Below are 101,197 nucleotides of genomic sequence, written 5' to 3' on the forward strand. Positions count from 1 at the left end.
GCGCCCGAACGCGAGTCGAGGTTACCGGTCGGCTCGTCGGCGAAGATGACGTCCGGACGCGACACGAGGGCGCGGGCGCAGGCCACCCGCTGCTGCTGACCACCCGACAACTCCGTCGGCTTGTGCTTGAGCCGGTCCTCCAGGCCCACCGTCTTGATCACCGTGTCGTACCAGGCCTGATCGGGCTTGCGCCCCGCGATCGACAGCGGCAACAGGATGTTCTCCTGCGCCGTGAGCGTGGGCAGCAGGTTGAACTGCTGGAAAATGAACCCGATCTTGTCCCGACGAAGCCTCGTCAGACCGCTGTCGGACAGCTTGTTGACCTGGGTGTCACCCACGAACAGATCACCGCGCGTGACCGTGTCCAGACCCGCAAGGCAGTGCATCAACGTCGACTTACCCGAACCCGACGGGCCCATGATCGCCGTGAACTGACCCTGGGCCAACTCCACGTTGATGCCCCGCAACGCGATCACCTGCGCCTCGCCCTGCCCGTACACCTTCCACACATCAGACGCGCGCGCCGCGACCGACTGAACCGCTGTGGTCATCGCTGTCTCCCCTGTCTCCGAGAGCACGGGCCGTGCCGGCCGGTGCGAGAGCTGCGAACGGTCCTGCGACCCCGGTGTCAGTGGGACCGACCTGGCCTCGGCGGCTCGCCTCTCCTCGTGTCCGCGGCCGCCCGGCCCCGCCGATGGCCTGCCGCGTCGGAGGACCCACGCTTTCTGCGATCAGCGTTCGCAGTAGAAAGACTACGTCAGGCGCGTACCGTCCGCAAAGGAGTTGTCGCTCGCCGTCGTCGGCTTCGTTCCACGTCGGGATGCGCGCACGTTGTCGGGCCGCTGCTTCAGGACGCCTTCATCCGGTACCGACCGGTCGGGCGGCCGTCAGCGGGCTGGGGTTCGGGGCCGCCCCACCACGGTCGGCGGAGCCGCCGACCGGTGCGCCACCGCCCTAGCCCTCCGCGCGGAGCAGCCCCGTCAACATCCGGGTGATCACCCGGTCGAAGAGCGGCTCCGTCGGCGCGGCCGGTCCGGACGCCGCGGCGACGACCACGGCCGCGAGGTGCGGATGCCGCCCCTCCGCGGCGACCGCGCCCACATAGGCCGCCCGGGCCTGCTGGACCTCCGGCGACTGCTGGTCTCCCAACTCCGCGCGGGTCAACATGACCACCATCCCGCCGAGCAGCCCGACGGTCTCCAGCTTGGTGACGGCGGCCACGTCGAGGGTCGACATCGCGGCCAGGGCGTGCTCCAGGAAGTCCATGGCGCGCGGGCCCACCGCCACCCGGGTACTGGCCAGCTCGATCATCCACGGGTGCCGCAGGTACCCGGCGCGACTCTCGTGCGCGAGGACCAGCAGGTCGGCGAGCCAGTCGCCGGAGCCGAGCCGGGCGTAGTCCAGCTCGCCGTGCACCTCGTTGACCATGAGTTCGAGCAGCTCGTCGCGGGACGCCACGTACCGGTACAGCGAAGCCGGACCCGAGCCGAGCGCGCCGGCGACGGCCCGCATGGTGACGGCGGGCAGGCCCTGCGCGTCGGCGATGCCGATGGCGGTGCCGGCGATCTCCTCACGGCTGTGCTCCGGCGCCGGCCCCCGTGCCGCACGCTCGGGCCGTAGCCAGATGCTGTCGGGCACGTCGCCGTCCTCCTTCGCGAACACTGTATGCGGAATCGTAGGCCCTGGTGAGCTGCCAACACCGACGGCAGCGTGGGGCGTCGCCGCACGCGAGGGAACGCCTGGTTACCAGTCCCGGTTCTCGTCGGCCGCCAGCGCGGCGAGCACCGCTTCCACACCGAACTGGAACTCCGGCACGCCGTTGTGCGCGACGGCCCGGCTCGCCGTCAGAGAGAACGCCCGTTCGGTGCCGAACTCGGCCCGGATGGCGTGGAAGCGCGCCGCCCAGTGCTGCCGCTCGACCGGGTCCTGGAGCCGTTCATGCAGGCCAGGGAAGGTCAGGTCCTCGTCGAAGTCCATCTTCTGCGCTCCACGCGTCGGGGCTACCGAGTCTCATCACTCGATCCGTACGCGCCAAGGGGCCGGCGGAGGTTGTCACGAAGCCGTTACCACCCGGTGAACCACTGGGCGGTATGTCCACCTTCACGGGGGTCGGGGTCGGCGCGAGCAGGACCGCGGGCCTGGTCAGCGGGCCTGCGGCGCATCCGACGCCCCAGCGCCGTCAGGATCCGCCCAGTTCCCCCGCAGGGCGTTGTTCACGGCCGCTCGGTGCCGGAGCCACATCGGGTCGGAGTCCTCGGCCGCGGTCAGTTCGTCCCGGTCCGACGGTCCCCAGTTCCGCTCGCCGTCGGTGAGAACCACATGCTCGTGCAGGTCGCCGTCGTCGGGCGCGTCGGACGAACCCGCGAGGAACTCCACGACCGGCCCGGTCGAGGCCCGCGGCGGCGGCCCGGCCGGCGCGGACACCAGCACCAGCCCGGCCCCCGCGGTGGCGACGAGCAGGTCGCCGGTCGCGGTGGTGGCCAGGGAGGTCACGGGCGAGCCTGGCCCGGCGTGCTCGGTCGTCTCCCGGGTCGCCAGGTCGACCTCCAGCAGGGTCCCGTCCGGTGTGCCGATCCACAGCACGCCCCGGGCGTCGAAGGCGATGTCGTGCCGCGACCAGGCCGGGTCCGGGTCGTCGAGTTCGGCCTTCGCCACGGATTCCAGCTCGGGGAAGGAGAACACCTCCAGGCTCTGCACGTAGGCGTTGCCCCGGACCGCGAGGAAACGTCCGTCCGGGCTGAACACCGGGATCGCGTAGGCGTCCGCGTCCATGACCAGCGCCCGGTCCGACATCCGCATCGAAGCCGGCCGGCCCGGCTCCACCCTCGCGAAGATCCCGAGGGTCCCACCCTGGTCACTGCACAGCGTGACCACCAGACCGCCGGCCGGGTGCACGGCCACCCCGGTGTCCCACCAGCGACCGGTCCGGACCTCCCCGGTTTCCAGGTCCACCGCGTCCGAGCACTCCCGCCCGTCGGCGGCGGGCGTCGCCCACAGGGTGTCGCCGTCCGGGCTGAACGCCACCGTCCGGTAGGCCGCCCCGGGCGGCAGGCCCGTCAGCTCCGACACGCCGTCGGGTGTCCAGCGGCTCACCCGGCCGGCGGCGGCCACCAGCAGCACCGGCAGCCGTGGATGCCAGGCCACCGAAGGCGTCAGGGCGAACCGCCCCCACCCGTCCCCGGGGTAGTCGGGCGCCTCGGCTCCGAGGCTGTCCAGCTCGAGCAGCCGCCCCGGGCCAGCCTCCCAGACCCGCACGGCGGGGCGGGCCGCGTCCAGGCTGGCGAACAGCCCGAGCGTCGGATGGCACACCACCCGCTCGACGCGCGCTCCGACGGCGGCCCGCGCCACGATCTCGATCTCCGTCACCCCGCCACCGTAGTGCCGGATGACGGGGGTGCCCAGGCCCGGGCGGGCGCCACCGGCCCGCTGCCCGCCGACGGGTCGCCGCACGTGCGGGGCGCCGTCGTCCACCGGGTGCGCCCCGGCGCCTGGGACGCGGGCGACTCCCGGCGCGGGTCCCCGGGGCGCGGGCACGATCGTCGCCGTCCGGAGATCCGGCCGCGATGTCGGAACGGCAGGATGACGCGCATGTCCCGCGCCCTCGCCTGGCTCGCGCACCCGGTCACCCTGGTGGCAGGGCTCCTGCTGGTACTCAACGACCATCTCTTGAAGTCGTCGTTCCCGGGGCCCGCCACGGGGAAGCTGTCCGACGTCGCGGGGCTGGTCCTGGCTCCGGCCCTCGTCGCGCTGGTCCTGCCGGCCCGGTGGGCGGTGCCGGTCACGGGAGTCGGGTTCACGCTGGTGAAGGGGAGCGGTACCGGGGCTGCGGTGGCCACGGAGCTGTGGGGGGCGTTGGGCGGGCCGTCGCGGGTACTGGCCGACCCGACGGACCTGTGGGCGCTGCCGGCGTTGGGACTGTCCTGGTGGGTGTGGACGCGGGTACGGGACCGGCCGGAGCCCGAGCGGGCCACCCGGCTCCTGCGGGTACTCGTCGTGCTGCCCTTCTGCCTGCTGTCCGTGGCGGCCACCTCGGCGTACCGTCCGCCGACCTACGACGTGTCCGTGGTCAACGGCCAGCTGCGGTTCGGCTACCTGGGCAGTTCGGACGGCACCCGCTGGCACCGGCTGGCCAGGGTCGCCCCCACGCCGGGGTGCTCCGGGCCGGCGTGTCCGTCCTCGTCCCACCCCGGGGAGCCGGAGCCGGATCCGCCCCACACGGCCTGTGCCCCCACCGGCCACTGCTACCGGGTCGACGGCGAGCACCTGCGGGTCGAGGCCTCCACCGACGGCGCGACCTGGACCCTCGCCTGGGAGGTACCGGCCGGCAGGCTCGAACATCTGCGCCGGGCCTACCCGCCCGCGTACCGGGAATCGAGCCCCAGGCTGGCCTCCACGTCCGTGGCCGTCCTCCCGCTGCCGGGCGGCGAGCACGTCGTCGCGGTCGGCAACCAGCGCGACGGGCTCCTCCTGCGCGACCGGCACGGCACCTGGACACGGGTCGGCTTCCCCGCGTACACCGACAGTGAGGGGGTTCGGGTGTCGGGGAATCGCGCACCGTCGCTGACCGGCGGTCCGGCGATCCGGGCGGAGACCGGCCTCGCCGTCGGCCTGGCGCTGCTCGCCTGGGCGGCGGCGCTGCTGACCGGACGGCGGCGCGGCGACCGGTGGGGGGCCGGCTCGGTGTCGCCCGTACCCGTCGTCGCCGTGGGCTCTCTGATCTTGTTCCTGGGGTGGAACGCGGACTTCCCCATGAACGTCGCGTCCCTGCTGACCGGGGCCGTCGCCCTGCTCGTGGGGTCGGCCCTGGCCACCGGGTTCAGCGTCTCCTCCCGTGGGCTGCGTCCCGTCGGATTCGCGGTGGCCGCGGTCACGGCGGTCGCGACCGGGGTCGGCGTCTACCTGCCGTTCCACGCGTGGAACGTCGGGACGATCGACGGCTACCCGCGCGCGGCGTGGACGGCGCTGGGCGCGGCGGCGGTGGGCACGGGGCTGTCCGTGGTCGCCGGGCGGCTCTTCGGGAACCGGGCTGCCCGGCGACCACGTCCCGCTCACCCGGGGTATGTCGGGGCACCGGTCGCCCCGACGGCACAGGTCCACCTGGGTGTCGGACCGGCACCCGAACCCGCCCCGCCCACCGCGTTCTACCGGGGCTTCGGGCCGATGCCGACCCCACCGGAGCCCCGCCTGCGGCCCCCGTCGCCGGAGCACCCGGAAAGCGCCGACCGCCCGCCCGAAGGGCAGCTCGACGACCCGCCTCGCCACCCGGGCGGCCAGCCGCCGCCTTGACACCGTCGCCGTGGCCCACGGATCCCGACCACGGCCGCTTTCGCCGATCGGACCCTGGGGGGTGGCTGTCCCATGGTAGGAATGGCGTAATTCGGACCTGGTGCTCCGGTGCCCGTACGGGGGTGCGTCGCGATGAGTCGGACACGTCGGCTGTGGTGCTCCGCTGTGGTCGCGGTCGCGGTGGCGGCCACGCTCCCCGGCTGCACCGGGGACAGGAACCCTCCGACCGGCCCGGCCCGCGGCCCCCAGGGTGACGCCATCGTCGCCCTAGCCCGGGACCACATGGCGAAGAGCAACCTCCGGGCAGTCCTCCTCCGGGTGACCGTCGACGGGAAGGAGGTGGCCACCGAGGCGCTCGGCGAGTCGCTCACCGGCGTACCGGCCACCACGGCCATGCGGTTCCGCAACGGCGCGGTCGCGTTCGCGTACATCAGTACCCTGCTGCTGAAGTTCGTCGACGAGAAGAAGGTCGGCCTCGACGATCCGGTCGGGCGCTGGCTGCCGACGTTGCCGGAGGCCGACAAGGTCACGCTGCGGATGCTGGCGAACCACACGTCGGGGTACCCGGACTACGAGACCGACCCCGTGTTCCAGCGGGCCTTCTACGCCGACCCGTTCCAGTCCTGGGACTTCGACCGGCGGGTACGGATCGCGTTCAGCCGGCCGCAGGTGTCGGCACCCGGCACCAACTGGAGCTACGCGCACACCAACTTCATGGTCCTCGGCGAGGTCCTCGCGAAGGTCGGCGGCGAGCCGCTGGACGTGCTCCTCCGCGAGAAGGTGCTCCGGCCGATGGGGCTGACCCACACCACCGCCGCCGACACCGCGGCGATCCCCGAACCGGTGCTGCACGCGTTCAGTTCGGAACGCCGCCAGGTACTGGGCATCGCGTCCGGGACGCCGTTCTACGAGGAGACCACCTCCTGGAACGCCGACTGGGGCACCCCGACCGGGGCCAGCCAGACCTCCACCATCGAGGACCTGGACCGCACGGCCATCGCGGTCGGCACCGGAAGGATCCTGTCGCAGTCGAGCTACCACGCGATGACGGACGAGCGCCTGATCGGCTTCGGCCAGCGGCTGGACAGCTGTGTGCCCTCGTGCTTCACCCAGGAGGCCCGGTACAACTACGGCCTGGGTGTGGTGCGCTCCGGCAACTGGCTGCTCCAGAACCCCCTCCTGGGCGGGTACGCGGCGACCATGGCCTACCTGCCCGCCGGCAAGGTCGCGATCTCGGTGGCCGTCACGTTCCTGCCCGGCGCGTTCGACTGCGAGGGCCACTACGCGAACGCCAGCGACCGGCTGTTCCGGGAGATCGGGGCCGTGATGGCACCGAACGACAGCCCGCCACCGGCACCGGCGGCCGCCGCGCGGTGCTGACAGTCCGCCGGCGGCCGGCTCGGGGTGGTCTGACCCGGTGTTGTCGGACCCGGCGTGGTCGGGACTTCGGCGTCGTCGGACTTCGGCGTGGTCGGACTTCGGCGTGGTCGGACCCGGCGTGGCGCGCGGCTGGCGCCTACGGCCTCGGCCGGGGGGACGGGTCGAGCCTGCCGCCCACCCGGGCCGTCAACCGGGCCATCTCGAACGCCACCTGGCCCACGTCGCAGCCGTGCGCGGCGAGCACCCCCAGGGTCGAACCGTCCCCGATGGCCATCAGGAACAGGAAACCCTTGTCCATCTCGACCACGCTCTGCACGACGTCGCCCCACTCGATCACCCGGGTCGCCCCGTAGGTGAGGCTGACCAGGCCGGCGATGATCGCGGACAGCTGACCCGCCCGGCCGTCCGGCAACTGTTCGGACGCGGCGATCAGCAGGCCGTCGGCGGACACGGCCGTGGCGTGCGCGACGCCGGGGACGCGGTCGGCGAGGTCGGCGAGGAGCCAACCGAGGTTCGTGGTGTCGCTGGCGGCTGTCATGGTCGGTGCTCCTCGGCGGGTGGTGCTGGGACTTCGGTGGACACGCGCCCGCGGATGGCGCCGAGCTGGAAGGCTGCCAGTGACGCCCGCATGGCGTCGGCGGTCCGGGTGATCGGTACGTCGGGTGCCTCGGCGTCGGCCCGGCCGGGGACCAGGTGGGCCATGGGTTCGCGCCGGGGCAGGCCGGCCGTCGTGTCCTCGACCCGTCGGGGTTCGGCCGCCGCCCGCGCCGCCGCCCAGCCGGGATCGGCCGCGGCCCAGGCGGTGTCGCGCTGGGTCGGGACGGTCGATGTGGCCCCGCGCGAGAACCAGGCGGTTTCCACCTGGCGGAAGATCGGGAGCTCCCTGGTCGCGTCGGCGTCGAATCCGGCAGGGGACGAACCGGAAGGGGGTAGGGGCACCGGGTCCGCCGGGTGGGCGGGGTCGGCTCCGGCGGGCGGCTCCGGCCGGTGGGCGGGGCGGGACTCCGGGGCCAGCTCCACCGGGTGGGCCTGGTGGGCCGCCTGAACCGGCTCCTTCCGGTGGGCCGGGTTGGCCTCCGGGACCGGGCGGGTTTCCGGGAGCAGCCCCGCCTCGTGGCCCGGGTGGGCCGCCGGCAGCACCTCATGGCCCGGGCGGGCCACCGGCAGCACCTCATGGCCCGGGCGGGCCACCGGCAGCACCTCGTGGCCGGGGCGGGCCACCGGCAGCACCTCGTGGCCCGGGCGGGCCGCCGGCATCACCTCATGGCCCGGATGGGCCGCCGGGTCCGGGCCGCCCAGGAGCGCGGCCGGTTCGCCCCCGGCCCCGGCCGGCGCCACACCCACGGCGTCCGGGACCGGCCGACCCGCCGCCCGCAGGCTGGCGACGCCCCTGCTGAACACGTCCCACTGCGGCACGACCGGCACCCGCGCCGGCCGTGGCCGCGCCGCCTGGTCGGGAACGGTCCGGGAGTGTCGGGCGCCCGTGGCGAACAGGTCCCGCGGCAGCCGGACCTCGGCGATCGTGCCGCCACCGGGCCGGGCCCGGAGGCGGACCGTGATGCCGAGGCGGGTGGAGATCCGGCCGACGGCGATGATGCCCAGCAGCCGGACCGACGTGTCGATCGCCGGCGGGTGCGCCAGTTGGGTGTTCAGCTCGGCGAGCTGCTCCGGTTCCAGGCCCAGCCCCTGGTCCTCGATGGTGACGACGACCTCGTCGGACACCCGCCGGCCCTCGACGAGGACCGTGGTGTCCGGTGGGGAGAAGCTGGTGGCGTTGTCCAGGAGCTCCGCCAGCAGGTGCACGACGTTGTTGACGGCGTGCGGCAGGAGGTCCACCCCCGCGTCGGTGACGCCGACCTCGACCCGGGTGTAGCGCTCGATCTCCGACTGCGCGGCACGGACCACGTCGGACAGCGGGGTGTGCCGGGCTCCGGTCCGGCCGCCCTCGGTGCCCGCGAGGACCAGCAGGTTCTCGTTGTTCCGGCGCATCCGGGTGGCCAGGTGGTCGAGGCCGAACAGGGCCTCGAGCTGGTCGGGGTCCTTCTCGTTCTGTTCGAGCCGGTCGAGCTGCCCGATCAGCCGGTCGACCAGGAGCTGGCTGCGGCGGGCGAGGTTGACGAACAGCCGGGAGATCCCGGCGCGCAGCGCGGCCTGCTCGGCGGCGATCCGCACGGCCTCCTGGTGCACGACGTTGAACGCCTCGCCGACCTGGGCGATCTCGTCGCGGCCGGTGATGTCGATCGGGGACTCGACCACGGCGGTCCGGCGCTGGGAGGTCGCGTCGTGCGCGTCGAGTTCGCGGAGCCGGGCCACGGCGGCCGGCAGCGACGTGTACGCCACGGTCAGCGCGCCCTCGCGCAGTTGCCGGAGCGGCACGAGCATCGACCGGGCGATCCCGAGCGCGACGAGCACGGCCAGCACCAGGACCACGAGCACGATCGAGCCGGACGTGACAGCCTGGCGGGTCTGGTCGGCGCGGTAGGCCGACAGCGATCCGATGACGTCGGCGTCGACCCGGTCCTCGACGGTGCGCAGCAGTTCCGCGCGGGCGGACATCACCCGCCGCCAGTCGGTGGCGGTGCCGGTGAGCTTCAACGGCGTGTTCGGCAGGGTCCGGGTCACCGCGCCCTCGAAGCGCTGGGCCTGCAGGACGTCCGCGCCCTGCACGGTCTGGTCGAGCAGGGCGCGCTGCCCGGGGCTGGACGCGGAGCTGAAGGCCAGCAGGCTCTCGGAGTAGCCGGTGGTGGTGGCCACGAAGTCGCGTTGCTGGGCGGGGGCGAGGCGGCCGAACGCGAGCGCGCGCAGGACCACGACCTGCTCCTGTTGGACGGCCTCCTTGGCCGTGGACAGGGCGACGGCCGCCCGGATCTGGTCGGCGATGTCGGGGCGCACCCCGGCCTGGGCGAGCGACGCCCGGTAGGAGATGAGGTCGGCGATCAGCGTCCGGTACCGGAACGCGGCCGTCGACAGCGCCACGGTGCGGGCGGGGGCGACCTGTTGGCGCAGCAGCCCGAGGCCCTGCACCTGGTCGTCGACGCGCCGCAGCAGGGCCGCCGCCCCCTCGGTGAGCCCGGGGAGCCGCCGCGGGCCGAGCGCGGTGTACTTCGCGATCTCCGCGTCCGTCCGCCGGGTCTGCTCCAGGTAGGACGTGTCGTCGGCGGCCCCGGTGAGCGAGGCGGCGGCCGCCGACCGTTCCAGCTGCAGTTGCTGGATCACGCCGGCCACCTGGCGGTTGACCGTGGCGAGGGTGCTCAGCTGGCCGGCGTGGCCCGCCTGGTTGCCGAGGGCGAGGAGCTGGCCCGCCGCGAGCGCGACGATGAGCAGGAACGGCACGGTGAGGATGAGTGCCAGCTTGGAACGGATGCGGACATCGCGGAGCAGGGCGAGGGCGCCACGTCGACGTGACAGGTGTGCGGTGGGTGCCGGGGTCACCGGTGTGGTCCTTGCGTCAGTGGCGAATGGAGATCCCGAGAGTCCTACCATGATGACCGACTGCGGGGGAAGTCTGCGAATACGGGAATATTCCACTGACATTCCGGATCTTGACGCGTTCACCTTCCACGGGTTACAACTCTCGCGGCAACTCCCTGAGTCCGAAAGAGACGGTCGCATGCGCACCTCGCTCCGCAGTACGGCGGCCCGGCCGCTCGTGGCCCTGCTCGCGCTCGTCGTCTCCGCCGGTTGTAGCGGCTCCAGCCTGGGCGGGGGCGCCGCCGAGCGGTCGTCGACCGTCAAGATCGGGCTGCTGGTCTCGCAGTCGGGAGTGTACAAATCCGTCGGCGACGACATGCGCAACGGCTTCCAGTTGTACCTGGCCCTCAACGGCGGCAAGCTGGGCGGCCACCCGGTGGAGGTCGTCACGGCGGACGAGGGCGACGGCGCGGACACCGCCCGCCCGGCGGCCGAGCGGCTGATCAAGCAGGACAAGGTGCTCGCCCTCGCGGGCGTGGTCGGCGCGGGTTCGGTGGCGGCGGTCAAGCCCCTGCTGGACGCGAACAAGGTCCCCCTCGTCGGCGCGAACGGCCGGCCCACCAAGCTCGCCGACCCCGCCTGGGTCTGGCACACGTCCTACATCAGCACCGAGCCGGGGCTCGTGATGGGCGAGTACGTGCACAAGGCCGTCGACGGCCCGGTGTACGTGATCGGCCCCGACTACCAGGGCGGCTGGGACGAGATCGGCGGCTTCGTGGAGGCGTACACGAAGGCGGGCGGGAAGCTGGCGAACCCGGACGGCAAGCCCGTGTACACGCCGTTCCCGGGGACGAAGAACTTCCAGCCCTACCTCGCGGCGATCGCCGAGTCGGGGGCCAAGGCGGTGTACACGTTCTACGCGGGCGGCGCGGCGGTGGACTTCGTCAAGCAGTACCAGCAGTTCGGGCTGGCCGGGAAGGTGCCGCTGTACGCGGCCGGTTTCCTCACCGAGGGCGGGGTACTCACCGCGCAGGGCGACGCGGCCGCCAACATCTACAACTCCCTGAACTACTCCCCCGACCTGGACAACCCGGCGAACCGCACCTTCACGTCGGAGTACCAGAAGAAGTACGGCGGCCAGCCCACCACCTTCGCGATGGCGACCTACGACGCGGCGGCCGTGCTGGACAAGGCGATCGCCGCGGCCGGCAAGGACCTGACCTCGCAGACCCTCAACGCGGCCATCGGCAAGGTCGGCCAGATCAACAGCCCGCGCGGCCCGTGGCAGTTCGACGCCGCCGGGCACACCCCGGTGCAGAAGTGGTACCTGCGACAGGTCCGCAAGGACGGGGCGACCCTGTCGAACGTCCTGGTACAGGAACTGGCGACCGTCGGCGGATGAGCGGCTACCTGGTGACCGCCGTGGACGGCGTGGCCTTCGGGCTGCTGCTGTACACGGTGGCCGCCGGCCTGTCCCTGGTCTTCGGCGTCCTGGACGTGCTCAACCTGGCGCACGGCGTCCTCTACCTCGCCGGGGCCTACGTGTCCTACCTGCTCGCCGACGGCGGCTGGCGGGGACTGGCCCTGGCCGTGTGCGGCGGGATCGCGGCCGGCGTGCTCGGCGGGCTCGCCCTGTCCGCGCTGACCAGGACCCTGGCGCACCGGGGCCACCTCGACCAGGCGTTGGCCACCCTCGGCCTCGCCTACGTCGCCGCGGACCTGTTCGCCACGGCGTTCGGCGGCGACGCGAAGCCGGCCTCCCCGCCGGCGGCCCTGGCCGGGTCGGTGCCCGTGTTCGGGCACGCCTATCCGGTGTACCGCCTGGTGTTCATCGCCGTCGCCCTCGCCCTCGCGCTCGCCGGGCACCTCGCCTTCACCCGTACCTCCCTCGGCGCCCTGGTCCGGGCCACGGTCGCCGACCGGGACATGGTCCGCGCGCTGGGCGTCGACACCCGCCTGGTCGTCGGCGGGGTCTTCGCGGCCGGCGCGGCCCTCGCCGTCCTCGGTGGCGTGCTGGGCGCGCCGATCCTCGGGGCCGGGCCGGGCGTGGACCGGTCGGTGCTGGTGCTGTCCCTGGTCGTGGTCGTCGTGGGGGGCGTGGGCTCCCTGCCCGGCGCGTTCTGCGGGGCGCTGCTGGTCGGCGAGGTGCAGACCCTCGGGGTGCGGCTCGCGCCGTCCTACGCGCCGTTTCTGCTGTTCGGGGTGATGCTCGCCGTCCTGGCGTCGCGGCCCGGCGGCCTGGTCCCCGCGGTCCGGGCCCCGTGAGAAGCCGTCCCGCGCGCCCGGCCGGGCCCGGCGCGGGCACCGACGGCGGGGCCCCGTCCGACGGGGCCACGGGTGGCGAGGCGCGGCCTGACGCGGCCAAGGACATTGAGGCGCGACCTGGCGCGGCCACTGGTGGTGAGGCGGAGCGCGACACAACCACCGACGGCGAGGTGCGGGGCCACGCGGTCAGGGGCGTCGAGGCTCCGGGCCGCGTGCCCCGGAGCCTCGGGCTGCGTCGGGTCGCCGCTGTCCTCGGGGTCGTCGGGGCGCTGGCCGTGCCCTGGGTCCTGGGACCCTATCCGGTCCTGATGCTCTCGCACGCGCTGATCCTCGGCCTGCTCGCGATGAGCGCGAACCTCCTGACGGGCGTCACCGGCCTGCCCACCCTCGGCCAGGCCGCCTATCTCGGGGTGGGCGGCTACGCGGCGGCGACCGTGGCCCGGGTCGTCACGCCTGTCGGAGTGGTCCAGCTCCTCGCGGCGGTGGTGGCGGCCACGGCCGCGGCCCTTCTGACGGGTACTGTCGTGGCCCGCTCGCACGGGATCGTCGCCATCATGGTCACGCTCGCCGTGGGGGAACTGCTGCACGAGGCCGCCGTGCGGTGGACGCCCGTGACCGGCGGTACCGACGGCCTGGCCGGCATCGGCGACGTGGTCCCGTTCTGGGGCCTGCCCCCGCTCCCCCTCGACGGCCAGGTCTACTACTACGTCCTCGCCGTGTTCGCGGTACTGGCCGCCGCCGTCGCCGCGCTCGTCCGGTCGCCGGTCGGCCTCGTCCTGCGAGGTGTCCGGGACCACGCGTCCCGGATGCGGGCGCACGGCTACCCCGTGTTCCGGTACCGGCTCCTGGCGCAGGGCCTCGCCGGTGGTCTGGCGGGCGCGGCCGGCGCGCTCACGGTCTCCGCGCAACGCTACTTCTCGCCCGCCGACCTGGGTTTCGACGTGTCCGCCCTCGCCCTCCTCGCCGTCGTCATCGGCGGGGCCGGCTCGATGTGGGGGGCGTGCGCGGGGGCCGCGCTGCTGGTGGTGCTCCGCGACCAGGGCCTGCTCGGCGCGCACAACGGACTCCTGCTCGGCGTGACCTGCCTCGTCGCGGTGTACGCCCTGCCCGGCGGCCTCGCGGGCCTGCCCCGTCGCCTCGCGGCCCTCCGCCGGGCCCGCACATGACTCCGACCCGCCCGCCACATGCCACCTGGGTCCGGATGTCCCCGGCCCCCGTAGGCCCCACCCCGCCCCGCACGACGCCGGACCTCGACGGCCCAGCGCGGATCCGCCCGACCCCGGGCCCGGGCCGCCCCGCCATGACCCGCGCAAGCCCCGACCTCGCCGATCCAGCGCGGATCCGCCCGACCCCGGGCCCAGAGCGCCCCGGTCTGCTCCGCGCGAGCCTCGACATCGATGGCCCATCGGGCATCCACCTGGCCCGAGACCTCCTCGGCCGCGCCCCGGACCGCCCGGCCCCGGAGGTCGAGGGCCGCCGGCGACCGGGGGCACAGTACCCGGAAAGGGGGTCCCGGTGTTGATCCTCAGTGGTGTCACCGTCGCCTTCGGGCCGGTCATCGCCGTGGACGACGTGTCCCTGCGGATCACGGCCGGCAGCCGGCACGGGCTGATCGGGCCGAACGGGGCCGGCAAGTCCACCCTGCTCGGCGCCATCGCCGGCACCTCACCCGCGCGGGGCGGTTGCCGGTTGGCGGGCCGGGAACTCGCCGGGCTGGCCCCGCACCGCCGGGCCCGGCTCGGCGTCGGCCGCACCCACCAGCAGGCGGCCACCTGCGCCACCCTCACGGCCCTGGACAACGTGCTCCTCGGCCTCTACCAGCAGGCGGGGCCGGTCCGCGCGGCACTCCGACCGGCGCTGCGCCGCGCTCTGCGGGTCCGCGCGGCCGACGCCCTCGCGGCGGTGGGCCTGGCCGACCGGGCGGCGGTGACCGCCGGGGCGTTGTCCTACGCCGAACGCCGGTGCGTCGAACTCGCCGCCGCGCTCGCCACCGACCCGCGCCTGCTCCTGCTCGACGAACCGGCGGCGGGGCTCGCGCCCGCGGAGGTCGAACGTCTCGCCCGCCTCCTCGCCGACCTGCCGGCCTCGACCACCGTGCTGATCGTCGAACACGACCTGGACCTGGTCTACGGGCTCGCGGACACCGTCACCGTCCTGGACAACGGCCGGCACCTGGTCACCGCCACCCCGGCGGAGATCCGGACGTCGGCGGCCGTGCGGGACGCGTTCGCCGGGGTGCGACCGTGACCACGACGCGGGGCCCGGATGCGGGGGGTGCGGCCGTGACGGCGGCGCTGCGGGTCCGGGGGCTGACCGCCGGGTACGCCGGGTCCACCGTCCTGAACGGGCTGGATCTCGACCTGCCGGCCGGGACGGTCCTGGCGCTGCTCGGGCGCAACGGCGCGGGGAAGACCACCCTGCTGCACGCGCTGTTCGGCCTGGTGCGCCCGACCGCCGGCACGGTGCACGCGCACGGGGCGGACGTCACCGGCCGCGCCACCCACCAGCTGGCCCGGTCCGGGATGGCGCTGGTGCCGCAGGGCCGGCGGGTCTTCGCGTCCCTCACCGTGGCGGAACACCTGGCGCTCGCCGCACGCAGGGGTGCGCCGCCCCGCCGGTGGTGGTCGGGCCGCGCGTGGCCGGGCACGGATTCAGCCGGGCCGGACCGGGCCGACGTCCTCGCCCTCCTCCCCCGCCTCGGCGACCGCCTCACCCAGCGCGCCGACCGGCTCTCCGGCGGCGAGCAGCAGATGCTCGCCCTGGCCCGCGCCCTCCTGCTCCAGCCCACGCTGCTGCTCCTCGACGAGCCGTTCGAGGGCCTCGCCACCGCCGTGACGGACCGGGTGGCGGCGCTGCTGCCGGAACTGGCCCGCGCCGGCACCGCCGTCCTGCTGGTGGAGCAGCACGTCGAGCTCGCCACCGCCGTCGCCGACCGGGTCACCGTCCTGGTCGACGGCAGACTCACCCCAGCCACCGGAGAGGCCCCACCATGACCACGTACGCGTTCGACAACGCCGAGGACCTGGCCGTCGACCAGCTCGCCAGCCTGCAGACCTGCCTGGACCCGATCACGGTCGCCAACCTCGACCGGCTCGGTGTCGGCCCGGGCTGGCGGTGCCTGGAGGTCGGCGCCGGGGCCGGCTCCATCGCCCGCACCCTGGCCGAGCGGGTCGGGCCCACCGGGTCGGTCGTCGCCACCGACATCAAGCCGCACCTCCTCGACGGCCCGTTCGAGGTCCTGGCGCACGACATCACGACCGACCCGCTGCCGGCGGAGTCGTTCGACCTGATCCACTCCCGACTGGTACTGCTGCACCTGCCGGCCCGCGAGCAGGTACTCGCCAAGCTCGTCCGGGCGTTGCGGCCCGGCGGCTGGCTGCTGTTCGAGGAGTTCGACTGCACGTGGCTGCCCGTGCTGTCCGCACCCGACGAGGAGGCGGCGGCCCTGTTCACCCGCGTCAACGGGGCGATGCTGGCACTCCTGGCCTCGGCGGGCGCCGACCTGGCCTGGGGCAGCAAGCTCTTCGGCGCGCTCGGCCGGCACGGTCTCGTGGACGTCGACGCGGCGGCGCACGCCGAACCGTGGCGGTCGGGCTCCCCGGGGGCCCGGCTGCACGAGATCAACTCGTGGCAGCTGGAGGCGCGGCTGGTCGGGGCGGGGCGGGTGACGGCCGAGGACCTGGCCGCGTTCCGACGGGTACTCGCGGATCCGCGCTTCGCCGTGTCCTCGTACCTGACGGTGTCGGCGTGGGGCCGCAAACCCGCCGCCTGAGCCCACGCGAGGAGCCGTACCGCTGCCCGGGCTCGGGTGGCTCCGAGCGCGGCCCAGCGTGGCCACACCGCGACCGCGGGCGTGGGAGCCGCTGGACGGCGGCCACGTCGCCGACCTGGTGCCGGCCGCGTGACGGGCCGCGGTACCTCCTGACGCGTTTGTTCCATCCGGCCACGGTGGCCGGGCCACGGTCGCGGCATGGGACACCGGATCACGGGTCGGGCCGCCGGGCCGACCCTCGCCGTCGTCCGATGGCGATCGGAGCAGACCTCGGGGCGGCGTCGCCGAACTGGTTTGATCCTGCAGGCGATGGCTGGAAGGCTCGCCGACATGCCGACCAGTTCCCGGGATCTCGTGTTGGACCGTTTTCGGTGGATCGACGGACACGCCGACGTGTGGGCGGCGTTCCGGGACTCCGTGACGCTGGCCGCCGTCGTCTCGGATCTCGTGTCCCCGTTCAGGGAGTCGGGGATCACCGCGGTCTGTGGCGTCGAATCGCGGGGATTCCTGCTGGGCGGAGCCGCCGCCGTGGCGTTGGGCGTCGGATTCGTCCCGGTGCGCAAAGCCGGGGGGCTCTTTCCCGGGGACAAGGTGACGCGGAAGGCGTCTCCCGACTATCGGGGCCTGCGGCACACGCTCCTGCTCCAGCGCGCCTCGGTCACCTCGACCGATCGCGTGCTGCTCGTGGACGACTGGATCGAGACGGGTAGCCAGGCCGCGGCGGTGCGGGAGATGGTGCTCGAGTGCGGCGGCCAGTGGGGAGGGTGCGCGGTCATCGTCGACCAGGCCGATGAGGCCCGGAGGGCGGTGGTCGGCCCGGTCCGGGGGCTGTTGTCGGCGAGCGAGCTGCCCGTGGACCGGAGTTCCCCGCCGGGCAGGCCCGCGTAGACCTGTCGTGGCCACGCGTCCACCGTCGGCCTGGGCCTTGAACGCACCTCTGAGTACTGGTACTCAGGTGGTGGTCGCGCGTCGGATCTAGTGTTCGACGCATGTATGAACGTGAACGCGCGGCGCCCTGGTCCGCCGCCGCCATCGCTGTGCTGACCCTGCTGTGGATCGGCGGCCTGGTGGTGCTCGCCGGGTTGGCGTTCAGTGCCGGCATGGAACAGTGGGCCAACTTCCACAGCGGGTCCACCGAGGCGGAGGCCGACCGCCTCCAGGATCGCGTCAGTCAGATCATCCTGTCGGGCGGGATCCTCCTGGTCGCCGGACCCACGGTCATCGCCGCGACGGCGGCTCTGGGGCGGCGATACCTGGCCGCCAGGATCTACGCCCTCCTCGCCGTGCTGACCCTGATTGTCGGGGTGACCGTTGTCGGTCCGGCGTACCGGAACATGAACCCGCCCGCGCCGGAGCCTCCCGCGCCCTACGTGTGCCAGGAGACCAGCGGCGAGGGTGGCCCCAGCTGTCCGGGCGGCTGACGGCTCCCCGTCCGTGAGCCGCACCGGGTTCAACCCCGGTGGGTCCGCCGCACGGTGACGGCGGCGAGGCCGAGCAGCCAGATCGCGACCGCGGTGACGCCGAGCGAGGTGAGCGGCCCGGCGTCGACGCCGCCGAGTTCGACCAGGGGCAGGCTGGCCAGCAGGGTGGCGCCCGCGCCGATCCAGGTCAGCCAGGTGGGCACGGTCGCCCGGAGGGCCGCCGTCGCGCAGCCCACCGCGGCGGCCCCGAACGCGGCGACGCCCAGCAGCTCGCCGATGCCGCCGCCGAAGTCGTTGAGTACCTGGTACTGCAGGGCGATCGTGGGTCGCAGCGCCGGGTCGGCCCAGCTGTCGGCGAGGGTGGGCATGGCGGTCAGCCAGCGGAGGATGCCGACCCCACGGGCGAGGCTCGACAGCCCGGCGAGCAGCACGGCCAGTCGGGCGACGGGCTCGTTGGCGCGGCCCCCGACGGTCACGGCGACCGCGATGACGGGCAGGAACAGCAGCGAGTACCCCAGGTAGAAGAGATAGCCGATCCGCAGGCCCGGCTCGTTCGCCGCGACCAGCGGCAGGATCACCGAGGCGGGGTCTCCGAGGCCCTGCGGCCAGTTGACCGCCCGGCCGAGCACGACGAGCGGGACGGCGATGAGCAGGGCCTCGAGGGTGAACAGGGTGGCGACTGAGCGTCGGATGGTGATCATGTGGCGGCCTTCCCGGGAGCAGTTTCGAGCAATGTTAGATTTACCTGACAGTGTCAGTCAACCCGGGATGCGTTAGATTGAGCCGTGACCTCGACCCAGCCCTCGCTGCGCGACCGCAAACGCGCCGCGACCATCGACGAGATCAAGGCGGTCGCCGTCCGCCACCTGGCCGCCGACCCCAGCGCGATGACCCTGCGGGGCGTCGCCCGCGAGGTCGGCCTGACCGTGCAGTCGCTCTACCACTACTTCCCCAGCCGCGAGGACCTGATCACCGCCCTCGTCACCGACGCGCACACCGAACTCGCCGCCGCCGTGGAAGCCGCCCGGCCGGCCGACCTGGTCACCGCCGCCACGGCGTACCGGGAATGGGCCCTCGACCACCGGTCCCGGTTCCTCCTGATCTTCGGCACGCCGGTCCCCGGGTACGCCGCACCCGCCCAGGGCCCGACCAGCGCGGCGGCCCGCCGACTCGGCGCGGCGTTCAGCACCGCGATCTTCGGCGGCTGGACACCCGGCGACCTCGAACGCGTCACCCCGCGGGAGGCGGACCCCGACCTCGACGCGGCCCTGGCCCGGGCGGGCGACCTGTCCGGCACCGGCCTGCCCGCGGGCGCCCTCGGCTGGGGCCTGGCCCTGTGGGCGCAGCTGCACGGGCTGGTCATGCTGGAGATCCTCGGACACCTGCCGATGCTCGGCGACCGGGCCGGAGCCTTCTACGACCGGACCGCCCGCCGGGTGGCCACCGACCTGAGCACACTGCGGCACTGACCCGGGCGGCTCGTGGACTGCCGGAAGGCACAGCCGCCCGCACCGGTGGAGCACGCCGGACCGGCCCCGGGACACAGGTCCCGGGGCCGGACTCGACAGGCTCAGCGCAGGCCGGCGAAGAAGGCCCGCACGTCCTCGGTGACGGTCTCCGGATGGGTGTGCGCCGCGTAGTGGCCGGTGATCTCCTTGTGCACGTTCCAGGACACGATCGCCGCGTGGTCGCGCTCGGCGAACCGGCGGATCGACGCGAAGTCCCCGGAGCCCGCCGCGCACAGCCCGGTCGGCACAGTGGTCGGACCGGTCGGGCCGTGACCGGCGCGGGCGTTCTCGGCGTAGAACCGGATGGCGGAGCCCGCGGTCCGGGTCAGCCAGTACATCGCGGCGTTGGCCAGCACGAACTCGTCGTCGAGGTCCTCGTCGAGCAGCTGCAGGTGCCAGCCGAGCAGCCCGGCGGGTGAGTCGGCGAGGGCGTGGGCCAGGGTCTGCGGCTGCTGGGACTGCAGGACGTTGAACGCGCCCTTGTGCTCCCAGAACCAGCCGAGCACCCCCAGGGCGGCCTGCTCCTCCTCGGTGAGGTCGGCCATCTCCGCCGGGTCGCCCGACGGGAAGGAGAAGAGCTGCGTGACGTGTACGCCGACCACGCGCTCCGGGAAGTGCCGGCCGATCTCCGGGGAGACCATCGAGCCCGCGTCGTTGCCGACCGCGCCGTAGCGGTCGTAGCCGAGCCGGGCCATCAGCTCCGCCCAGGCGCGGGCGGTGCGGTCCGTACCCCAGCCGGGCTCGGTCGTCGGGCCGGAGGGTCCGAACCCGGGCAGGGACGGGATGACCAGGTGGAACGCCTGCGCGGGGTCCGCGCCGTGCGCGCGGGGGTCGGTGAGCGGGCCGATGAGCCGCTCGAACTCCAGGACGGAGCCGGGCCAGCCGTGCGTGAGGACCAGCGGCAGCGCGTCGGGTTCGGCGGAGCGGACGTGCAGGAAGTGCACGTTCTGCCCGTCGATCTCCGTCACGTACTGCGGGTACGCGTTGAGCCGGGCCTCCACGGCCCGCCAGTCGAAGCCGTCCCGCCACCGGCCGACGAGGCGGCGGAGCCGGGCGAGCCCCACCCCGTAGTCGGCGTCGGGGATCTCGTCGGTGAAGCGGACCCGCTCCAACCGGTCGGCCAGGTCGTCGAGGTCGGCCTGGGGGATGTTCAGGGTGTACTCGGTGATCTTCTCGGTCATGCCCTGAGCCTGGTCGTAAAGAGGCCGGTCCGGCCATTGCGAGTTCTCATTACCCTGGGCGCCATGATCGAGGGCTTCGTGGGGCGGGCGGCCGAGTTGGCCGCGCTGGAGGCGGCATGGGTGCGGGCGTCGACCGGGGGCGGGGTGGTGCTGGTCGGCGGTGAGGCGGGCATCGGCAAGACCCGGCTGGTCGCCGAGTTCACCGCCCGGTTGGGCGCCGACGCGCGGGTGCTGACCGGGCTGTGCCCGGAGGCGGCGGGGCTGCCGCACGCGCCGTTCGTCACCGTCGCCCGGGACCTGGTCCGCGCGTTCGGGGCGGAGCGGGTGACCGGCGCGCTGCCCGGCGGGGCGCGGCGGCTGGCCCGGTGGCTGCCGGTGCTGGGTCCGGCCGACGAGGATCCGGGGCCCGCGGGCCGTGCCCTGCTCTACGAGGAGGTGCTGGCCCTGCTGGAGTACGCCGCCGGGTCCGCGCCGACCGTGCTGGTCCTGGAGGATCTGCACTGGGCGGACGTGTCCACCCTGGAACTCGCCTCGTTCCTCGGCCGGAACCTGCGCCGCCCCGGGCTGCTGCTCGTGGCGACGTACCGCACGGAGGAGACCGACGGGATCTCGGCCCTGCTCGGCGGGCTGTCCCGGGCGGGCGCGACCCGGCTGGAACTGGCCCGGCTCGACCAGGACGAGGTGGCGCTGCTGCTGCGCGCGCTGAGCGGCCGGGAGCCCGATCCGGCGACGGTGGCCAGGGTGCACCGGCGCAGCGAGGGCATCCCGCTGTTCGTGGAGGCCCTGGAGACCGGCGGCACGACGACCACGCCGGAATCGGCCCGCGACCTGCTCCTGGCCGGCCTGACCCGGATGGACGACCGGAGTCGGACGGTCCTGCGGGGCGCCTCCGCGCTCGGCCGGGAGGTGTCGCATCCGGTACTGGCCAGTGTGGTCGGCCTGCCCGGGCCGGACCTGGACGCGGCGTTGCGCCCCCTCGTGGACCGGCGGCTGCTGGTCGTCTCCGGGCACGGCTACGCCTTCCGGCACGCCCTGATCCGCGCCGCCGCCTACGAGACCCTGCTGCCCGGCGAGCGGGTCCGCCTGCACGCCCGGTGCGCGGAGGCCCTGGCCGTCCAGGGTGCGCCGGCGGCCGAGGTGGCCGCGCACTGGCACGCCGCCGGCGACCGGGCGCGCGCCGCCGGGGCCGCCCGCCGCGCCGCCGAGGAGGCCCGGGTGTCCCACGCCCCGGCCGAGCGGCTGCGCGCCCTGGAGCTGGTGCTCGCCGACGCGGACCCCGCCGAGCGCCTGGAGCTGCTGGAACAGGCTGTCGACGCGTGCCAGCACGCCGGGGAGTACCCGCGCGGGGTGGAGCTGGCCACGGCCGCGCTGGAGCTGCTGGACCCGGCGGAGCCGGAGCGGGTCGCCTCGATGCTGGAGATCCGGGGCCGGCTGCGGTTCCGCTCCAACGCCGACGGCGGCCCCGACCTGGCCGCCGCCGCGGAACTGCTGCCGGCCGAGGGCATGAGCGTGGTACGGGGCCGGGTGCTGTCCACCCTGGCCAGTGCCCGGTTCTTCCAGGGCGGCCCGGACGGCGAGCTGCGGATGGCCGAGGAGACGATCGCGATCGGCGAGGCGACCGGCGACCTGGTGCTGCGGGCGCGCGGGCAGCTGCTGCTGGCCACGTACCGGGCCCGGATCGTCGGCACGGACGACTGGCGGGGGCCCCTGACCGAGGCGGGCCGGCTGGCGGAGGCGTCCGGCGACCACGACCTCCTGTTGACGGTCTGCACGTACGAATCCGACTTGTCCGCCCGGGTCGGTGACCTGGCGGCGGCGGAGGCGGCGGCGAGCCGGGGGCTGACCGTGGCCCGCCGGTTCGGTCAGGACAAGGGGCGGGGCGCGGTGGTCGCGTCCTATCTGGTGGACATCCTCGTCGACCGGGGGCGGTGGATCCGGGCCCGGGCCCTGATCGCCGAGACGTTGGCGGCCGAGCCGGCGCTGCTGGTGCGGTGTGTGCTGGTCGCGGCGCGCGCACAGCTCGACGCCGCCCAGGGACTGTGGCCGCAGGCGCTGGCGGCGTTGGCGGAGGTGGAGGAGATCCAGGCGGCGTCCGGCCGGCCCGAACTGCTGGAGGAGGACTGGCTGTACCCGGCGCTGCGGCTGGCCGCCGAGCCGGACAGCGGGTTCGACCCCCGGCGGGTACTCGACGCGCTGTTCGCCGCCACCAGCCTGGATCCGTTCCGCACCTGCCTCGCGGACGCCGCCCGCGCCGTCGGCGGCACCGAACGCGCGGCGCTGCGGGCGCTCCTCGACCGGCAGGAGGTGAGCGGCCCGGTGCCGCGCGCGCAGCTCGCCGAGGCGCGCGCCGTCCTCGACGACGCCGGGCCGGGCGAGTGGCTGGCGGTGGCCGACGCCTGGCGGGCACTGGGGCAGCCGTACCCCACCGCGCGTGCCCTGGCGGACGCGGGGCGCGCGGCGGGTCGGTCCGGTGACCGGGAGGCGGCCCGCGCCGCGCTCACCGAGGCCGCCGCGATCGCCGCCGACCTGGGTGCCGCGCCCCTGGCCGGCCGGATCGCGGACCTACTCGATCCGCCGCCGGCCCCGCACGGCCTCACCGACCGCGAGCGGCAGGTCCTGGTCCTGGTCGCGCGGGGGCTCAGCAACCGGCAGGTCGGCCGTGAGCTGGGGATCTCTCAGAACACGGCCGGGGTGCACGTGTCGAGGATCCTGGCGAAGCTGGGCGCGGCGAGCCGGACCGAGGCGGCGGCGGTCGCGCACCGCGCGGGGTGGACGGTGCACGACGCCTGACCCGCGCGTTCGCCTCCGTGTCCCGTGCGGGGGCCCCGCGGGGTCGCCGGGCCGGACCGGTCGATCAGTACCGTAGTTCCGTCCAGGTACGCCCGTCGGCGGAGAGCAGGACGGTGTCGGAACCGGAGGCGCCGCCGTCGCCGCGCGCCATGCCCTGTCCGGTCATCAGGGTGCCCGCCGCACCGACCGTGAGCATCGGCGACCTCCCGTCCAGGATCTTCTTCACGCCCGCTCCGCTGACCTCGTAGACGGCGGCCGTGGCGGAGTCCGCGACGATCAGGCCGTCGACTCCGTCCTGGCGGGCCGTGGAGATCGGCGGGATGGACGAGCCCGTGCTCTTCGCGGGCAGGTCGAACGACGTCCACCCGGTGCCGTCGTGGCGCCACACCCTGCGGTTGCTGTCGTCGGGCAGGTAGATCACGCCGGCGGCCGGGTGGACCTTGCCGCGGGCCAGGCCGTCCATCGCCACCTCCCGCGGGACGGGAACGGTCTGCCAGGTGCGGCCACGGTCACGGCTGACCAGCAGCACGTGGCCGCTGGCGTCCTGGGCGCTCACGCACAGCACACCGCCCTGGTTCGCCACAGTCGCGGCGAATCCACGCACCCGGGCCTCCGGTGGATGTGCCAGCAGCACGGCGGCTCCGTCCGGACGGGTCGCCGTCAGCCTGATCTCCCCGGGGCCCGAGCCGACCGAGGCCGTCACACCCGCTCCCGGGGGAAGCTCCTCGACGGTGCCCTGCGGCGCGGTGGACTGCGGAGTCCATGTCACTCCGTCGTCGGTGGTCACCAGCCGGTCTGTGTCGCTGAGGTCGACGACCACCCCGGAAGCGGACACGACCTGGAACCGCGGCTCGCCGCTGCTGGTGGTCTCGCCCTGCGGCGAGGCACTGCGCACGACCGTCTCGGGTAGCCGGTGCCACGACCAGTGCCGGCCGCCGTCGTCGGTGCGCCCGAGGTGCGTCCCGCAGACTCCGTCGGCCCCGCATCTGGCCGCGAGGCTGTATCCCCGCTGGGGGTCGAGGAAGACCAGCCCCAGCTCCCGCGGTGTCGAGGCGCCGTGCGGCGGTCCCGGGGAACGATGCGCGGCCGGTGCCCCGCCCCGCTCCGGCCGGAGTGCCAGGGCGAGTCCGCCGGCCACGACCAGGACACCCGTCACCAGCGCGCCGGTCCAGATCAGGCGGCGGCGCCGCGCTCCGGGCACCGGCCCGCCCGGGTCCCCGTCGGTCGGAGATTCGTTCACCATGGCCGGCACCCTACTCGATCATGTCGAGCGTCCAGGTCCGTCGCCGGGCTGCTGGCCGACTCCCCGGCAGGCGCGAGACAGGTCCGGTGAACTGGCCGGCGGCCGGGACCGTGCGATCAGGTCGGTGGCCGGCGGCCGGGTGTGCGATCAGGTCCGTGGCCGGCGGCCGGACAGGGACCAGGTCCGTGGCCGCAGGCCGCCCGCCCGCTGTCCGCCCCGTGGCCACGGTCCTGATCGCGGCGGTCGACGCCCGGCCACCCGGACGTCGACCACCCCACGGAGCCGGAGCCCCTAGTAGCAGCTGTAGGACCTGAACTCGTGCGACCGCAGGTTCAGTCCGACCTGGTCCCACATCGTGTTGGCCGGGATGCAGCCGGCCAGGTTCTGGTAGTTCGCGTCGAAGTAGAACCAGGCGAAGTAGCCCGTGGTGTTGTAGATCGAACCGACGTTGTTGTTGGTGGACCACGAGCAGCGCACGCTGCCGTTGCGCCAGTCGTTGTCGGCGCTGTTCCAGGTACACCGCCGGCCGGCTCCGTCCTCCTGGTCCCAGACGCACAACGTGGCGCCGGGGCAGGACCACACCGCGGCCGGGCTGGCGGGTGTCCGCGCCTCGGCGGTGGCGGCGCTGGCCGTGCCGCTGAGCCCGCCGAGCAGCATCGCGAACATGCTGAGCGCGACGAGGATCCTCTGTGTGGTTCTCACGTGTCCCCCAATGATGGAAGGGTCGTTGACCCGTTCAATACACAGCACTGGACTTACTAACGCCTTTCAATGTCTGATGTGGAGGTAAGGTTCCGTCTTCGCAAGTCACGGGGTGTACGGATGACGGTGCTCGTGCTCGGTGACGTCTGCCTGGACATCGGTGGCCGCCGGTTGGCCGCGCCGCCGGGGGTGTCCGGGGCGGTCCTGGCGGCGCTCGCCGTGGCCGACCACCCGCTGTCCGTCGACCGGTTGTACGCCCTGGCGTGGGGCACCCGCCCGACCAGTTCCCCCGAGACGGTCGTCCAGGTCGGGGTGCACCGGTTGCGGCGCTGGCTCGCCGAGCACGCCGGGGACTCGGTGCGGGTGGTGACGGCGGCCGGCCGGTACACCCTGGAGGCTGATCTTCCGACCGACCTGGAGCGGTTCCGGACGCTGCGGGCCGCGGCCGACGGTGCCCGCCCGCTGCTGGAGGACGCCCTGGAACTGTGGCGCGGGCCGGCGCTCGGGTCGCTGGCCAGGGCCGGCCTGGCCGAGTTGGCGGCGGAACTGGACCGGGAACGCGTCGCCGCGGTCACCGGGTGCGCGGTCGCCGCGCTCGCCGACGGGGACCCGGAACGGACGTTGACCCTCGCCGTGCCGCTCGCCGCCGCGCAGCCGCTCGACGAGGGGGTCCACGCGCTGGTCATCGACGCGCTGACGGCCAGCGGCCAGCAGAGCGCGGCGCTGCTCGCCTTCGAACGGATCCGGCGGAGCCTGGCGGAGGAGCTGGGCGTCGGTCCGGGGGCGGCACTGAACGCCGCGCACCTGCGCGCGCTGCGCCCGACCGGGCCGGATCCCGCCGCCCGCCCGGCGCCCGTGGTGCAACTGCCGGCCGACACCGCGGACTTCACGGGCCGCGCGCACCAGGTCACCGCACTCCGCGCGGCCCTGACCGGGGCCCGCGACGCGCTGCCCGTCGTGGTCCTCGTCGGGCACGCGGGCGTCGGCAAGTCCACCCTGGCCGTGCACGTGGCGCAGAACCTGGGCGGTGCGTTCCCCGACGGCCGGCTGTACCTGAACCTGCGCGGCCTGTCCGCCGCCGACGCCCTGGCCCGGCTGCTCCGCGCCCTCGACGTGCACGGCTCCGCGCTCCCGGTCGAGATGGCCGACCGGGCGGCGATGTTCCGGGAGCGGTGCGCCGGCCGCCGGCTGCTGGTGGTGCTCGACGACGCGACGGAGGACAGCCAGCTGGTGCCGTTGCTGCCGGGCAGCCCGACCTGCGCGGTACTCGTCACCAGCCGGATCCGGCTGAGCGGCCTGCCCGGCGCCCGGATCGTCGGCCTGGACGTGCTCGAACCGGACGAGTCGGTCCAGCTGCTCCGCCGGATCGTCGGCCAGCACCGGGCGGACCGGCCGGCCGACGCCCGGGTGCTGGCCCAGCTGTGCGGGCATCTGCCGTTGGCCCTGCGGGTCGCGGGTGCCAAACTGGCCGGCCGGCCCGGGCGCACGCTGGGCTGGCTGACCTCCCGGCTCACCGACGAACGCCGACGCCTCGACGAACTGACGCACGGCGACCTCGCGGTCCGGGCCAGCCTGGAGCTGAGCTACCGGACCCTGGGCGGCCCCGAGCGCCGGACGTTCCGGCTGCTCGGCGCCCTGGAGGCCCGGACCGTCACCAGCTGGGTGGTGCGCGCGATGCTCGGCGTCGGCTCGCGCGAGGCCGAGGACCTGCTCGACGTGCTCGCCGGCTGCCACCTGCTCGAGAGCTGCGGCCCGGACCGGTTCCGGTTCCACGACCTGGTCCGGTTGTACGCGAAGGAACGCGCCGCCGAGGAGGAGCCCCCGGACGCGCTCGCCGCGGCGGTGACCCGGGCCGTCACGGGCTGGCTGGCCCTCGCGAGGCGGGCGGAGGCCCAGCTCAAGGCGGGACCGTGGCAGGTCCCGGACCGGCACCCGGCCGAGCTGGCGGGCGAGGTGGTCACCGATCCGCTGGCCTGGTTCGAGGCGGAGCGCGACGGGATCGTGGCGGCGGTCCAGCAGGCCGCGAGGGTGGGCGCGGCCGGGCTGGCCTGGTCGTTGGCCGCGACCGCCGCGGGCTACTTCGACCTGCACGGCGACCTCGACGAGTGGCGCCGGACCCATCTGCTCGCCCTGGAGGCGGCGGAGCTGGCGGGCGACCGGACCGGGGTGGCGTACCTGCGGCTCGGGCTGGCCCGGCTGGCGTCGCGCGATGACGACCTGGACCTGTTCGAACGGCTGTTGCGCCGGACCCGGGCCGAGTTCGCCGCCCTGGACGACCCGCACGGCCTGGCGCTGACCGACTGCGCCCTCGCCGAGCTGGCCCGGTTCACCGACGACCACGACGAGGCGTGCCGGCTGGTCGCCGGGGTGCTCGAACACCTCAGGGAGCACACCGACCCGCTGGCCCTGCTGCGGGCGCTGCTCCTCGACGGGATGCTGCACCTCGACGCCGCGGCGTACGGGGCGGCGGAGGCCCGGTTCACCGAGGGGCTGGCGATGGCCCGGTCCATCGGGTGTCTCCGGTTCACGGCACAGCACCAGCAGTTCCTGGGCGAGGTGTACGTCGCCACCGGTCGCGCCCCGGCCGGCGTCGCGGCGTGCCGGGAGGCCGAAGCGCTGTTCCGGTCCGCGGGCGACGAGCTGCGCGCCACGTACGTGCGGACCACGATCGCCGAGGCGCTGATCCGGGGCGGGGACCCCGATCAGGCGTGCGCGATGCTGGCGGAGTGCGTCGCTACCCACGGCCGGCTGGGCGACGCGTTCGGCCTGGCGCAGGCGTTGACGGTGCTCGGTGAGGCGCATCTGGCCGCCGGTCGGCAGGAGGAGGCGGTGGTCGCGCTGACCAGGGCGGGCGCGCACTGGCGGAACCTCGATCCGGCGCACACCTCGGAGGAGGCGGGGTGCGCGGAGCTGCTGGGCAGGGCCGGTGCGCGGGTCGCCGGCCGGGTGCTGGACTGAATCGTGTTTGCGCGCGTCTCCCCGCCGTGCCAGGATCCGCCGATGACTGAGCTGAAGCTGATCGAGACCGACTCCGGCAGGTACTCGCTGCTGTTGAACGCGGGCACCACCGACGTCGACCGCCTCGTCGAGGAGCTGGGCCACGAGCCGAACGGCTACTTCTGGGAAGGCGTCGCCCGGCTCCTGGTCGACGCGGAGGCACCGGGCCTCAAGGGTCGGTTCGACTACGACCCGGAGGGCGGCATGTTCTGCGCCTACGGCCCCGACCGGGAGGCCCTGGCGGAACTGTCCGCGCTGGTGGGCGCGGCGGCGAGCGACGCCGAGAAGATCCGGCAGGTGATCGCGACGGCGGCGGCCAACGGAATCGAGCTCGACGACTAGGTGAATACACTGCCGAATACCGGGGCGGCCGTTTGCGGCCGCCCCGGTATCGCTATTCAGTACCGTTTAGAAACGGGAGTAGATCTGCCATTCCTTGCCGCAGTCCTCGCCCCAGACGTTGAACGTGCATTCCGTGATCCAGACCTTCTGGGCGTTGCGGAAACCGAACTCGAAGGACTTCGGAGTCGAGTTGTGGCCGCCGCTGTTGGTCGCCCGGTGGTAGCTGATCTGGCCACCCGAGTTACGGACCTTGACCCGGATGCGGGCGCTCTTGCTGTCCCCCGCCGTGTCCCAGACCTTGCCCCGGACGTGGACGTCCCAGTTGCTGCCGCTGGTGGTCTTCCACAGGTCACCCTCGCCGCTCGCGCCGGCCACGCCCTCGGGGTTGGTGTTCCAGTAGCTGTTGATCACGTCGGCGTGCGCGATGCCGGAGGCGCCGAGGGCGAGCCCGACACCCGCCAGCGTCGCGACGAACAAGGAGACTTTCCGTCTCTTCAGGATTGCCATTGCGTTTGTCCCCCTGGTTTTCGGGCGGTCGGCCCACCTGCCGGCCGCGTGCCTCAAATCTTGTTTATCGCGGAGCGGAAGGCAATACCGCACAAGTTGGAGACACGCACTACCACCAGGGCTGTAGTGACTATTCCGATGTACCTCCCCTGTGGTGCCCGACCTTAAATACCGCGGAATGCGCGGGGGCTAGGGAAAGACGAACCAGGTGAACGTCACCTGGGCGGTGCGTCCGCTCGTGTCAGTGACGGTGACGGTGACGTTCCGGTTCTGGAAGGCCGTCGGGGTGCCACTGACGACGCCCGTGGTCTGGTTGACGCTGAGACCGGTGGGCAGGTTGGTGGCGGCGAAGCGGTAGGGGGCGCTGCCGCCGGAGGCCCGCAGGGCCAGGGTGACGGGTTTGCCCACGTTGGAGATCTGCAGGCCGGGGTTGGCCAGAGTCAGGTTGGTGGGGGTGGTCGACCCCACGGTCAGGGTGAACGTGGTCTGCGCGGTGGCCTGCCCCTTGGTCCCGGTGACGGTGATCGGGTAGGTGCCGGCCGGGGTGTTCGCGCTGGTGGCGACCGTCAGGTTGGCGCTGCCGCCCACGGAGACGGTCGTCGGGTCGAAGGTGGCCGTGGCCCCGCTCGGCAGGCCGCTCGCGGACAGGGTGATGTCACCCGTCGGCGGGGTGGTGCCGCCGATCTGCTCGTTGGCCCAGTCGCCCATCACGCCGTGCAGCCGGCCGTGGGCGTTGTAGGACGCGCAGTCGGTACGCAGCCAGGAGAAGACGCCGTAGATCTTGCCGTTGGACAGGTACGGGCCGCCGCTGTCGCCCTGGCACAGGCCCGTGCTGTTGTCGCCGTACCCGTCGCAGAACATGTACCGGGCGTCGAACTGGTTGTTGATGGTCCTGCAGTTCTGGTCGTCCGCGACGGGCAGCACGGTCTCGTTCAGTTTCGTGTTGCGGTTGGTGTCGTTCGCGTCGGTCTTGCCGTAGCCGACGGCCGTGCCCCGGGTGCCGACCGGCAGGGTGTCGCCGGATCTGGCCACCGCCGGGTAGGCCATGCCTGCGGGGGTGGGGATGTCCGACTGGGCGATGATGACCGCGACGTCCCAGCCGGTCCGCCAGCCGTCGCTCGCGTTGTAGTTGGGGTGCGTGCGGTACTCGGCGATCTCGATCCGGGTGCCCGTGTTCGTGTCGGCGAGGTCGTCGCGACCGTAGACGAGGTACTTGTCGCCCTGCGCGAACTTGCAGTGCGCGGCGATCAGGACGATCCGCTTCGCCACGACGCTGCCGGTGCAGGACTGCTCGGTCGGGCGCGCGCCGCCCGCGCGGTGCTGGGAGATGATGAACGGGTACTTGGCGACGGTGGTCGGCGTGCCGTTGATGACCCCCTGGGGCGGCCCGGCGGTGGTGGCGGTGGCGGTGATCCTCGTGGTGGCCGAGCCGCCGGCCTGGACGGTGGCCGAGGTGGGGCTGGCCGACAGCGTGTAGTCACCGGTCGGCGGCTCGGTGCCGCCCGTCGGCACGTACAGCAGCTTGTTCGGGGTGCCGGCCGGCAGGTTGTTCAGCTTGCCGGTGGACGCGTTGTCCATCACCCAGGAGTGCACCTGGGCGGGGGTGGCCGACGGGTGCCCGGTCAGGTAGGTGGCGACGGCGCCCGCGACGTGCGGGGCGGCCATGGACGTGCCGGACATGGTCGTCGTCGCGGTGTCGGAACCGTGGTGCGCCGAGAGGATGTTGCTGCCGGGCGCGTGCAGGTCCATGCAGGTGCCGTAGTTGGAGTCGCCGGCCTTGCCGTCGCTGGAGGTGGAGTTGCCGACCTGGAGCGCCTCGGTGACCTGGCCGCCGGGGCCGTGGTTGCAGGCGTTGGCGCCGTTGTTGCCGGTGATCAGGGACCACTGCACGCCCGACTGGACCGAGGACCGGATGGCGCCGGCGGCGATGTCCTTGTCGTCGGTGTACACCGACAGGTTCACCACGGCGGGCTTGACCGCGTTGGCGGTGACCCACTCGGCGGCCTTGGACACGTCGATGTCCTTGCCCATGCCGTCGCAGCCGAGGACGCGCACGGAGACCAGCTTGGCCTTCTTGGCCACGCCGTACGTCTTGCCGGCGGCGATGCCGGACACGTGGGTGCCGTGGCCGTGGCAGTCCGAGCCGTTGGTCGAGGGGACCACCAGGTCGGTACCCGCCGATGCCCTGCCTTCGAACTCGGTGTGGCTGAACCGGATCCCGGTGTCCACGACGTAGACCGTGACGCCCTGCCCGGCCGCCGCGTCGTCGTAGGTGTAGGACTTCGACAGCGGGAGGCTGGCCTGGTCGATGCGGTCCAGGCCCCAGTTGGGCGGGTTGGGCTGGGTGACCGCCCCGCCGACGCCGGCGGTGCCGGACTGCGCGACGGAGGCGACCTCGGGCCGGGCCGCGATCCGCCGGGCGGCCCGCTCCGACAGGCCCTCGACCGCGTAGCCGGTCATCGTGCGGGTGTACACCGAGTGCAGGCGGCCACCGTAGCGGGCGACGGCCGCCTCGGCGGTGGACTGGGCGGCCGCCGCGGTCAGCGCGTTCTGCTTCAGCGTGATCAGGTAGGCGCCCGGAACGGGGTTGCGGGCGGCGTGCCGCACGTCGGCCTCGGCCTCGTCGGCGTGCGCCAGGCCGGGTGACAGGGCCAGGAGCAGCGTCGCCGCTCCGGCTGCCAGGAATGCTCGGGTGGTTGACATGGGTGGTCCCATCGTGAGGGGTGGGCGGAACACCCAGACCCTACGAACGAGGATCATCAATGCGAATGGCTTGTAGAACGTAACTTGACATGGGTACGGGGCGGGAAGAGCCACAGCTCACAGGGGGGTACGAACTGTTACGCACCCCGGCGGTAACAGTCGGCGGTCACGCCTGCCAGCCGACGCCGAGGAGGCCGGGCCGGACGTCCTCGGCCACGACCAGCGCGGTGCGGTCCGGCCCCAGCCACACGTCGTGGAGATCGCGGTAGGAATCGCCCTGGTGGCGCTGGCGGAACCGGTACACCCGCGACGGCAGGTCCCCGACGAAGCCCACCTGGCACGTCCACAGCCGGCACGGTCGGGTGAAGCTGCGGTGGTAGCAGTCGGAGACGTCGGTGTCCGCCGCGAAGACCAGTTCGTAGTCGAGCACGGCGCACTCCCCGGCGGCGAGCGGCCGGTCGAAGAGCAGTTCGGCGACCGTGACCTGGCCCTCGGTGCGGACCCGACCGGGACGGCAGTGCGCGAGCCCGCCCCACCGCGGGGGTTCGCCGTGCCGGTCGGCCTGGTAGAACACGACCGTGCGGCCCACCCCGTCCACGAGTGCCCGCACCACCAGCCGGACCCGCAGCAACCGTACCCCGGAGACGCCCTCCACGACGAAGAGGTCGTTCACCGCCAGGAACTCCAGCTGGCCGTCCGGCGGCGCGTTGACCTCCGCCAACGCGGCGGGCCGGGCCGGCCACAGCCGGCGGCGCGGCACCGACCCGGCCGGCCAGTGCACGGACCGGGCCGGCGCCCCCCTCGGGCGCAGCAACGCGTGCAGGGAGCCGGCGGGCACCTCCAGGATCTCCTCCACGGCGGACAGCGCCTCCAGCGAGCCGGCGCGCTCGGGCTGGGAACGCCCCGAACGCCAGTAGGACAGCGTCGCGCGGGACAGCGTCAGGCCACGTTCGGCCAACCGGGCGGCCAGGGTCTCCAGGGACAGTCCCCGGGCGTCGAGCGCCACCGCCAGCGCCACGGGGAAGGGTCCGATCCGCAACGCCTGCGCCACATCAGGCTCCACCATCCCCTGAGCCTGGCCCTCTCCGACCAGGCTGTAAAGCCCTGCTCCCCCACTTCGGGTGGCCGCCGCCACGTACGGCGTCGCGTCCTCCTCAGGTAGCGGCCAGCACGCTCGACACCAGGGTCGACCCGCGCCGTCCCAGCACGAACGCCCGGATGGCCGCGCGGAACTCGCCCTCGGCGATCAGTCCGTTCCCGTCGGCGTCCAGCTCCCCCAGGGTCGCCAGGACCCGGTCGCGGTCGGCCCGGCCGCCGAACAGGGTCACGTACTCCTCCGCCGACAGCCGGCCGTCCTTGTCGATGTCCGCGGCGCGGAACATCGCCCGGATCACCCGGTCGAGCTCGTCTCCGTCCGCGGGCGTCGCGGCGAGCGCGCCGACCACGGTCAGCCACTCGGCGAGTTCGATCCGGCCGTCGCCGGTCACGTCGGCCGTCGCGGCCAGCTGGCGCCACCACCCCTCGAAAGCGGCGTAGAGCTCGGCTTCGGTGTCCGGGTCGACGTCGAACTGGGCGGAGATCTGGCGGGCCATCGCCGCGAGGTCCGGCCAGGTGACGAAGCCGTTGCCGGTCTGGTCGAGGACCTCGGTGAAGAAGGCGGACGCCCGGGCGGCGGCTGAGGGCCCCGTGAGCCGGGCCGCGGCGTAGGACTGGTAGGTCCAGCGGACCGGCAGGGCCTTCGTGGCCAGGGCCGTCGCCCGGAACAGCAGGCCCGTGACGAGTTCGGCGTACCAGGCCACGTCCAGGCCGAAGCGGCTGCGGAACTCCGCGGGGAGCAGCGCCCTGAGGATCATGTTGGCCGGACCGGTCGCGACGGAACGGACGGTGTTCCAGACCGGCTGCCAGGCCGCGAGCGGCTCGGGCCGGGGCATGTTCGCGATGAACTCCTCGACCAGCGTCCGCGCGGCGGTGGTGTACTCGAGGTGCTCGGAGACCATCTCGGCGAAGTACGCCCGGAAGTCGGCGACCGTGGGCGGCAGGTGCTCGTCGCCGACGCCGAACATCCGGGCCAGCTCCAGCATCTCCGCGTAGAGCTGCTCCTGCTCCGGGTCGGGCATCGGCTCGCCGGACAGGTCGCACATCGTCACGACGGCGTCGAACATCGTCAGGATGACCCAGGCCTGGGACCCCTGGTCGAGTGCGGAGTACGGCCGGCCCCGGTCGTCGACGCCGGAGATCCGGGCGTGCATCCGTTCCAGCCGGGTCACCTCGCGCTCCTGGTCCGCCGCGTCGCCGTACACCAGGCGGAGCAGGCTGGACGTGGTGTTGTTGAACCGGCGCCACAGGTGCGGCCGGAACGTCGAGTAGTCGGTGACCCCCGCGCCGATCTGCGGGTGGGCGCTCTGGAGCAGGGTCGTCCGGATCAACACGGGGAGGAACCGCCACTGGCCGAAATACCGCCGCGCCACCGCACACTCCCACGCCTGCTCACCAGTCACCGCGCGACTTCCTTCCCTGGAGGATGATCCGGATTGCCGGAATGACCGGCGGCAGTACCTTGCGCCGGAGGATCCGCAGCCCCGCCCGCTCCAGGCCGGCCAGGCGGGCCTCGTGCCCACCGACGAGCACCTGGACGAGCGGGCGCAGCTCGGCCGGCGCGAGCGGGATGAGCCGGCGGGCCGCGCGGAGCCCCTGGCGGGCCCGGTCGGCCCAGTCCGCGAGCAACGGGCGCAGACTCCGGGGGGTACGACCGGCGAAGAGGTCCTCGGGGCGTACGCCCACGCCGCGCAGCTCGTCGGCCGGCAGGAACAGGCGTCGGGCGCGCAGGTCGTCGGCCAGGTCGTCGAGGATGTCGATCCGCTGGCAGGACTCGGCGAGGTGCCGCAGCGCCGCGGTGAACTCCGGGCCGCGAGCCAGTGGATGCACGGCCATGATCAGGCGGAGGGCGGGCATCGTGACCCGGTCCACGTAGGACTGGTAGTCGCGCTCGGAGGCGATACTGGCGAAGGTGAGATCGGCCCGCAGGCCGTCGAGGCACGCGAGGATCAGGGGGCCGGGCAGGTCGCGGACCCGGGCGGTGTTGAGGAACGCGGCCAGCGCGCGGGGCCGGGCGGGACTGGCGCCGGCCAGCGCCGCACGGATCCGCCGGTCCCAGTCGGCGAACCGCGCGGCACGTCCGCCGACCGGTCCGGTGTCCACGATGTCATCGGTCGCGCAGACGAACCACGCGATGGCCAGGGCGTGGTCCTGGATCGGGCGAGGGAGCAGCAGGCGGACCGCCAGATATCCCGCGGGTTCGCGGACCGCCATCCTTCGAACGACGGCGGAGTACGCGCACGATAAGGACACTAAGGAAGTGTAAGGCATAAAACGGTCACACGGTGCCTGGTGCCCGGTGGGATTCCGGTTCCCGGGTCCCGCGCAACGGCCGGCACCCGCCCCGCCGGCCTCGGGACAGGTCCGGCGGGGCGGGTCACGCACGCGAACCGGCGTGGTGGTCCGCGGTGGTCAGGACGTGGCGCCCGCCGCGTCCACGAACCTGGCCGCCGTGCGGAACCTCAGCGACTGGATCTCACCGTTGGGGATCAGCGTCTTCTGTCCCGCCACGTCCCGGGTGTGGTCGGCGACCGCGACGTCGCGGAACCCGAGCACGGCGTGCGTCTGCGGATCGAGCAGGACGTCCTGCCGCAGCCAGCCCTCCGTGACGGCGCCCACCGACAGCATCGGCCGGCCGTCGATCGTCTCCGGGGCGGGCGCCTGGACCAGCCCCGGGATCATGCCCATGGCCTGCAACAGGGCGGCCGTGACGTCCGGGGGCAGCAGGGTGTTGCTGAGAATTCCCGCGATCGCGTGGAACGTCGCGGCGTTCAGCTCCGCCTCGGGGAGCTTGTCCAGCGGCGACGGCGTCGTGACGCTGGGGTGCAGGCCCGGCTTCTCGATCAGCTCGTGCAGCCGGGCGATCAGCGCGGCCGGGTCGGTGGGCAGCGCGGCCAGTGTAGGGTAGTCGACCGGGATCTGTGGCGTGCTGCCGGTCGTCGGGCTGATCCGGAGCTGGCCGTTCTGGTCGGGCCAGGCCTCCTGGGTGCCGTCGGCCTTCCGCCAGAACCGGATGGTCGAGGACGTCTGCTGCCCCTTGGAGCGGGCCATGCCGCCCGGGTTCTGCGACGTCAGCTCGACGTACATCCACTGGTCGGGCCGGGGCGCGGTGAAGGGTTGGCCGGAGGCGTACGCGGCGGCCAGTTCGAGTGCCGGCCTCGTCGGGGCGCCGGTGGCCGCCGGCCGGTCCCGCGCGCCCGGGGCGGGTGCGGGCCGCTCGGCGTCGGTGCCGCCGACCAGGAACAGCGCGCCGAGCACGGCGGCGGTCGCGGCGGTGGCGATCCCGGTCCGCCAGGCCCACGCGGTCCGCTTCCGGGGCCGGGCGGACACGAGCGGGGCCTCCGCCGGCCGGGCGATCCGGGTCAGCAGGGCGGCCCGGGCGCGGTCGCGGGCCTCGGCCGACGGGGGCGTGGTGTCCCAGTTCTCCCGCAGGGTGGTGATCTCGTCCATTCAGAAGTCCTCTTCCATCGCGGTGGGGTCGGCGCCACCGAGGGCGTCGCGGAGTCGGGTACGGGCCCGGTGCAGCCGGGAGCGGACGGTGCCGGCGGGGATGCCCAGCGCGCGGGCGGTCTCCTCGCCGCTCAGTTCCGCCCAGGCGACCAGCAGCAGCACCTCGAGGTCCGAGGGGGCGAGGCCGGCCAGCGCCTCGGCGAGCCGGGCCCGGACGGCCTGGGCGTCGAGCCGGCCGTCCAGGTCGGCGGGCGTCTCCGCCTCGGCGCCGGCGGACCGGGCCAGCGCCCGGTAGCGGCGGGCCTCCGCCCGCTGGTGGCCGGAGATCAGGTTCGACGCGATCCCGAACAGCCAGGGCCGGGCGCTGCGCTGGCTGACGTCGTAGCGTTCCCACTGGTCGAAGGCGCGCAGGAACGTCTCGGCGGCCACGTCGTCGGCCAGGTCCGGGCCGAGCCGGCGGCTCGCGTACCCGTGGATGGCGGGGTAGTGCCGGTCGAAGACGACCGCGAAACCTTCGGGGTCCTCGCGCATGCGGCGGATGACGTCGGCGTCGGTCACGTCGACGGCGACCGGGGTGCTCACCACATCCATGGACTCTCCTTCCGTGATCGGGGGTTCGCCTTACTTCGCCGCTCGACCGGAGAGTGTTCGCGACACCCCATGATCATCCTTCGGACTGACCGAGCCTGTGGGCCCGCCCGGTGGACGCCGGGCGCGCGGTCGGGCCCTCCACCGGCGGGTCCACCCCGGTCGGAGCACGGGCCCCGCGGACCGTCCGGTCGTGCGCACGAATTCCGCCACCGGTGCGTGAACGGCACCCTGACCGCTCAGCAAACGCGCATGTTCGAAGCAAATTACGGACAGTTTCAAGCATGTATTTACAGCGACGGATAGTCGTGGCAGCCTCATGGGCAACCTCATCTATTCACATACTTGGACAGAGTCTGGAGACTCGACATGCGTCTGAGATCCTGTGTGGCCTCCGTGGCCCTGGCAACGATGGTGGCGCTCCTGCCCCCGACCCTCGCGCGGGCCGCCGAGTCCGTCACCTTTCTCAGCCCCACCGGCTCCACTCTGGCCGGCACGGTGGACGTCGCTGTGACCGCCCCGGCCGCCACCACGGCGGTGCGGTTCTCCCTGGACGGGATCGCGTTCGCCGAGGTCACCCGGCAGTACGCCACCGCGACCGGTGCCGCGCCCCGGTGGAGCACCGCGACCGACGCGTCCTGGTTCCCGCCCGGCGCGCACACCCTGAAGGCAGAGGCCGTGACACCCGCCGGCGTCGTCAAAGGCACGACGTCGGTGACCACGACCCGGCCCGCCGACCCGGCCGGGGTCACCACCCTCAACGGGGCCTGGCCGTTCGCCACCGACGACGAGCTGCCCGCGGGCGCCCTGGACGGCACCGCCCCGCCCGGGGCGCAGCCCGGCTTCTCCGAGGCGGCCATGACCACGGTGCTGGTGCCCGACTCCTTCGGCGCGGTCCGTGACCGGTGGAACCGCGACACCGGCCACCGGGTGCTGTACCGCAAGGGGATCGACCTGGGCACCCTCGGTACCCCCCGTGTGCATCTGGTCTTCGAGTCCTGCTTCTTCTCCTGCCGCTACTTCCTCAACGGCACCGAGGTCGGCACCTCCACCGGCGGCTACCTTCCGCAGCGCTTCGACGTGACGGCGGCGGCACGGTCGGGGGCCAACACCGTGGCCGTGATCGTGGACAACCGCAAGGCGACGATCAACCCGTACACCACCTCGCACCTGTACTGGCAGTGGGGCGGCCTCGTGCAGGGCGTGCGCCTGGAGCGGATGAACGCCGTCGCGGTCACCAACATCACCGCCGAGGGCGACGCCGCCGGCACACTCACCCTGCGCGCGCAGGGCACGAACACGACCACCCAGGTCCTGGGGATCCCGGCCACGCTCCGGGTCGTCGCGCCCGGAGGCGGTGCCCCGCTCGTCGACAGGACGATCTGGTTCAACATCCCCGTCGGGGGCGGACAGGCGGCGCCCGTGACCGTGACCGTCACGGCCCCGGCCCTGTGGAGTCCCGCGAACCCGGCCCGGTACACCGTCTCCGTGACGCCCGGCCAGGGCTACGGCCAGGCCGTCACGCTGCGGCCCGGCTTCCGCGACGTCGCCGTCTCCGGCGGCGATGTCACCCTCAACGGCCAGGTGGTATCGAACCTGCCCGGGTTCAACCGGCACGCCGACTTCCCCGGCCTGGGCCGCACCCTGCCCGACGGCCTGGCCGTGCGCGAACTCGACCAGCTGCACGCCAGGGGCTACCGGATCTTCCGCCCCGGGCACTACCCGACCACCCCGGCGATGCTGGACGAGGCCGACCGGCTCGGCATGCTCGTCATCGGGGAGGTGTCGATCCAGCAGATGAGCGGCACCGCCCTGGCCGGCGCCGCCCTGCAGACCTTCGCCAAGGACCAGCTCCGCCGGATGATCGACCGCGACCGCGGACACCCGGGCGTCATCATCTGGTCCGTCGGCAACGAGAACGCCACCAACACCACCGACGGCGCCAACTACGTCAGCACCCTCATCGGCTACGGCAGGGGCCTGGACCCCACCCGGCTGTACACCGAGGTCAGTGCCTGGCACACCGCGGACAGGTCCTACGCCCACCAGGACGTGGTGCTCGCCAACATCTACTACGGCTGGTACTCCAACACGTTCGCCGACCTGCCCGGCCTCCTCGACGCGATCCAGTCCACGGCCGGCGGCAAACCCGTCATGGTCAGCGAGTTCGGAGCCGAGGCCGTCGCCGGCCGACCCGGGTTCGGCAAGGGCACCGAGTACTACCAGGGCCTGATGGTCGACGAGTACAACCGGCTCCTCGGCCGGCGGCCGCACACCCTGGGACTGATGTACTGGACCTCCACCGAGTTCCTGTGCTCTCCCACCTGGAACGGCGGCAACCCCGACCCCGTACCGCCGTTCCACACCAAGGCGCTGAAGACGTGGTTCGGGGACCCGAAACTGGGCTGGAAGGTCATGTTCTCCCCGGTCCGGATCCGCGACCTGGCCGCGTTCCCCGCACCACTGACCGGTTCCGCGACGGTCACCGTACCCGTCACGGTCGACGACGTGAGCGGGCGCGGGGCCAGCGGCACCGTGGTCGTCACCCCGCCGGCCGGGTTCACCGCCGGACCGGACACGCCGTTCACCGTCACCCCCGGCGGCTCCACCACCGTGAACATGACCGTCACCGGCCGGTTCGGCGGCGACGTCGCACCCGGCCTCGTCCGAGCCGTGATCAACGCCGACACCGAGGCACAGCCCCGCCAACTCGTCCCCGCTCCGAGTGGTGGGACCGTCGCCCTCGACGCCGGCACCGACACCAGCCCGGTCAGCACCGGATACACACGGCTCGGCCCGGCCACGGCCTACACCGGCACCCTCGGGTACGGCTGGACCGGCGCGGCCCCGCAGTCCCGCGACCGGGGCACCCCCGACGACCTGCGGCGCGACTTCGCCACCGACACCGCCGCCCGGACACTGCGGGTGACCCTGCCCGCAGGCAGCCACACCGTGTACCTCCTGGTCGGCGACAACCAGTACGCCGCCGACCGGATGACCGTCACCTCCGGCGGCGTCACGCTGGTGGACACCGGGACCGCACTGCCGACCGGCACATTCCGGTGGTACACGGCGACCCTGGCCGGCGGCACCCACGACCTCACGCTGACCGCCACCACGCCCGGCACCTACTGGAAGCTCGGCGCCCTCGTCGCCTCGTAGCCGCCCCGGGCAGCACCCCGCGCGCCGGGGTGCTGCCCGGGGCGGCCCCTGGGACGCGTCAGACCGGTCGCGGGGCGCAGCGGTCCGCGAGGACGAACCGGCGGTTGAGCGGGTACGGGTCGCGGGCCTCGTCGGCGGCACCGAGGATGAACCGCCTGAGCTGGGGGTCCGTCACGGCCACCGGGTCGCGCATGACGATCCAGCTGACCCGCTCGCCGTAGTCCGGGGTGGTGAGCGAGCCCTCGTACCGGTAGAACGCGCGGTCCGGCGGCAGCAGGGCGCCCAGGTCGAACGACGTCGGCGGGGTCGGCTCCGCGTGGTCGTGGTCGCCCCCGGCCAGGTTCAGCAGAACGCTGACGGCGCACCGCCGCACGCCGTCCTCCGCGCGGACGTGCACCGCGTGCAGTTCCGCGTCGAAACTTGCGCCGTCGACCCAGTGTTCGCTCGGCCGGTGGAAATGCACCTCGGCGAGTTGGTACTCCGCCGCGTCGAGGAGCACCGTCTGTCCGCCCTCGTGGGGCTTGAACCGGTAGCCGCTCGACTTCTTCTTGACCGTGAACTCCTGGTCTCCGGATCTCCAGTCGACGGTCACCCTTTCGCCCGCCGGGGAGACTCCGATCGCGTCCCGCGGAACGAGAATGACCGGCGACTGCTGCTGTCCTGTCAAGGCGACTCCCTCCGGTGTCCGCCGCCATGCGAAAACCTTCATCACATGGGTACCCGTGCGGACAGGTTCTTCGATCTCGACCGTCGATCGCGTTCCCTGTCGGCGGCCGGCCCCGTGGACAGTGGACCGCGCACCTGGACGATTCCAGCACATTGCGGACACGCGCGTCCGGCGGTTGCCGGTGAAAGCCCGACCACTCCCCTGACGCCTGGCCTCCGAGCCTCAGGTCACGGGGCGGGCGCCGCCGGGACCCGGGGCGCCCCGGACCGTGGGCGCCCCGGGTTCCCTGGGCGCCCACCATGGCCACTAGCTCGGGAGCCACCACTGCTGGTTGGACGCCCCGTTGCAGTCCCACAGGCCCACCGGGGAACCGTTACCGGTGCCGTAGCCGATGTTGTCCATGCACCTGCCGGAGTTCGCGTTGTACAGCACCCCGCCGGGCCGGGTCTGCCACACCTGGTTCACCCCGGCGTGGCAGTCCCAGATCTGGAAGGGCGCGCTGTTGCCGGTGCCGTAGTCGACGATGTCCAGGCACTTGCCGCCGTACACCCGCAGCGTGCCGTCGGAGGCCACGGTCCAGCGCTGCGCGGCGGTGCCGTTGCAGGTGTAGAGCTGGACCCGGGTGCCGTTGGCGTCGATGCCGCCGGACACGTCGAGGCACAGGCTGGAGTACACGCTGGAGATCTCCCCGCTGCTCTGGGGCGGGGTGCCGCCGCCGACGGTGACGGTCCGGCAGCCCAGGGCGGTCGCCGGCTGCTCGTTGGGGGCGCCGTTCGGCCGGTGGTTGTGGGCCCAGGCGCAGACGGTGTGCGGGCCGTTGGCCAGCGAGTAGAAGGTGGAGAAGCCGTGGTTGGGGCCGTAGCTGGAGCCGAGGAGCACGCCGATGTCCGGCCGGTTCTGGTTCGCGAGCAACCGGGGCCGGGCGGCGCCGTCCACGGAGAGGTCGATGTGGGTCGGGGTGGTGCGCGGGGCGAGGTCCTCGTCGGCGGCCCAGCCCTCGACCCGCAGCCCGCCGTTCTGCGCGGTGACGGCATCGAGGTTGCCGATCGGGGCGTGGTCGGTGCCGACCGGGGGGACGTAGTTGTCGACGGTGAGGGTGAGCCCGTACGCGGCGAGGATCTCGTTCACCGGCTGGTAGAAGCTGTAGCCGCCGCCCTGGCCGCAGTCCCCGTTGCCGCCGGAGTTGACGCCCTGCGCCTGGAAGCCGGAGATCAGGGCGCCGCCGGAGTCGCCCTTCGCCGAGCACACGTTCGCGCTGATCATGCCGTAGACCGTCTCACCGGTGGAGTACGTGACCGTCGTGTTCCAGGCCGTGATCGTGCCGCAGCGCAGCCCGGACGTCGCGCCCGACCGGCACACCGCGGCGCCGACCGGGGCCTCCGTCGAGCCGCGCACGATCATGTTCCCGCCCGCGTGGTTGCTGACCAACGGCCGGGGGGTGTGGCCCGGCGTGGCCACCCACGCGTAGTCGTCGCCCGGGAACCGCGAGCCCTGGAAGGTGCCGGACGGCGAGCTGGTGGGCGTCCCGGGGGATCCGCAGTGCCCGGCGGTGACGAACCCGCCGTTGTCGACGGCGAACCCGGAGGAGCAGAACTCGCGCGGCAGGTCGTACCGGCTGCCCCCGATGATGTCGGACGTCGGGGTCGGGGAGTCGGTGGTGCCGACCACGGACACGGCGGCGGCGGGGATCCCGCTGGCCAGTGCCACGGCCTGGATGTCCGCGACGAGCTTGGGCCGGGCGCGCACCGCGACCCGGTTGGCGGCGACGTCCACGAAGGTGACGACGACGGGCAGCCCGGCGGAGCCCAGCTCCTTGTCCAGGGTCTCCTGGATGCCGCGCAGGTCGGCGGCGCTGTAGGGCACGACAGTGGGCTCGGCGCCCGCGTCGCGGACCAGCTCGGCGGCCTCCTTGGTGGTGACCGCGACGTGCGTGACGGTGGCGTCCGCCGACAGCCAGGTGCCGGCGTAGGCCCCGCCGAGGCTGGCGCGGAGCCGCTTGTCGGTCTGGCCGGCGTTCTCCTCGTTGACGATCCGGGCCTCGGCCTGGGCGGCGGTGAGCCCGAGGTCGCGCTGCATCGCGGAGATCACGACCGACGGGGCCGCGCCGGGCGTCGCGGAGGCGGGCGCTCCGGGGCCCGCGACGGCGACCGGGGACGCGGTGAGGAGTCCCACCGCCGCCCAGGCCACCCGGGTGAATGACTTTCGCACTATGTACCTGCCTTTGCGTCTGTGATTCGACGTTCGCGCAGCAGCCGGCTTACGCTGTAAGCCGGCTGGCTTACAGCGTAAGCTAGTGAGGGTCTGGGATGATGTCAAGCTCCGCAGTCGAAGATCGAGAGGACCGAGCCGAGGTGAGTTCGCAGACCCCCACGGACGCGGCCGCACGCGAGCCGTTGAGCGTCGAACGGGTGCTCCGCGCCGCCCTGGCCCTCGCCGACGCCGGAGGCACCCACGGGCTGACGATGCGCAGACTCGGCCAGGAACTCGGCGTCGAGGCGATGTCGCTGTACAAACACGTCGCGAACAAGGACGCGATCCTCGACGGGATCGTCGACATGGTCGTCGCCGAGATCGCCCTCCCGGCCCCGGACGAGGACTGGCGGGCGGCCATGCGCCGACGCGGGATCTCCGCGCACCAGGTGCTGCTCCGGCACCCGTGGGCCTGCGGGCTGCTCATGTCCCGCCCCACCGTCGGGCCCGCCATGCTGAACTACGTGGACTCCACCCTCGCCAGCCTGCGCCGGGCGGGCTTCACCGTCGCGCAGGCCGACCACGCCGCCAACGCCATGGACAGCCACATCTACGGATTCACCCTCCAGAAACTCAACTCCCCCTTCCAGCCGGACCAGTACGCGGAAGCCGCAGCGGCCTACCTGCCCCAACTCCCGCCCGGCGCCTATCCCCACATCGTCGAGATGGCCACCCAGGTCCTGGCCGGGGAGTACGACGGGATCGTGGACTTCACCTTCGGCCTCGACCTGACCCTCAACGGCCTCGAACGGCTCCTGCACACCCCCTAGCGGATACACCTCAAACACGTGATGTCCCCCGCTCGGAACCCGGCGAGACTCCTTGCAACATCCACGTTGGACGAGGAGTTACCGTGACCGCGAGCCTTGACGTACGAACGAGCCAGGTCGATCCCCTCCGGGAGCTGTTCTACGCCCACTACCGTTTCCAGTACCTGAGCGCGGCCTGCGAGTTCGGTCTGTTCGCACTGCTGGGCAAGGAGCCGGGCCTGACCCGGGCCGAGATCGCCGCCCGGCTGGGCATCGAGGACCAGCCGGCCCGGATCCTGCTGCTGGGCTGCGCCTCCGCCGGCCTGGTCCGCAAGGACGGGGAGCGTTTCCACAACACCGAGGTCGCCGCGCCGCTGGCCGGCAGCCTGGAGGACGTGCCCGCGGCGTTCGTACCCTGGGAGCAGCACGTCAACTACCGGCCGATGGCCTGGTTCTACGAGTCGCTGAAGGAGAACACCAACGTCGGTCTCCGCGAGGCCATCCCCGGCGACTCGCCGACCCTGTACGGCCGGCTGGCGCTGGACAGCAAGCTGGAGAAGACCTTCCACAACATGATGGGCTCGGTCAGCCGCCTGGTGGCCGAGGAGCTCCAGCAGCACCTCGACCTGTCCGGCTACACCCACCTGCTCGACATCGGCGGCGGCACGGCGATCAACGCCAGCCACCTGGCCCAGCGCTGGCCGCACCTGCGGATCACCATCGTGGACCTGCCGACCGTCGCCGAGCGGGCCAACGCGACGCTCGCCGAGCTCGGCCTGTCCGACCGGGTCCGCGCGATCGGCCTGGACGCGTTCAACGACGAGTTCCCGACCGGCTGCGACGCCGTGCTCTTCGGTCACTTCCTGGAGATCTGGTCGATCGAGCGGAACAAGGAACTCATCGCCAAGGCCGCCCGCGCGGTGGCTCCCGGCGCCGGGATCTTCGTGGTCACGCCGGGCGCGGACGACGACCTGACCGGCCCGGACCTGGCGGCCGCCCTGTCGGCGTACTTCCTGACCGTGGCCTCCGGCGAGGGCATGGTCTACACCTGTGCCGAGTACGAGGACTGGTTCAGCGAGGCCGGCTTCGAGCCGACCGGTCGCCTGGTCGTCGGCGGGCTCGGGGATGTGGTGATCACCGGCACGCGGCGCTAGCCAGGGCGGCCGCCGGGGCCGCCGGATCCCCGATCGCCGGACGGGTCGCGAGACTCGTCCGGCGCCCCCTCGGACGCGACGATCGGGTGCGGCCGTTCAGCCCTCCCCGGACCCCATTTCGGAGAGCAGTACCTCGATGTCGGTGGCGGACTCGTCGTCGCCGGTCTCCTCGAACGCCCTCACGGCCTCGGCCCAGCACCGCCGGGCGTCGTCGAACCGCCGGACCTCCCGCAACGCGATCCCGAGGTTGTCCAGCGCCGCCCCTTCGCCGTGGCGGTCACCGACCTCCCGGTAGATGCCGGCGGCCCGCTCGTGCGCGGAGACCGCCTCCTCGGGACGGCCCGCTTCCCCCAGCGCGAGCCCGAGGTTCGTCAAGGCCCCGCCCTCGCCGTGGCGGTCACCGTCCTCCCGGCAGATCGCCAGGTCACCGCGGTGTGCGGCGATCGATTCCTCGAACCGTCGCATCCGGCGCAGCGCGAGACCGAGATTGTTCAGCGCCCCGCCCTCACCGTGCCGGTCGCCGACCTCCCGGAGGATGCCGGCGGCCTGCTCGTGTACGGAGACCGCCTCCTCGAAACGCCCGGTCTCCCGCAACGCGAGCCCGAGGTTGTTCAGCGCCGTGCCCTCGCCGTGCCGGTCGGCGAGCTCCCGGAAGATGTCGGCCGCCCGCTCGTGCGCGGAGAACGCCTCGGCGAACCGCCGGGTGTACCGCAACGCGATCCCGAGGTTGTTCAGCGCCGTGCCCTCGGCGTGGCGGTCGCCGACCTCCCGGAGGATGCCGGCCGCCTGCTCCTGCGCGGAGACCGCGTCGGCGAACCGCCGGGTCTCCCGTAGAACGAGCCCGAGGTTGACCAGCGCCGCCCCCTCACCGTGCCGGTCGCCGACCTCCCGGTAGATGTCGGCCGCCCGTTCGTGCGCGGAGGTCGCCTCGGCGAACCGGCGCGTCTCCCGCAGCGCGAGCCCGACGTCGTTCAGGGCGTTGCCTTCGCCGTGCCGGTCCCCGACCTCCCGGTAGATGTCGGCCGCCCGCTCGTGGGCGGAAATCGCCTCCGGGAACCGACGTAGGAGCTGTAGGGCACTCCCCCGGTTGTTGAGTGCCATGCCCTCGCCGTGGCGGTCGCCGACCTCCCGGAGGATGCCGGCGGCCCGCTCGTGTGCGGTGACGGCCTCGGCGAACCGGCGCACCTCCCGCAGCGCGAGCCCGAGGGTGTTCAGTGCCCTGCCTTCGCGGTGGCGGTCACCCAGGGCCCGGGTGGCGGTGAGGGCCAGGTGGGCGAGGGTGACCCAGTCGGTGAGGTGGCGTCTCCAGGCCAGGTAGCCGGCGAGGGTGGCGGCGATCCGGGCGGTGGAGTCGTGGTCGCCGGTGGCCGCGGTACGGGTGGTGGTGGCGACGAGGTTGAGTCGTTCGGCGTCGAGCCAGTCCAGGGCCTGGAGGCGGTCGGCGAAGGTGTCGGGGGTGGGTTGCGGGGGCACCTGGAGGTGGGCCGCGGCGTCGCGGGTGGTGGTCAGGTAGTGGCTGAGGAGCCGTCGCCAGGCGGTCTCGGCCTCGTCGGGGGTGGCGGAGGTCTGCGTCGTGGCGTGCAGGCGTAGGAGGTCGTGTTGGCGCCACCGATCGGGGGCGGGTTCCTCGATCAGATGGGCGCGGTGCAGGTCCTGCAGCACTGTCTCGGTGTCGTCGTCGGTCAGGTCCGCGAGCCGGGCCGCGGCGGAGGTGGCGATGGTGGGTCCGGGATTGACGGGCAGGAGGCGGAAGAGCCGGGCCTGAGCCGGGGTGAGGTGCTGATAGGACAGGTCGAAGGCGGCGCGGACGGCGACCTCGCCGGTGGTCTCGACCCGCCGCATCCGGTCGAGGCGGTGGTGTTCGTCGCGCAGGGAGGCGGCGAGCGCGGCGGGGGTGCGGTGTGGGCGGTCGGCCAGGAGCGCGGCTGTGATCCGTAGTGCCAGGGGCAGCCACTCGCACAGCCTGGCGAGCTCGGCGAGCCCCGACCGATGGGCGGGGTCGCGGACCCTCGGGTCGTCCGGGCCGCGTCGTAGCCGGATCACGTCGGCGATCAGGGCGGCGGCGGGGGCGGGGGCGAGCACGGGGAGCTGGTGCAGGCGGGCGTCGAGGTCGAGGGTGTTGCGGGACGTGACGAGTACCGGCACGGCGGGGTCGGCGGGCAGGAGCGGTGCGACCTGGGTGGTGTCGGCCGCGTTGTCGATGATCAGCAGCAGCCGTCGGCCGGCGGAGGTGTAGGCGTCGATCGCGGTGCGCCACAGCCGGGCCCGGTCCTGCTCGGCTCCGGGGATGTGCTCGCCGGGCACTCCGAGGGCTTCCAGCCAGCTGCCGAGCGCGTCCGTGGCGGTGAGCCGCCGCTTCGGGTCGTAGCCGAACAGGTCGATGAACAGCACTCCGGCGGGAAACCAGCCCGCCGCGCAGGCCCGGCGGGCGACCTGCAGTACCAGTTCGGTCTTGCCGACCCCGGCCATTCCGGCCACCGCCGACACCGGCACCGTTCCGCCGGCCCCCTGCGGGTCGAGTCCGGCCAGCAGTGCGTCGAGGTGGGCGTCGCGGCCCGTGAACACCCCTGCGGCACGCGGCAGGCCGCCGGTCGCGGGAGTGATCCGCGCGGGCAGCGTGACGTGGACGGTCCCGCCCTGGATCACGGTGCCGATCACCACGCTGTCGGCGACCGTGTTGACCACCCGCCAGGCACCGCCGCGGCCGGCGGTCACGGTTGCCGTCCGTCCGGCTGGTCCGCGCCGGCCACCGGCGGTAGGGGTCCGCGGAGGTCACGGCCCTGGATCACCGTGCCGTGCACCTCGGCGCCGTCGATCCGGTTGGACACCCCGCCCGGCGCGACCCGCTCCGGCCCCGTGGGAGCCGTCCCGGACAGGTCCACGTCCCGCCCTTGCAGCACGGCACCGGTGATCCGGCCTTTCCTGATCGCGTTGACCACGTCGGCCTCCGCCTCCGCCGCCGCCGGTGTCCGCAGCGCCCGGCGGGCCCACACCGCGCTACAGGCGGCGATCACGACGCCTGCCAGGTTCAGGAAGACGCCGAGCACGCTGGCCCACCGGTCGGCGTCCTCCAGCCCCGCCCGGACGAACCCCACGCCGGCCCCGACCGCTGCCACCCCGATCGCGAAGCCGCCGGCCACCAGCCACCATCGCCACGCACCCTGTGCCGCCACGGTCCCATTGTGGCCCCGTGGACGCGGCAGGCGGCGCCGGCGACAGCGCAGAAACCCGACATGCGGGCCGCGAAGGGTGCCGTCGTGTGCGCCCGTGGTGGGCTCACCTGTCGGGTAAACACCGGACATGCCCGGGCCGGACCGTACTGCCACTGTGGACAGACGTCGGCTTCGTCGGGGGTCGATGCCGACCGGCGCGGGTTGACGCCCCCGCCGTCCGCGAAGGAGCCCATGTGCCGCCCATTCTCTCCCGAGCCTGGCGCGCCGCCGCCGGGGTCGCCGCCGGCCTGGCGTTCGCGCTGACGGTCGGCGTGGCCCCCGCCGCGGCGACCGCGAACCCCGAGCTGTTCCTCCCCGCCGTCGTCGACGGACCCGCCGTGACTGTCGCCTCCACGGGGGCGGGCCAGCGGGTGGGGGTCACGTTCACCGCCACCGCCGGGCAGTGGATCAGCGTGGTCGCCACGAACTCGGTCGAGCCCACGTGGAAGACGATGTTCATCGAGGACTCCGCTGGCGCCGCGTTGGCCCCGTCGAAGTCCTGCTCGGTGACCGCGTGCCTGGTCGGCACGTTCCAGGTGCGCACGGACGGCGTGTACCGGACGGGCACGTACACCTACCAGCTGCCCGCCGGGATCACGTTACGGGTGCTCAGCTCGCCGACCGCGACGGCCACCGCCGAGATCGCCGGGCCGGCCGTGCCGGTCACCACGACCGTGCCGGGGCAGGCGGTGGAGGTGGCCTTCGCCGGCGGCGCCGGGAAGCGGCTCGCCGTGCGGATCGACGACGCGGCGGTCGGCGGCAGCGTGTCCGAGGTCCGGCTTCCTGGCGGGTCCGTCTGGGCGTGCCGCGAGGAGTACCAGTTGCCGTCGTTCTGCCCGGCCCAGGTGGTGGGCGACGGCACCCACGTGGTGCGGATCCAGCCGAAGGGGGTGAACCCCGGCACCGTGACCGTGCGGGTGTACGAGGTGCCGGAGGACCTGGCCACGCCGCTGACCTACGGGCCGGCGGTGACCGTCGCGACGTCCGGCTTCGGGCAGAACTTCGCGCTGCCGTTCGAGGGGCGCACCGCGCAGTCGTTCGCGGCCCTGATCACCGGCCACACCGCGAGGAACTACTTCCTTTTCACGGTCCTCGACCCGACGGGCCAGTCGGTGGGCGGGTGGTGGGACTGCTTCGTCGGGGCCGCCACCTGCGAGGTCGAGCCGGTGGTCCTGCCGCGGACCGGCACCTACACGCTGGTCGTGGACTTCCGGGGCGGCGACGGCGCGGCCATGGACATCCAGCTCTTCGACATCCTGGCCCAGCCGGCGACGCCGCTCCCGCTCGACGGCACCCCCACCACCGCGACGATCCTCGCGCCGGAGACCGCGGCGACGTTCAGCGTCACCGTTCCCGCCGGGCGGCGGGTGTCCCTCTGGGTCGAGCGGACCGGGTCCGGCCCGATCCAGAGCCTCGTCCTGGCCGGCCCCGGCGGTGTCGCGGCCTCCTGCTCCACGCCGAGGTACGACATCGAACCGGACTGCCTGGCCGTCACCGGCACCCTCCTCTACGACGGCGGGTACACCCTCGCGGTCATTCCCCTCAAGGGTCGGCTCGGGCCGGTGACCGTGCGGGGCTACGACATCACCACCACCCCCGTGCCGTTGACGGTCGGCACGCCGACCACGTTCACCGTCGACCGGCCGGGCCACAACCCGGAGGGCACCTTCACGGGTACCGCCGGCCAGCGGATCTCCGTCGCCGGTACCGCCGGAACGTTCGCCGGCTACTCCTACCTGCGGGTCAGGCAGCCCGGTGGCGCCCTCGCCGCCTCGGCCCTCTGCTACCAGCAGTGCCTGATCGACTCGTTCGCGCTGCCGGCCACCGGGCAGTACACGGTCGAGGTCGACCCGCAGGAGACCGACCGCGGCACCCAGAACGTGCTGGTGTCGGACACGGCCGACCTGACCGCCCCGGTCACGCCCGGCGGCCCGGCGGTACCCGTCGTGCTGGACCGGCCGGGCCGCAACGCGGTGCTGTCGTTCCCCGCCACCGCCGGCCAGCGGGTCGCGGTGCAGTTCTCCGGCGGCACGTTCGGCGCGGCCGACGCGACCGTGACGCTGCGCCGCCCCGACGGCGGGAAGGTCAGCTCGAACGTGAGCTGCGGTGCGACGTGCTTCCTGGACACCGTCGCGCTGCCGACCACGGGCACGTACACGGTGCTCGTCGACCCGGAGTACATCGCGACCGGCGCGATCGACGTCCGGGTGCACGACGTCGGCGCGGACGTCGCGGCGGCCACCACCCCGGGCGGGGCCGCGGTCACGGTGAGCACCACCGTGCCGGGGCGCAACGCGGCGGTGACGTTCCCCGGCACGGCCGGGCAGCGGGTGTCCGTCCGGCTGTCGGGCGGCACGTACGGCAGCCACGACGCGACCGTCGTGGTCCGCCGCCCCGACGGCACCAGCCAGGCGCAGAACATCTCCTGCGGCGCGACCTGCTTCTTCGACACGTTCGCGTTGCCGGCGACCGGCACGTACACCGTCCTGGTCGACCCGGAGGTGGCCGTGACCGGCGCCATCACCGCCCAGGTGTACGACGTCACCGACCAGAAGGTCACCGTCGCGCCGAACGGCACCGCCGCGAACCTGACCCTGGCGGTACCCGGCGGCAACGGTTCCGTCGAGTTCGCCGCCTCCGCCGGTGACCGGGTCTCGGTGAAGCTCACCGCGGCCGGCTTCGGCACCTCGAAGGCCACCACGGCGACCCTGCGCGGGCCGGCCAACGAGATCGTCGGCGCGACCGTCAACTGCGGGACGTCGTGCTTCTTCGAACCGGTGCTCCTGACCGCCACCGGCACGTACACCGTGGTCGTGGACCCGGCGGCGGACTACACCGGGACGATGGCCGTCCAGGCGTACGTCCTGCCCGCCGACACCGTCACCGCAGCGACGGTCGGCGGGCCGGGCGTGGTCGCGACGGTCGACGCACCCGGCCAGCGGGGCACCGTGACGTTCACGGCCACCGCCGGGCAGGTCGTGACGGTCGGCTCCGCCGCCGCGAACTTCGGCGCGAGCACGGTCTACACCCTCCGCGCGCCGGACGGCTCGGTCCTGGCGACGAAGACGGCCAGCGGCGCGACGGCGAACCTCGGCGCCGTCACGGTGCCGGTGGCCGGCGTGTACACCCTGGTGATCGACCCGTCCGGGGCGGCCACGGGGCGGGCCACGGTGACGGTCCGGTAGGCGAACACGGCCGCCGGGTGGAGACAGCGCCACCCGGCGGCCGTGGCCTCCAGCCCGGCCATCGCCCCCAGCCCAGCCGTCGTGACCAGCCCGGCCGTCGTGGCCGGCCCAGCCGTCGTGACCAGCCAGGCCGTCGCCACCGGTCCAGCCGTCGCACCAGCCCAGCCGTCCCGAGCAGGGTGGGCGAGGAACCGGTTTGCGTCCGCGGACCATGATGGGCGGTAGGTTCGTGTCGCCGACGAGCGAGGAGTGCGGATGCAGCCGGATCCACCGCGACCAGGGTTCTCCCAGTACGGTCCGCCGCCGGGGGCGGGCGGGCCCCGGGGCGTTCCCTCGGCGGCGCGCCCCAGGCCGAGGGCCAATGCCGCGGCGGCGGTCGTCGCCGGCGTCCTGGCGCTGCTCACCGCCGGCCTCTTCGTCTGCTTCGCGCTCTACAACGTCGTCTACGCGATCGGGCCGACCGGGGCCTGGACCAGCGTGGTGGTGGTGAACGTGGTCGGCGGGGTCATCGGCGCCGCGATGCTGGCGGTCCCGGCGGGGTTCACCTTCGCCCGCAGGATCGCCGGCGCGTGGACCCTGTTCGCCCTGTGCTCGGTGTACGTCGTGGCGGTGTTCGTGACGGCGCCGCTCCTGTGGGGCACGCCGATCAGTACCCAGATCAGGTTCGTCTTCGGTTTCGAGAAGATCAACGGCGTCGCCGTCGGGCTGGCGGTCATCTGCGGCGCGCTGACGGCGATCAGTGCGGCGATCGCCGGCAGCGTGTGGTCCTACGGACCGGCCACGGCCGCGCCACAGGGTCGGTGAGGCGGGGCGGTCACAGGCCGTCCCCGTCGTGCCAGTGGTGCCGCCTTGGCCTACCACGCCCGGCGCGCGGGACGCGTCGCGTCACAGGCCGTCCTCGTCGTGCCAGTGGTTCTGCCAGCGCCGGTCGATCGGCGCGGTCGCGGCCTGGTAGCGGATGTCGGTGGACAGTCGGATGACGCCGTCCGGGTCGCGGTTGTCGAGGGACGCGTGCACGATGTGGGCGTCGTGCACCATCAGGTCCCCGGCGGCGAATCCGGTCACCAGCCAGCGGGCGTCGTGCTCGTCGGCGAGCGCGGGCAGGTCCGCGGTCAGCGAGGCGGCGGGCCGCCGCAGGGTCCCGGCGGCCTCCTGGGCGCGGATCGCGCGGTGGCTGCCCTCCAGGTAGATCAGCGGTCCCCGCTCGACCGGGCAGTCGCCCAGCGGGATCCAGGAGGACACGACGCCGTCGGTGCCGCCGCGCAGGTAGACCAGGTCGTAGTGCGCCTGGGTCGCGGTCCCGATCCCGGACTCCCCCGGCCCGACATGCCGGATGATCTTCCGGCGGTGCAGGTGGAGCTCGTCGACGCCCAGGAACCACCGGTAGAAGGCCACCAGTCTCGGGTGCCGGCACAGCGCCTCGTACTCCGGCCCCGGCACGATCTGCCGGAACAGGAGGTGGCGCAGCGTTCCCCGGTCGAGGGTGCCGCCGCGCGCGCAGGTGCCCTCGGCGGGGTCGGAGCCCGGCTCGGTCAGGCCGCTGGGGGCGAGGGTGGCGAAGTAGTACCGGCGGAACCCGCGCACCTCCGCCGGGTCGAGGAAGCCCGGCAGGTACAGGTAGCCGTCGCGGGCGAACCGGGCGCGCAGCAGGTCGACATCGTGACGGACGTCGTCGGGTACCGGTTCCAGGCGGCCCAGCCTGCGCGGGTCGGGATCGAGCCGGTACCCGTTGGAGGTCAGGATGCCGGTCGATTCCCATGCCTGGACAGCGTTCATGTGAACTATCCTGCTGGCTGCGGTGATGGAAGATCCATGCACGGAGTCCGGGACTTCTTGGACATCTGTCGACCACCGCGATCCCGGATCGGAGGCTTCCGTGCTCGCCGTGTCCCGCTACCTGACCCCGCCGGCGGGGGTGCACGCCCTCGGCGCGGCCGTGACCGGCGTCGGACGGATCACCGACCAGTCGACGTCGCGGACGGAGCGCACCCTGGCCAGTTACGCCGGGGTGCTCGTCACCGCCGGCTCCGGGTCCCTGTCGTTGCACGGCCGGCCCACCACGCACGAGGTGCACGCCGGTGCGTTCTTCTGGTTGCCGCCGGGCGTCGCGCACAGCTACGGTCCGGCCCCGGACACCTGGTCGGAGTACTGGATCCTCTTCGAGGGGCCGGCCACCGCCCGCTACGAGGACCTCGGCTACCTCGGCGGCGGCCCGGCCGTCGTCGAACCCGCCGACCCGGACGGCACGCACCAGCTGCTCGTGCGGCTGCTGGACGTCGCCGGCGAGCCCGAGTCCCTCGCGGGGCACGTGCGGGCGGCCGCGATGCTGCACGCGCTGATCGGCGCGGTCGGCACGGCGCGCACCACCCGGATGCCGCCGGAGCCCGGCCGCCGCGACATCGGCCGCCGGGCGCTGGAACTCCTGGCGCGGGACGCGGACGGGCCGGTGGGCGCGGGCGTCGGCGCGGTCGCGAGGGAGTTGGCGGTCTCCCGCGACACGCTGGCCACCGCCGTGCGGGAGCTGACCGGGTCGACCCCCACCGGGTATGTGGTCCGGATCCGGCTGACGCGCGCGAAGTCGCTGCTGGCGGACACCGACCTCTCCGTCTCCCGGATCGCCGCCGAGGTCGGCTACGACGATCCCGCCTACTTCACCAGGGTCTTCGCCCGGCATGTGGGCGTGGCGCCCACGGTGTTCCGGCACCAGGAACGCCGCGACCGGCAGCGGTGACCGACCGGGGTCACCCCGGCACGGGAGCGGGGACCGCGGCCGGTGCGACCGTGAGGCCGCGGGCCAGGGCGACCGTGACCGCGCCCAACCCGAACAACACCGCGACGGGTACGAGGGCCGCGCCGGGGCCGGACAGCTGGATCAGCGCGCCGGCCGTGAACGGGGCGAGCGGTTGCAGCGTGCCCGACAGGAACGACATGGTGCCGCTCGTGCGGCCGTACACCCCGTCGGGGACCACCCGCAGCTGGGTGGTGGTGATGGCGGCCCCGGCGACCGGGCCGAGGAACAGCACCAGGAACAGGGCCGCGCCCAGCCACACCGGCCCGCCCAGGAACGCGGCCACCGACGCGACCACCAGCCGGGACAGGGCCACGACCAGCAGCAGCGGCCGGAGTCCGAGGCGCCGGTGCGCCGTGGGCGCGCACAGGGAGCCGAGCAGACCGCCGACCGTGGCCACGCTGAGCACGACGCCCGTGGTGGCGGGGCCCACGGCGGCTCCGGGGCGCAGCAGCAGGACGAACAACAGCATGGAGACCGCGACGTTCGCGCCGACGGAGTACACGGCGGTCGCGCGCAGGAACGGGGTGCGCCACAGGACCGCGAACCCGGTGCCCACCCCGGACAGCAGGCTCCTCCGCCGGCCGGTGGGCTCCGGGGCCGGGCCGGGCGGCAGCCGCCACACGCACCACAGCGACACCAGGTACGAGCCGACGTCGGCCAGGAACGGCAGCGCCCGGCCGGCGTGGAACAGCAGCCCGCCCAGCGGCGGCCCGGCGAGCCCGGCGGCGTACCCCCGGGCCTGGTTCGCCGAGACCGCCTCCGGCAGCGCCGCGTCGGGTACGACGGCCCGCAGCAGCTTCGTCGCCGCCGGGTTGAAGGCCATCGCCGCCGCGCCGTCCACGATGACGACCGCCGCCAGCAGCCAGAACGGCGTGCGCCCGGCGACCGCCGCGCCGGCCAGGACGGTCACGGCGCACAGGCGTACCGCGTCGCAGCCGAGCATGAGCCGGCGGGCCTCCCACCGGTCGGCCAGCAGTCCGGTGGGGATCGCCACGAGCCAGGTGGTCAGGAAACTCAGGGTGCCGAGCAGGCCGGCCTGGGCCGCCGACCCGGTCGCGGCGACCGCGAGCAGCGGCACGGCCAGGAAGGTCATGGAACTGCCCAGCCCCGAGGTGAACTGTCCCACCCACAGCAGCCGGAAGTCGCGGTGCGCCCCGACCACGGCGAACCGGCGCGCCCCCGGGAACCTCACGGCAGCAGCCCGTCGACGACGAAGTTGAAGTTCGTCCGGCCGCCGGGCACGGCCCTGCGCAGCCGGTCCAGGAACAGTGCCACGCCGATGGAGCCCGTCGCGAGGTCCACGCTCTCCCGGATCGCCTGCTCGCCGGGGAACACGATGCCCTCCGGGCGGTCGACCCGGGCCAGCAGCACCCCGGCCGCGGTCCGGCGGGCCTCGGCGAACCACCGGTCCTCGCCGAGGAGCTCCCCGGCGTCGAGCAGGACGTTGCCGAGGCCGGCCAGGCCGTGGAACAGCTGCGGGAACACGCTGTACTTGCGGCAGGCGTCCGCGAGCAGCGCCCGCACCAGGGTCTCCAGCTCGGGATCGGGGTGCGTGGCCAGGTAGCGCAGGGCCGTGGTGAGCACGCCGGCGGTGCCCTCGTCCCAGTAGGACCGCAGTACCCGCCCCTCCTCGGGTTCCTCCACGAAGCGGGGGAAGAGCAGCAGCGAGTTCCCGAACGGGACCCGCTGGTCGAGGTCGAAGTCCAGCGCGGCCCGGCCGAGCCGGTACCAGGTCCCGTCCCCGGTCGCCCGGTACAGGCAGAGCAGGAACAGGGCTACGCCGCTGGCGCCGTGCCCGTAGCCCACGGGCGTGTGCTCGCCGTCGGGCCAGTGCGCGCCCCGGTCGTCGTGGACCGCCGTGGCGGCCAGGGCCCCGCCCGCGCGCACGGCGTCGGCGAGCAGCTGGTCGTCGTCGAGCCTGCGGGACAGGTGCACGCAGGCCAGCCCGTAGCCGGCGGCCCCCGACACGATGCCCGGGGTGGCGTGGCGCAGGGGGTGCTCGCGGGCCTGTGCCATCAGCGCCCGGGCCGCGTCGGGACGGCCCAGCGCGTCGAGGACCCAGGCGATGCCGGCCTGCCCGGTGTACAGGCCGGGCGGGCAGGAGTCCGGGCCGGTGTCGCGGGCCAGCAGCCAGCCGACCAGGCGCGCGGGGACCGCGGCCCCGAGGCGTTCCAGCCCGTACAGGACGCCGGCGGCCCCGTAGGCCACCGAGGCCGGGTGGGACTCGAAGACGAACAGGTCGGCGGGGAACAGCCGGTCCTGCCGGTGCGGGGTGGCGGTGGCCTCGACGTAGCGCAGCACGCCGTCGATCACCTCGCCGAGTTCGGCGTCGGTCGGTCCGGGGTCGGCGAGGTCCGTGGCCGGCAGGGACAGGGGCGCGGGACCGGTCCACCCGGCGGGGTCGTCGAACGGGAGCGCGTCGAGGAGCCGCAGGATCTCCGCTGGCGGGGGCGCGCCGTCCTCCGCGCACAGGAGGGTGACCAGTTCGGCGAGTTCGGCGGGCAGGCCGAGGTCCGTGGTGAGGGCGGTGAGGTAGCGGTCGAAGGTGGGCGCGTGCAGGCCGGTCACGTTGTAGACGACGAACACCGAGCCGAGGATGAGCGCGCCGAGCGCGTACCAGTCGTTGTCGCGGTCGTATCTCCGGGTGCGCATCCGGCGGGCGCCGGCCAGGCCGGGGGTGTAGATGTCGAGGTGCGGGTCCTCGCCGTCGCGGACGGCGGTCTCCAGGTCGATCACCCACAGGTCGGTGCCGTCCGGGGCCACCAGGATGTTGGTGTGTGACAGGTCCCCGAGCAGGATGCCCCGGTCGTGGGCGGCGGCGACGGCCTCGGCGATCCGGCGCCACAGGCCGCGCATCATCCGGAAGTGGTCGCGCAGCGCCGCCGGGCGCAGGTCGAGGGTGACGACCGGGTTCCGGGCGATCGTGAACGCGCCGAACGGCACGGCGTCGAGCCGTTCCTGCACCAGGAAGACGTGTTCCCATTCGGTGAACAGTTCCACGGGTCGGGCGAACAGGCCGGTGTCGGCCAGGTCGACGAGGAGGCGGTGTTCCTTCTCCAGTACCTCGATCGCCGATCTGCCGGGCTTGCCGACGAGGACGCCGGGCCGGGCCTCCTTCAGCACCACCCGGCCGCCGGTGCGGTGGTCGGTCGCGGCGTACACGCCGCCGCGGTTGCCGAGGCTCAGCGCCTCCAGCACCTCGTAGCGCCCGCCGATCAGGTCGCCGTCGTCGGTGGTCTCCTCCGGCGGGTGCGGGTCGGTGACCCAGGCCGGCGGGTCCCAGAAGGGGGCGCGCACGTCGGGGGTGAGCGTGCCGTCCGGTGCGCCGATCATGAGGGTGCGGGCGCCGTCGGGTCGCAGCTGCGAGACGCCGACGAAGCCGCCGTACCGGTAGTAGACGGCCGTGGAGCCGGGCCAGCGCCGGTCGGACAGGATGTAGGGGCCGGTCCGGCCCTTCAGCGCCGAGGCCAGTGCCTCGCCCACCGCGTGGAAGTGGTCGTCGTCGACCGGGTACACGGTGATGAACTTGCCGCTCGCCGTGCGGGGGAACACCTTCCCCGTGGTCACCTCGACGGCGTGCCGGTCCAGGAGGAACTTGTACGGCACCGCGTGCCCGACCAGCACGGGCAGGGCGGCGCGCAGCACGTCGACGCTCTCGTCCGGCACGGCGGACACGTGCAGTTTCCAGCCCTGCCGCGGCATCACGACGCCGGGCGGGTCGGAGATGAACCACAGGCCGCGCCGCCGCAGCCGCCACGTGCCCGGGGAGACGGACCGGTACACCGCCAGGTGCTCGTCGGAGGGCAGGTACCGGTCGGACGTCTCAAACCAGCGGGGGTCGTAACTCGCGTAGTGGACCACGGTCTCCCAGGGATACACAGCCTGTTGCCTTCCTCGTCGAAGTGCCCCGCGGAGGGTGGTGTCCCGGCGGCGGTGAGGCCGCCGGGACACCGGTGCCGACTAGCCGTGGCAGCTGTTCGAGTCGCAGGACGACACGCTGATCGCGATGGCGGAGGCGGACGGCATGACGCTCTTCTGGAGGTTCAGGATCTTCGACATGGGTTGCCTACTCTCGTTCCGTTGGACACCGGAGGAACCTCCGGCCGGCAGAGCGTCGCAGGCGGTACTGGGAATCCACTCAGAGTCCACTCAGGAGAGCGCGCCGGCCGGTACCCATCGACAGGGGTTGCTCACGGGCGGGTGCGAGAATGACCACTATGGATGACATCGCGACCCTGACGCAGCTCAACGACCAGTTCATCGAGGCGTTCCGCAAGGCCCGGTGGGAGATCCTGGAGCCGGTGCTCACCGACGACTTCCGCTACCTCGACGGGCGGACCGGGGAGCTGTGGGACATGCCGCGCTACATCGCGGACCTGACGGCGGCCCCGCTGCCGACCATCGACATCGATCAGGTGGTCATCCACGTGGCCGGGGACGTGGCCGTGGTGTCGGCGCGCAGTTTCCTGCGGCCGGGGAGGTACAACCGGTACGTCGACTCCTACCGGCGCACGGCGGAGGGGTGGCGCTGCTTCCACGCGTGCGTGTGGCCGCTGCCGTAGCCGTGCGGTCAGGCCCTAGGCGGGGCGGGCCGAGGCCAGGGTCACGGGGGCCCGGTCGTCCCAGCCGCCGGTGAGAACCGGGCCGCCACCCGGCGCCGCGTCCGGGCGGAGCACCCGTGCCACCGTCAGCTCGACGGCCCCGGTCACGATCACCGTCGGGTCCCCGTCGACCACCCGGCCGATCCGTTCGACTGTGGGCGCCGCCGAGCTGTCCCCGCTGCCCGCGACGGTCATGCTGGGCGGCCTCGGCACCGGGCTGCCCACGACGAACTCCTCCGCCTGACCGGCGCCGGTGAGAATCGCCGTGGCCAGGACCTGCGCGTACACCGGGTCGCCGCAGGCGTCGTAGACCCACCGGGTGCCGAGCACGGAGTGCTCCGTGGTCCCGAGCAGCCACTCGTCGCGGCCGTCCAGAGGCGCGGCGCGGTAGGTCAGGGGCGTCTGCCAGACCGTGCCGGTGCCCGCCGTCACCAGGAGCGTCTCCACCCCCACCTCGCCGGCCGGGTCGTCGAACCGGTAGGCGGCCACCCGCTCGACGGTCGGGGTGGACGGCCCGTCGTACCAGGGCCGGGTCGGCAGCCAGTCGGCCAGGAGTTCCAGCTTGGTGGGGCTCAGGTCGGCCCGGTGCAAGATCGCCATGTCGGCATCGTAGCCGCGCACCCGGAGCGTCAGCCGTGGACGTGTCCGGTGACCGCGCGGACCAGGGACTGCGCGGTCCGGGCCGGGTCCGCGCCACCGATCACCCTGCGCTCGGCCTCCCCCAGCGCGGACCAGACCTCTTTCATGTACGGGTACGACGGCATCAGGTCGCCACGACCGCACTCCCGCGTGTACGCCAGGACCGGCTCCCCCAGCCCGGCGAGGTCCTGGGCCGCGGTCAGCGCGGACGGCCGGGACTGGAGCCCCGCGATGCTCTCGGCCACGTCGAGGCGGGCCAGGTAGTCGCCGACCAGGTCGCGGGCCAGCGCCTTGTTCGGGGCGGCGCTGTGCACGTAGAAGCCGTACGCCGACACCATCGGGACCCCCGGGCGGCCACCGGCGAAGCCCGGCACCGGCGACACCGCGAACGGGAGCCGGCGCTCGGCGGGCAGCGTGTCGTTCACGGCCGCGATGTCCACGAGCGCGCGGGAGGCGCTGACCAGGAACGCCGTTCGCCGGTCCAGGAACAGTCGCATGGCGGTGTCGTCGCCGACGTCCTGCCGCAGGACCCGTTCGCCCTTGTCGCCGAGGCCGCGCAGTGCCGTCAACGCCTCCGGCGCGCCGGGGAGGACCACCCCCGGGTCCCAGGAGCCGTCGCCGTGCCGGCCGAACAGGTCCAGTCCGGCGCTGGAGAGCAGCGGCCACGCGTGGTAGGCGTCGCCCTCCTCGCCGACCTGGAGGGCGAGGATCCGGAAGTCCGCACGGCCGGCGGCCAGCCCACGGCCGCGCGCGACCAGCTCCTCGACGGTGGCCGGCGCGTCGGGCGCCAGGTCGGTGTTGCGGATCAGGGCCACGGTGTCGAGAGTGGAGGGCACGCCGTAGAGCTGGCCCCGGTACGTCATCGCCGCCAGCGCCTCCGGGGAGAACGCGGCCCGTTGCCGTTCACTCAGGGTGAGCGGCTCGATGAGTCCCCCGCTGGCGAGCCTGCCCACCCAGTCGTGCGGGCCGAGGAGCACGTCGGGGCAGGTCCCGCCCCTGGCCGCGCGTTCGAACCGGTCGAGCAGCTCGCTGACCGTCTCCTGGTAGCCGGTGCGCGCGCCGTCGGTGCCGTAGCGGACGGTGATGCCGTACAGGCCGGTGAAGTCGCGTTCCAGCTGCCGGCGGATCATCTCGGCCCGCCGGGGCTCCGCCCAGAGCAGCAGCTCGGGGTTGAGCCGTTCGAGGTGGCCCTCCTCGCGCAGCCAGAACCTGTCGTGGGCGTCCTTGAACAGCAGCCGCACCTCGTGGTCCCCGGACCGCAGCCCGGTGGACGCCCCGGCCCCGGCCTCCGTCCCGGTCCCGTCCTCCGCTCCGGTCCCGGCCTCCGCCCCGGCCTGGACGCTGAACCGCACCCGGGTCTTCGGCGGCACGGTCGGCCAGTCGTACTTCTGCCGCCAGCCGCCGCGCACGCTGCTCACGGTGATGTTGGCGTGGAACACCGGCGAGCGGGAGTCGTTGTCGACCACGGCCTCGGCCCGGTCGGCCTCATGGGGTCGGGGACTGCGCTCCCACCAGGCGTGCACGTCCTTGGCCTGGTCGGACTGCGCCTGGTCGACCTGTCTGCGCCGCCGCGAGAGGGTCCAGACGAAGGGGACCACGACGCCGGCCGCCGCCACGATCACGCCCGCCAGGGCCACCCACTCGCCGGCGGACAGGGCAACAATCGCGGACGCGACCACATATGGATAGTACCAAAATTGGTGTATTTCAGTGGAAATGACGGCCGCGAGCGCCGGGTGGCCCGTACCCCTCAGAAGCTCTGGAATTTAGGACTTAAAGTGGCCTGAATGGCCTCTAGGCTGGAGGTAGAGCAAGGAACGAACACACTCGGAGGACAGGCTATGAACCGCGAGCGCACCGACCTGCTGGAGACCCTGGGCAAGCACCGCTTCTTCCTGCGCAACACCACCCGCGAGCTGGCCGACGCCGACGCCCGCAAGCGCACGACGGTCAGCGCCCTGCACCTGGGCGGCCTGATCAAGCACGTCACCGCCACCGAGCGGGCCTGGGCCGACTTCATCCTCACCGGGCCGGCGGCGTTCGACACCGGGGGCGACTGGGCCGCCTGGGAGGCGCAGCACACGATGCTGGAGACCGAAACCCTCGAAGAGCTCCTCGCGGAGTACGCGCTGGTCGCCGCCCGCACCGACGAGCTGATCGCGACGCTGCCGGACCTCGACGCCGACCAGCCGTTGCCGCCGGCCCCGTGGTTCGAGCCGGGGGCGCGGTGGTCGGCGCGGCGGGTGCTGGTGCACATCCTGGCGGAGACGTCGCAGCACGCGGGGCACGCGGACATCATCCGGGAGTCGCTGGACGGCGCGAAGTCCATGGGGTGACCGCCGTCGTCTCCACGGCGGTGGCCCGGTGACGGTCAGGCCGGGGTGCGGAGCGCGCACCCCGGCCCCGTCGTGCGCGACGAGGACGGGTGCGGCCCCGTCGGCCCGCGCGGCACGGCCCGGACCACCGGATCGGCCCTAGCGCTGTTCCGGGGGAAACCGGCGGGTGATCAGGTGCGCCGCGATCTGCCACCCGCCCGCGGCGATCGTGAGTCCGAGTCCGAGCGCCAGCAGGAACATCCCCAGGCCGAACGGCAGACCCGCCAGGCCGTTGCGCCCCGGGCATGGCAGCGCGACCGAGATCCACTAAGGACTCCCGCAGGTTCCGCGCGGGCCCGTTTCCCAAGGTCAGACAGTGCCCGGCGATCCTGGACGCCACCCGGCCAGTCGCCGCCCGCCCGACTCCTCCCGCCGAAATGCCGGAGCGTCGGGCATCCACATCCGCCTATGATGACCGGACAGCCACCCTCTCCTCCCCGAGGTGCGCATGACCGCCGACCGAGTCTCGCAGTTCTCGCTGGTCGTGTCCTCGCGCGACGGCACGCCCCCGGACCCTGCCGCCGTCGAGGAACTCGCCGACGACCTGCGCGCGGCCCTCACCGACGCCGGCGCGCACCGCGTCGAGGCGGCCCCGGTCGGCCCCGCGCCCGAAGGCACCCGGGGCGTGGAGCTCCTCGGCGCGTTCACGTTCATCATCACCGCCGTGCAGGCCGGCGAGGCGCTGCTCAAGGTCGTCACCGCGATCCGGGCCTGCGTGGCCCGGTTCACCGGCCGCCGGCAGCGGGTCCGGGTCACCGTGGCAGGCACGGACTTCGAGATCGGCCCCGACACCGACGTGGCGCCGATCGTCGCCGCCCTGCTCGCCGCCCGCGGCGGCCGGCCCACGACCGCCCGGCGCAGCGCCCTGGTGATCGCCAACGCCCACTACGACGACCCGGCCCTGGCCGCGCTGCGCGCCCCGGTCCGCGACGCCGACGCCCTCGCCGCCGTCCTCGGCGACCCGGCCATCGGGGGCTTCGACGTCGACCTGCTCACCGACGCCGACGAGCGCACCGTCCGCCGCCGGGTGGCCCTCTTCTTCGCCGACCGCGAGCGCGACGACGTCCTGCTGCTGCACTTCTCCTGCCACGGCGTCAAGGACCCGCGCGGCCGGCTGTACCTGGCCGCCAGCGACACCGACCTGCGTACCCTCGGCGCCACCGGCGTCGCCGCGTCCTTCGTCAGCGACCAGATGGCCCAGACCGGGTCCGGCCAGGTCGTGCTGGTCCTCGACTGCTGCTACAGCGGCGCGTTCCACCGGGGTGCCACCGCCAGGGCCGACCGGACGGTACACATCCGGGACGAGTTCGGCACCGGGGCCGGTCGGATCGTGCTCACCGCGTCCAGCGCCACCGAGTACGCCTTCGAGGGCGGCGACCTGACCCGCTCGGAGGGCGACCCGTCGGTGTTCACCACCGCCCTGGTCGCCGGACTGGCCAGCGGCGACGCCGACCTCGACGGCGACGGCGAGATCACCGTCGACGAGCTCTACGACTACACCTACCGCCAGGTCCGCCGCCGCACCCCCGGCCAGTCCCCGATGAAATGGATCTTCGGTGCCGAAGGCAGCCTGACCCTCGCCCGCAGCGTGCGCCCGGCGACACTGCCACCCGGCGTCCTCGCCGACCTGGACAGCGACCGGGTGGTACTCCGCCTGGAAGCGGTCACGGAACTCCGCCGAATCCTGAGTGGCCCCGGCACGGCACTGGCGGCCCGCGCCCTGGTCGAACTGTCCCGCCTGCGCGACGGCGACGACAGCGTGCGGGTGCGCGCGGCGGCGACGGAGGCGCTGGAAACGGCGGGGAACCTCTCCCCGGGCACGCCTCGCCCGTCGGGAGCACCGGATTCCGCCCGGCCCGCGCCGGCACCTCGAACCCCGGCCGCGCCAGCGCCGGTCGCCGGGCCCGAGCACGCCGCTGCACCCGACGCCCCTACCCCCGCGACGGAAACGGCCGGCAACGACGAGGTCGTCCGTGACGGCGACACGACCGGGTCCGGACCGGCGGCGGGGGCAGATCCTCTCGGGGTACCGGGATCGCTCCGAACGTCCGAAGACGCTGCACCCTCGGCTCCTCCCCACGCCGCCAGGGTCGGGGCGACCGCGGTGCCCGAAGAGAACTCGTCCGTAGGTCCCGCCGCCGGGACCAACCCCGTGGCCGACAAGGTCGCGGAGCTGTTCGGCGCGGGTGGCCCCGACGGCGCCCCCTCGACAACGTCGACTCCCCCGGCGGCGGCACACACCGTGGACTCCACGGGCCGCGGTCGCACGACGTCCGAGCGACCCGCCCTTGGTCCGCGCGAGGACACGACCGGGCCCCGGTCCGCCGGCAACCCCCTCCCGACCGTCGCCCGCCCCACAGTGCTCGCCGTGGTCGTCGCCGCGACGGCGCTCGCGGTCGTCCAGCTCGTCCAGATGGTGATCGTGGGCCATGACGTGCACGGATACGCGGGCCTGGATTCGCTGGCCGTGGTCCCGGTACTGGCGGTGGTGGCCGTCGTGTCCGCGGCGCGGCTCCGGGAGTGGCGGTGGGTGGCGGGCATGGCCACGGTGCTGGCGGTCACCGCGAGCTGGCGGCTGTTCGGCCTGTTCGACGAGTTCGGACCCGTGGACCGGGGTGTGGGATGGGGCCTGATCTGGTTCGACGGCACGGCGGGTACCGAGGGACCCGGCGACTTCGCGCTCCGGATACTGCTCGGCGCGCCGGCCGCGCTGTGGTGGGCGTGGGCCGGCCCCGTCGGCCCGGCCCGCCCGCACGGATGGCCCCGGTGGGCGCGCCCGGTGACGCGGTGGCCACGGCGCCCGGCGCTGCTCGCCACGACCTCGGGCGCGGTGCTCCTCGCTCTCGTCATGGCGGAGGCCACCGCTGAGGACCTCAGTTCCACCATCTCGTTCAGCCTGGTCCGTCCCGTGCACCGGGGCGCCAACGCGGTGGTCGGCCTCGGCAACGTCGCCTCCGGCTACTCCTACTACGGGGCCAACCTGTGGACGACCTTGTGGAGCGTGGGATGGCTGGTGCTGATGGCCACCGGCATCGTGACCGCCGTGACCGCGGCGCGCCGGCGTAGCCCGGTCTGGGCGGGCGTGGTGGCCCTGCCGCTGCTGGGGTCCGTGGCACTGGGCCTGACCTGGGGCGGTTCCTACTCCTACGGTTCCCTGGACCTGTTCGCCCAACAGCTGGCACTGATCGCCGGTACCGCGTCGGTGGGTCTCCTCGGATACGCGCTGTTCGGCCCCCGGCCCGGGCCGGGCGCACGGTCCGGACCCGACGGGGACTGACGCGTACCCGGCCTCGTGACCGGAGCGGCCACAGTGGGGCCTGGTGGTCCCAGGGGACTGTGTTCTGCGGGGTTCCAGCTCCTGCCGACCCGGTCCGAGCGCGAGCCCGTCGGTTCCATGCCGCGGGCCCGGGGCACCTGACCGGTGTGCGCCCGTCGTTCCGCTCACCTCTGTGGCGGAGGTTCGAACCCGCCCGGCTCCGGGCGTTATGGTTCGACGGTGTCGACTGATCCCTACCGCGACCCGGACCTGGTCGAGCTGTACGACCTGGACAATCCCGCCGGCTCCGACCACGCCTACTACCGGGCCCTCGCCGACGGGCTCGACGCCCGGACGATCATCGACCTCGGCTGCGGCACCGGCCTCCTGACCCGTGCGCTGGCCGGACCGGGCCGGGTCGTGTTCGGCGTCGACCCGAGCGCGACGATGCTGGCCTACGCCCGCTCGCGGCCCGGCAGCGGGGCGGTGACCTGGCTGCCCGGCGACGCCCGTGCCGTGCCCGTGACCGGCACCGCCGACCTGGCCGTCTGCACGGGCAACTCGATCATGCACATCGGCGACGGGGAGCTGCCGGCGACGCTGGCCGCGCTGGCCGGGGCGCTGCGCCCGGGCGGGGTCCTCGCCTTCGAGAGCCGCGATCCCCGGTACCGGGAATGGGAGCATTGGACACCCGACGCGACCTACGGCGAGCGCACCACCCCGTTCGGGCTGCTCAAGGAGTGGATCGACGTCACCGGGGTCTCCGACGGCCGGGTCGTCTTCGACGCCCACAACGTGTTCCCGGACGGCGAGGACCGGATCTACCGCACGACCCTGTACTTCCGCACCGCCACCGAGTTCCGCCGGGAGTTGGCCGCCGCCGGCTTCACCGACGTCGTCTGCGCGGGCGACTGGGAGGGCGGGCCCGCCGGCGACTCCGGACTGCTCGTGTTCCGCGCCCGCCGCGGCTGACCACATGGAACTGTGTTCCTTCGACGAGGCCGACGAGCGCTTCGACCTGTCCGGCCTGCCGGTGGGTTTCGACCCCGGCGACTGGCGGCGGGTCGGGACCGTCGAGGTCCACTCCGGCGCCACCCGCCTGGCTTCGCTGCTCGAGGACGAGGTGTCGGCGGAGTTCGTGGTGGTCGACGGGGACCTGCGGGTCGACGGGCCGATCGTGTTCGGCCGCTCGGAGTCGGTGCTCGGGCTGCTGGTGCTGGGCGCCGTGACCGCCGAGACCTTCACCCTCGGTCACGCCGACGTGTACATCACCGGCGACCTGACCGTCAGCCGGCACGTGCACACCCCACGGTCCGCGTCCGAGCAGGGCATGCTCCAGGTCGAAGGGCTGCTGCGTACCCCGGTGATCCTCCGCGAGGACGAGACGAACCCAGGGGTGTACGACAACCTGACGGTCCGCCTCGACCGGGGCCGCGCACTGGATCCGCGCCCGCCGGACCGCGCCCGCCACCTCGGCCCGGCCGACTTCCAGGACGCGCTGGCGGACCCCGAACTGCTGGCCCGGTACTTCGCGCCGGGCAGTATGGGCCCGGTCGTGGTCGACGTGGCCGGGCTGATCCGACACTGCCTGAACTGGGGAGGTTGAGCGGCGAGCCTCCGGGCCGCCGGGCCGGCCGAGCCCGGCGCGGAGTGCCACCGGAGCCCTCTTCTGAGCAACGGGGCAACGGGCCGTGCGTCATCTGGTGGGACGCGCCGGCTAGCCCGAGTTGACCGGCAGCTCCCCGTCACGCCCCATCAGCCGGTGGGTCTGGGACAATGGCCGGATCGATGGCGTGCTCAACGGCGAAGGCCGCGAGCAGTTGCAGCCAGTACTCGTTGTTCGTCCGGTACTCATGGCCCGGCACCGGCCCCGTCCCACCCTTTTCTGCCGCCCAGTCGTGGGTCTGGTAGCGGATCTTCGGATCGTCGAGGGCGACGTTGTATTCGCTGTGCACGCTGATCTGATTGATGCTGCCGTCGACCGCCAGGAACTGACCCTCGACGGTCCGGCTGACCCGGCCGGAATCGGGGTCACGCCTGAGCGTCGCCTGACGCCCGGGCAGCCACCAGCCGGAGATCACCGTTTCGTCGCGCTGCGCGGTTCTCTTGCTGAAGAGCCCACCAGTCTCGAACCTGACTGATCTGACGACGTCCACCGAAACGGGAATGCCACGCCGCGCCATCTCCCGGGCGATCGGCCGCGACACACGCAGCACCTCCTCGCGGCGGGCGCGCTCCTCTTCGCGGAGACGGGCGAAACCGTCCTGCTCAGCCGTTCGGCGAGCTTCCTCGTCCTGCTGCTGCTGACGGACTGTCGCCATCCGCTCCGCAAAACTCTCCATTGCCGGGCTCCAAACGTACGATCGTCTCAGTGGGCCGCTCGACAGTTCCCCCCGCAACGACTACCAGCGGTCCTCGCACCCCCTGGATCGATTGACGCCCATCAGACACAGCCAGAGCCGGCCGCACACGGCTACGGCAGCTCGGCGGCTGCCCTCACAGCGCGCACCGTCTCCACACCCGCGCAGGAGCCCGGGCCGGCCGTCGTGCGCGGCCGCCCGGCTCGCCGTCAGCCGGAACGCGCGGCCTTCCGCTGGGACCGGTCCAGCTCGGCGGCCTGGAACGCGGCGACCAGGTCCGTGCCGGGGCCCAGCTCCGCCAGGCCCATCGTGACCGCCACCGACGCGCCCGGTACCAGAATGTTCCAGTCGAAACTCCCGACGGCCACCGCGAGCCGACCGGTGACCTCGGACGCGGCGGCGAGCGGGGTGTCGGGGAGGACGATGACGAACTCGTCGCCGCCGTACCGGGCCAGGAAGTCGCTGCCGCGCAGGAGCCGACCGAGGATCACGGCCACCTGGCGGAGTACCTCGTCGGCCGACAGCCGCCCGTGGACGGCGTTGACCGTCGCGAACCCGTCGAGGCCGGCCACGACCACCGTGCCGGACCTGCCCTCGCTGGTCAGGTCGCCCACGAACCTGTCGAGGTGCCGGCGGTTGGGCAGACCGGTCAGCAGGTCCGTGTGCGCCTCGTCGGAGTAGCGGGTGACGGTCTGGCGCAGGTCGACCAGGTCGAGGCGGGCCGCGACGCCCTCCACGTACAGGCTGTGCAGGCGGGCGGAGCGGTCCCGCATGCCGCGGTGCACGATCCGCTCGGAGGCCAGCGCGGCGGCGAGTTCACCGTCGCGGGCGTAGGCCATCGCACGCAGCCGGTAGATCTCCGGCTCGGGGACGTGGCCGTCCGCCTCCACCTCCTCGAGGAGGGCCAGCGCGCGCTTCGGGTCGCCCGCCGCGACGGCCAGGCACGCGTCCGCCGCGAGCATGACCGCGACGGCCTCCGGTGACGTCGCCTCGTAGGTCTCGGTGAACACGCCCACGGTGCGGTGCGGGCGGACGCCCAGGGCTGCCAGCCGGGCGGCGGCGTACACCAGGAAGGGTGTCTCCTGGGGTTGGATGTCCTCCGGGCCGAGGGTCGTGTTCACCCGGAGGAGTTCGCGCACGCAACCGGCGGTGTCGCCCTGCTGGTCGAGCCACAGCGCGTAGCGGACCCTGATCTCGGGATGGGAGAAGGTCGCGGGGTCCAGGCCGGCGGTCGCCGCGATCCGTCGCGCCCGGGCCAGAGCCTCCACGGCCTCGGTGTGGAAACCGATATACGAGTACGTGACGGCGACGTCCAGCCAGGCCGTCGCCGACGCGAAGCCGGACGGCGCGCGCTCCAGGGCCCGGACCCCGCGCACCAGGTGCTGGACCGACAGTTCCAGCGCTCCCAGCCGTTGGGTGACCCTGGCCGCGAGGGCGTGGAACTCCCCGACGATCGCCGGGTCGTGGAACCGGTCGAGCAGCGCGTGCACGGCGTCGACGGTGGCCGGGCAATGCTCGATGTCGTCGAGGTTGAGCTGCGCGCTGAGCTTGTACAGCAACACGGTGGCCGCGGTCCGGTCCGAGACCGCCCCGGCCAGTGCCTCGTCGGCCAGCGCGACGGCGTCCGCCGGGCGGCCGGCGCGGATCAGGCGGCCCAACTCGTCGAGGAGTTCGGCCGGTTCGCCGCCCGTCGCCGTTGCGTGCGTCATTCGCGCCCCTTCGGGGTTGGTGGTGTCCCTCATTCTCGGCCAGGAGTCAACCCTCCGGGGTGACTTCGTCCGGAACGGACACCGGGGGTGTCGATGTCTGGGCGCGGGCACTGTCAGAGGTGGAGCGGGGCCGGGCGCACCGTTTCCCGGGTGACCTGCCGACGAACCGGCACGACGCTAGTACGCGACGCCGGTCGCGGTCTCGGAGATGTCCCAGAGTCGGCGCGCGGTCGCCGGGTCCGTGGCGCTCTGCGCCGGTCGGACGAGCTTCGGATAGCCCCGCATCTCCCGTCTGCCGTCCGGGCCGTAGAACTCGCCGCCCCGCGCCCGGGGGTCAGTCGCCGCGTACAGCTGGCTGAGGACGCCCAGTTCCACGCTCTGCGACTGGAGTTTGGTCAGGATCCACGCCCCGGCGCGCATCAGGCCGGTCGGGCCGGTGACCTGGAGGTTCGTCGCCGCGAATCCCGGGTGGGCGAGGATGCTGCGGACCGGGGAACCGTTCTGGCGCAGTTTTCGGTCGAGTTCGAGGGCGAAGAGCACGTTCGCGTACTTGGACTGGGCGTAGGCCGCTGTCGGCGAGTACCTCCGGGCGCTGGTCAGGTCGTCGAAGTGGATCCGGCCCCGGTGGTGCATCGCGGAGCTGACGGTGACGACCCGCCCGGTGACCCGGGGCAGGAGGAGCCCGGTGAGCGCGAAGTGCCCCAGGTGGTTCGTGCCGAACTGGAGCTCGTTGCCCTGCCGGGTCAGGGAACGGGGCGTCATCATGATGCCGGCGTTGTTGACCAGTACGTCGATGGTCAGGTCGTCGGTGTCGATCCCGGCGGCGAACGCGCGGACCGATCCGAGGTCGGACAGGTCGAGGTCGCGCACCTCCACGCTGCCGGCGAGGCCGGCCGCCGCCGCCTCGCCCTTGGCCCGGTCGCGGACGGCCATGACGACGTGCGCGCCGCGCCGGGCGAGTTCCCGCGTCGTTTCGAGGCCGAGGCCGCTGTTGGCACCGGTCACCACGAAGGTTCGGCCGGTCTGGTCGGGGATGTCGGACGCGGTCCAGTTACTCATGCGACACAGCATGCACTTTATGGCACAGAGTGTCAACCATGGCGTTGGGGGTAGAGTGTGCCCATGGTCAACCTCGGTGAACGCAAGCGGCAACTCGTCCGCGACGAGCTCTCCCACGCGGCGCTGCGGCTCCTCGCCCACCAGGGGTTCGAGGAGACCACCGTCGACGAGATCACCGAGGCCGCCGGGGTCTCGCGGCGCACGTTCTTCCGGTACTTCCGCTCCAAGGAGGACGTCATCATCGAACTGCTCGGCGACCTGGGCTCGGCGGTGAGCGTGCACCTCGCCGCCCGGCCCGCCACGGAGGCCCCCGCCCCGGCACTCCGGGCCGCGCTCGCCCTGGTCCTCGACGAGATCTCCACCCACCCGGAGAAGTCGCTCGGGCTGACCCGGATCATCCTCGGCACGCCGGCACTGCGGGCCCGCTACCTCACCGCCCAGGACCAGTGGCGCGCGTCCCTCGCCGCCGAACTCGGCACGCGCACAGGACTCGACCCGACCACGGACCTCCGACCGGTACTGGCCGCCGGCGTCGCCCTGGTCGCGCTCGACGTGACCCTGGACCGCTGGGCCCAACTGGACGGGGCCCACAACCTGGTGGAACTCCTGGACGAGGCCTACGAGGCACTCGCGGCGCACTAGAAGGACCGCCCCGGGGCGGGCTCGCGGCCGACGGTGACGTGGCCGTCAGCGGCCGGACCTGGTGTCCGCCCGCCGCGTGGGTGATCAGGAACGCCCGCATGAACACCCGCCACCAGTGGTGGCCCGGCGGCGCCGAGCCGCCCAGCACTCCGGCGACGCCAGCCCGGGTCACGCGCCGTCAGCCCACCCATCGGCGCCCGCTGTCGGACGGGCCGCGTGTGCGCGGGCACTCATTTCGGTGGCAGGTCTCCAGCGTGGGCCACGCCCCGTTCCACCCAGGTGGCCAGGGCCGCCTCCGCGGCGCAGGCGTCGGCGGTGACGGTCATCCAGCCCGCCAGTTCCCGGCCGCGCATGATCATGGTGGCGGCGCCAGGCTCGGCCAGCAGGGCCAGGTGGTGGCCCGGGTCTACGCGCACCAGCAGGCCGCCCTGTCCCCGGACGACCACGGCCATGTTGCCGTTGACCAGCCAGGCCAGCCCGCCGAACATCCGCCGGGTGCTCGTCCCGGGCCGGCCTTCCAGGAGCGCCGCGACCCGCTCGGCGAGATCGGAGTCGAAACCCACCCCGGCCCCCTTCAGTGTGCGCGGCGCGCGAACGCGTCGAACGGCGTGCGGTCGAACACGAACCGATTGTGCACGATCAGGCCGTCGCGGACGGTGACACACTCGGCCGCGGGCGCACTGGCCGCGGGGATCGTCTCGGTGTCGTACATGATCAGGGCGGTGGACTCGTCGCCGAACGCGGCGATCACCTCCGCCCTGATCAGGAGCTTCTCGGCGAACGGGGCCAGGAACGCCCGGTAGGCCGCCACCCCCTCGATCCGCCCGGCGGGAGCCTCGCAGACCACGTCGGTGGCGAGGTAGCTCATCGCCAGGTCGAGCTCCTTGCCGGTCCAGGCCCGGTGGTGGGCGAGAGCGATCTGCAATGCTGAGCTGATCATCAGATGTCCTTCCGGTGTCGGTACCCATGCAGACACCGGGACCGCACGGATCGGAACGGTCGTGGCCGAAGAAGTTTTCGAAGACCTCGTCCGGGCACACCGGCGCGAGCTCCTGGTGCACTGCTACCGGCTCCTCGGCTCGCTCACCGACGCCGAAGACGTCCTGCAGGAGGTGCTGCTGTCCGCCTGGCGCGGCCTGGACGGCTTCGAGCACCGCTCCACCATGCGGACGTGGTTGTACCGGGTCGCCACCAACCGCTGCCTCAACGCCCTGCGTGACCGCTCCCGGCGGATCCCACCCGCACCCACCCCGCCGTTCACGCCCCCACCGCCGAGCCGGCTGGGTGAACTGACCTGGATGCAGCCCTACCCCGACACACTCCTGGGCGACATCCCGGACAGCGCCCCGGGCCCCGAGGCACGCTACACCGCCCGCGAGGCGGTCGAGCTGGTGTTCGTCACCGCGTTGCAGCGCGTGCCGCCCCGGCAGGCCGCGGCCCTCGTGCTGTGCGATGTGCTCGGCTACACGGCGGCTGAGACCGCGAGCATGCTCGCGTTGACACCCACCGCGGTGAAGGGCCTGCTGCAGCGGGCCCGTGCGTCCGTCGACCGTGACCGCGACGGCGTGTCCCGCCCGCCCGCGCCGGGCGACGCCGACGTCGTCCGCAGGTTCGCCGACGCCTACAGCGCCGATGACATCGACACGGTCGTCACACTCCTCACAGACGACGTGTGGCTGGCTATGCCACCCGCTCCGCACGAATACCTCGGCCTGGCGGCGGTCACCGGCTTCCTGCGTGCCGGTGTCGACTGGCGGGCCGGACGCAGGTTCCGGCTCCAGCACACGGCCGCCAACGGCCAGCCGGCCCTGGCCTGCGCTTTCGAGGACGGCCGTCCAGCGGGACTGTTCGTCATCACCCTCGCCGACGGCGGCATCCGCGGCCTCACCCGGTTCCTGGACGAACGGCTCCTGCGCTACCTGTGATCGCGCCGCCCGTTACGGGTGGTGGTGTTCGGGGTGGGAAGACCAGCCGGTCGGCGGCGGAGTCCGGGGCGGGCTGGTCGGCGACGCGTCCAGCCGGCCGTTCGGCGTCGCGCGACGGCCGCCCCGTCGCGGGGCCGGACCGCTGGAGGACCCGGACCGGCGTGAATTCTCCCTCCGGAGCCGTGTCGGATCGGGGCGGTCGTGTTCGTAGCAGTGGTGAGGGCGCGCACGACGCCACGCCAGTCACGTGAGGAGACGCCATGACCGCCACCGCCGCTGACCGGTGACCGGTCGGCGCGGCGAAGCGGGGACCAGGGTCCCGGTGCGGGTCAGTTCTCAGTCGACGATCTGGAAGGGGCCGACGATGCGGTGGAAGGTCAACGGCGTCACGTTGTACGTGGAGACGTTCGGGCACCCGGCGGATCCACCGGTACTGCTGATCGGCGTCACCACGCTCAGCTGGCCGGAGGAACTGTGCACTTCGCTGCAGGGACGGTACGTGGTGCGCTACGACCTGCGCGACGCCGGCCGGTCGACGTTCGTCGACCCGGACGCGCCCGCCTACGACCTGCGCGATCTGGTGACCGACGCGTCCGAGTTGACGTCGGCGCTGGGACTGGGGCGCGTGCACGTGGTCGGGATGGGCGTCGGCGGTTTCATCGCGCAACTGCTCGCGCTCGACCACCCCGACCAGGTCGCATCGCTGACACTGGTCTCCACCCGGCCGGTCGCGCCCGGTCCGGTCGACGCCGACCTGCCCGACCACGCGCCGGAGCTGATGGGGCAACTGTTCGGACGTCCGGCGCCGGACTGGGCCGACCGCGACAGCGTGGTCGACTACATGACCGGCACCGCACGGTTGATGTCCGGATCGGCGGGATTCAACGAGCGGGACGTCCGGGCGACCGCCGGCTCGGTCTTCGACAGTGCGGGCCGCACGGCGAAAGCACAGCGCGCCAGCCACCTCGGCACGATGTTCGCGGCCATCGACTGTCGGCCACGGTGGCGCGAACGGCTCGGCGGGATCACCTCGCCGACCCTGGTGATCCACGGGGTCGAGGACCCGTTCTTCCCGCACGGGAACGGCGTCGCGCTGGCCACGGAGATCCCGGGCGCGACCCTGCTCACCCTGCCGGGCATCGGTCAGGGCCTGCCCCGCGTGACGTGGCCGGCCGTCGTGGACGCGTTGTTGCGTCACACCTCCTGAACGCCTCCCGAACCCGAGGGAGGGTGACCTTGCTGCCGGGCACCCCGGTCAGGATGTCGCGGGCGCCGGCTCGACGGAGGCGCTCGATCACGGCCCATGACCGCTCGTCGGGCACCCCGCGGGTGGGCAGGTGCAGCGGCGTCAGCCCCTCGCCGGTCTCCACGTCCACCGTCTCGATCCGGTTGAGCCCGATCACGATGGTGGTCTTGCCGACACCCACCCCGCCGCCGACCATCAGGATGATCTCGCATCGCCAGGGCCGGCCCGGGGACAACCGTCGCAGGGAGGCGCGCACCGCAGTCACATCGACGTCTACCACTGCCATGGCGCGCCTCGCCAGCCCTGTCGAGTGGCGCTACCGGGCCGGCGCCAGGGACCGTCAACCTAACGAGGAACCGCCGGGGGTCCTATCGGGAAGCTGACATCCGGGTACCCCGGTGGTGGACCTGGACGAACTGCCGGGACCGGGGTGGTCCGCCCGGCCGTGTCAGCGACGGGCCGCTGGCGTGAGCACTTCCGACGTCACGGTTGCGGTGTGGGAGGCTGCTCCGATGGTCGACTTCACAGGGGAATTCGAGATCCATCTGACCGTGTCCGCGCGTCGGGTCGTCGACGTGCAGGTGTTCGCAGCGCGGCACGGGCTTGGTTTCGCGCACATCATCCTGAATCGGGGCTACGGGGTCAGCCAGCCGATGCTCACGGTGTCCGGCACCGGAACGGAAGAGGTCGCGCACCTGACCGCGCGGCGCTGGCAGGTGGACGCCGAGGCCGCCGGTCTGCGGGTGTCCCGGGTGAAGATCGAGGTGGCACCGTGGAACGAGGGCGTGCCCGACACGGACGAGGCCGCCACGGGTCGGCCGCCGCGGGAGTACTTCGAGCACCACGTGAAGCTGCTCCTGCCGGACGCCGGTGTCGAGCGCCTGCTCGCCCTGGCCGAACTGACCGCCCCGCACGGGGCACAGCCGTCCCGCAACGCGCGTCGGCGTCGCTCCGACTCCCGCGAGGAGCGGTTCGTCACCCAGCGGTGTCGACAGGTGGGGCAGGCGACGGCCAGCGCCCGTCTGGAGGCGCTCCTGGCCGACCTCCGGGCCTCCGGACACGAGGTGGTGGAGACCGAACAGGAGTACGTGATCCACGACAGCAACGAGCAACTCGACCACGGCTGGCTGGAACCGGTCGAGAACCCCCGCTGGGACAACTCCTGGTGGACGGAGCGCGATGCGGCCGCCCGGACCGCCCCGGCGGGCAGCGCGAACTATCCGGCCACGTACCAGCCGGCGCAGGGCGAGGGTGTACGGCAGCGTGCGGTGTTCGACCCGGCGGTCAAGCAGTACGAGAGAGCGTTCCGGCCCGGCGAGCCCGACTTCGCCGACCCACGGCGGGGCGTGGAGTGGCGGTCGGCACGGCGCGCGGCGATGGACCACGTGCTCGGCCTCGTCGCGGCCGCGCCCTGGGCCGACAGTCTGATGCTGCGAGGGAGCGCGCTGATGGCCGCGTGGTTCGGCGACGCGGCGCGGGAGCCGGCGGACCTGGACTTCGTCGTACTCCCCGCCGACCTGGCCGCCGACAGTGCCGCCGGCAGGAAGCTGCTGGCAGCGGTGATCGACGCGGTGCGGGCCTCGCCGGGCTGCGGACTGGACGCCGCGCGGGTTGCGGGCGCCGACATCTGGACCTACGAGCGGGCCGAGGGGCGCAGGCTGGTGTTTCCGTTCGTCACGCCGGGGCTGCCGGAGGGGACCGTGCAGCTCGACTTCGTGTTCGCCGAGCCGCTGCCCCTACCGCCGGAACCGATCGTGCTACCAGGGTTGGACCGACCCCTGCTGGCCGCCACACCAGCGCTGTCGCTGGCCTGGAAACTGCAGTGGCTGGCCACCGATCTGTGGCCCCAGGGCAAAGATCTCTACGACGCCGTACTCCTCGCCGAACACACCACCGTCCCCCTGGCCGTGGTGCGCGAACTACTGCGCCCCGAGTGGGGCGGTGTCGCCGACACCTTCCGCCCCGAGACGGTGCTCACCCTCGACCCCGGAGACTGGGACAACTTCCGCCACGAAGGCACATGGGCGCGTGGCCCGGGAGGAGACTGGCTGCGCCGGCTGGCCGTGGCCCTCGACCGCTCGGCCGACTGACCATCCCGCACGGCACCAAGCCCGCGACGACCCAGCCTGGTGCGGGCACCAAGATACCGACACGCGCAGGCCCGGTCCCGACGGTGGGAGTACGCCGCCGCGGGCTGGCCCGCACAACGAACGGCGGGACTGCCGGATCGTGCCGGGCCGCGTGGTCCCGCACACCCTCAGGGGCGCTTCGGCAGCGCGCTGCGGACCACCCTCGTCTCGCGGCCGTCGTGCCGGATCATGCCCGCCAGTTGGCGCAGCAACTTCTTGATGCTGACATGGAACGGCACCACGACCACGCGTACAGCGTTCATGTTCGCCGACAGGAAGTTCTTCACCTCCTGCTCGGACAGCAGTTTCCCGGGAGGCAGGCCCAGCACCTTCGACAGCTGCACACGCAGTTCCGCGCGGACCGCGACCGCTTCGGGGTTGTCGCCGTCGCGCAGCAGCCCGATGGCCCGGGCGGTCCACTCCGCCCCGGTCTGGGTGCCCTTCTTCCCGGACCTGAGTTTGTTCAGCTCGACCGACGGCGACTTCGCGCCCTGTTCGGGGATGTCCCGCCATTTCATCTCGAAGTGGTACACCTTCAGTTGGCCGTTCTCGATGGCCACCCCGAACCGGTCGAGCCCCTGGCCGGACTTGCCGCCACCGGAGACGATGAAGGCCATCGGGGGCAGGCCGCCGAGTCCGCCCTGGAGCAGTTGCGAGGTCGCGTACGTCTCGAATTCCAGGCCGTAGTTTCGTTGCACCGGCAGCGCTTCAGCGTGCCGGGCCGCGACGGGGGCCAGGTCCAGGGTGCCGGTGGCCAGGGTGACGTCCGGCTCGGGCATGGCGTCGATCAGCTCGGCCAGGGTCTCGGCGCTGCTGCCTGCGGCCACCGCGGCGGCGATTCCCGGGGGCAGGGCGGCCATCGCGCCGCCGGCCGCCGCGCTCTGCACCGCGCCGAGCAGCACCTGCCGCATGCCCTTGTCGAAGCCCTGGCCCCAGGTGGCGTCGCGGGTCATTGTGTCCACGGCGCCGCTGATCCCGCCGACGATGGTGCCCTCGGCCATCTTCGGCCCGTTGGCGGCCATGAACTGCCGGAACGCCCCCGGCGCGGCCTGCCGGGCGGCACTGGTCGCGGCCTCCTCCAGGGCCGGGGTCGCCAGCCCCTTACCGAGCACCGGGGCGACGGTGTTGAGCATGCCGTCCACCGCGCCGCTGACGAACGCCTGCGCGCCGTCGGCACCGACGACGTCGAACCGGTCGCCTTTCGCGAGCTTGTTGGCCACCACCTTCGTCATCGCGCTGGCCACGGCGGCCCGGGCCACGGCCAGCAGTGCGAACTCGACGCTCGCGACCCCGCCGGTGAGCAGCCCGGCGAGGAGGCCGGCGGCCATCTCCACGACGCTGGCGACGGTGGCCTCCAGCTCGTCGCGGTAGGCAAGGAACGCGGTCAACGCCTCCTTGGTAGCGGCGGTGAGCCGGTCGATCTCGGCCTGCGCGGCGGCGTCGGGGTTCTTGCCGCCCCGGATGACGGCGGCCTGCAACTCGCGGTTCTCGTCCGCGAGAGCGGCGCTGGCCCCGGTGAGCGAGCCCGCGCCCGACCCCGTCTCGCGGGTGACCGTGGCGTCGAGCCAGACCGCCCGTTCCGCCGGGGTCAGATGCGCCGGTTCCAGGATCAGCAGGATCTTGTTGCGGGTGGCGGTGCCCAACGCGCCGACCTTGGCCCCGAAGGCCGCGTCGGCGGCGAGCGCGCGCCGGGTGCCGGCGTCAGCGAAGGAGGTGAGCAGGAACAGCACGTAGTCGTCGTTGCCCGGGTTGGTGAGCACGTAGTCGAGCCGGGGTCGCAGGTCGGCGAAGACGTAGCTGGCCAGGTACCCGCGCTGGTGGTTGCTGGTGTACTGGTCGACGAACCTCCGGAACGGGGTGCCCGTCGCCTGGTACGCCGTCCGGAACGTCGTGTAGTTCGGGTCCGTGGCGTTGCGGAGCACGTCGAACACTCCGTCGGCGTTGTTGCCGCCCAGGGACCGCAGCAGTTTCACGGCCGGGTCGGCCAGGATCCCGGCGTCGGCACCGATCCCGAGCAGGGCGTTGAACCGGTCGAGGTCGGCCTTGCTCATCCCGCCGAAGGTGGCGGTGAGGTTACTCAGCCGCGGGTCCTTGGTGGCCAGCGCGCCCTTGAACTTCGCGATCTGCGCCTCGGTGGCGTGTGCGACGGCGTCGAAGATGAAGTCGGTGTCGGCCGTGGTGTACCCGGAGATGGCGATCACCACGGTCCGGATCAGGATGTCCTCGGGCGCGACGTCCTTGTCGAAGAACAGCAGGGCGCGGGCCTTGGTGTGCAGTGACGTCTCCCGGCTCAGGTAGCTGACGACCGGTTCGCCGTACGATGCCTCGAAGTCCGTGGCGATCTTCTTCGGGTCCTCGCGTTGCAGCGCGTTGAACAGCAGCGGGGCGTCGTTCGTCCCCTGCACCGTGGCGATCTTGACCTCGTCGGCGGCCCGGGGGGCGCCGAAGGCCAGCAGCGCGGCGATCCGGAACCGCTGGGCGAAAGTGGCCCACGCGGTCTCGCGCATGACCGCGCCGGCGATGCGGCTGGTGGTGCCGTCCGGGAGCTTGTAGGACTCGGGATAGTCCGTGCCGTAGCTCCTGGTGAAGTCGTCCTCGGCGGCGGCCCGGTTCGCCTTGACCTGCGGGGCCAGCCGGGTGACCGTGACCTCGTCGGTGAGGAGTCCGTGGATCGCCAGGTACAGCTTGTCGGCGAGCCGCAGTTCGCCGTAGTTCAGGTAGCATCGGGCGCGGAGTGCATCGGCCGACGGCAGCGCGCCGAGATCCTTGTCCAGGCTCCGGCGGTACCGCGTGTCGTAGGTCTTGAGCAGTTCCTCGCGGGCGTTCTTGTGGACCAGCAGCGTCATCAGCACCGACTCGGGCGGGCCGTGCGTGGCCACCAGCCAGCCGTGCAGGTCGTCGACGGCCTGGCTGAGCTGTCCCGGTGGGGACACCCCGACCCGCTGGACCGCGAGGCCGGCCGCCACGGCCCGGTTGCCGGCGGAGCGTTGCAGGTCGAGCAGTCGGGCGGTCCCCGGCGCCTGCGCCGACGGGGGCCGCGCGCGGGCGGGTGCCGCCCGGTCGGCTGCCCGGTGCCGGTCGTGCTGCGTCACCTCCTCATTGTTCGTTTCCGGGGCCCGCCGCGCACGGGCCGCGGGTGAACGGTCCGTGGCCCCTTCGGGCAGGCTCAGGCGTCCAGCCACCACCGGTACGCGTCGAAGGTGATCCGACCCGGGAAGTCCCGGACGGGCCCGGCTGTATCAACAAGGTCCAGCGGCAGTCCACTGAGGTGACGCGGACTCACTTCAGGCCGTGGACCGTCGCGCCCATCTGGCCCCATTCATGGTGCGAGTCGTAGTACTTGTCCAACTCGCAGGTGTAGTTGCGCCAGTTTCCATCCTGGCCCTCCGGTCCGACGGTCACCTGGCCCGAGACGTACGCCGAGTCCCGCCCGTCCTCGTCCGTGCCAACGATCACCCGGTCGCTGTATGCCTCCGGGCCGATCTCGATCTTGTGGCGCGCAAGCGTACGCGTGATGCTGGCTCGGCACTGCTCCCTGGCCGCCTGGAATGCCCGGTCATGTCTGGACGCGTCCATCAGCCGCTCGACTCCGATAGTGGCGACGACGAGCAATACCGCGAGGATCGCGATCAGTACGACCGTTCGGGGCCGTGCTCGTCCGCGGCGCTGCTCGGGACTCGGCTCGACATCGACAGCCCCCGCATCAGTCATGCGCTGATGATAGGAAGCTGTGCCGCAGCTCGCCACCGGCTTCGAGCCGCACAACAGAGGCACCGAATCGTGCCGTCCGGTGACGTATCCACTCCGGCTCACTGGATCGTTGGTGGTCCGAGCAGCACGCCACCGGCGGGATCACGTCGCCCGAAGCCGCTCGCTTGTGGGTCCGTAGAGCCGAAGCCGAAGGCAGGAACCTGCCCCCAGCGCGGGCTCTTCGGCCACTTACTCGCCGGCTTCCTGGGGAGTCTCGCGGCTGTACTCGGCCGGGCCGAAGACGACCAGGACGGCCAGGTCCTCGGTGATGTCCACGAAGCGGTGCTCCTCGCCGGCCGGCACGTAGATCACCGAACCGGGGCCGACCGGGGCCGACCCGCCCGGGGTGACGATCGTGGCCCGGCCGGCGGTGACGACGTACACCTCGTCCTCGGTGTGCGGGGACTGGCCGTCCACGCCGCCCGCCGGGACCGAGTACGTCCCGATGGACAGGTCCGGCACGGAGAGGTGCTCGGTCCAGTGTCGACCGGCGTCGCCCGGCTCGGTGTAGGCCCCGGCGTCGGAAAGGATCCGCATGTCATACCTCCTGGGGTGCAGGATACGGGGCGGGGGCGAGGAGCGCCCGGGCCGCGGTGCGGCTGGCGGACAGGACGGTCTTGGCCGCTCCCCCGCTGCCGCCGGTGAAGGTGAGCAGTCCCGGGACGAGGGACCGCAGGGTCAGGCCGGGGGCCTCGTGGTAGCAGTCGAACGCGGCGACGGTGCGTACCGGTGCGCCGAGGTCCGCGCCGAACACCTCGCGGGCCACGACGCCGACCCGGGCGGCCAGCTCCAGGTCGGGGGTGGTCGCGTCGGGGTCGACGTCCCACCGGTCGCAGTGCAGGCCGAGGAGGAGGCCGTCGTCCATCGGGCGCCCGTAGAGGCCGGAGGCGGTGTCGACGAACGTGCCGGGGCCGGCGGCGCGCCGCGCGTACACGGAGAACTGGATCTGTTTGGTCCGCCAGTCGGTCGCCGGCAGGCCGCTGGCCGTGAGCAGGCCCGGGGTCCAGGCGCCGGCGGCGGCGACGACGGTGTCGTAGCCGTGCCGGGTCCCGTCGGCCAGGCGCACCTCGCCGGGGGCGATCGCCGCCACCCGCCGGACCCGGACCGGGATCCCGGCGCCGGCCAGGTGGGTCAGGACCGCCGCGCGCAGGGCCGCCGGCGACAGGTGGCCGGCGTGCCGTTCCGTCATCGCCACCGTGCCCGCGGCGACGCCCCGGAAGGCGGCGGGGGCGGGGCCCACCGCGATCGAGCCCGGCAGCAGGTCCTCGACCACCCCGACCGAGGGGCCCGGGTCGGAACCCGGGGCCAGCAGGTAGGTGGAGCCGACGTCCCGGTAGTCGGCCCACTCGCGTAGCCGCGGGTCGTCGCGCAGTTCGATCAGGCCCTCCACGGCCGCGCGGCTGACGGTCGGGTCGGTCTCGTAGCCGCGGACCAGGCCGCCCGACGCGCCGGTCGCGTCGGGCGTGCCCGGCCGGGCCCCGACGAAGACGTCGGGGACCAGCCGGTGTTCGGTGTGCAGGCGCCAGGCGAGCATCGCCCCCGCGATGCCGCCGCCCACGATGGCGATCCGCATCAGAGGTTCCCGAGGGTGACCGTGGCCAGGGTGGACGCGGTGTCGAGGGCCGTGTCGCACTCCTCGCGGGTGTCGGCGGCGCAGATGACGTAGGCGTAGCGGGACAGGTACCCGTCCGGGGGCAGTCGCAGTTCCGCGCCCGGTGCGACCATCGCGGCCGATTCCAGGAGTCCCGGCGCCGGGTCCGGGACCGTGACGTCCAGTACCCGGCCGTCGTGGTCCGGGTAGTTGAACCGGATGCCGACGGTCCTGGTCAGGGTCGGTTCCAGGGTGGGGCGGATCCCGGTGGCGATGTCGACGGCCACGTGCGCCGGGTCGATGCCGGTGGCGAGCCGGCCCAGGTAGGGGATCAGGTCCCCGCCGAGCCGGCCGTTGACCTCCACGATCGCCGGTCCGCGCGCCGTGAGCCGGACCTCGGTGTGGGTGACGCCGTCGCGGATGCCGAGCGCCCGGTGCGCGGCGGCGAGCATGTCGACGAGTTCCGGGTTGGTGAGCAGCGGGTCGTCGGCAGAGACGGTGTGGCCGACCTCCTCGAAGTACGGTTCCGGGCCGAGGCGTTTGCGGCCGACGAAGAACGGCCGGTACTCGCCCTGGAAGGTCGCGCCGTCGATGCTGATCTCCGGCCCGGTGAGGTACTCCTCCACGAGCACCCCGCCCTGGTACAGCGGGTTGCCACCGTGGCTGGACAGGTCGGACATGGCGAACGCCCCGTCGACCTCCTCCGGCGACCCGACGAACACGACGCCGATGCTGGCGCCCATGCCCCGGGGCTTGAACACGACGGGGTAGCCGAACTCGTCGGCCGCGGCTCGGGCGTCGGCGCCGGTGGTCACGTAGGCGAACCGGGGTTGCAGGATGCCCGCTTCCGTGAGCCGTTCCCGGGTGTACTGCTTGTTGCGGCAGTGCTCGGCCCCCGACACGCCGAGCCCGGGCAGGCCGAGCGCCTCGGCGATGTGCGCGGTCGTCACGACCAGGGTCTCGTCGTAGGTGAACACGCCGTCGATGCGGTGTTCGGCGGCCAGTGCGACGGCCGTCTTCACCAGGAGTTCCTGGTTGGGCAGCAGGCGCTGGGGGTCGAGGAGTTCGACGACGTGCGCGCCTTCGGCGTAGTTCCGCTGCCAGGTGGGTTCGGCAGCGTCGAGGAGCCAGACGGGGCGGCGTCGGGCGGCGGAGGCGAGGAGGTACTCGCGGTATGCCCGGATGCCGCTGCCCACGACCAGTACGTGTCCCTGCTCCGTCATCGCGTGCCTCCCGTCGGGCCGTCGGCGGCGCGGACCGAGCCACGCGCGTCCCGGGCCGCCACCGCGCGGCGGAGGTCGTCGGTGAGGTCCACGACCTTGCGGCGCAGCGGGGCCGGGATGTCCTCGCGGGTGAGCAGGTCCTCGGCGAGCGCGAGGGTGGCCGGCTCGGTCGCGTACCGGGGATAGAGGTGTCTGATGAGGATGTCGAGCACCTGGTCGCCGCGCAGTTTCGCCGCCGCGGGCAGCTCGGTGAAGAACCGCTCGACGTAGGGGTTGGTGAGTTCGCGCTGCTCGGGTTGCCAGAAGCCCTCGGCGAGGGCCCACACCGCGTAGTTGGACAGGTCGCCGTCGCCCGTGATCGCGTCCCAGGCGGCCCGCTTGGCCTCCGGGGTCGGGAACGCCGCCCGGCACCGGGCCTCGTGGGGTTGCGCGCCGGGGTCGGCCTCGGCGGCCAGGGCCAGCTCCGACGGGGTCAGGTCGCCGAGGATCGCCAGCCGGTAGCGGATCCGCCAGCCGAGTTCCGCGTCGAGAGTCAGGCCGCCGGGCAACCCGGAGTCGGCGAGCCAGCCGCGCAGCTCGGCGATGTCGGTGGAGCACTCGACGAGCGCCCGGTGCGCGGTGACGAGGCGGTCGTCGCCCGGGGTCAGGCCCGCGAGGAGCGTGCGGCACGCGTCGGCGAGGCGGGCGAGCGGGGCGTCGCGGTCTCCGGGGTCGAGGTACCGGTCGATGATCTCGGTGCGGGCCCTGGTGAGGATCTCGTTGACGATCGTGAACTCGGGTTCGTCGGCGAGCGCGCCGACCGCGAGGTCCAGGTAGGCCTCGGCGGGCAGCGTGCCGTCCTGCACCATGAGCAGGAGTGCGCCCCACACGGTGCCCCGGTTGGGGCCGGACAGGGTGGGCAGCACGGCGGGCAGGGCCGCGAGGGAGTCCGCGTCGAACCGGATCTTCGCGTAGGTGAGGTCCCCGTCGTTGAGGAGCACGAACTCGGGGGCGGGCCTGCCGACCAGCTCGGGCAGCTCGGTCAGCTCGCCGTCGACGGCGATCCGGACGACCTCCGGGGACGCCCCGTACAGCCCGATGTTCAGGGTGTGCGGGCGCAGTACCGGGTGCGAGGCGGGCGCGGTCTGCCGGACGGCCGCCGAGACGATGCGACCGTCCGCGACGGTGATCTCCGGGGTGAGTGTGTTGACCTGTGCCTCGCGGAGCCACTTCGCGGCCCAGTCGGACAGGTCGGTGCCGGCGGCCCCGCCGAGCGCGGCGAGGAAGTCGCCGTAGGAGGTGTTGCCGTAGGCGTGCCGGGAGAAGTAGGTGCGCAGGCCGGTGCGGACCGCGTCCTCGCCGATCACGGCGGCGAGCTGGCGGACGACCGAGGAGCCCTTGTAGTAGGAGATCCGGTCGAAGTTCAGCAGGCCGGCGAGGGTGTCGGGCACGTCGGCGGACACCGGGTGGGTGGAGGGCCGCTGGTCGGCGGCGTAGCCCTCGCCCTTGCGGGCGGCGGCGAAGGTGGTCAGCGCGCCGGTGTAGCGGGTGACCTCGGCGGCGACCCGGTGCCCCATCGAGTCGGCGAACGCCTCGTTGAGCCACAGGTCGTCCCACCAGGCCATCGTGACGAGGTTGCCGAACCACATGTGCGACATCTCGTGCGCGATGACGACGGCCCGGTCCTCGCGGTCCAGGGAGCTGGGCTCGGACCGGAAGACGTAGGAGTCGCGGATGGACACCAGGCCGGGGTTCTCCATGGCCAGGACGTTGAACTCGGGTACGAACACCTGGTCGTACTTGCCGAACGGGTAGCGCACCCCGAACAGCCGGTGGAACTCGTCCAGGCACGCGGCCGTGATCTCGAACAGCTCGTCGGCGTCGAGGTGTTCGGCGATCGACGCCTTGCAGTGCAGGCCGAGCGGGACGCCGTCGTGTTCGCGGTACACGGAATGGTAGGGGCCGGCGACCAGCGCGACCAGGTAGGTCGACAGCGGGGCGGTCTCCGCCAGTTCCCAGCGGCCCTCGACGAACGACGCCGGCCCGGTGCCCAGGACCTGCCAGTCCTCGGGTGCGGCCACGGTGTAGGTGAAGGTGGCCTTCAGGTCCGGCTGGTCGAAGCACGCGATGATCTTCGGCGCCTGGTCGACGGCCGACTGGGCGTAGAGGTACACCCGGTCGTCGGCGGGGTCGACGTAGCGGTGCAGGCCCTGGCCCTCGTGGGAGTAGGCCATGTCGGCGACGATGACGAGTTCGTTGTCGGCGGCCAGGTCGGGCAGCGCCAACCGGCCGTCGCCGAGGGTCGCGACGTCGAGCTCGCGGCCGTTGAGGGTCGCCGAGTGCAGCGTCCTCGGCTGCAGCTCCACGAACGTCGAGGCCCCGGGCGTGCTGGCGGAGAACAGGACCCGGGTGGTGGAGCCGAAGGTCTCGGCGCCCCGGGTCAGATCGAGATCGATGTGGTACTGCCGGACGGTCAACAGCGCGGCGCGCTCGACGGCCTCGGCACGGGTCAGGCTGGGCATGTCAGTCCTCTTGTTCCGCGTAGTACCAGTTCTCGGGGGTGAGCAGCCCGTACGGGTTGATCGGCTCGACGCCGCGCAGGTCGCGGGCGACCTCCAGGAGCCGGACGGGGAAGTTCGGCACCCACACGACGGGTACCTGTTCGGAGATGTAGTCCTGGTAGGCGTGGAAGTCGGCCGGGTCGTCGCTGGTCACGGAGCGGGCGATCAGCTCGTCGGCCCTCGGGTCGGCGTAGCTGCCGAAGTTGACCCCGGAGCCGCTCTGGTAGAGGAACTCGCCCGTCGGGTGGAAGCCGGGGCCGTAGATCCAGCCGCCGTTCCAGTTGGAGAACTGCCACAGACACGGGCTGTCGGGGCCGGGCGTGCAGGTGGTGTCCTCGACGACGATGACGCTGGCGTCGACCTCCTCCAGGTCGAGGGCGATGCCGGCCCGGGCGGCGTCGTCGCGCAGCTTGGCCATCATCCAGGTCAGGCCCGGGTAGCCCTCGGTGTACCGGAGCAGGAAGCGGAGTTCCGTGCCCGCAGGGATGCCGTCGCCGGCCCGGTCGGGGTCGACGCACACGGCTGGGGTGGTGCCCACGTCCCAGCCGTTGTCGGTCAGGTACCGGCGCGCGCGGTCGATGTCGAACGGGTACCGGTTCTGCCGGTGCGCCGGGGAGATCAGTTCGCTGTCGGGGAGCATCGGCACCGGCCCGTAGGTCGGGTACCCGTATCCCTTGTAGACCTCGCTGATCGCGGCGTCCTGGTCGAGGACGGACTGCAGCGCCTGGCGGAAGTACAGCTGCCCGATGATGCGACCCGCGACGGTCGGGTTGTTGAAGTTCATCGGGAAGTAGTTGATCTTGAAGGCGATGTGCGGCACCAGGGTGTAGTGCTCGTCGAGGGGGTTCGGGCCGCCCTTGGTCGGGTCGACGGTCGGCTCCACCACCCGGTCGAACGGCAGGAACCCGACCTGGATGGCCCCCGGATCGCTCGCCAGGGTCTCGTACTCCGCGTCGTTGGACGCGGTGGTCACCTGGCGGAACCGGTCCAGCCGGGGCCGGTTCGGCCCGGAGTAGCACTCGTTGGGCACGAACGTGACCTCGCCGGTGACCCCGTCGAGGGTGCAGGTCTCCAGCCGCCACGGGCCGTTGACCACCCCCCACAGCGGGTTCGACGCCCAGTTGCGGCGGTCGGCGTTCTGGTCGCGCAGGTAGGACCACACGGCACGCGCGGACGACGGGTCGTGCGTGCAGTCCGCCGGGCCGTCGGCGGTGCGGTCCCAGGCCCTCGGCAGCGGGGTGATGGAGCTGAGCTGGTTCATCAGCACCCACATCTTCGAGTACACCCTGTCGAAGGTGAAGCTCACCTGGTTCTCGGCGACCTTGCGGAACGAGGTCAGGTTGTCCGGGAAGTAGCCGGGCACGTACCCGCCGAAGTCGGCCTTGCACTCCTGGAGCAGGTGCATCCAGAGCATGACGTTGTCGGCGCACACGGGCTCGCCGTTGGACCACCACCACGGCTTGAGCGTGATCGTCACGGTCAGGCCGTCGGCGCTCCACTCCGGGGGCTCGGCGAGGCTCAGGTCGTGGTCGACCTCGGGCTCGCCGTCGTGGCCGTACCAGTACAGCGGGCGGTACATCAGGACCTGGAACTCGTGCAGGTTCGCGGTGCCGAAGTACTCGACGGGCGTGAACGGGAAGATGTAGACCGGCAGCACCCCGGGGGTGTAGGCCATCGTCGCCGTGCTCACGCGACCTCCTCCAGGTAGGAGACGCCCCGGTCGGCGTGCGGGCCGAACCGCTCCCACTCCTCGTGCAGCCGGATCCGGCCGTCCTCCAGGAGCTGGGGGGTGCTGACGCACCGCCCGGAGATGACCTCGCCGTCCAGGCGCACCATCGTGTACCCGAACGTGAGTCGCCCGTCCGCCGCGCACACCCCGTTGATCGAGCCGCGCCGCCACTCCCCGCCCGCGAACTCGGCCCAGAGCAGGTCACCGTCCTGGCGGTACTGGGCCACGGCCTGCTCCCCGTTGGGGGACACCACGGCCGACCGGAACCTCCTGCCGTCGTAGTTGATCATGACCGCAGCTCCAGGGTGCAGCACTTCACGGCGCCGCCGGCCTTGAGCAGCTCGGACACGTCCACGCCGTGGGTGGTGAAGCCCCGCGCCCGCAGCTCGCCGATCAGGTCGGTCGCCGCCTGGGGCAGCACCACGTTGCCGCCGTCGGACACCGCGTTGAGGCCGAACACCCCCGCGTCGGCGTCCGTGGCCAGGATCGCGTCGGGGAACAGCTCGCGCAGCACGGCCCGGCTACCCGGCGAGAAGGCCGGCGGGTAGTAGGCGATCAGGTCGGTGTCGCCGTCGAGGACCGCGAGCGCGGTGTCGAGGTGGTAGAAGCGCGGATCCACCAGGGTCAGGCTGATCACAGGGCGGCCGAACAGTTCCTGGGCCTCGGAGTGCGCGTTGCGGTCGGTGCGGAAGCCCGTGCCGGCCAGCACGCGGCGGCCGACGGTCAGGTAGTCGCCCTCCCCCTCGTTGACCAGCTCCGGCGCGACCACCTCCGGGTAGCCGTTGGCGGTGAACCAGCGCAGGTAGGCCGGGGCCTCGGCCACCCGCTCGATGTGCCGGAACCGGGCCAGCAGCACCCGGCCGTCGATCACGGTCGCCCCGTTGGCGGCGAAGACCATGTCGGGCAGGCCGGGCTCCGGGTCGATGAGGTCGACGGTGTGCCCGAACTCCAGGTACAGCTCCCGCAGTCGCTCCCACTGGGCGAGGGCGAGGCCGGTGTCGACCGGCTTGGTCGGATCCATCCACGGATTGATGGTGTAGGTGACGTCGAAGTGCGTCGGCCGGCACATCAGATAGCGCCGGGTCTGGGCGGTGCGCATGGTGTTCTGTCCCCCATCAGAGCATGGCGGGGCCGCCGTCGGTCGTGGCGACGGCCCCGGTGAACGAAGAAACTCAGTGCTCGTGCGTGACCGTGATCCGGGCCGCGTAGTCGTGCATCCGGCCCATCGCGTCCTCGTAGGACGTGCCGGTGGTGCCGAGGAAGCCCAGGATGCTGTTGCCCTCCGGGGGCCGGCGGATGACCGTGCCCGGTTTCGCCGTGATCTTCAGCAGGAAGGTGTGCTCGGACTCGGCCACCTCGGCCGGTACGTCGACCGACGCGATCGTGCCGGCCTCGCAGATCAGGCACATGGCGGCGACGTGCACCCCGGTCGGCTGGTAGGCCCGCACCTTCGGCTTCACCCCGCGCGCCACGTCCATCACGGCGTGGATCGGGCAGTAGTCGGCGGTGAGCCGGGCGATCATGTCCAGCCCGCCGCCGCCCGGCCGGATCGCGATCTCCAGCAGGTGCGGCTCGCCCTTGTGGAAGCGGATCTCGGCGTGCATCACGCTGCGCCGCAGGCCCTGGGCCGCCGCGCCCGCCGCGACGACCCGGTGCACGGCCGCCAACTGCTCCGCCGACAGCGCGGTGGGGGCGTGGTGCACGTCGTCGTCGAAGGTGTCGCCCTCGACGGTCACCCGGTCGACGACCGAGCCGAGATAGGTCTCGCCGTCCCACGCCAGGGCCTCGATGAGGAACTCGCGGCCGTCGAGGAAGGACTCCACGAGCAGCCCCACGGGGCCGAGGTCGACGCCCTGGGCCTCCGTCTCGTACCAGATCATGTTCTTGATGCCCTCGGTCGCGTCCGCGAAGTGCGTGGCGAGCTCGTCGGGCGAGTCGGACTTGAACACGAAGTGGCTGCCCGCGCCGAGGGTCGGCTTCACGATCACCGGGTAGCCGAACTCCTCGGCCGCGGCGTGCGCCTGGGCCAGGTCGGTGGCGAACGCGAACCGGGCGTGCGGCGCGCCGCCCCGCTCGTGCGCCTGACGCATGAGCAGCTTGTTGCGGCTGGTCCGGGCGGCGTCCAGGCCGACGCTCGGCAGGCCCAGCGCGTCGGCGACGGCGGCGACGGCCACCACCGCGGACTCCGCGAACGTGATCACGCCGTCGAACCCGTGCTCGGCGTGCCACTCGCGCGCCGCCCAGACCAGGTCGTCGATGTGGTTGGAGCCGGCGATCCGGTACCGGTCGGCCGGCCAGAAGTCCGGCTCGCCGATCCCGTTGAGGACGAACAGGTCCGCCCCGAACTCGGCGACCTGGAGGTAGCGGGAGTGGTAGTACCGGGCGTTCTGGGTGGCCTCGATGGCCAGGAGCCTCATGACGGTTTCACCCTCCGTTCTCCGAACAAGGTGCTGGTGATGACGATGGTCGGCACGATGCCGATCAGGCCGAGGATGATGAAGCCGGTGACGATGCTGGTCCGGTCGACGGTCACCGCGATGGCGAGCGTGGCGGCCAGGCTGCCGGCGAGCCCGAAGGCGTTGGCCGTGCCGAACACCCGGCCCGCGCGCTCCGGGGAGATCGCGGCCATCAGTTCGGTGCGGGCCGACAGCCGGGCGATGCCGAACGCGTACCCGGCGAACAGGATCATGATGACGAGCATGGGCACGTTGACCACCATGAGCATGTCGCCGATGCCGACGCCCACGTAGCCGAACAGGATCAGGTACACGTAGTGCACCTTGCCCTTGAGCCGCTTGTAGTGCGTGGCGGCGAGCAGGATGCCGATCCCGGCGGCGGCGTCGACGATGCCGAGCAGCCCGGCCCCGGACTTGAACCGCTCGATGACCAGCACCATCAGCAGCGTGTTGGCCACCGTGACGATGATCGTGCCCACCACGAACAGCATCCCGAGCCGCAGCACCGGGGCCTTCCGTGGCGGCGTGGCGCTCACCGGTGCGGGCTCCTCCCCCACCGTGGACGGGGCGACGGGCATGCGGCCCATGAAGTACAGGCACACCGCCGACGTGACGAACGTGAACGCGTTGAAGAAGAAGATCGGCGTCGTGCCGAAGTACTGGATCGCGAACCCGCCGATCAGTCCCGACAGCAGCGTGCCGGCCTGGTAGGCGATCTCGTAGTTCGCGTTGAAGTGCCCCAGCCGCTCCGGGGCGATCCGCTCCTTCATCAGCGCGTTGCTGGCCGGCATGAACAGCGCCGCGACGGCGGCGAGCACGAAGCTCGTCACGTACACGGCCGGGCCCCGGGCCCCGCCGAGCAGCAGCCACGCCGGCAGCGCGATCGCGGCCAGCGCGCTGCACACGTCGGCGACGATGCACAGCGTCCGCCGGTCGAACCTGTCGGCGAGGCGGCCGAACAGGAACGACAGCAGCACCTGCGGCACGGCGACCGCGATGTACACCCAGCCGACCGACAGGGTGGTGCCGGCGGCCTTGAAGATCAGGAACGAGGCCGCGATCAGCTGGATGTTGTTGCCGAGGTTGGTCACGAAGACGGCGGGGATGAACAGCCGCTCGGCACGGGTCGACACCCGTTGCTGCGCGGCGTCCGGGGCGATGGTCGTCACGGAAGGCTCAATTCGACAGTAGACGGTAGTTTGACCATAGTGAACACGGATATCTCCGTCATGTCACTACTTGGCCAGTCGGGGGATCCGGTCGCGTCCACCAGGAGCGGAGCCGCGCAGGCCAGCAGGGTGCGCACCTCCAGGAGCAGGTCGCCGAGCGCCTCCAGCTCGGCGCCGAGCCGCGCCTCGGCGAGCTCGGCGAGGCGGGCCGCCTGGGCCCCGATGCCCTCGGCGGCCCTGGTCAGACTGAACGTGGGCAGCTCGTAGCACAGCTCGAACCGTTCGACGAGCGCCGCCGCCCGTTCCCGGCCGACCGGGGTCACCGGCAGGGTGGCGCCCGGCTCCAGGCCCACCGTCGCCTTGGCCACCGCGTCGGCGAGCGCGTTCCACGGTTCGACGAGCCGGCGGTGCGCGACGTCGTCCACGGCCGGGCGGCTGAAGTTGGTGCGCTGGGTCTCCGGGCCGGTCAGGGCCAGGAAGAACCGGACCAGGTCCCGGGGCACCTCGGCCGCCAGGTCCACGCTGCGCACCAGGTGGCCGCGGCTGGTGGAGAACTTCTCGTGGTCGAGCTCGTAGAACTCGTTGCAGACGATGGCCTCGGGGCGGATGTAGCGGTCGCCGTGCGCCATCAGCAGCGCCAGGTAGGTCAGCGACCAGTTCGGCGCGTTGTCGTAGCCGACGAAGTACACCAGCTGGGCGTCGTGCTCGGCGCGCCACTGCTCGTCGGGGGCCTCGGACCGCTCCCCCGTCCGCGCCATGCCCCACCAGGTGCCGTGGATCGACGCGGGCATCGCCTCGACCCACGGGTTGACGACCTGGCCGGCGACCTCCGGGAACGGGGCCGGGATGCCCCGGGAGATCGGGTAGGTGACGGCCATGTCCTGCAACGGCCGGGCGAGCAGCTCGCCGATGATCTGCTCGATGTGCGGTCGCCACCGGAATGGCCGGTTGGCGTGGTAGCTCTCCAGCTCCGCCCGGTACTCCTCCATCGGCAGCACCAGGATCGTCGCCTCGCGCAGCGTCACCGGGTCCGCGGGATCCTCGGTCGACCGGAGGTTGTGCAGCCGCTCGTAGTCGACGTGGTGCCCGCAGCTCTCGCACACCCCGCCGCACGTGTCGGCCAGGCACACCGCGCAGTCCCCGGCGACGTGCCCGTCGACCAGGAACTCACCCCTCGCCTCCGAGTACGGCAGCCGCACCGTGCGCAGCCGGAGCCGGCCGGCGCCGTGCAGGGCGGTGACGAAGCTCAGCACGTGCGTGCGGTACACCCCGTCGGAGGGCACGAACGCGTCCACCGAGATGGCCAGCGCGTCCAGGCTGGCCTGGATGTCGGCGGCGGCCTCGACGAGCAGCTGCCCGGTGGTGATCCCCCGGCGGCGGGCCGTGGTGTCCACGTAGGTCTGGCTGTCGTCGGTGCCGGTGGTGAACATGACCCGGTGGCCCCGGGCGCGGCGGTAGCGGGCGTAGACGTCCGCGCCCAGGTAGGGCCCCGCCATGTGGCCGACGTGCAGGCCGCCGTTCGGGGTGGCTGACGGCCCGATGATGACCGTCAGCCGATCGGTGCTCACGGTGTCGCCGCCCCGTGTCGCTCGGCGAACCGCTCCGTCATCTCCGCGTCCCACCAGACGCTGAAGAACTGGAAGTCGGTGTCGCTCTCGTTGATGACCTCGTGCCGGGTGCCGGGCACGAAGTGCACGACGTCGCCCTCGCGGAACGGGGCGCGCCGCCCGTCGCTCTCCAGTACGGCCTCGCCGGAGACGGCGATGAAGATCTCGTACTCGTGGTGGGAGTGCGGCGTCGACGACGTGCCCGGGGCGACGACGCACCAGGCTCCCTCGAACGGCGCGTTCAGCACGGGCCACGGCAGGATGCGCTGGGAGTCCAGGCCGTACTCGTGGGTCAGGTTGTCGCGGTCCAGCCTACGGAATTCCATGGCGGTGTCCCCTCTTCAGGCCGGGATGGCCAGCAGTTCGGTTGCCCCGCGCCGGGACATGAGGTCGGTGATGATGTCCTGCGCGCGCGAGGCCAGGACGCTGAGCAGGGAGTCGGCGATGCCGTGCGTGGCCTCGTTGGTGCCCTGCAGGTAGACCGAGGAGCGCTCCGAGCCCGGGATGTCGAGCCGGTAGACCCGGTTGACCCGCACCTCGTCGAGGCCGGCGACGTCGGCCAGCTGCCGGACGACCCGCGGCACCTCGCGGTCGAAGCCGGTACCCAGCATGACCAGGTCGGCCGCGACCTCCTCGGCGACGCCGGTGCGCCGGTCGAGAAGGGTCAGGACGACCTCGTCACCGGTGTACTGGGCGTCCACGATGTCGACCATCGTGATCATCCGGAGCCGCTCGGACCCGGTGAGACGTTCCAGGTACATGGTCCGGTACAGGGTGTCGAGCATGCCCGGCGCGAGCCCGCTGTAGTTGCTGCGGTGCATCTCGCGGAGCATCTGCTCGCGGGCCTCGGGCGCCGAGGCGTGGAACTCGTCGATGAAGGAGCTGTAGTACAGCTCGTTGGTGAACCGGCTGGACTCGTAGCCGTTGAGCCCGATCGACCGCATCACCATGGTCACCCGCGCGTCGGGCAGCGACTGGTGGGTGGCGGTCACCATCTCGGCGGCGCTCTGGGCGCCCCCGACGACGATCACCCGGCGGGCGGCGGCGGGATCGACGGCGGCCATCCGGTCGGAGTACTCCGTGCTGTGGATGACCCGCTCGGCCGGCAGCCCCTTGAAGACCTCCGGCACGTACTTGTCCCGGCCGATCCCGATGGACAGGTTGCGGGCCGCGATGGTGTCGCCGTCGGCCATCCGCACGTGCCAGCCGAGGATCTCGCCGTCGTCGGCGCGGTCCGGGGTCACCCGGACGCACTTCTTTCCGTGCTCGACCCGCACCGCCGACAGGGCCCCCGACACCCACTGCAGGTAGCCGGAGATCTCCAACCGGTAGGGCGTGAAGCTGCCCAGGTTGACGAACTCGTCGAGCCTGCCGGTCGCGTGCAGGTAGTTGACGAAGGAGAACTCGCTGCGCGGGTTGCGCAGCGTCACCAGGTCCTTGAGGAAGGACACCTGGCTCTGCGTCCACGGCAGCAGCATGCCGCGCTGCCATGCGATCGTGTCGTGCTGTTCGATGACCAGGGTGTTCTCGGCCAGATCGGCCGGCGCCAGCTCCTCGATCCCGACCGCGAGGGCCAGGTTGGACGGGCCGGCGCCGATGGCCAGCAGCTCAACCTCGCGGTGCGACATCGGCGATCCCCTCCCCGTCCACCGCGCTGACCGCGTATCCCCATTCGAAGTCGATTTCTCCGATGGTGCCCAAGACAAAGCCCCCATTTCCCCGAGCGGACCGCATCGCCCGCCGGGATCAACTCAAGCCTGTGTGGACGGTCGTGTCACCGGATCCGGCGGCGGAGAAGCTGTCATGGCAGGTCGCTGCCAATCTCTCCAAAAGGGTTTCGACTCGCCGATAGCACGTCAAAGTTGTGTAAGGAGTGTCACAGAAATACGTGGATCCCATTGATTGTTACCCTTCGGCCTTCAAATAGCCCCGTTCCGCAATCGAGGGCGCCATTGCCCTTCCGACGTACAATCAACGGCAGTTGATCACGGCCATCCACACCGGACATATTGCCGGGTGTTCGCGCCACTTTGACTACGCGGAGTCAACAACGCATGACGGGGAGACCACGTGATGTCGACGGAACAACAGTCGATCGCCGAGGACAGCGAGATACCGGCGGTCTATTCGCTACTCCTGAAATGCCCCGACCTCGACGCCCGGCAACTGGCCCGCAGACTCGGCCGCACCGAGGACCACGTCCGCACCGTCCTCGACAAGATGACCGACCTGTCCCTCCTGCACGACCTCGACGACGCGCAGGTCAAGCCGATGGCCGCCCACCCCGTCCTGGCCATGCAGCAGCTGATCGCCCAGGAACAGGCCGCCCTCGACGAGCGCGCCCAGCACCTGCACCGCAGCTACGCGGCCCTGTCCTCCGCCCTCCCCCGGTACGCGGCGGAGTTCGCCCAGTACGCCGACTCCCGGCTCTGCGAACGGGTCGAGGGCATCTCCGCCGTCCGGCACCGCCTCCAGGAGCTGGCCGTCAACGCCCGCGAGGAGGTGCTGTCGTTCAACCCCACGGCCGCCAACCCGACCGCGACCCGGGCCGCCAGCCGCCCCCTGGACCTGGCGGTCCTCGACCGGGGCGTGCGGATGCGCCGGATCTACCCGGAGAACATCTGCCGGGAGACCTCGGCCTGGGCGTACGCGTCGAGCCTCACCGAGGCCGGCGCCGAGGTCCGGGTCGCACCCTCCCTGCCGCTGCGCCTGATCGTCATCGACTACCAGGTCGGCGTCATCCCGCTCAACCCCAACGACGCCGAGAGCGGCGCCATCCTCGCCCGCGAACCGGGCCTGGTCGCCGCACTGGTGGCCCTCTTCGAGTCCTACTGGCCGCGCAGCCGGACCCTGGCCTCCCTCGCGGAACGCCCCGGCGACTGCTCGCCGCTGGAGCGGTCGATCCTGCGGCTGCTGGCCACCGGCGCGAAGGACGAGGCGGTGGCCCGGCAGTTGGGCCTGTCGGTGCGGACCGTCCGCCGCAACATCGCCGATCTGATGGACCGGCTCCAGGCTACGTCCCGCTTCGCGCTGGCGATCCGGGCTTCGGAGAGCGGTTGGTCGTCGTGAGCCGTGCGGCCCGATCGGAGCCGGCCCGCGACCAGGTCCCCGACGGCTGACCGGGGACGACTTCCAAGGATCAGGAAGCAGCGGGTCAGTGTCACCGGGGCGGCCGCGGAGGCGCCGCAGCGTGGACTTGTTTGCGATCGCCGCGATTGTCACCGCGCTTGCCGCGCTGAACCGACAGCCGTGAGGGCAAACGTCGGCTGGCCGGGTGACGGCGCGGTGGTGACCGTGGCACCAAGCCATCGCCGCGATTCCCGTAGCATCGGGGAACGGGCTGATCAAGACCATCACGTACAAGGCCCCTGGCGGAGCACCCTGGTAGATGGCGTCGAGGTAGCCCTGAACGAAGTTCACCAGCAACCAGATGCCGGCGAGGCGCCGCCGCTGAAGACATAGCGTTGCTGGCGCGGCGCCAGCCAGCCGTCAGGTTTCACGCGGAGACGTTGACGATCTTGTTCGGATTCCACTCGCTTGCCACGTCGGCCACATCCGCCAGCATGCGGCGAACTCTCGCCATCTCAGACTCGTTTCCGTCCGCCAGCCCGCCCGTTCGCGGGCATCAGGTAGGCACACGACCCTACGACAGTCTTGAGGCGACCTGGGGTCGGATCTAGGACCGATCCGGCGGCCAACGCGGCCCGGTGTGTTCAGGTGAAGCGTGCCTGGGGACGGACCCGGGGCGAGGAGGATCCGATGCGCGCGGCTATCCGTCTGACCGTCCTGGCGCTGGTGGCCGGGCTCACCCTGGGTTCGCAGCCCGGTTCGGCGCTGGCCGCCGAGCCGGTGACGCTGAGCGGCATCGTGACTCGCGCATCGGACGGCACCCCGCTCGTCGGGGTCAAGGTCGCCGCCGGCACCGCGACGAGCACGACCGGCCCGGACGGCGGCTACGTGCTGGGCGTGCCGCCCGGGGTGGACACCGCCGCTGTCTACGGCCCCGGCTGGGACGTCCACACCGGCCCGCTCGGGTTGAACGCCGATCGGACGCTGAACCTGGTGATCCCGGTTTCCACCGTGACACTGCGCGTGGTGGGAGGTGAGCAGCGAACCCCGCTGCCGGGGGTGCGGCTTCTCGTGCCCATGACCGACGGCCGCGGTTCGCTCGGCGCGGCGGGGATCGGCCGCCTCTACACCAGGACATTCGATCTGACCACCGGCGCGGCCGGCACCAGCGACTACCCGAGCCTGGCCGGCGCGACCCGGGATCCGAAGTACACGCCCGTCCTGACGCCGCCGGCGGGCAGCGGGTACCGCTCCGACACCTACGAGCTCCCGCAGGTCACCGCCGACGCCACGGTGGACCTGCCGCTGGGTACCCCGGTGCGGCTCAGCGGCCGGGTGACGACGGCAGGGGGTGCGCCGCTGCCGGGCATCTGGGCGCAGCTCACCGATCCCTGGCCGTACCTCTCCGATGAGATGGGTACCGGCTCGGACGGCGGCTACTCGCTGGCCGTGACTCCGGACAGCCGGCCGGGGCAGGCCTATTTCGAAGGCGACGACGAGGGGCGGGGCCTGCCGGCCAGGTGGTGGGCGGAGCGTTGGCAGGCGATGACCCGCGACGAGCGCCTCGACCTCGCCCTGCCGTACGCGAGCACCGTCACGGCCCGGGTGCTCGACGCTTCCGGGGCACCGGTGGCGGGGGCGTCGGTGCGGTTTCCGTCCCGTACCCAGACGCTCGCGAACGGGACCACACTCACCTCGGCGGAGGCGAACCTGGTCACCGATCCGGGAGGCCGGGCGAGCAGCCGCGCCTTCCAGGGCGCGGGCGCGGCCCAGTGGGCGTCGGAGATCACCGTCATCGCCGGGGGGCGCAGCCACGCGTTCAGCGCGGTGGTCGTCGACGGGGCGACCGAGGCGGTGTACCAGCTGCGGGAAGGGCCGCAGGGCAGGATCCGCCTACCCGGCGACCTCTACCTGAACGCCCCCGGCCCGACCGGGATGGTGGTGAACTACGCGGTGACCGACACCGGCTGGGCGACCGTGACCTGTGACCGGCCGTCCGGGTCGATGTTCCCGCTGGGTCGGACAGTGGTGACCTGCCGGGCACTGACGGGCAACGGCGGCGAACTGGCCCGCGACTCGTTCGCCGTCCAGGTCCGGGACGGACTGCCCTCGCTCACACTGCCCTCCGACGTCGAGGCTCCCGCCACCATGCGCACCGGCGGTCAGGCCACGATCGGCGCGGCGTCGGCGACCGACCGGACGGGCAGTCCGCTGCCGACCACCTGCTCGCGACCCGCTGGCACCGGCGTGTACCCGCCCGGCGAGACCCGGGTGACCTGCACCGCCACCGACTCCGACGGCAGGACGGTCAGCGGCTGGTTCTCCGTGTGGGTGGTCTTCTCCTGGTCAGGGGTCGAGCAGCCGGTCAACCCGGACAGCAGTTCGCTCTTCACCCTGGGCACCACGGTCCCTGTGCGGTTCCGCCTGACGGGGGCGAGCGCGGGCGTCGGCAACGCGTTCGCGAAGCTGCTCCTGACCAGGGTCGGCTCGGTGCCCTACGGCACGGACCACGAGCAGGTCTACACAGACACCCCGGATCCGGGTAAGACGTTCCGGTTCAATGCGGTGACCGGGGTCTACGAGTTCAACCTGAACCGGGAGACCCAGATGAGCCGGGCCGGCGAGTACGAGATCCGGGTCGACCTCGGCGACGGCCGCGCCGATCAACTGGTCTATGTCTTCTCCCTGGCCTAATCGCGTTGCTCTCGACGACAAGGCACTAGGCAAGGGACCTCGGGCGGCGGCGCAGCCCGCCAGGCCGGAATCGCCAGCAGCACCTGGTTCAGCACCATCGACCAGGACAACAGCTGGTTCCAGTCCAGCAACAAAGGGTGGTCGGCTGCCGCCTACCTCAGAGCTCTGTGCCCAACCGCTGCTCGGAGGTGGCGGTGCAGGACTCAGCCACGAAAAGGATGCCGCCTGTCCCTGTGTCGCACCCGCGCGACACCGACAAGGCCCCTGGACTCGCCCTGACAAGACCCAGTTGATCACTCCCAGCAACCCGAGATTGGCACCAGAGCAGAGCCTGCGAATCCACTATGCACGCCTCGTTTCCTAGGAGAACGAATGAAAGCAATCCTTCGAGTGACACTCGTTATCATGGTGGCGCTCGCCACCCTGACCACACCCTCCACGGCCCTGGCCGCCGACGCCTACCTGTGCAAACGAACCGACTACGGCTGCGTGGCCGGTAGCGGCTACACCGGGCAGTCGGTCTGGGGCTCGTGGGGCCCCGGGCACAACTGCGTCAGCTACGCCGCCTACCGACTCCAGGGAAACGGGGCCGGCAAGCCCTGGGGCGGAGCGATCGGCAACGCCAACCAGTGGGACGAGAAGGCCAGGGCCGCGGGTGTGCCCGTGGACGGCACGCCCGCCGTCGGCTCGATCGCCCAGTGGGACTCCGGATCCGCCGGCCACGTCGCGTACGTGGAAGCGGTCACGGCGACCTACATCGAGATCAGCGAGGACTCTTACCTGAGCGACACCTCGGGGTACAGCTCGACCCGGCGGTTGGACCGGGGCGGGGCGACCTTCGCGGCGGCCGAGTTCATCCACGTCCGCGATCAGCAGACCCCGCCGCAGACGCCACCCGGCCCCGGGGACGCAGACGCCGACGGGATCGCCGACAACCAGGACCGCTGCCCGGCGGTCTGGGGCCCGTCGACCAACGCGGGCTGCCCGTTCGACGACCACAGCCTGGTCGGCGACTTCACCGGCGACGGACTGTCCGACGTGCTGGCCTTCTACAACTACGGCAACGACGACCTGGGCGCGTGGCTGTTCGTCGGCAACGGCACAGGAGTCGACAGGGAACGGCGGCTGTGGAGCACGGGCCCCGGCCAGTGGAACTGGAACCGCAGCCACTTCGTCGCCGGCGACTACAACGCGGACGGCCGCCTCGACGTGCTGGCGTTCTACGACTATGGCAACGACAACCTCGGCGCATGGCTCTTCCCCGGCACCGGGGACGGTGTCGGCCGGGAGCAGCACCTGTGGTCCACCGGCAACGGGATGTGGAACTGGTCACGCAGCACCTTCCTCGGCGGCGACTTCAACGCCGACGGCCGCGCCGACGTCCTCGCCTTCTACGACTACGGCAACGACAACCTGGGCGCGTGGCTCTTCCCCGGTGCGGGAGCCGGCGTCGGCCGCGAACAACACCTGTGGTCCACCGGCAACGGCATGTGGAACCCCCAGCGCGGCAAGTACACGGCTGGCGACTTCAACGCCGACGGACGGCAGGACGTGCTGGCGTTCTACGACTACGGCAACGACAACCTCGGCGCGTGGCTCTTCCCCGGCGGCGGGACCGGTGTCGGCCGCGAGCAGTTCCAGTGGTCCACCGGCAACGGCATGTGGAACTGGTCACGCAGCACCTTCCTCGGCGGCGACTTCAACGCCGACGGCCGCGCCGACGTCCTCGCCTTCTACGACTACGGCTCCGACGACCTGGGCGCCTGGGTGTTCCCCGGGGCCGGCGGGAGTGTCGGGCGTGAGCAGCGGCTGTGGACCACCGGGTCAGGGATGTGGAACACGAGCAGCAGCCGGTTCCTCGCCGGCCGGTTCACCGGCGACGCCCGGCCGGACGTGCTGGCGTTCTACGACTACGGCAACGACAACCTGGGCGCCTGGGTGTTCGAGGGCGCGGGGGCCGGAGTCGTCCGGGAACGGCACCTGTGGTCGACCGGCAACGGCATGTGGAACTGGGACAACATGTGAGCTGATAGGCCGCCCGGACCTACCGTCCGGGCGGCGCTCTCGCATCCACAGATCGATGGAGTTACCGGCTGGGCCCCGCGTCGCGGATCGTCGGGTCGACCATCACCGTCATCGCGGCCCCATCCACGCCGGCAGCCTCGACGGCGGCCGCGCATACGTGTGCCATGGTAATCGGCGCCCTGCCGGACAGACCGCTGATGCGCATCCACGCCCCCAGCACCCGATCACGCCCGACATGGCGGCCCCAGCTAGTCCCGGAGCCGAAGGCGGGTAAGGAATTCATTCCGACAATGCCGCTGATGCGGCAGCGCAGGATGGTCGAATTGACCACGCTCACAGGGCCCTCCCGATCTTCGCGCTGGGCAGGTCACCGGGAGGGGCGACCGTCACTAACCAGTTTAATCTCGCCGACCGTGTGCGACTTGTTCATACGCACCTGGCACCGGTCAAACACCGGAAGGGTTACGCAGTTCAGGTCAGGTGCCCACGCAGGAATCCGGTGTCCGGCGTCCAGCGCGAGCTCGGAGACCCTGCCGTCACAGGGCCGGCCCGTGACGGACTACGGCTGCACGGCCTGCGCGCACTTGGAGCACGGCGAACCAGGTCGGCGTGTTCGCGATTGCCCGACCGGGAGTTTGGGTACGGTCCCGGTGAACACCCTGTCGTCCTAGACCTCGGCGACACATCACGTCCGACTCCTGATGTGCGGCTCCGGGAGGTCATGATGTTCTCGTTCTCCGTGAACGCATGGTCGGCGACGGCACGACACCGGACGGCGGCTAGGCAACTGATGCAACGGGCGGCCGACGGTGACAAGGCGTCGTTCATGTGCCTCTACGACCGGTTCGGATCCGGCGTGTACGCGATGGCGCTGACGGTTCTCGGCGACGCGGCGCTCGCACGGCAGGCCACGTGCACGGCGTTCGTCGAAGTGTGGCGCACGGCCCCTACATGCCCGATTCGTGACGATGCGGTTCGCCCCTGGGTGGTAGGGATCGCCGCCCAGGTCGTAGATGATCATCTGGCGGGTCTCCCCTACCAGGCCAGCGGTACCGAAACGGACACCGCGGTGCACGAGCGCCTGCGCCTACTTCCCTTGGCGCACCGCCAGGCGATGCTGTTGGCAGCCTATGGCGGTCTCAGCGTCGGCCAGTCGTCACAGGTCCTCGCGGTATCCCCGCGCGCCGTGGCACGCCTGTTGCACGAGGGGCTGCTCCGGTTGACCGACCGCAGGCTCGCTCCGGCGGACAGCGTATGAGCGGCCGAGGTCGCCGTGGCCCGTTGACGTCCGGACTGGCCGTGGCGGTGCCCACCAGCACGACCTCACCAGCGACCTGGCGGCGTAGACACCGGCGCGCGTCCGCGCGACGCCACCGGCCTATCCGCCGAGCGAACAACCCGGGAGTTCTGATGGTTCACGTGGTGCGCACCTTCCTCGTCGACAGGCCCGTCGATGTCGTCGTGGCCTATCTCGCCGACTTCTCCCACGCCCCCCAGTGGGATCCCGGCACGGTCCGCTGCACCCCGACGAGCGCCGGGCCCGTCCAGGTCGGGTCCACCTGGACGAACGTGTCCAAGGTCCTCGGCAGGGA

At 72.7% G+C, this 101,197-nt stretch carries 80 protein-coding genes; 34 read left to right on the forward strand and 46 right to left on the reverse strand.

Annotated elements, in window-relative coordinates; translation table 11 throughout:
- The 4 genes from PT931_RS07055 to PT931_RS07070 all read right to left on the reverse strand — a co-directional run.
- Positions 1 to 551, reverse strand: a 551-nt coding sequence (locus PT931_RS07055) for an ABC transporter ATP-binding protein (RefSeq protein WP_456244863.1), incomplete at its 3' end; no start/stop codon positions are given.
- Between the two features lie 403 nt (positions 552 to 954).
- Positions 955 to 1,662, reverse strand: coding sequence for a TetR/AcrR family transcriptional regulator (locus PT931_RS07060; RefSeq protein WP_456244864.1), 708 nt, complete (start codon positions 1,660 to 1,662; stop codon positions 955 to 957).
- Between the two features lie 81 nt (positions 1,663 to 1,743).
- Entirely contained in the window at positions 1,744 to 1,977 is a 234-nt protein-coding gene (locus PT931_RS07065; RefSeq protein WP_456244865.1) for a hypothetical protein, read from the reverse strand.
- A gap of 165 nt (positions 1,978 to 2,142) precedes the next feature.
- A complete protein-coding gene (locus PT931_RS07070) occupies positions 2,143 to 3,366 on the reverse strand; it encodes a hypothetical protein (protein ID WP_456244866.1) in 1,224 nt (407 codons plus the stop codon).
- 222 nt (positions 3,367 to 3,588) lie between these two features.
- On the opposite strand from PT931_RS07070, the gene PT931_RS07075 reads away from it, so the two are divergent.
- Positions 3,589 to 5,286 (forward strand): hypothetical protein, encoded by a 1,698-nt coding sequence (locus PT931_RS07075; protein ID WP_456244867.1) that lies wholly within the window; start codon positions 3,589 to 3,591, stop codon positions 5,284 to 5,286.
- A gap of 132 nt (positions 5,287 to 5,418) precedes the next feature.
- On the forward strand, positions 5,419 to 6,666 hold the full coding sequence (locus tag PT931_RS07080; protein WP_456244868.1) for a serine hydrolase domain-containing protein: 1,248 nt from the start codon (positions 5,419 to 5,421) through the stop codon (positions 6,664 to 6,666).
- Positions 6,667 to 6,802: 136 nt separating this feature from the next.
- Here the strand turns inward: PT931_RS07080 and PT931_RS07085 are convergent, their stop codons facing one another.
- Together PT931_RS07085 and PT931_RS07090 are read right to left on the reverse strand one after the other, a co-directional pair.
- Complete coding sequence (locus PT931_RS07085; RefSeq protein WP_363721856.1) at positions 6,803 to 7,204, reverse strand: roadblock/LC7 domain-containing protein; 402 nt, start codon at positions 7,202 to 7,204, stop codon at positions 6,803 to 6,805.
- Positions 7,201 to 10,098 carry a nitrate- and nitrite sensing domain-containing protein gene (locus PT931_RS07090; RefSeq protein ID WP_456244869.1) on the reverse strand — a complete coding sequence of 966 codons (2,898 nt, stop codon included), beginning with the start codon at positions 10,096 to 10,098 and terminating at the stop codon, positions 7,201 to 7,203. Before PT931_RS07090 ends, PT931_RS07085 begins: the two co-directional genes overlap by 4 nt.
- Before the next feature lie 178 nt (positions 10,099 to 10,276).
- On the opposite strand from PT931_RS07090, the gene PT931_RS07095 reads away from it, so the two are divergent.
- The 8 genes from PT931_RS07095 to PT931_RS07130 all read left to right on the forward strand — a co-directional run bounded on the left by PT931_RS07095 (position 10,277) and on the right by PT931_RS07130 (position 17,535).
- Positions 10,277 to 11,479, forward strand: a complete 1,203-nt coding sequence (locus tag PT931_RS07095) for an ABC transporter substrate-binding protein (RefSeq protein WP_456244870.1) — start codon at positions 10,277 to 10,279, stop codon at positions 11,477 to 11,479.
- Complete coding sequence (locus tag PT931_RS07100; protein WP_456244871.1) at positions 11,476 to 12,342, forward strand: branched-chain amino acid ABC transporter permease; 867 nt, start codon at positions 11,476 to 11,478, stop codon at positions 12,340 to 12,342. Before PT931_RS07095 ends, PT931_RS07100 begins: the two co-directional genes overlap by 4 nt.
- Positions 12,339 to 13,508, forward strand: coding sequence for a branched-chain amino acid ABC transporter permease (locus tag PT931_RS07105; protein WP_456244872.1), 1,170 nt, complete (start codon positions 12,339 to 12,341; stop codon positions 13,506 to 13,508). Before PT931_RS07100 ends, PT931_RS07105 begins: the two co-directional genes overlap by 4 nt.
- 349 nt (positions 13,509 to 13,857) lie before the next feature.
- Positions 13,858 to 14,589, forward strand: a complete 732-nt coding sequence (locus tag PT931_RS07110) for an ABC transporter ATP-binding protein (protein ID WP_456244873.1) — start codon at positions 13,858 to 13,860, stop codon at positions 14,587 to 14,589.
- The gene (locus PT931_RS07115) at positions 14,586 to 15,335 is read left to right on the forward strand and encodes an ABC transporter ATP-binding protein (protein ID WP_456244874.1); all 750 of its coding nucleotides are present in this window, start codon (positions 14,586 to 14,588) and stop codon (positions 15,333 to 15,335) included. The genes PT931_RS07110 and PT931_RS07115 overlap by 4 nt, the downstream gene beginning before the upstream one ends.
- Positions 15,332 to 16,114: a methyltransferase domain-containing protein gene (locus PT931_RS07120; RefSeq protein ID WP_456244875.1), complete on the forward strand. Its 783-nt coding sequence runs from the start codon at positions 15,332 to 15,334 to the stop codon at positions 16,112 to 16,114. The genes PT931_RS07115 and PT931_RS07120 overlap by 4 nt, the downstream gene beginning before the upstream one ends.
- Before the next feature lie 309 nt (positions 16,115 to 16,423).
- Positions 16,424 to 17,002 (forward strand): phosphoribosyltransferase, encoded by a 579-nt coding sequence (locus tag PT931_RS07125; protein ID WP_456244876.1) that lies wholly within the window; start codon positions 16,424 to 16,426, stop codon positions 17,000 to 17,002.
- A 101-nt stretch (positions 17,003 to 17,103) separates the two neighbouring features.
- Positions 17,104 to 17,535, forward strand: coding sequence for a hypothetical protein (locus PT931_RS07130; RefSeq protein WP_456244877.1), 432 nt, complete (start codon positions 17,104 to 17,106; stop codon positions 17,533 to 17,535).
- A gap of 29 nt (positions 17,536 to 17,564) precedes the next feature.
- Here the strand turns inward: PT931_RS07130 and PT931_RS07135 are convergent, their stop codons facing one another.
- On the reverse strand, positions 17,565 to 18,236 hold the full coding sequence (locus PT931_RS07135) for a DUF4386 family protein (protein WP_456244878.1): 672 nt from the start codon (positions 18,234 to 18,236) through the stop codon (positions 17,565 to 17,567).
- A gap of 84 nt (positions 18,237 to 18,320) precedes the next feature.
- Between PT931_RS07135 and PT931_RS07140 the strand changes: the two genes are divergently transcribed.
- A complete protein-coding gene (locus tag PT931_RS07140) occupies positions 18,321 to 19,004 on the forward strand; it encodes a TetR/AcrR family transcriptional regulator (RefSeq protein ID WP_456244879.1) in 684 nt (227 codons plus the stop codon).
- A 101-nt stretch (positions 19,005 to 19,105) separates the two neighbouring features.
- Here the strand turns inward: PT931_RS07140 and PT931_RS07145 are convergent, their stop codons facing one another.
- Positions 19,106 to 20,224: an epoxide hydrolase family protein gene (locus PT931_RS07145; RefSeq protein ID WP_456244880.1), complete on the reverse strand. Its 1,119-nt coding sequence runs from the start codon at positions 20,222 to 20,224 to the stop codon at positions 19,106 to 19,108.
- A gap of 63 nt (positions 20,225 to 20,287) precedes the next feature.
- Here PT931_RS07145 and PT931_RS07150 point away from each other — a divergent pair, with 63 nt between their 5' ends.
- The gene (locus PT931_RS07150; RefSeq protein WP_456244881.1) at positions 20,288 to 23,014 is read left to right on the forward strand and encodes an ATP-binding protein; all 2,727 of its coding nucleotides are present in this window, start codon (positions 20,288 to 20,290) and stop codon (positions 23,012 to 23,014) included.
- A 64-nt stretch (positions 23,015 to 23,078) separates the two neighbouring features.
- Here PT931_RS07150 and PT931_RS07155 read toward each other — a convergent pair whose 3' ends face one another.
- Both PT931_RS07155 and PT931_RS07160 read right to left on the reverse strand, forming a co-directional pair.
- The gene (locus PT931_RS07155) at positions 23,079 to 24,257 is read right to left on the reverse strand and encodes a hypothetical protein (RefSeq protein ID WP_456244882.1); all 1,179 of its coding nucleotides are present in this window, start codon (positions 24,255 to 24,257) and stop codon (positions 23,079 to 23,081) included.
- Between the two features lie 291 nt (positions 24,258 to 24,548).
- Positions 24,549 to 24,959 (reverse strand): peptidase inhibitor family I36 protein, encoded by a 411-nt coding sequence (locus PT931_RS07160; RefSeq protein ID WP_456244883.1) that lies wholly within the window; start codon positions 24,957 to 24,959, stop codon positions 24,549 to 24,551.
- 120 nt (positions 24,960 to 25,079) lie between these two features.
- On the opposite strand from PT931_RS07160, the gene PT931_RS07165 reads away from it, so the two are divergent.
- Together PT931_RS07165 and PT931_RS07170 are read left to right on the forward strand one after the other, a co-directional pair.
- Complete coding sequence (locus PT931_RS07165) at positions 25,080 to 27,917, forward strand: ATP-binding protein (protein ID WP_456244884.1); 2,838 nt, start codon at positions 25,080 to 25,082, stop codon at positions 27,915 to 27,917.
- Between the two features lie 42 nt (positions 27,918 to 27,959).
- Positions 27,960 to 28,298 (forward strand): Imm51 family immunity protein, encoded by a 339-nt coding sequence (locus PT931_RS07170; RefSeq protein ID WP_456244885.1) that lies wholly within the window; start codon positions 27,960 to 27,962, stop codon positions 28,296 to 28,298.
- Positions 28,299 to 28,364: 66 nt separating this feature from the next.
- Here PT931_RS07170 and PT931_RS07175 read toward each other — a convergent pair whose 3' ends face one another.
- From PT931_RS07175 to PT931_RS07205, 7 genes are all read right to left on the reverse strand, one after another.
- Entirely contained in the window at positions 28,365 to 28,775 is a 411-nt protein-coding gene (locus tag PT931_RS07175) for a hypothetical protein (protein WP_456244886.1), read from the reverse strand.
- Positions 28,776 to 28,994: 219 nt separating this feature from the next.
- Entirely contained in the window at positions 28,995 to 31,508 is a 2,514-nt protein-coding gene (locus PT931_RS07180) for a S8 family serine peptidase (protein ID WP_456244887.1), read from the reverse strand.
- Between the two features lie 166 nt (positions 31,509 to 31,674).
- Positions 31,675 to 32,574: a helix-turn-helix domain-containing protein gene (locus PT931_RS07185; protein WP_456244888.1), complete on the reverse strand. Its 900-nt coding sequence runs from the start codon at positions 32,572 to 32,574 to the stop codon at positions 31,675 to 31,677.
- A gap of 88 nt (positions 32,575 to 32,662) precedes the next feature.
- Positions 32,663 to 34,006, reverse strand: coding sequence for an oxygenase MpaB family protein (locus PT931_RS07190; protein WP_456244889.1), 1,344 nt, complete (start codon positions 34,004 to 34,006; stop codon positions 32,663 to 32,665).
- On the reverse strand, positions 33,996 to 34,856 hold the full coding sequence (locus PT931_RS07195) for a squalene/phytoene synthase family protein (RefSeq protein ID WP_456244890.1): 861 nt from the start codon (positions 34,854 to 34,856) through the stop codon (positions 33,996 to 33,998). Before PT931_RS07195 ends, PT931_RS07190 begins: the two co-directional genes overlap by 11 nt.
- A gap of 159 nt (positions 34,857 to 35,015) precedes the next feature.
- Entirely contained in the window at positions 35,016 to 36,053 is a 1,038-nt protein-coding gene (locus PT931_RS07200; RefSeq protein ID WP_456244891.1) for a CU044_5270 family protein, read from the reverse strand.
- Positions 36,054 to 36,644 carry an RNA polymerase sigma factor gene (locus PT931_RS07205; protein ID WP_456244892.1) on the reverse strand — a complete coding sequence of 197 codons (591 nt, stop codon included), beginning with the start codon at positions 36,642 to 36,644 and terminating at the stop codon, positions 36,054 to 36,056.
- Between the two features lie 366 nt (positions 36,645 to 37,010).
- Here PT931_RS07205 and PT931_RS07210 point away from each other — a divergent pair, with 366 nt between their 5' ends.
- Positions 37,011 to 39,803: a glycoside hydrolase family 2 protein gene (locus PT931_RS07210; RefSeq protein WP_456244893.1), complete on the forward strand. Its 2,793-nt coding sequence runs from the start codon at positions 37,011 to 37,013 to the stop codon at positions 39,801 to 39,803.
- A 58-nt stretch (positions 39,804 to 39,861) separates the two neighbouring features.
- Here the strand turns inward: PT931_RS07210 and PT931_RS07215 are convergent, their stop codons facing one another.
- Positions 39,862 to 40,470 carry a carbonic anhydrase family protein gene (locus tag PT931_RS07215; RefSeq protein WP_456244894.1) on the reverse strand — a complete coding sequence of 203 codons (609 nt, stop codon included), beginning with the start codon at positions 40,468 to 40,470 and terminating at the stop codon, positions 39,862 to 39,864.
- Between the two features lie 306 nt (positions 40,471 to 40,776).
- Positions 40,777 to 42,678 carry a ricin-type beta-trefoil lectin domain protein gene (locus tag PT931_RS07220; protein WP_456244895.1) on the reverse strand — a complete coding sequence of 634 codons (1,902 nt, stop codon included), beginning with the start codon at positions 42,676 to 42,678 and terminating at the stop codon, positions 40,777 to 40,779.
- 143 nt (positions 42,679 to 42,821) lie between these two features.
- On the opposite strand from PT931_RS07220, the gene PT931_RS07225 reads away from it, so the two are divergent.
- Complete coding sequence (locus PT931_RS07225) at positions 42,822 to 43,490, forward strand: TetR/AcrR family transcriptional regulator C-terminal domain-containing protein (protein WP_456244896.1); 669 nt, start codon at positions 42,822 to 42,824, stop codon at positions 43,488 to 43,490.
- An 83-nt stretch (positions 43,491 to 43,573) separates the two neighbouring features.
- Positions 43,574 to 44,623 (forward strand): methyltransferase, encoded by a 1,050-nt coding sequence (locus tag PT931_RS07230; protein ID WP_456244897.1) that lies wholly within the window; start codon positions 43,574 to 43,576, stop codon positions 44,621 to 44,623.
- Positions 44,624 to 44,719: 96 nt separating this feature from the next.
- On the opposite strand, the gene PT931_RS07235 is transcribed toward PT931_RS07230, so the two are convergent.
- A complete protein-coding gene (locus PT931_RS07235; protein WP_456244898.1) occupies positions 44,720 to 47,338 on the reverse strand; it encodes an ATP-binding protein in 2,619 nt (872 codons plus the stop codon).
- Positions 47,335 to 47,796 (reverse strand): hypothetical protein, encoded by a 462-nt coding sequence (locus PT931_RS07240; RefSeq protein WP_456244899.1) that lies wholly within the window; start codon positions 47,794 to 47,796, stop codon positions 47,335 to 47,337. Before PT931_RS07240 ends, PT931_RS07235 begins: the two co-directional genes overlap by 4 nt.
- Positions 47,797 to 48,029: 233 nt before the next feature.
- Between PT931_RS07240 and PT931_RS07245 the strand changes: the two genes are divergently transcribed.
- The gene (locus PT931_RS07245; protein ID WP_456244900.1) at positions 48,030 to 51,020 is read left to right on the forward strand and encodes a PPC domain-containing protein; all 2,991 of its coding nucleotides are present in this window, start codon (positions 48,030 to 48,032) and stop codon (positions 51,018 to 51,020) included.
- 255 nt (positions 51,021 to 51,275) lie between these two features.
- Entirely contained in the window at positions 51,276 to 51,824 is a 549-nt protein-coding gene (locus PT931_RS07250; RefSeq protein WP_456244901.1) for a hypothetical protein, read from the forward strand.
- Between the two features lie 81 nt (positions 51,825 to 51,905).
- Here the strand turns inward: PT931_RS07250 and PT931_RS07255 are convergent, their stop codons facing one another.
- Complete coding sequence (locus PT931_RS07255; RefSeq protein ID WP_456244902.1) at positions 51,906 to 52,796, reverse strand: phytanoyl-CoA dioxygenase family protein; 891 nt, start codon at positions 52,794 to 52,796, stop codon at positions 51,906 to 51,908.
- Positions 52,797 to 52,896: 100 nt separating this feature from the next.
- Here PT931_RS07255 and PT931_RS07260 point away from each other — a divergent pair, with 100 nt between their 5' ends.
- On the forward strand, positions 52,897 to 53,751 hold the full coding sequence (locus PT931_RS07260) for a helix-turn-helix domain-containing protein (protein WP_456244903.1): 855 nt from the start codon (positions 52,897 to 52,899) through the stop codon (positions 53,749 to 53,751).
- A gap of 10 nt (positions 53,752 to 53,761) precedes the next feature.
- On the opposite strand, the gene PT931_RS07265 is transcribed toward PT931_RS07260, so the two are convergent.
- Both PT931_RS07265 and lanKC read right to left on the reverse strand, forming a co-directional pair.
- On the reverse strand, positions 53,762 to 55,003 hold the full coding sequence (locus tag PT931_RS07265) for an MFS transporter (protein ID WP_456244904.1): 1,242 nt from the start codon (positions 55,001 to 55,003) through the stop codon (positions 53,762 to 53,764).
- The gene (lanKC, locus tag PT931_RS07270) at positions 55,000 to 57,690 is read right to left on the reverse strand and encodes a class III lanthionine synthetase LanKC (RefSeq protein WP_456244905.1); all 2,691 of its coding nucleotides are present in this window, start codon (positions 57,688 to 57,690) and stop codon (positions 55,000 to 55,002) included. The genes PT931_RS07265 and lanKC overlap by 4 nt, the downstream gene beginning before the upstream one ends.
- A 329-nt stretch (positions 57,691 to 58,019) precedes the next feature.
- Here lanKC and PT931_RS07275 point away from each other — a divergent pair, with 329 nt between their 5' ends.
- Positions 58,020 to 58,373, forward strand: coding sequence for a nuclear transport factor 2 family protein (locus PT931_RS07275; RefSeq protein ID WP_456244906.1), 354 nt, complete (start codon positions 58,020 to 58,022; stop codon positions 58,371 to 58,373).
- 15 nt (positions 58,374 to 58,388) lie between these two features.
- Here the strand turns inward: PT931_RS07275 and PT931_RS07280 are convergent, their stop codons facing one another.
- Complete coding sequence (locus PT931_RS07280; RefSeq protein WP_456244907.1) at positions 58,389 to 59,012, reverse strand: CG0192-related protein; 624 nt, start codon at positions 59,010 to 59,012, stop codon at positions 58,389 to 58,391.
- A gap of 29 nt (positions 59,013 to 59,041) precedes the next feature.
- On the reverse strand, positions 59,042 to 60,730 hold the full coding sequence (locus tag PT931_RS07285; protein WP_456244908.1) for a sugar ABC transporter substrate-binding protein: 1,689 nt from the start codon (positions 60,728 to 60,730) through the stop codon (positions 59,042 to 59,044).
- 162 nt (positions 60,731 to 60,892) lie between these two features.
- On the opposite strand from PT931_RS07285, the gene PT931_RS07290 reads away from it, so the two are divergent.
- The 4 genes from PT931_RS07290 to PT931_RS07305 all read left to right on the forward strand — a co-directional run bounded on the left by PT931_RS07290 (position 60,893) and on the right by PT931_RS07305 (position 66,288).
- Positions 60,893 to 61,387 (forward strand): DinB family protein, encoded by a 495-nt coding sequence (locus PT931_RS07290; RefSeq protein WP_456244909.1) that lies wholly within the window; start codon positions 60,893 to 60,895, stop codon positions 61,385 to 61,387.
- Positions 61,388 to 61,874: 487 nt separating this feature from the next.
- Complete coding sequence (locus PT931_RS07295) at positions 61,875 to 64,703, forward strand: caspase, EACC1-associated type (RefSeq protein WP_456244910.1); 2,829 nt, start codon at positions 61,875 to 61,877, stop codon at positions 64,701 to 64,703.
- 219 nt (positions 64,704 to 64,922) lie between these two features.
- On the forward strand, positions 64,923 to 65,654 hold the full coding sequence (locus PT931_RS07300) for a class I SAM-dependent methyltransferase (protein WP_456244911.1): 732 nt from the start codon (positions 64,923 to 64,925) through the stop codon (positions 65,652 to 65,654).
- Positions 65,655 to 65,658: 4 nt separating this feature from the next.
- Positions 65,659 to 66,288 (forward strand): hypothetical protein, encoded by a 630-nt coding sequence (locus PT931_RS07305; RefSeq protein ID WP_456244912.1) that lies wholly within the window; start codon positions 65,659 to 65,661, stop codon positions 66,286 to 66,288.
- A 139-nt stretch (positions 66,289 to 66,427) separates the two neighbouring features.
- Here the strand turns inward: PT931_RS07305 and PT931_RS07310 are convergent, their stop codons facing one another.
- From PT931_RS07310 to PT931_RS07320, 3 genes are all read right to left on the reverse strand, one after another.
- Positions 66,428 to 67,024, reverse strand: a complete 597-nt coding sequence (locus PT931_RS07310; protein WP_456244913.1) for a hypothetical protein — start codon at positions 67,022 to 67,024, stop codon at positions 66,428 to 66,430.
- Positions 67,025 to 67,251: 227 nt separating this feature from the next.
- Positions 67,252 to 68,751: a GGDEF domain-containing protein gene (locus PT931_RS07315; RefSeq protein ID WP_456244914.1), complete on the reverse strand. Its 1,500-nt coding sequence runs from the start codon at positions 68,749 to 68,751 to the stop codon at positions 67,252 to 67,254.
- A 177-nt stretch (positions 68,752 to 68,928) separates the two neighbouring features.
- Complete coding sequence (locus PT931_RS07320) at positions 68,929 to 69,810, reverse strand: oxidoreductase (RefSeq protein WP_456244915.1); 882 nt, start codon at positions 69,808 to 69,810, stop codon at positions 68,929 to 68,931.
- A 63-nt stretch (positions 69,811 to 69,873) separates the two neighbouring features.
- Between PT931_RS07320 and PT931_RS07325 the strand changes: the two genes are divergently transcribed.
- Complete coding sequence (locus PT931_RS07325; protein ID WP_456244916.1) at positions 69,874 to 70,452, forward strand: TetR family transcriptional regulator; 579 nt, start codon at positions 69,874 to 69,876, stop codon at positions 70,450 to 70,452.
- A gap of 230 nt (positions 70,453 to 70,682) precedes the next feature.
- On the opposite strand, the gene PT931_RS07330 is transcribed toward PT931_RS07325, so the two are convergent.
- Together PT931_RS07330 and PT931_RS07335 are read right to left on the reverse strand one after the other, a co-directional pair.
- A complete protein-coding gene (locus tag PT931_RS07330; RefSeq protein ID WP_456244917.1) occupies positions 70,683 to 71,015 on the reverse strand; it encodes a TfoX/Sxy family protein in 333 nt (110 codons plus the stop codon).
- An 11-nt stretch (positions 71,016 to 71,026) separates the two neighbouring features.
- Complete coding sequence (locus PT931_RS07335; RefSeq protein ID WP_456244918.1) at positions 71,027 to 71,392, reverse strand: nuclear transport factor 2 family protein; 366 nt, start codon at positions 71,390 to 71,392, stop codon at positions 71,027 to 71,029.
- A gap of 61 nt (positions 71,393 to 71,453) precedes the next feature.
- Between PT931_RS07335 and PT931_RS07340 the strand changes: the two genes are divergently transcribed.
- The 3 genes from PT931_RS07340 to PT931_RS07350 all read left to right on the forward strand — a co-directional run bounded on the left by PT931_RS07340 (position 71,454) and on the right by PT931_RS07350 (position 75,713).
- Complete coding sequence (locus tag PT931_RS07340) at positions 71,454 to 72,377, forward strand: RNA polymerase subunit sigma-70 (RefSeq protein WP_456244919.1); 924 nt, start codon at positions 71,454 to 71,456, stop codon at positions 72,375 to 72,377.
- A 364-nt stretch (positions 72,378 to 72,741) separates the two neighbouring features.
- A complete protein-coding gene (locus PT931_RS07345) occupies positions 72,742 to 73,584 on the forward strand; it encodes an alpha/beta fold hydrolase (RefSeq protein ID WP_456244920.1) in 843 nt (280 codons plus the stop codon).
- A 551-nt stretch (positions 73,585 to 74,135) separates the two neighbouring features.
- Positions 74,136 to 75,713 carry a nucleotidyl transferase AbiEii/AbiGii toxin family protein gene (locus PT931_RS07350; protein WP_456244921.1) on the forward strand — a complete coding sequence of 526 codons (1,578 nt, stop codon included), beginning with the start codon at positions 74,136 to 74,138 and terminating at the stop codon, positions 75,711 to 75,713.
- 167 nt (positions 75,714 to 75,880) lie between these two features.
- Here PT931_RS07350 and PT931_RS07355 read toward each other — a convergent pair whose 3' ends face one another.
- The 14 genes from PT931_RS07355 to PT931_RS07420 all read right to left on the reverse strand — a co-directional run bounded on the left by PT931_RS07355 (position 75,881) and on the right by PT931_RS07420 (position 93,445).
- Positions 75,881 to 78,844, reverse strand: coding sequence for a hypothetical protein (locus PT931_RS07355; RefSeq protein WP_456244922.1), 2,964 nt, complete (start codon positions 78,842 to 78,844; stop codon positions 75,881 to 75,883).
- A 187-nt stretch (positions 78,845 to 79,031) separates the two neighbouring features.
- Positions 79,032 to 79,463 carry a hypothetical protein gene (locus PT931_RS07360; RefSeq protein ID WP_456244923.1) on the reverse strand — a complete coding sequence of 144 codons (432 nt, stop codon included), beginning with the start codon at positions 79,461 to 79,463 and terminating at the stop codon, positions 79,032 to 79,034.
- Between the two features lie 228 nt (positions 79,464 to 79,691).
- On the reverse strand, positions 79,692 to 80,039 hold the full coding sequence (locus PT931_RS07365) for a cupin domain-containing protein (RefSeq protein ID WP_456244924.1): 348 nt from the start codon (positions 80,037 to 80,039) through the stop codon (positions 79,692 to 79,694).
- Between the two features lies 1 nt (position 80,040).
- Positions 80,041 to 81,075 carry an FAD-dependent oxidoreductase gene (locus PT931_RS07370; RefSeq protein WP_456244925.1) on the reverse strand — a complete coding sequence of 345 codons (1,035 nt, stop codon included), beginning with the start codon at positions 81,073 to 81,075 and terminating at the stop codon, positions 80,041 to 80,043.
- A complete protein-coding gene (locus PT931_RS07375) occupies positions 81,075 to 82,316 on the reverse strand; it encodes an ATP-grasp domain-containing protein (RefSeq protein WP_456244926.1) in 1,242 nt (413 codons plus the stop codon). The genes PT931_RS07370 and PT931_RS07375 overlap by 1 nt, the downstream gene beginning before the upstream one ends.
- On the reverse strand, positions 82,313 to 84,817 hold the full coding sequence (pepN, locus tag PT931_RS07380) for an aminopeptidase N (protein ID WP_456244927.1): 2,505 nt from the start codon (positions 84,815 to 84,817) through the stop codon (positions 82,313 to 82,315). The genes PT931_RS07375 and pepN overlap by 4 nt, the downstream gene beginning before the upstream one ends.
- 1 nt (position 84,818) lies before the next feature.
- Positions 84,819 to 86,546, reverse strand: coding sequence for an ABC transporter substrate-binding protein (locus PT931_RS07385; protein WP_456244928.1), 1,728 nt, complete (start codon positions 86,544 to 86,546; stop codon positions 84,819 to 84,821).
- Positions 86,543 to 86,875, reverse strand: a complete 333-nt coding sequence (locus tag PT931_RS07390) for a hypothetical protein (RefSeq protein ID WP_456244929.1) — start codon at positions 86,873 to 86,875, stop codon at positions 86,543 to 86,545. The genes PT931_RS07385 and PT931_RS07390 overlap by 4 nt, the downstream gene beginning before the upstream one ends.
- Complete coding sequence (gene ddaH / locus PT931_RS07395; RefSeq protein ID WP_456244930.1) at positions 86,872 to 87,684, reverse strand: dimethylargininase; 813 nt, start codon at positions 87,682 to 87,684, stop codon at positions 86,872 to 86,874. Before ddaH ends, PT931_RS07390 begins: the two co-directional genes overlap by 4 nt.
- A 73-nt stretch (positions 87,685 to 87,757) precedes the next feature.
- Complete coding sequence (locus tag PT931_RS07400; protein WP_456244931.1) at positions 87,758 to 89,002, reverse strand: ATP-grasp domain-containing protein; 1,245 nt, start codon at positions 89,000 to 89,002, stop codon at positions 87,758 to 87,760.
- A complete protein-coding gene (locus PT931_RS07405) occupies positions 88,999 to 90,210 on the reverse strand; it encodes an MFS transporter (protein ID WP_456244932.1) in 1,212 nt (403 codons plus the stop codon). The genes PT931_RS07400 and PT931_RS07405 overlap by 4 nt, the downstream gene beginning before the upstream one ends.
- Positions 90,207 to 91,778: a class I tRNA ligase family protein gene (locus PT931_RS07410; protein ID WP_456244933.1), complete on the reverse strand. Its 1,572-nt coding sequence runs from the start codon at positions 91,776 to 91,778 to the stop codon at positions 90,207 to 90,209. Before PT931_RS07410 ends, PT931_RS07405 begins: the two co-directional genes overlap by 4 nt.
- Positions 91,775 to 92,143 carry a cupin domain-containing protein gene (locus tag PT931_RS07415; protein ID WP_456244934.1) on the reverse strand — a complete coding sequence of 123 codons (369 nt, stop codon included), beginning with the start codon at positions 92,141 to 92,143 and terminating at the stop codon, positions 91,775 to 91,777. The genes PT931_RS07410 and PT931_RS07415 overlap by 4 nt, the downstream gene beginning before the upstream one ends.
- 15 nt (positions 92,144 to 92,158) lie before the next feature.
- Positions 92,159 to 93,445 carry a lysine N(6)-hydroxylase/L-ornithine N(5)-oxygenase family protein gene (locus PT931_RS07420; protein ID WP_456244935.1) on the reverse strand — a complete coding sequence of 429 codons (1,287 nt, stop codon included), beginning with the start codon at positions 93,443 to 93,445 and terminating at the stop codon, positions 92,159 to 92,161.
- Positions 93,446 to 93,890: 445 nt separating this feature from the next.
- On the opposite strand from PT931_RS07420, the gene PT931_RS07425 reads away from it, so the two are divergent.
- The 3 genes from PT931_RS07425 (at position 93,891) to PT931_RS07435 (ending at position 99,605) form a co-directional block, all read left to right on the forward strand.
- Entirely contained in the window at positions 93,891 to 94,886 is a 996-nt protein-coding gene (locus PT931_RS07425; RefSeq protein WP_456244936.1) for a helix-turn-helix transcriptional regulator, read from the forward strand.
- Positions 94,887 to 95,576: 690 nt separating this feature from the next.
- Positions 95,577 to 97,580, forward strand: a complete 2,004-nt coding sequence (locus PT931_RS07430; protein ID WP_456244937.1) for a hypothetical protein — start codon at positions 95,577 to 95,579, stop codon at positions 97,578 to 97,580.
- 405 nt (positions 97,581 to 97,985) lie between these two features.
- Positions 97,986 to 99,605 carry an FG-GAP-like repeat-containing protein gene (locus PT931_RS07435; protein WP_456244938.1) on the forward strand — a complete coding sequence of 540 codons (1,620 nt, stop codon included), beginning with the start codon at positions 97,986 to 97,988 and terminating at the stop codon, positions 99,603 to 99,605.
- 61 nt (positions 99,606 to 99,666) lie between these two features.
- On the opposite strand, the gene PT931_RS07440 is transcribed toward PT931_RS07435, so the two are convergent.
- Positions 99,667 to 99,942 (reverse strand): hypothetical protein, encoded by a 276-nt coding sequence (locus PT931_RS07440; protein ID WP_456244939.1) that lies wholly within the window; start codon positions 99,940 to 99,942, stop codon positions 99,667 to 99,669.
- 387 nt (positions 99,943 to 100,329) lie between these two features.
- On the opposite strand from PT931_RS07440, the gene PT931_RS07445 reads away from it, so the two are divergent.
- Both PT931_RS07445 and PT931_RS07450 read left to right on the forward strand, forming a co-directional pair.
- The gene (locus tag PT931_RS07445) at positions 100,330 to 100,863 is read left to right on the forward strand and encodes an RNA polymerase sigma factor (protein ID WP_456244940.1); all 534 of its coding nucleotides are present in this window, start codon (positions 100,330 to 100,332) and stop codon (positions 100,861 to 100,863) included.
- A gap of 152 nt (positions 100,864 to 101,015) precedes the next feature.
- Positions 101,016 to 101,197, forward strand: a 182-nt coding sequence (locus tag PT931_RS07450) for an SRPBCC family protein (protein ID WP_456244941.1), incomplete at its 3' end; no start/stop codon positions are given.

The sequence above is a fragment of the Longispora urticae genome (genome assembly GCF_053902585.1).

Coding starts and splice junctions, on each gene's coding strand:
- PT931_RS07065 (WP_456244865.1), bottom strand. CDS start 1,977: ATGGACTTCGACGAGGACCTGACCTTCCCTGGCCTGCATGAACGGCTC.
- PT931_RS07075 (WP_456244867.1), top strand. CDS start 3,589: ATGTCCCGCGCCCTCGCCTGGCTCGCGCACCCGGTCACCCTGGTGGCA.
- PT931_RS07080 (WP_456244868.1), top strand. CDS start 5,419: ATGAGTCGGACACGTCGGCTGTGGTGCTCCGCTGTGGTCGCGGTCGCG.
- PT931_RS07085 (WP_363721856.1), bottom strand. CDS start 7,204: ATGACAGCCGCCAGCGACACCACGAACCTCGGTTGGCTCCTCGCCGAC.
- PT931_RS07095 (WP_456244870.1), top strand. CDS start 10,277: ATGCGCACCTCGCTCCGCAGTACGGCGGCCCGGCCGCTCGTGGCCCTG.
- PT931_RS07100 (WP_456244871.1), top strand. CDS start 11,476: ATGAGCGGCTACCTGGTGACCGCCGTGGACGGCGTGGCCTTCGGGCTG.
- PT931_RS07120 (WP_456244875.1), top strand. CDS start 15,332: ATGACCACGTACGCGTTCGACAACGCCGAGGACCTGGCCGTCGACCAG.
- PT931_RS07125 (WP_456244876.1), top strand. CDS start 16,424: ATGGCTGGAAGGCTCGCCGACATGCCGACCAGTTCCCGGGATCTCGTG.
- PT931_RS07130 (WP_456244877.1), top strand. CDS start 17,104: ATGTATGAACGTGAACGCGCGGCGCCCTGGTCCGCCGCCGCCATCGCT.
- PT931_RS07135 (WP_456244878.1), bottom strand. CDS start 18,236: ATGATCACCATCCGACGCTCAGTCGCCACCCTGTTCACCCTCGAGGCC.
- PT931_RS07145 (WP_456244880.1), bottom strand. CDS start 20,224: ATGACCGAGAAGATCACCGAGTACACCCTGAACATCCCCCAGGCCGAC.
- PT931_RS07150 (WP_456244881.1), top strand. CDS start 20,288: ATGATCGAGGGCTTCGTGGGGCGGGCGGCCGAGTTGGCCGCGCTGGAG.
- PT931_RS07155 (WP_456244882.1), bottom strand. CDS start 24,257: ATGGTGAACGAATCTCCGACCGACGGGGACCCGGGCGGGCCGGTGCCC.
- PT931_RS07165 (WP_456244884.1), top strand. CDS start 25,080: ATGACGGTGCTCGTGCTCGGTGACGTCTGCCTGGACATCGGTGGCCGC.
- PT931_RS07170 (WP_456244885.1), top strand. CDS start 27,960: ATGACTGAGCTGAAGCTGATCGAGACCGACTCCGGCAGGTACTCGCTG.
- PT931_RS07180 (WP_456244887.1), bottom strand. CDS start 31,508: ATGTCAACCACCCGAGCATTCCTGGCAGCCGGAGCGGCGACGCTGCTC.
- PT931_RS07185 (WP_456244888.1), bottom strand. CDS start 32,574: ATGGTGGAGCCTGATGTGGCGCAGGCGTTGCGGATCGGACCCTTCCCC.
- PT931_RS07200 (WP_456244891.1), bottom strand. CDS start 36,053: ATGGACGAGATCACCACCCTGCGGGAGAACTGGGACACCACGCCCCCG.
- PT931_RS07205 (WP_456244892.1), bottom strand. CDS start 36,644: ATGGATGTGGTGAGCACCCCGGTCGCCGTCGACGTGACCGACGCCGAC.
- PT931_RS07210 (WP_456244893.1), top strand. CDS start 37,011: ATGCGTCTGAGATCCTGTGTGGCCTCCGTGGCCCTGGCAACGATGGTG.
- PT931_RS07250 (WP_456244901.1), top strand. CDS start 51,276: ATGCAGCCGGATCCACCGCGACCAGGGTTCTCCCAGTACGGTCCGCCG.
- PT931_RS07255 (WP_456244902.1), bottom strand. CDS start 52,796: ATGAACGCTGTCCAGGCATGGGAATCGACCGGCATCCTGACCTCCAAC.
- PT931_RS07275 (WP_456244906.1), top strand. CDS start 58,020: ATGACCACTATGGATGACATCGCGACCCTGACGCAGCTCAACGACCAG.
- PT931_RS07280 (WP_456244907.1), bottom strand. CDS start 59,012: ATGGCGATCTTGCACCGGGCCGACCTGAGCCCCACCAAGCTGGAACTC.
- PT931_RS07290 (WP_456244909.1), top strand. CDS start 60,893: ATGAACCGCGAGCGCACCGACCTGCTGGAGACCCTGGGCAAGCACCGC.
- PT931_RS07295 (WP_456244910.1), top strand. CDS start 61,875: ATGACCGCCGACCGAGTCTCGCAGTTCTCGCTGGTCGTGTCCTCGCGC.
- PT931_RS07305 (WP_456244912.1), top strand. CDS start 65,659: ATGGAACTGTGTTCCTTCGACGAGGCCGACGAGCGCTTCGACCTGTCC.
- PT931_RS07310 (WP_456244913.1), bottom strand. CDS start 67,024: ATGGAGAGTTTTGCGGAGCGGATGGCGACAGTCCGTCAGCAGCAGCAG.
- PT931_RS07315 (WP_456244914.1), bottom strand. CDS start 68,751: ATGACGCACGCAACGGCGACGGGCGGCGAACCGGCCGAACTCCTCGAC.
- PT931_RS07320 (WP_456244915.1), bottom strand. CDS start 69,810: ATGAGTAACTGGACCGCGTCCGACATCCCCGACCAGACCGGCCGAACC.
- PT931_RS07325 (WP_456244916.1), top strand. CDS start 69,874: ATGGTCAACCTCGGTGAACGCAAGCGGCAACTCGTCCGCGACGAGCTC.
- PT931_RS07335 (WP_456244918.1), bottom strand. CDS start 71,392: ATGATCAGCTCAGCATTGCAGATCGCTCTCGCCCACCACCGGGCCTGG.
- PT931_RS07345 (WP_456244920.1), top strand. CDS start 72,742: ATGCGGTGGAAGGTCAACGGCGTCACGTTGTACGTGGAGACGTTCGGG.
- PT931_RS07350 (WP_456244921.1), top strand. CDS start 74,136: ATGGTCGACTTCACAGGGGAATTCGAGATCCATCTGACCGTGTCCGCG.
- PT931_RS07360 (WP_456244923.1), bottom strand. CDS start 79,463: ATGACTGATGCGGGGGCTGTCGATGTCGAGCCGAGTCCCGAGCAGCGC.
- PT931_RS07365 (WP_456244924.1), bottom strand. CDS start 80,039: ATGCGGATCCTTTCCGACGCCGGGGCCTACACCGAGCCGGGCGACGCC.
- PT931_RS07370 (WP_456244925.1), bottom strand. CDS start 81,075: ATGCGGATCGCCATCGTGGGCGGCGGCATCGCGGGGGCGATGCTCGCC.
- PT931_RS07375 (WP_456244926.1), bottom strand. CDS start 82,316: ATGACGGAGCAGGGACACGTACTGGTCGTGGGCAGCGGCATCCGGGCA.
- pepN (WP_456244927.1), bottom strand. CDS start 84,817: ATGCCCAGCCTGACCCGTGCCGAGGCCGTCGAGCGCGCCGCGCTGTTG.
- PT931_RS07390 (WP_456244929.1), bottom strand. CDS start 86,875: ATGATCAACTACGACGGCAGGAGGTTCCGGTCGGCCGTGGTGTCCCCC.
- ddaH (WP_456244930.1), bottom strand. CDS start 87,684: ATGCGCACCGCCCAGACCCGGCGCTATCTGATGTGCCGGCCGACGCAC.
- PT931_RS07400 (WP_456244931.1), bottom strand. CDS start 89,002: ATGAGGCTCCTGGCCATCGAGGCCACCCAGAACGCCCGGTACTACCAC.
- PT931_RS07415 (WP_456244934.1), bottom strand. CDS start 92,143: ATGGAATTCCGTAGGCTGGACCGCGACAACCTGACCCACGAGTACGGC.
- PT931_RS07420 (WP_456244935.1), bottom strand. CDS start 93,445: ATGTCGCACCGCGAGGTTGAGCTGCTGGCCATCGGCGCCGGCCCGTCC.
- PT931_RS07425 (WP_456244936.1), top strand. CDS start 93,891: ATGTCGACGGAACAACAGTCGATCGCCGAGGACAGCGAGATACCGGCG.
- PT931_RS07430 (WP_456244937.1), top strand. CDS start 95,577: ATGCGCGCGGCTATCCGTCTGACCGTCCTGGCGCTGGTGGCCGGGCTC.
- PT931_RS07435 (WP_456244938.1), top strand. CDS start 97,986: ATGGTGGCGCTCGCCACCCTGACCACACCCTCCACGGCCCTGGCCGCC.
- PT931_RS07445 (WP_456244940.1), top strand. CDS start 100,330: ATGTTCTCGTTCTCCGTGAACGCATGGTCGGCGACGGCACGACACCGG.